This window comes from Georgenia sp. G2120, assembly GCF_055326485.1.
The window spans coordinates 1-93,147 of the sequence record NZ_JBUZNL010000014.1; the positions used below are offsets into that span (position 1 = coordinate 1).

Annotated in this window: 86 protein-coding genes; 35 read left to right on the forward strand and 51 right to left on the reverse strand. The window is 73.6% G+C overall.

The window, feature by feature from the left end; all coding sequences use genetic code 11:
* Positions 1–214 precede the first annotated feature (214 nt).
* The 11 genes from istA (at position 215) to ACZLMO_RS13795 (ending at position 9,882) form a co-directional block, all read left to right on the forward strand.
* Entirely contained in the window at positions 215–1,738 is a 1,524-nt protein-coding gene (istA, locus tag ACZLMO_RS13745; RefSeq protein WP_463654081.1) for an IS21 family transposase, read from the forward strand.
* Positions 1,735–2,520, forward strand: a complete 786-nt coding sequence (gene istB, locus ACZLMO_RS13750; protein ID WP_463654080.1) for an IS21-like element helper ATPase IstB — start codon at positions 1,735–1,737, stop codon at positions 2,518–2,520. The genes istA and istB overlap by 4 nt, the downstream gene beginning before the upstream one ends.
* Before the next feature lie 513 nt (positions 2,521–3,033).
* Entirely contained in the window at positions 3,034–4,056 is a 1,023-nt protein-coding gene (locus ACZLMO_RS13755) for a hypothetical protein (RefSeq protein WP_463654082.1), read from the forward strand.
* A 122-nt stretch (positions 4,057–4,178) separates the two neighbouring features.
* Positions 4,179–4,625: an SAV_915 family protein gene (locus ACZLMO_RS13760; protein ID WP_425713096.1), complete on the forward strand. Its 447-nt coding sequence runs from the start codon at positions 4,179–4,181 to the stop codon at positions 4,623–4,625.
* Entirely contained in the window at positions 4,622–4,903 is a 282-nt protein-coding gene (locus ACZLMO_RS13765) for a hypothetical protein (RefSeq protein WP_425713095.1), read from the forward strand. Before ACZLMO_RS13760 ends, ACZLMO_RS13765 begins: the two co-directional genes overlap by 4 nt.
* 128 nt (positions 4,904–5,031) lie before the next feature.
* Positions 5,032–5,943 (forward strand): hypothetical protein, encoded by a 912-nt coding sequence (locus ACZLMO_RS13770; RefSeq protein ID WP_463654083.1) that lies wholly within the window; start codon positions 5,032–5,034, stop codon positions 5,941–5,943.
* 147 nt (positions 5,944–6,090) lie between these two features.
* Positions 6,091–7,074, forward strand: a complete 984-nt coding sequence (locus ACZLMO_RS13775; protein ID WP_425713093.1) for a quinone oxidoreductase family protein — start codon at positions 6,091–6,093, stop codon at positions 7,072–7,074.
* A gap of 377 nt (positions 7,075–7,451) precedes the next feature.
* Positions 7,452–7,745 (forward strand): SseB family protein, encoded by a 294-nt coding sequence (locus ACZLMO_RS13780; protein ID WP_463654084.1) that lies wholly within the window; start codon positions 7,452–7,454, stop codon positions 7,743–7,745.
* The gene (locus tag ACZLMO_RS13785; protein WP_425713091.1) at positions 7,738–8,019 is read left to right on the forward strand and encodes a hypothetical protein; all 282 of its coding nucleotides are present in this window, start codon (positions 7,738–7,740) and stop codon (positions 8,017–8,019) included. The genes ACZLMO_RS13780 and ACZLMO_RS13785 overlap by 8 nt, the downstream gene beginning before the upstream one ends.
* Positions 8,019–9,038 (forward strand): hypothetical protein, encoded by a 1,020-nt coding sequence (locus ACZLMO_RS13790; RefSeq protein ID WP_425713090.1) that lies wholly within the window; start codon positions 8,019–8,021, stop codon positions 9,036–9,038. The genes ACZLMO_RS13785 and ACZLMO_RS13790 overlap by 1 nt, the downstream gene beginning before the upstream one ends.
* 4 nt (positions 9,039–9,042) lie before the next feature.
* Positions 9,043–9,882 (forward strand): hypothetical protein, encoded by an 840-nt coding sequence (locus ACZLMO_RS13795; protein WP_425713089.1) that lies wholly within the window; start codon positions 9,043–9,045, stop codon positions 9,880–9,882.
* Positions 9,883–9,915: 33 nt separating this feature from the next.
* Here ACZLMO_RS13795 and ACZLMO_RS13800 read toward each other — a convergent pair whose 3' ends face one another.
* Entirely contained in the window at positions 9,916–10,416 is a 501-nt protein-coding gene (locus ACZLMO_RS13800; protein WP_425713088.1) for a flavodoxin domain-containing protein, read from the reverse strand.
* Between the two features lie 229 nt (positions 10,417–10,645).
* Here ACZLMO_RS13800 and ACZLMO_RS13805 point away from each other — a divergent pair, with 229 nt between their 5' ends.
* From ACZLMO_RS13805 to ACZLMO_RS13815, 3 genes are read left to right on the forward strand one after another with little or no spacing between them, the layout of a single operon-like run.
* Positions 10,646–11,035, forward strand: coding sequence for a hypothetical protein (locus ACZLMO_RS13805; RefSeq protein WP_425713087.1), 390 nt, complete (start codon positions 10,646–10,648; stop codon positions 11,033–11,035).
* Complete coding sequence (locus ACZLMO_RS13810) at positions 11,032–11,307, forward strand: hypothetical protein (protein ID WP_425713086.1); 276 nt, start codon at positions 11,032–11,034, stop codon at positions 11,305–11,307. The genes ACZLMO_RS13805 and ACZLMO_RS13810 overlap by 4 nt, the downstream gene beginning before the upstream one ends.
* Position 11,308: 1 nt before the next feature.
* Positions 11,309–12,349, forward strand: a complete 1,041-nt coding sequence (locus ACZLMO_RS13815; RefSeq protein ID WP_425713085.1) for a hypothetical protein — start codon at positions 11,309–11,311, stop codon at positions 12,347–12,349.
* Between the two features lie 89 nt (positions 12,350–12,438).
* On the opposite strand, the gene ACZLMO_RS13820 is transcribed toward ACZLMO_RS13815, so the two are convergent.
* Both ACZLMO_RS13820 and pheS read right to left on the reverse strand, forming a co-directional pair.
* Entirely contained in the window at positions 12,439–15,243 is a 2,805-nt protein-coding gene (locus tag ACZLMO_RS13820; protein WP_425713084.1) for a phenylalanine--tRNA ligase subunit beta, read from the reverse strand.
* 1 nt (position 15,244) lies between these two features.
* On the reverse strand, positions 15,245–16,339 hold the full coding sequence (pheS, locus tag ACZLMO_RS13825) for a phenylalanine--tRNA ligase subunit alpha (protein WP_425713083.1): 1,095 nt from the start codon (positions 16,337–16,339) through the stop codon (positions 15,245–15,247).
* Between the two features lie 111 nt (positions 16,340–16,450).
* On the opposite strand from pheS, the gene ACZLMO_RS13830 reads away from it, so the two are divergent.
* Positions 16,451–17,836, forward strand: coding sequence for an NAD(P)/FAD-dependent oxidoreductase (locus ACZLMO_RS13830; RefSeq protein WP_425713082.1), 1,386 nt, complete (start codon positions 16,451–16,453; stop codon positions 17,834–17,836).
* Between the two features lie 240 nt (positions 17,837–18,076).
* Here ACZLMO_RS13830 and ACZLMO_RS13835 read toward each other — a convergent pair whose 3' ends face one another.
* Positions 18,077–18,592 (reverse strand): aminoacyl-tRNA deacylase, encoded by a 516-nt coding sequence (locus ACZLMO_RS13835; RefSeq protein ID WP_425713081.1) that lies wholly within the window; start codon positions 18,590–18,592, stop codon positions 18,077–18,079.
* A 239-nt stretch (positions 18,593–18,831) separates the two neighbouring features.
* Between ACZLMO_RS13835 and ACZLMO_RS13840 the strand changes: the two genes are divergently transcribed.
* From ACZLMO_RS13840 to ACZLMO_RS13870, 7 genes are all read left to right on the forward strand, one after another.
* A complete protein-coding gene (locus tag ACZLMO_RS13840) occupies positions 18,832–19,560 on the forward strand; it encodes a DUF6318 family protein (protein ID WP_425713080.1) in 729 nt (242 codons plus the stop codon).
* Positions 19,557–20,504, forward strand: coding sequence for a hypothetical protein (locus ACZLMO_RS13845; RefSeq protein WP_425713079.1), 948 nt, complete (start codon positions 19,557–19,559; stop codon positions 20,502–20,504). Before ACZLMO_RS13840 ends, ACZLMO_RS13845 begins: the two co-directional genes overlap by 4 nt.
* A gap of 179 nt (positions 20,505–20,683) precedes the next feature.
* Complete coding sequence (locus ACZLMO_RS13850; RefSeq protein WP_425713078.1) at positions 20,684–21,106, forward strand: CBS domain-containing protein; 423 nt, start codon at positions 20,684–20,686, stop codon at positions 21,104–21,106.
* Positions 21,099–21,671 (forward strand): SRPBCC domain-containing protein, encoded by a 573-nt coding sequence (locus tag ACZLMO_RS13855; protein WP_425713077.1) that lies wholly within the window; start codon positions 21,099–21,101, stop codon positions 21,669–21,671. The genes ACZLMO_RS13850 and ACZLMO_RS13855 overlap by 8 nt, the downstream gene beginning before the upstream one ends.
* 361 nt (positions 21,672–22,032) lie before the next feature.
* Positions 22,033–23,922, forward strand: coding sequence for an HNH endonuclease signature motif containing protein (locus ACZLMO_RS13860; protein WP_425713076.1), 1,890 nt, complete (start codon positions 22,033–22,035; stop codon positions 23,920–23,922).
* 7 nt (positions 23,923–23,929) lie between these two features.
* Positions 23,930–25,642 (forward strand): ABC-F family ATP-binding cassette domain-containing protein, encoded by a 1,713-nt coding sequence (locus tag ACZLMO_RS13865; RefSeq protein ID WP_425713075.1) that lies wholly within the window; start codon positions 23,930–23,932, stop codon positions 25,640–25,642.
* A 413-nt stretch (positions 25,643–26,055) separates the two neighbouring features.
* On the forward strand, positions 26,056–26,775 hold the full coding sequence (locus tag ACZLMO_RS13870) for a DUF488 domain-containing protein (protein ID WP_425713074.1): 720 nt from the start codon (positions 26,056–26,058) through the stop codon (positions 26,773–26,775).
* A gap of 120 nt (positions 26,776–26,895) precedes the next feature.
* Here the strand turns inward: ACZLMO_RS13870 and ACZLMO_RS13875 are convergent, their stop codons facing one another.
* The 10 genes from ACZLMO_RS13875 to ACZLMO_RS13920 all read right to left on the reverse strand — a co-directional run bounded on the left by ACZLMO_RS13875 (position 26,896) and on the right by ACZLMO_RS13920 (position 35,402).
* Positions 26,896–27,885 (reverse strand): TrmH family RNA methyltransferase, encoded by a 990-nt coding sequence (locus ACZLMO_RS13875; RefSeq protein ID WP_425713193.1) that lies wholly within the window; start codon positions 27,883–27,885, stop codon positions 26,896–26,898.
* Between the two features lie 46 nt (positions 27,886–27,931).
* Complete coding sequence (rplT, locus tag ACZLMO_RS13880) at positions 27,932–28,312, reverse strand: 50S ribosomal protein L20 (RefSeq protein WP_425713073.1); 381 nt, start codon at positions 28,310–28,312, stop codon at positions 27,932–27,934.
* A 30-nt stretch (positions 28,313–28,342) separates the two neighbouring features.
* On the reverse strand, positions 28,343–28,537 hold the full coding sequence (rpmI, locus tag ACZLMO_RS13885) for a 50S ribosomal protein L35 (protein WP_425708670.1): 195 nt from the start codon (positions 28,535–28,537) through the stop codon (positions 28,343–28,345).
* A 76-nt stretch (positions 28,538–28,613) separates the two neighbouring features.
* A complete protein-coding gene (gene infC, locus ACZLMO_RS13890; RefSeq protein WP_425713072.1) occupies positions 28,614–29,831 on the reverse strand; it encodes a translation initiation factor IF-3 in 1,218 nt (405 codons plus the stop codon).
* 367 nt (positions 29,832–30,198) lie between these two features.
* Entirely contained in the window at positions 30,199–31,014 is an 816-nt protein-coding gene (locus tag ACZLMO_RS13895; protein WP_425713071.1) for an SseB family protein, read from the reverse strand.
* Positions 31,011–31,877, reverse strand: a complete 867-nt coding sequence (priA, locus tag ACZLMO_RS13900; protein WP_425713070.1) for a bifunctional 1-(5-phosphoribosyl)-5-((5-phosphoribosylamino)methylideneamino)imidazole-4-carboxamide isomerase/phosphoribosylanthranilate isomerase PriA — start codon at positions 31,875–31,877, stop codon at positions 31,011–31,013. The genes ACZLMO_RS13895 and priA overlap by 4 nt, the downstream gene beginning before the upstream one ends.
* Positions 31,874–32,554, reverse strand: coding sequence for an imidazole glycerol phosphate synthase subunit HisH (gene hisH / locus ACZLMO_RS13905; RefSeq protein WP_425713192.1), 681 nt, complete (start codon positions 32,552–32,554; stop codon positions 31,874–31,876). The genes priA and hisH overlap by 4 nt, the downstream gene beginning before the upstream one ends.
* 186 nt (positions 32,555–32,740) lie before the next feature.
* The gene (locus tag ACZLMO_RS13910) at positions 32,741–33,583 is read right to left on the reverse strand and encodes a hypothetical protein (RefSeq protein ID WP_425713069.1); all 843 of its coding nucleotides are present in this window, start codon (positions 33,581–33,583) and stop codon (positions 32,741–32,743) included.
* Positions 33,580–34,179 carry an imidazoleglycerol-phosphate dehydratase HisB gene (gene hisB / locus ACZLMO_RS13915; RefSeq protein WP_425713068.1) on the reverse strand — a complete coding sequence of 200 codons (600 nt, stop codon included), beginning with the start codon at positions 34,177–34,179 and terminating at the stop codon, positions 33,580–33,582. Before hisB ends, ACZLMO_RS13910 begins: the two co-directional genes overlap by 4 nt.
* Entirely contained in the window at positions 34,176–35,402 is a 1,227-nt protein-coding gene (locus ACZLMO_RS13920; RefSeq protein ID WP_463654085.1) for a histidinol-phosphate transaminase, read from the reverse strand. Before ACZLMO_RS13920 ends, hisB begins: the two co-directional genes overlap by 4 nt.
* Positions 35,403–35,612: 210 nt before the next feature.
* Between ACZLMO_RS13920 and ACZLMO_RS13925 the strand changes: the two genes are divergently transcribed.
* From ACZLMO_RS13925 to ACZLMO_RS13935, 3 genes are all read left to right on the forward strand, one after another.
* Entirely contained in the window at positions 35,613–35,981 is a 369-nt protein-coding gene (locus ACZLMO_RS13925; protein WP_425713067.1) for a DUF952 domain-containing protein, read from the forward strand.
* A gap of 205 nt (positions 35,982–36,186) precedes the next feature.
* Positions 36,187–38,391, forward strand: coding sequence for a RecQ family ATP-dependent DNA helicase (locus ACZLMO_RS13930; RefSeq protein ID WP_425713066.1), 2,205 nt, complete (start codon positions 36,187–36,189; stop codon positions 38,389–38,391).
* A gap of 53 nt (positions 38,392–38,444) precedes the next feature.
* A complete protein-coding gene (locus ACZLMO_RS13935) occupies positions 38,445–38,876 on the forward strand; it encodes an SMI1/KNR4 family protein (RefSeq protein WP_425713065.1) in 432 nt (143 codons plus the stop codon).
* 113 nt (positions 38,877–38,989) lie between these two features.
* Here the strand turns inward: ACZLMO_RS13935 and hisD are convergent, their stop codons facing one another.
* The gene (gene hisD, locus ACZLMO_RS13940) at positions 38,990–40,339 is read right to left on the reverse strand and encodes a histidinol dehydrogenase (RefSeq protein ID WP_425713064.1); all 1,350 of its coding nucleotides are present in this window, start codon (positions 40,337–40,339) and stop codon (positions 38,990–38,992) included.
* 177 nt (positions 40,340–40,516) lie between these two features.
* On the opposite strand from hisD, the gene ACZLMO_RS13945 reads away from it, so the two are divergent.
* On the forward strand, positions 40,517–40,825 hold the full coding sequence (locus ACZLMO_RS13945; protein WP_463654086.1) for an RNA-binding S4 domain-containing protein: 309 nt from the start codon (positions 40,517–40,519) through the stop codon (positions 40,823–40,825).
* Between the two features lie 64 nt (positions 40,826–40,889).
* On the opposite strand, the gene ACZLMO_RS13950 is transcribed toward ACZLMO_RS13945, so the two are convergent.
* The 11 genes from ACZLMO_RS13950 to ACZLMO_RS14000 all read right to left on the reverse strand — a co-directional run bounded on the left by ACZLMO_RS13950 (position 40,890) and on the right by ACZLMO_RS14000 (position 53,314).
* Complete coding sequence (locus tag ACZLMO_RS13950) at positions 40,890–41,660, reverse strand: SRPBCC family protein (RefSeq protein WP_425713062.1); 771 nt, start codon at positions 41,658–41,660, stop codon at positions 40,890–40,892.
* Positions 41,657–45,217, reverse strand: coding sequence for a DNA polymerase III subunit alpha (gene dnaE, locus ACZLMO_RS13955; RefSeq protein ID WP_425713061.1), 3,561 nt, complete (start codon positions 45,215–45,217; stop codon positions 41,657–41,659). Before dnaE ends, ACZLMO_RS13950 begins: the two co-directional genes overlap by 4 nt.
* A 222-nt stretch (positions 45,218–45,439) precedes the next feature.
* Positions 45,440–45,895, reverse strand: a complete 456-nt coding sequence (locus tag ACZLMO_RS13960; protein WP_425713060.1) for a GNAT family N-acetyltransferase — start codon at positions 45,893–45,895, stop codon at positions 45,440–45,442.
* Between the two features lie 98 nt (positions 45,896–45,993).
* The gene (locus ACZLMO_RS13965) at positions 45,994–46,929 is read right to left on the reverse strand and encodes an RluA family pseudouridine synthase (RefSeq protein WP_425713059.1); all 936 of its coding nucleotides are present in this window, start codon (positions 46,927–46,929) and stop codon (positions 45,994–45,996) included.
* A complete protein-coding gene (gene lspA / locus ACZLMO_RS13970) occupies positions 46,922–48,220 on the reverse strand; it encodes a signal peptidase II (RefSeq protein WP_425713058.1) in 1,299 nt (432 codons plus the stop codon). Before lspA ends, ACZLMO_RS13965 begins: the two co-directional genes overlap by 8 nt.
* Positions 48,221–48,227: 7 nt before the next feature.
* Positions 48,228–48,986 (reverse strand): DivIVA domain-containing protein, encoded by a 759-nt coding sequence (locus ACZLMO_RS13975; protein WP_425713057.1) that lies wholly within the window; start codon positions 48,984–48,986, stop codon positions 48,228–48,230.
* 246 nt (positions 48,987–49,232) lie between these two features.
* The gene (locus ACZLMO_RS13980) at positions 49,233–49,535 is read right to left on the reverse strand and encodes a YggT family protein (protein WP_425713056.1); all 303 of its coding nucleotides are present in this window, start codon (positions 49,533–49,535) and stop codon (positions 49,233–49,235) included.
* A 4-nt stretch (positions 49,536–49,539) separates the two neighbouring features.
* On the reverse strand, positions 49,540–50,085 hold the full coding sequence (locus tag ACZLMO_RS13985; RefSeq protein WP_425713055.1) for a cell division protein SepF: 546 nt from the start codon (positions 50,083–50,085) through the stop codon (positions 49,540–49,542).
* Between the two features lie 60 nt (positions 50,086–50,145).
* Positions 50,146–51,012, reverse strand: a complete 867-nt coding sequence (locus ACZLMO_RS13990) for a purine nucleoside phosphorylase YfiH/LACC1 family protein (protein WP_425713054.1) — start codon at positions 51,010–51,012, stop codon at positions 50,146–50,148.
* 10 nt (positions 51,013–51,022) lie between these two features.
* On the reverse strand, positions 51,023–52,429 hold the full coding sequence (gene ftsZ, locus ACZLMO_RS13995; RefSeq protein WP_425713053.1) for a cell division protein FtsZ: 1,407 nt from the start codon (positions 52,427–52,429) through the stop codon (positions 51,023–51,025).
* Positions 52,430–52,660: 231 nt separating this feature from the next.
* Positions 52,661–53,314, reverse strand: coding sequence for a cell division protein FtsQ/DivIB (locus ACZLMO_RS14000; protein WP_425713052.1), 654 nt, complete (start codon positions 53,312–53,314; stop codon positions 52,661–52,663).
* Between the two features lie 22 nt (positions 53,315–53,336).
* On the opposite strand from ACZLMO_RS14000, the gene ACZLMO_RS14005 reads away from it, so the two are divergent.
* On the forward strand, positions 53,337–53,930 hold the full coding sequence (locus tag ACZLMO_RS14005) for a hypothetical protein (RefSeq protein ID WP_425713051.1): 594 nt from the start codon (positions 53,337–53,339) through the stop codon (positions 53,928–53,930).
* On the opposite strand, the gene murC is transcribed toward ACZLMO_RS14005, so the two are convergent.
* From murC to dinB, 13 genes are all read right to left on the reverse strand, one after another.
* Positions 53,881–55,263, reverse strand: a complete 1,383-nt coding sequence (gene murC, locus ACZLMO_RS14010; RefSeq protein ID WP_425713050.1) for a UDP-N-acetylmuramate--L-alanine ligase — start codon at positions 55,261–55,263, stop codon at positions 53,881–53,883. The two genes, ACZLMO_RS14005 and murC, sit on opposite strands and share 50 nt — an antisense overlap.
* The gene (locus ACZLMO_RS14015; protein ID WP_463654098.1) at positions 55,256–56,314 is read right to left on the reverse strand and encodes a UDP-N-acetylglucosamine--N-acetylmuramyl-(pentapeptide) pyrophosphoryl-undecaprenol N-acetylglucosamine transferase; all 1,059 of its coding nucleotides are present in this window, start codon (positions 56,312–56,314) and stop codon (positions 55,256–55,258) included. The genes murC and ACZLMO_RS14015 overlap by 8 nt, the downstream gene beginning before the upstream one ends.
* A gap of 52 nt (positions 56,315–56,366) precedes the next feature.
* Complete coding sequence (locus tag ACZLMO_RS14020; protein ID WP_425713048.1) at positions 56,367–57,611, reverse strand: peptidoglycan glycosyltransferase FtsW; 1,245 nt, start codon at positions 57,609–57,611, stop codon at positions 56,367–56,369.
* Positions 57,608–59,131 carry a UDP-N-acetylmuramoyl-L-alanine--D-glutamate ligase gene (gene murD / locus ACZLMO_RS14025; RefSeq protein ID WP_425713047.1) on the reverse strand — a complete coding sequence of 508 codons (1,524 nt, stop codon included), beginning with the start codon at positions 59,129–59,131 and terminating at the stop codon, positions 57,608–57,610. Before murD ends, ACZLMO_RS14020 begins: the two co-directional genes overlap by 4 nt.
* Complete coding sequence (gene mraY / locus ACZLMO_RS14030; protein WP_425713046.1) at positions 59,128–60,213, reverse strand: phospho-N-acetylmuramoyl-pentapeptide-transferase; 1,086 nt, start codon at positions 60,211–60,213, stop codon at positions 59,128–59,130. The genes murD and mraY overlap by 4 nt, the downstream gene beginning before the upstream one ends.
* Positions 60,210–61,682: a UDP-N-acetylmuramoyl-tripeptide--D-alanyl-D-alanine ligase gene (locus tag ACZLMO_RS14035; RefSeq protein WP_425713045.1), complete on the reverse strand. Its 1,473-nt coding sequence runs from the start codon at positions 61,680–61,682 to the stop codon at positions 60,210–60,212. The genes mraY and ACZLMO_RS14035 overlap by 4 nt, the downstream gene beginning before the upstream one ends.
* On the reverse strand, positions 61,679–63,220 hold the full coding sequence (locus ACZLMO_RS14040; protein ID WP_425713044.1) for a UDP-N-acetylmuramoyl-L-alanyl-D-glutamate--2,6-diaminopimelate ligase: 1,542 nt from the start codon (positions 63,218–63,220) through the stop codon (positions 61,679–61,681). Before ACZLMO_RS14040 ends, ACZLMO_RS14035 begins: the two co-directional genes overlap by 4 nt.
* Positions 63,217–65,016, reverse strand: a complete 1,800-nt coding sequence (locus tag ACZLMO_RS14045; RefSeq protein ID WP_425713043.1) for a peptidoglycan D,D-transpeptidase FtsI family protein — start codon at positions 65,014–65,016, stop codon at positions 63,217–63,219. Before ACZLMO_RS14045 ends, ACZLMO_RS14040 begins: the two co-directional genes overlap by 4 nt.
* Entirely contained in the window at positions 65,016–65,441 is a 426-nt protein-coding gene (gene ftsL, locus ACZLMO_RS14050) for a cell division protein FtsL (protein WP_425713042.1), read from the reverse strand. The genes ACZLMO_RS14045 and ftsL overlap by 1 nt, the downstream gene beginning before the upstream one ends.
* Positions 65,438–66,592: a 16S rRNA (cytosine(1402)-N(4))-methyltransferase RsmH gene (rsmH, locus tag ACZLMO_RS14055; RefSeq protein WP_425713041.1), complete on the reverse strand. Its 1,155-nt coding sequence runs from the start codon at positions 66,590–66,592 to the stop codon at positions 65,438–65,440. The genes ftsL and rsmH overlap by 4 nt, the downstream gene beginning before the upstream one ends.
* A 351-nt stretch (positions 66,593–66,943) precedes the next feature.
* The gene (gene mraZ, locus ACZLMO_RS14060) at positions 66,944–67,375 is read right to left on the reverse strand and encodes a division/cell wall cluster transcriptional repressor MraZ (RefSeq protein WP_425713040.1); all 432 of its coding nucleotides are present in this window, start codon (positions 67,373–67,375) and stop codon (positions 66,944–66,946) included.
* A 779-nt stretch (positions 67,376–68,154) separates the two neighbouring features.
* Positions 68,155–68,595 (reverse strand): DUF3040 domain-containing protein, encoded by a 441-nt coding sequence (locus ACZLMO_RS14065; RefSeq protein WP_425713039.1) that lies wholly within the window; start codon positions 68,593–68,595, stop codon positions 68,155–68,157.
* A gap of 63 nt (positions 68,596–68,658) precedes the next feature.
* Positions 68,659–69,975, reverse strand: a complete 1,317-nt coding sequence (dinB, locus tag ACZLMO_RS14070; protein WP_425713038.1) for a DNA polymerase IV — start codon at positions 69,973–69,975, stop codon at positions 68,659–68,661.
* 48 nt (positions 69,976–70,023) lie between these two features.
* Between dinB and ACZLMO_RS14075 the strand changes: the two genes are divergently transcribed.
* Positions 70,024–70,893: a spermidine synthase gene (locus tag ACZLMO_RS14075; RefSeq protein ID WP_463654087.1), complete on the forward strand. Its 870-nt coding sequence runs from the start codon at positions 70,024–70,026 to the stop codon at positions 70,891–70,893.
* Positions 70,894–71,083: 190 nt separating this feature from the next.
* Here the strand turns inward: ACZLMO_RS14075 and ACZLMO_RS14080 are convergent, their stop codons facing one another.
* The 3 genes from ACZLMO_RS14080 to ACZLMO_RS14090 form a co-directional block, all read right to left on the reverse strand.
* Positions 71,084–71,290 carry a cold-shock protein gene (locus tag ACZLMO_RS14080; RefSeq protein ID WP_425713036.1) on the reverse strand — a complete coding sequence of 69 codons (207 nt, stop codon included), beginning with the start codon at positions 71,288–71,290 and terminating at the stop codon, positions 71,084–71,086.
* Positions 71,291–71,519: 229 nt separating this feature from the next.
* Positions 71,520–72,896, reverse strand: coding sequence for an MFS transporter (locus ACZLMO_RS14085; protein ID WP_463654088.1), 1,377 nt, complete (start codon positions 72,894–72,896; stop codon positions 71,520–71,522).
* Between the two features lie 43 nt (positions 72,897–72,939).
* The gene (locus ACZLMO_RS14090; protein ID WP_463654089.1) at positions 72,940–74,094 is read right to left on the reverse strand and encodes a proteasome assembly chaperone family protein; all 1,155 of its coding nucleotides are present in this window, start codon (positions 74,092–74,094) and stop codon (positions 72,940–72,942) included.
* A gap of 198 nt (positions 74,095–74,292) precedes the next feature.
* Here ACZLMO_RS14090 and ACZLMO_RS14095 point away from each other — a divergent pair, with 198 nt between their 5' ends.
* Positions 74,293–76,569: a HelD family protein gene (locus tag ACZLMO_RS14095; protein WP_463654090.1), complete on the forward strand. Its 2,277-nt coding sequence runs from the start codon at positions 74,293–74,295 to the stop codon at positions 76,567–76,569.
* Between the two features lie 9 nt (positions 76,570–76,578).
* Here ACZLMO_RS14095 and ACZLMO_RS14100 read toward each other — a convergent pair whose 3' ends face one another.
* Positions 76,579–76,854, reverse strand: coding sequence for a ribosomal protein L7/L12 (locus tag ACZLMO_RS14100; protein WP_463654091.1), 276 nt, complete (start codon positions 76,852–76,854; stop codon positions 76,579–76,581).
* A 94-nt stretch (positions 76,855–76,948) separates the two neighbouring features.
* Here ACZLMO_RS14100 and serA point away from each other — a divergent pair, with 94 nt between their 5' ends.
* Positions 76,949–78,163 carry a phosphoglycerate dehydrogenase gene (gene serA / locus ACZLMO_RS14105; RefSeq protein WP_463654092.1) on the forward strand — a complete coding sequence of 405 codons (1,215 nt, stop codon included), beginning with the start codon at positions 76,949–76,951 and terminating at the stop codon, positions 78,161–78,163.
* Between the two features lie 351 nt (positions 78,164–78,514).
* Here the strand turns inward: serA and nrdR are convergent, their stop codons facing one another.
* Both nrdR and ACZLMO_RS14115 read right to left on the reverse strand, forming a co-directional pair.
* Complete coding sequence (nrdR, locus tag ACZLMO_RS14110; RefSeq protein WP_463654093.1) at positions 78,515–79,087, reverse strand: transcriptional regulator NrdR; 573 nt, start codon at positions 79,085–79,087, stop codon at positions 78,515–78,517.
* A gap of 125 nt (positions 79,088–79,212) precedes the next feature.
* On the reverse strand, positions 79,213–79,770 hold the full coding sequence (locus ACZLMO_RS14115) for a LysM peptidoglycan-binding domain-containing protein (protein ID WP_463654094.1): 558 nt from the start codon (positions 79,768–79,770) through the stop codon (positions 79,213–79,215).
* Positions 79,771–79,969: 199 nt separating this feature from the next.
* Between ACZLMO_RS14115 and lexA the strand changes: the two genes are divergently transcribed.
* Positions 79,970–80,692 (forward strand): transcriptional repressor LexA, encoded by a 723-nt coding sequence (gene lexA, locus ACZLMO_RS14120; protein WP_463654095.1) that lies wholly within the window; start codon positions 79,970–79,972, stop codon positions 80,690–80,692.
* A 133-nt stretch (positions 80,693–80,825) separates the two neighbouring features.
* Here the strand turns inward: lexA and ACZLMO_RS14125 are convergent, their stop codons facing one another.
* From ACZLMO_RS14125 to hflX, 3 genes are all read right to left on the reverse strand, one after another.
* The gene (locus ACZLMO_RS14125) at positions 80,826–81,917 is read right to left on the reverse strand and encodes an L-lactate dehydrogenase (RefSeq protein ID WP_425713027.1); all 1,092 of its coding nucleotides are present in this window, start codon (positions 81,915–81,917) and stop codon (positions 80,826–80,828) included.
* Between the two features lie 226 nt (positions 81,918–82,143).
* Positions 82,144–84,027: an ATP-dependent DNA helicase gene (locus ACZLMO_RS14130; RefSeq protein ID WP_463654099.1), complete on the reverse strand. Its 1,884-nt coding sequence runs from the start codon at positions 84,025–84,027 to the stop codon at positions 82,144–82,146.
* A gap of 224 nt (positions 84,028–84,251) precedes the next feature.
* Positions 84,252–85,748 carry a GTPase HflX gene (gene hflX / locus ACZLMO_RS14135; protein WP_425713025.1) on the reverse strand — a complete coding sequence of 499 codons (1,497 nt, stop codon included), beginning with the start codon at positions 85,746–85,748 and terminating at the stop codon, positions 84,252–84,254.
* A gap of 90 nt (positions 85,749–85,838) precedes the next feature.
* On the opposite strand from hflX, the gene ACZLMO_RS14140 reads away from it, so the two are divergent.
* Entirely contained in the window at positions 85,839–86,462 is a 624-nt protein-coding gene (locus ACZLMO_RS14140; protein ID WP_463654096.1) for a class I SAM-dependent methyltransferase, read from the forward strand.
* Between the two features lie 103 nt (positions 86,463–86,565).
* Here the strand turns inward: ACZLMO_RS14140 and dapF are convergent, their stop codons facing one another.
* From dapF to miaB, 3 genes are read right to left on the reverse strand one after another with little or no spacing between them, the layout of a single operon-like run.
* Complete coding sequence (gene dapF / locus ACZLMO_RS14145) at positions 86,566–87,510, reverse strand: diaminopimelate epimerase (protein WP_463654097.1); 945 nt, start codon at positions 87,508–87,510, stop codon at positions 86,566–86,568.
* Positions 87,511–87,566: 56 nt separating this feature from the next.
* A complete protein-coding gene (gene miaA / locus ACZLMO_RS14150) occupies positions 87,567–88,604 on the reverse strand; it encodes a tRNA (adenosine(37)-N6)-dimethylallyltransferase MiaA (protein ID WP_425713022.1) in 1,038 nt (345 codons plus the stop codon).
* A 2-nt stretch (positions 88,605–88,606) separates the two neighbouring features.
* A complete protein-coding gene (gene miaB, locus ACZLMO_RS14155; protein WP_425713021.1) occupies positions 88,607–90,148 on the reverse strand; it encodes a tRNA (N6-isopentenyl adenosine(37)-C2)-methylthiotransferase MiaB in 1,542 nt (513 codons plus the stop codon).
* Between the two features lie 53 nt (positions 90,149–90,201).
* Between miaB and ACZLMO_RS14160 the strand changes: the two genes are divergently transcribed.
* The 3 genes from ACZLMO_RS14160 (at position 90,202) to ACZLMO_RS14170 (ending at position 93,122) form a co-directional block, all read left to right on the forward strand.
* Complete coding sequence (locus ACZLMO_RS14160) at positions 90,202–91,128, forward strand: aminoglycoside phosphotransferase family protein (RefSeq protein ID WP_425713020.1); 927 nt, start codon at positions 90,202–90,204, stop codon at positions 91,126–91,128.
* 223 nt (positions 91,129–91,351) lie between these two features.
* The gene (locus ACZLMO_RS14165; RefSeq protein WP_425713019.1) at positions 91,352–92,137 is read left to right on the forward strand and encodes an amino acid ABC transporter ATP-binding protein; all 786 of its coding nucleotides are present in this window, start codon (positions 91,352–91,354) and stop codon (positions 92,135–92,137) included.
* 61 nt (positions 92,138–92,198) lie between these two features.
* Entirely contained in the window at positions 92,199–93,122 is a 924-nt protein-coding gene (locus ACZLMO_RS14170) for a glutamate ABC transporter substrate-binding protein (RefSeq protein WP_425713018.1), read from the forward strand.
* Positions 93,123–93,147 lie beyond the last annotated feature (25 nt).

Sequence of the window (93,147 nt, forward strand, 5' to 3'; positions counted from 1 at the left end):
CTGTCAGCGGCCATGAAAAGCTGCCCATAGGTGGCCAGGGAATGACCCGCTGACGGCCACAAGGACTGCCCAGTGATGGCCACCGGCTCTGCCCGGTGCTGGCCATCTGGTTTGCCCGCGCTACTCGTTGCCCGCCGCGTCGTGAGACGGCGGGGGCCCCTTCCCCGGGTTGGATATCGGTGTCGAATCGAATCCAGCGAGGAAGAGGCCCTGAATGAAGGATGCCGTAGAAACCATGAGAATACTCAGTGCCTATGACCTGACCAGGTCATTGCGGGGTGCCGCCGAGTTGACCGGTTGCTCCCACCACACCGTGGCCCGGCTGGTGCAGGCCCGCGATGCCGGCCAGGCCCCTGGAGCCGGAGCCAGTCGCCCGAGGGTCACCGACGCGTGGCTGCCCAAGATCGAGGAATGGGTCGAGGCCTCCACCGGGCGGATCCGCGCCGATGTCGTGCACGACAAGCTCACCGTGATGGGCTACACCGGCTCGGAGCGTTCCACCCGCCGGGCGGTGGCGGAGGTGAAGGCCGCCTGGCGGGCTGGGAGGCGGCGGGTGCACCGGCCCTGGATCACCGAGCCCGGGGGCTGGTTGCAGTACGACTTCGGCGATGGGCCGGTGATTGACGGGGCCAAGACGGTGCTGTTCGTGGCCTGGCTGGCCTGGTCTCGCTTTCGGATCGTCATCGCCCTGCGTGATAGGACGGCTCCGAGCGTGTTCGCTGCCCTGGACCGGTGTTTCCGGCTGATCGGGGGTGCCCCGACGTATGTGCTCACGGACAACGAGAAGACGGTGACGGTCTCCCATGTGGCCGGGGTGCCGGTGCGCAACCAGGCCACCGTGGCGTTCGCGGCGCACTACGGGGTGGAGGTGCTGACCTGCCGGCCGGCGGACCCGGCTGCCAAGGGCGGGGTGGAGAACGCGGTGAAACTGGCCAAGGCCGATCTGGTTCCGAAGGACACCAACCTGCGGACCGAGTACACCTCGTTCGCCGAGCTCGAAGAGGCATGTCAGTCGTTCATGGCCCTGGTCAACGCCCGGGAGCACCGGGTGACCCGCCGCCGCCCGGCCGACATGCTCGCCGAGGAGGCTGGCGCGCTGCACCGCATCCCCGCCACGGCGCACACCGTCTCCTACGGGGTCGGACGCAGGGTGCCGGAGAACACGCCGATGGTCTCCTTCGAGAACGCCCAGTACTCGGTGCCGGCGCACCTGCTCGGGGCCGAGGTCTTCGTCCGCCATCACGGCACCGGCCCGGACTCGCAGGTGGTCATCATGCACGCCGGTGCCGATGGTCCGGTGGAGGTCGCCCGGCATCAGCTGGCCCGGCCCGGGTCTCCGGCCATCGACGACGCGCACTTCCCCGGCCACCAGGCGGACAAGGTGCCCGGGGACTACACCCCGACGCCTCGTTCGGCGGCGGAAGCGGAGTTCCTGGGCATCGGGGCCGGGGCGAGGACCTGGCTGGTGGAGGCCGCCGCGGCCGGCACGGCGCGGATCGGCCAGAAGATGGCCGAGGCCGTCACCCTGGCCAAGCTGACCGGCACCGACCAGGTCGACAAGGCCCTCGGGGTCGCCGCCGTGCACCACCGCTTCGCCCACGGGGACCTGTCCTCCCTGCTCACCGCCGCCGGCCACCGCACCGGGACTCACGCCGCGACGGAGGAACGGTCCCTGACGCAGGGCACCGCCGGCTGGGCCGGCCTCGGCACCACCAGCACCGAGGGGGCAGCCCGATGAGCATCACGACCCCGAACACCACCGCACCGGCGCTGCCGGCCGAGCTCGAGGCGCTGATGCGGCAGCTGAAGATGCCCCACGCCCGAGGGATCGCCGCCGAGGTCCTGGCCACCGCCCGGGCCCAACGCTGGGAACCGGCCGAAGTCCTCAAGGCTCTCTTGACGGAGGAGACCGCCGGGCGGGCCCGGTCCATGCTCGCCGCCCGGCGCAAGGCCGCCGGATTCCCCACCGGCAAGACCTTCACCACCTGGGATGAACAGGCCTCCTCGATCCTGGCCCCCACCCAGCAGTCCCTGCGCACCCTGGAATGGCTCTCACGCAGGGAGAACCTCGTGGTCTGCGGGCCCTCCGGCACCGGCAAGACCTTCTTCCTCGAGGCCCTGGGCCAGCAAGCCGTCGAGGAGGGCCGACGGGTGGCCTGGTTCACCCTTGAGGACCTCGGGGCGATGATCCGAGCTCATCGGCCCGATGACACCATCACCAAGGCCGTGGCCCGGATCCTGCGCGCCGACCTGGTCATCATCGATGACATCGGGCTGCTGCCGGTCGCCGACGATGCCGCCGAGGGCCTCTACCGGATCGTGGACGCCGCCTACGAGAAACGCTCCGTGGCCATCAGCTCCAACCTGCACCCAGCCGGTTTCGACGAACTGATGCCCAAGACCCTGGCCACCGCCACCGTGGACCGGCTCCTGCACCACGCCCACGTCTGCCAGACCACCGGAGACTCCGTGCGGATGACCCAGGCGATGGCCGGGAAGGGAGTCATGCCACTGAACTGATCCCATCACGGTGGCCAGCATCACCACCCAAGCGGGCAAACCAGCTGGCCACCAGTGGGCAGTTCTGATGGCCACCAGCGGGACGAAACACTGACCGCCTATGGGCAGAACTCAACGGCCCTTGACATGCACCCTCACTCGATCCGGCGAGATCAGGTGAAGTGAGCCAGATCAGGGGATCCCCACTCCCCCATTCCGTGAGATCAGGTGATCGGCGCGAGACCAGGTGTCATGCCCCCTGCTCTCACCACCTTTTCCCTTCTCTCGTGAAGAGGCCGGGGCACCTCGGGCCGTCACCCAGCCGCAGCGCCGCCGAGGGCACACTTCCGACGGCCGCTCTCCAACTGCGCAGCTCCACAGCAACCTGCGGACGAGGCCCACGCAGCCGCCTGCCGACGAGGTCGACACTTCCGCCCGCGCACGCCGTCCCCACAACCGCCCATCTCACACGCTCGCCCACAGCCTGCCGCCCCTGACGAGCAGGCTGTTGCAGGATCCGGGCACCGTCGCCGCATGGATCCGTCGTCGGTCAAGGAGCCCGTCCACCTCACGGTCGCGCCGTCGAGCATGCTCAGGAACGCCAGGGCGTCACTCGCCGACGGGGAAGAGATCGTGCGACTCAGGCGCGGGAGCTTCGCCGTCGTGCCTGCGGGTCTTGACCGCTGGCAGCGCACGACCAGCCTGCACCTCGCACTGTGCACCGCGATCAGCCGCGACCTTCGGGCCGAGCACGCGCTGTGCCTGACGTCGGCGGCGCGCATGCACGGGCTGCGTGTGTGGAAGGTGCAGGAGAGTCCGCACCTTGTAGTCGCCGCCAAGGCGAGCACTCGGGACGACCTCGACCACCACAGGCACCTGCTGGCCCTGCCGGAGGAGGACGTCACCGTCGTCGCGGGGATACGGGTGGTGCGGCTCGAACGGGTGGCGCTGGACTGTGCGCGATTCCTGCATCCGCGGGACGGGCTCGTCGTCGTCGACCATGTGATTGCCGTGCTCGCCAAGGCCACCTTTACGGAGCGCGAGCGCACCGAGCGGGCGGCGGCTGACGTGAGAGCAGCGCTTGAGGAACGGATCGAACGTCTGCCGAGAGGTAGTCGAGGGCGGGCCCGCGCGCGGGCGGTCGTGGCGTGGTCGACGCCGTGGTCGGAGTCGGCGTGGGAGTCGCACATCAGGTGGGTGGTGCTGACGTGGGGGCGGCGCGACGTCGTGGTTCAGCAGCCGGTGCCCACGCGGCGCGGGACGTATCGCACGGACCTGTCGATCCCGCTCGAGATCCGCGCCGACGGAAGCATCCGTTGGCTGCACATCGAGTTCGACGGCCTCGTGAAGTACGGCGCCGGCGACCCTGAGGCGAATGCGCAGACGATCGTCGACGAGCGGGACAGGGAACGCGCGATCGAGGCGACGGGCGACGTCGTCGTGCGGTTCGTGTCGAAGGAGGCACGGCGCGAGGTCGACGTGATCCGGGTGCTCGAGCCGCACCTCGCCGGGACTGTGCTCCACCGTCTTCGGCCCATACGCGAGCTGATGGCGTAGGGCTCGGGCATCGCCCCGACCAGCACGGGAGAGAAGTCCCCTCCACTCCCCCTGCAGGGCTCTGGCCTGCCCCATACCTTCGTAGGTAACAGCACGGCAACGGTCATGACGGAGGGGGAACGATGACCAGCGACGACGAATGGGTGATCACGAAGGACAGCCCGACTGCGGGCGCGGTGTCGGGGGATTCCCCCCGGATGCAGTCGCCTACCGACTCCGAACCCGGCCACGGTCCGGTGCGCAGAGGTGATAGCGAAACCACTGAAGCCCTTGTGCTCGGAGTCATTCCGATACCCCCCTTCGTATACGTGCCCGTGACCGACGAGTCAGCGGAGGAGGGCTCTCGACTTCTCCTCGCCGACGACGAGAAGGGGCGGCGGGCACTCCCTGTCTTTACTTCACATGACAGGTTCGTGGCGGGGCTCGGCATCGACGCCCGATGGGCGCTGCAGTCGGCTGCTCAGGTTCAGGAGATCGTTCGAGCCGGGCACGCCACCTACGTGGCCGTAGATATCGGAATCGATGCACATTACGCGACAACGTCAACCGACGAAGGGGGTCCGAGATGAGTGGGCAGATTGAGGTCGATGAACACTCGATCAGGGTGATCACCAGTTCTCACGACACAAAGGCAGACCGGCACGGCGAGACGACGCTTCCACCGGAGGGCGATTGGGGGTGGGGTGCCACGCACGTCACGACCATCTCATCCAAAGCGACGAAGTGGACAGCTGACGTCATCTTGATGCACGCGGGCGCGTCCGCCGCTGTTCAACATGCGTGGGAGACGCTTCGCGCCAACGATGAGGCCGCCGCCGAGTACTTCGAGTCCCTTGGAGGGGTCTGATGCCAATCAATACCCACGTTCCTGGAAACGTTGCGCAAGTGACGGCGATCGGCGATTGGCTTCAAGGCGTGACGGACGACTTTCACGAGTCGGCAACGTACTCACGGTCTGGGTCGACAGTCGCTGAAATGCACTGGACCGGCGATGCCGGTCAGGCCTATGTCGCGATTGCGGCAAACATGGCCAACGCCCAGTGGGATAATTACAACCACCTGAAGGAGGCCACCGAAGCTGTCAAGGCCTACGGGGTCAAGCTCGATCTCCTCATACGGAAGTTCGCCGAGTACCGGAACGAGGCGGTGGGAGCCGGGCTCGAGGTCAACGGGTACACCATTGAGACTCCCGACCCCGTTCCGCCGTACAGGTCCGGCGCCGAAAGGGGAGGGGGTGGCTCCACAGAGGACACCCCGGACACAGAAGAAGAAGATATGGCACGCATCGGCACGTACAACGCCATCTTTCGCGCCGTCGACGGGGAGAAGCAGGAGTTCATGCGGTGGATTCAAGCCGATTTCGCCCAGGCAGCATCAGCAATCAGCGGTGCAACCGGCACAAGCGACATCGTCTTCAAGCAGCTCACCGGGGCTGCGCCGGGGTGGCAGGGCAAGGCGGCTCTGGAGAAGGCGAAGAATCTCAATTCAACGGCTGACGCGATCGAAGCATCTGCCGACCAGCCGGCCAACCGAATGCACCCGGACGACCGTGAAGCCTGGGATGACGCACGAAGGGCAGCGCAAGCCGATGTCAATCAGGCCCGAGGCACCGGACGAGTCGTCAAGGGAATCGGTCAGGCCTTGACGGGGCCGCTTCTCCCTGCGGCAGATCTGATGCTCGGTGACGCTGACTCGACAAGTTTGGTAGCGACCACGGTCGGGATGATCCCAGTGGTCGGTGGAGTTGCGAGCCTCGCCGCCGGTCCGCTCTACGACCACGCAGTGCCGGATCAAGTCCGGGCTCGGGCAGACGACGCGATCGATGATGCGGTCGATTACTTGCAGCCTGGGCGCTGGGGGGGAAAGGCTCGGCAACCCATCGACTGATCCAGCCTGTCGTTCAGGGCTGGCCTGTCACGCAGCGCATGTTGGGTCGCTCCCAAGCGAGAAGCGTCTTCCTCGGATCGATTGATCCGCTGACTCGGCACCGCACCATTCCTCGTCCATCAGCTCTGAGTGCGGCACCATGACTCCATGCGCGCCATCGTCCAGACCGAGCACGGCTCCCCCGACGTCCTCAAGCTGACCGAGGTCCCCGACCCGGTCCCGGGCGCGGGGGAGCTGCTCGTCGAGGTCGCCCACGTGGGCGTCAACTTCATCGACACCTACCGTCGGACGGGCCAGTACCCGATCGACCTCCCCCACACCCCGGGCACCGAGAGTGCGGGAACGGTCGCCGCTGTCGGTTCCGGTGTGACGGGCTGGTCGGTCGGCGACCGGGTCGCGTACGCCGCCGCACCGGGCGCCTACGCCGAGAAGGTACTCGTGCCGGCCGCTACCGCTCTCGGAGTCCCCGCCGGCCTCGACCTCGACGTCGCCGCCGCACTCCCCCTCCAGGGCATGACGGCGCACTACCTGCTCGACGGCGCATCGCACGTAGGCGACGGCTCAACCGTTCTCCTTACGGGCGCGGCAGGAGGCGTCGGCCTGCTCGTCACGCAGCTCGCGAGCGCCCGCGGAGCACGCGTCATCGCCCTCGTCGGGAACCCGGGGAAGGAGGAGCTTGCCCGCACCGCGGGAGCGCAGGACGTCATCCGCTACCGCGAGCTCGACGACCTCACGACCGACCTCCCGCGCGCCGTCCGAGAGTTGACCGGCGGCACGGGTGTCGACGTCGCGCTCGACGGCGTCGGGAAGGACACCTTCGACGCCTCCCTCGCCTCGCTGCGCACCCGCGGAACACTCGTCCTCTTCGGCGCCGCGTCCGGCCCGGTCCCGCCGTTCGACCTCCAGCGGCTCAACTCTGCCGGCTCCGTGTTCGTCACCCGCCCGACGCTCGTGCACTACACCGCCGAGCGCGAGGAGCTCGAGTGGCGCTGGCTCGCCGTCGCGTCGCCCGCGGCCGAGGGCACGCTCGACGTCCGGATCGGCCACCGCTTCCCCCTCGCGGACGCAGCCGACGCCCACCACGCGATCGAGTCCGGCACGACGACGGGGAAGATCCTGCTCGACGTGTGACGCGAGCCGGAACGATCGCCGACACCCCTATGTATCCGTTGCGCGAGGCGGATCAACGGTTGATTCACCCTGCTCATCCGCGCCATCCCGGATGCCCGGATGCCCGGACGCCCGGACGCGACATTCGCTTCGCTCCCACGCGCGTCGGTCGCTGGCGCGGAAGGATGCGCGGCAATGTCCGGAGACGGGCACCACTCCCCCGCCGGCCCCCTCCCGCCGCGAGCTGGCGGCCACTACCCTCCGTCGACATCGCAGCAACCGGACAGAGACGTCGACGAGGACGGGGACCGATCATGCGCCACGAGTACGACGGGCATCCCGTCGAGCCAGCATCCACGGACACGGCGTCGACACCCGGCCGTCGAGGCCTGCCCGTGATGGGCGCTGCCACTCTCCCACCCGTCGTCTACGTCCCGGTGGTCGAGCGCGAGGAAGGGCTTCGGGTGCTGCTGCTCGAGGACGACGAGGGACGCATCGGTGTCCCCGCCTACACCGCCCTCGACCGGTTCATCCTCGCTCTCGGCGAGGAGGAGGGGTGGGCCGTCCGGTGGCGTGAGGACATCGCGTGGCTCATCGACGAGGGACACGCGGACCACGTCGTCGTCGACCCGGGCGTGCCTCGGAGTGCCGCCACGCGCGGTGAGGGCCGAGAAGGAGGCCCACGTGAGTGACGATCTCGAGGTAGACGAGGCCGCGATCAAGAACTACGAGCGCTGGCACGCCACAACCGTGGATCGGCACAACGAGGTCCCCCTGCCGCCGGAGGGCGACTGGGGCTGGGTGATGGGAGAGCTGACGACGATCGCGGCTCGCGGAGCATCGTTGAACGCGGCTGCCATCACCGCCAACGGCGGCCTCGCCCACGCGCTCGACCAGGCCTGGGAACGATTTCGGCACGAGGACGACGAGGCCGCAGCGCTGTTCAACCAGCTCGGGGAGCCGTGATGGGTATCGACACCAGGGTGAAGGGCACCCCGGCAGACGTATACGCGCTCGCCGACTGGCTGAAGGCCCTCGATGACGTCTTCTTCGAGACTGCCCGCACGGGATGGGCGGTCATCGGTGGCGGCACCGAGAGCACTGCCCCCACAAGGTTCAGAGGAGACGCCGGGCAGGCGTACTTCGTCGTGGCGGAGCGCCTCGGCGAGTCGCAGCAGGTCGTACAATCGATGCTCTCCGCCTGCGAGTCCAAGGTCCGCACCTACGGCATCAAGCTGACCATGCTGGAGGAGAAGTTCGAGGCCTGCCGTCGTGATGCGCGCGAGGGCGGCCTCGTCGTCAACGGAGCCACCATCGAGGCTCCACCCGCCGCCCGCGAGGTGCCCGGGGTCTCCGTGTCCGGCGAACGCGGCCTCGCCGAGTACCGGAACGATATGGCGCACCGCCGGGCCGAGCTCGAGAAGATCGCGCTCTACAACCGTCTCCGGGAACACGTCCACCGCGAGACCGCCGAGCTGGTCCGATGGACGGTCGACGAGCTGGCGCCCACGGTCCAGTCGGCGCGCGAACGGCAGGCGATCGAGGACCTGGGCGCCACTGTCATCGGACTCGGTGTCGAAGAGGCCACCGGCGCGATGGCGAATCGATGGGAACGGGTGGCTCGGGAGTTCGAGGCGGCCGCGGAGCAGCCCGAACCGCGGCGGATGCACGACCCCGATCTCGAGCGCTGGCGTGCTCTCCAGGAGGAGTACCGGAGCGGCAATCGCATCGCCGTCCCCGGCGCGCGTGTCCTTCGCACCCTGTCACGGGTCATCGGCCCGGTCATGGTCGCGGCCGACGTCATTCACGGCGACGAGGACTCCACCGCGCTCGCCGACATCTTTCCGGGCGGCGGGTGGCTCTACGAGCAGGTCGTGCCCGAGCACGCACGCGCGGTGGCGGACGACCGCATCGACACCGTCTTCGATCATCTCGACCAGCTGACCAACAAGGGACGCTGGGCCACCGACGCGCCATTACCCTGAGGCGGTGGACGAGCAGCGGACGTACCGGCGCACCTCCGAGACCGCTCCCCGTCCGCCCGAGTGGGACCGCCCGGTCACCCGCTTCTGGCTGGAGGCACTGCTGGGGGTTCTCGCCGTCGGGCTCGCGTACGCCGCTGTGACGATGCCGGGCAGCGGCTCGCTGCTCGGCACGATCGGAGTCTTCCTCCTCCCCCTCTCCGCCCTCCTCGGCCTCGCGGCGCTCGTCGGACCACGCGCCCGACGCCGACCGGGCACCCTGGTCGCGGCACGCTCGCCCGGGGGGTTCCTCCGGCTGGAGGCGGACCCGTCCGTCGCTCGCCTCGCGTTCGCGGCCTTCCTCGCGGCGGGGCTCACGGGGCCGTTCCTCGCCGTCGACGTCCTTCTTCAGGGCGCGAACCCGGTGCTGCCCCCGCCGTGGCTGACGATGCCGATGTTCGTCGCCACGCTCGTCGGCCTGCCGATGGCGTGGGAGCTCGGCCGCGGCCGCCTGCGCGCCGCCGAGATGACGCTGATGCCGGAGACGTTCGCCGTCGACGCCGTGATGACGACGCGCACCGTCATGTGGTCGCGGATCCGCTCGATCGAGCCGGTCCCCGGCCGCGGCGCGCGCGTCACGGTCTCGAGCTCGGCCCCCATCGACCGGAAGCGCCGGGGCAGCACGGGACGCGGGCGGGCCACGACCGTCGTCGAGGACCCCCAGCTGACCGAGACGTTCTCGCTGGCCGCCTACCCCGGCGACCCCGCCGTCCTGCTGTCGATCCTGCACGCGCTCGCGGACTCCCCCGACGCCGCCACCCGCCTCCTCGCCGAGTCCGACCCGGCGGGGACCGCCGTCGACCTGTGACGAACGGCGAACCGGCTCCGCGCGTCTCCGCCCCTACGCCTCCGCGTGCTCCGCGAGCTGGGCGCTGATCTCGCCGGCGAACTCCTCGATCGCCGCCCAGTCCCGGAAGTCGCCCTCCATGCCGCCGGCCATGCGGATGACGCTGCGCTCGCGCAGGCCGAGCAGGCTCGGGTCGAGGCGGCCGCGGAACGTGCGGTAGTCGATGGGGTCGAGCGCGGTGATGAACCGGGCGGCCCGCATCGGGTCCTGCACCTCACCGTGCGGCACCCCGGCGAGCCCCACGGAGAACACCCACACCGGCAGGGCGCGCAGCACCTCGGCGCGCTCGGAGACGAACGTCCGCATCGCCTCCATCCACTGGGTCATGTAGACGGCCGACCCGACGACGACGGCGTCCACGCCGTCCAGGGATACCGCGGACGACGGCGACACCCGCCGCGACAGGTGGCCGGCCGCGCGGAGCACCTCGACGATGCGGTCGCCCACCTCGTCGGTGGCGCCGTGCTTCGAGCTGGTGACGACGAGGATCTTCATGACAGCACGATGCCTGACGCTCCCGCTCGACCACCAGGGACCATCGTCCTTCGGTGAGGTCGGGGGCGACGAAGGGCTGATGGCCGCACAGGACGTCGACCGACGTCGTCGGACGTGCCCCATCTCTCACGGGCACCCCTGACCAGGGCGAACTCCCCGCCGATCTCCCCGCCAGCCCACATGCGTACGCATACGCTGGTCGAGTCACCCACGAACGAGAAGGACCCCCGTGAGAATCCCCGTGATGGGCTCCGCCCCGCTCCCCCCGATCGTCTACGTGCCCGTGGTCGCGCAACCGGGCGAGAACGACCCCCGCTATGTCCTCCTCGAGCTCGAGGGCGGTCAGGTGGGGGTTCCCATCTATACGGCGCTGGACCGGCTCCAGTCGGTCTTCGGCCTCGAGCACGGCTGGCGCGTCACCCCGCTCCCGGTCATCGAGGACCTCATCGCCCGCGGCCACGCAACGGTCGCCGCGATCGACCACGGCGCACCGAACCCGGCGCCCGGCCCCGACCTGGAGGCGCTGCGACGCGCGCCCGAGGGTGACGGAGAGACACTCGGCGGGATGCGTCTGCGCCCCGTCGACCGCTACGACGTGCTCGGGAGGCAGACGCGATGACCGACGAGATCGAGATCGACGAGACCACGATGACGACGCTCAAGGATCGTCACGTGGGCATCGTCGACGACCACGCGGCGATCGAGGACCCGGTCGAGGGCGACTTCGGCTGGGGTGCGGAGCACGTGTCGGGCATCGTCGCCCGCACGTCCGACTGGCTGGGCAGGTCGACGTCGCACAACGGCAAGGTCGCGCTGCTGCTGCAGGACGTCTGGGACCGGTTCCAGAACGACGACGACGGCGCCGCGGCGCTGTTCGACCAGGCGATCTGACATGGCCGACGCGATCAACACCGAGGTCCCGGGCGACCCCGACCAGGTCCTCGACGTCGCCGACTGGCTCCGCAAGGCCTACCAGTCCTTGGAGCAGGCCTTCGTCGATCTCGACCTCAACGTCACCCGCGCCTACGAGAGCTTCCACGGCGATGCCGGCGCCGCCTACGCCTTGTACGCCGAGGCCCTGCGGGAGGTGATCACCGAGTCCTACAACCGCACCAACGAGGCCGAGACCGAGGTCCGCGTCTACAACACCAAGATGCGCCTCATCCAGGGGACGATGGAGACCTACCGGGGCTACGCGTCGACGATCGGGCTCGAGGTGGCGGGCTTCCTCATCCACCCGCCGCCCGCGCCACGAGCGGTCCCCGCCTGGAACCCGCTCGACCCGACGTACACGCTGGCCGAGTACGGCGTCCAGATGGGGGCCCGTGCGGCCGAGGAGTTCAAGGTCGGCGAGTACGACCGGCTGGCCGAGGCGGTCGACGGCGAGATGGTCGAGTACCTCGACTTCATCGACTACCAGCTCGCCCCGGTCCTCACCGAGATGAACGAGGCGACCGGTCTGGACGAGCTCGTCGAGGTCGAGCGGCTGGGCAACAGCAAGGCCTCAGACGCGCTCGCGGACTACGTCGACCAGCAGGTCGAGCGGCACGGACGGCACGCGGCGGACTGGGAGGACAAGGCCAAGACCGCTCGTCACCGGACGCACGACCTCGGCCTCGAGCGGTGGGACCGCGCGCGTTACGACGCCGACGAGGTCGAGGCCCAGGGGCACGACCGCGAGGCCGAGGACGCGCGGAACAAGCAGCGCGGGTGGGGCAAGGTGGGGAAGGCCGTGCCGGTCCTCGGCATCCCCCTCACGGCGATCGACCTGGCGTCCACCGAGGAGGACTCGACCGTGCTCGTCGAGTCGCTCCCGTGGGTGGGGCCGATCCTCGGGCCCGCCTACGAGGCGTGGGTACCGGAGCACTGGCAGGCCCGCGCGGACGACCTCGTCGACAACGTGACGGACCCGATCTTCCGGCTCTTCACCTGACGGGTCAGGGACTCACCAACCGCAATCTCGACGACGACGAACCGCAGTCTCGACGAAAGGGCGGAGGTGCGGGGCGTCGGCCGGGGTCGTCAGGCGCGGAGGGTCGCCCCGAAGCGCTCGCCCACCCCGGCGACGATCCGCTCGCGCACGCCCGCGATGTCCTCGGCCGTGAGTGTGCGGTCCGGCGCGCGCAGCCGCACGGCCACCGCGTAGCTCACGCGCCCCTCGCCCACCTGGTCGCCCGCGTACACGTCGAAGAGGCGGACCTCCTCGGCGAGCTCGCCGGCGGCCGCGCCCACGGCGGACACGACGTCGGCGGCCGGAACCTCCGAGTCGACGACGAACGCAAAGTCCTCCTTCGCCGACGGGAACGTCGACACCGCGCGCACCTGCACGGGCTCGGTCGGGGCGGCCGTGAGCAGGTCGAGGTCGAGCTCGAACGCGGCCGTGCGGGCGGGCAGGCCGAACGCCGCGACGACGTCCGGGTGCAGCTCGCCGGCGTGCCCGAGCACGGCGTCCTCACCGTCCGCGACGCCCACGCCCACGACGCGCGCGCTGCGGCCCGGGTGGAACGGGGCGATCGCCTCCGCCTCGACCCGCACCTCGACGCCGACGACCGCGGCGGCGGTGCGAGCGAGCTCGATCGCGTCGGCCCAGTCGGCGGAGCGCCCGGGGGTGAGCGGACCGGCGGGCACCTGGACGCCGCCGAGCACGCCGGCCACGTGGCGCGGCTGGGCAGGGACGGCGACGGCCAGGGCGGACAGCTCGGCGTCGGACGGGCGCTGCGCGGCGCTCGGGGTGATCGCCGCCACGACGCCCGCGGGCCGCGTGACGACCCCGGTCTCGAGCAGGGCGAGCGCCCCGGAGGCGCGCGAGACGTTCCGGCGGGCCGCCTCGAGCAGCGTGTCGAGGATCGACGTGCGCAGCGCACCGGAGTCGTCGGCGAGCGGGTTGCTCAGGCGGACGACGGCGCGCCGTTCGTCGTCGGGCGCGTACCCGAGGCGGTCGTGGACGTCGCCGATGAACGGGTAGGTGAGCACCTCGGTGAGGCCGGCCTCGGCGAGGGTGCGCGAGACGTCCCGACGCCGCACCTGCGCCCGGGTGAGTCCGCCGCCCTGCGGGGAGGACGGCAGGATCGACGGGATCGCGTCGTAGCCGTCGAGGCGGGCGATCTCCTCGACGAGGTGGGCGGGGCCGACGAGGTCGGGGCGCCACGACGGCGGCGTCACGTCAAGCGTGCCGGACCGCCCGGCGCCGGCCGCGCCGTCTGCACCAACCGCAGTCTCGACGGAATCGGTCATGCCGTCTGCACCAACCGCAGTCTCGGCGGATTCGGCCGGGCCGCCCGCGCCCTGAACCGCACTCTCGGCAGATGTGTCGCCGACCGTGCAGCCGATCGCGGTGAGCAGCTCGACGACGCGCTCACGTGAGTAGTCGACACCCACGAGCCGGCGGGCCTCGGCGGGGTCGAACGCGATCGCGCCGGGCAGGGCGGGCTCGCCGACGTCGCCGACCATCACCTCGTCCGCCGTGCCGCCGCCGAGCTCGACGAGCAGGTCGACGACGCGCTGCGCGGCCACCGGCGCGAGCAGCGGGTCGACGCCTCGCTCGAACCGCTTGGCGGCCTCGGACGGGAGTCGGTGGCGGCGCGCGGTGCGGGCCACGGAGATCTGGTCGAAGTGGGCGGCCTCGACGAGCACGTCGGTCGTCGACGCGGACACCTCGGTCGACTGCCCGCCCATGACGCCGGCGAGGCCGAGCACCCGGGAGCCACGGCCACCGGTCTCCCCGGCCGCGTCACCGTCACCGGCCGGCGCACTCGCACTCGGCCCACTCGCACCCGCCTCGCCCGCGCCCACCGGCGAGTCCGTGATGAGCAGGTCCTCGGGGTGGAGCGTTCGTTCGACGTCGTCGAGGGTGGTGAGACGCTCCCCCGACCGGGCGCGACGCACGACGATCGGGGCCGCCACCCGCGCGAGGTCGTAGGCGTGGATCGGCTGGCCGAGGTCGAGCATGACGTAGTTGGTGACGTCGACGGTCAGCGAGATCGGGCGCATCCCGGCCGCGCGGAGGCGGGCGGCGAGCCACGGCGGGGTGGGGCGCGCGGGGTCGATGCCGCGGACCACGCGGGTGACGAACCGGTCGGCGCCGGGCACGCCGTGGATGGGGTTCTCGTCGACGATCTCGACCCCGAAGGCACCGGGCGTGGCCGCGGGGATCGCGCCGCCGGGCAGGTTCTCGGGCAGGCCGGGGTCGGTGAAGGCCGCGCCCGTCGAGTGGTGGTACTCGCGGGCGACGCCGCGCATCGAGAAGCAGTACCCGCGGTCCGGGGTCACGTTGATCTCGAGGATCTCCTCGCCGAGGCCGAGGACGCCGGTGAGGTCGGAGCCGAGCTCGAGGGCGCCGGCCGCGTCGGCGCCGAGCAGGTCGGACAGGTCGATGATCCCGTCGTGCTCGTCGGACAGGCCGAGCTCGGCGGCGGAGCAGATCATGCCGTCGGAGGTGTGGCCGTAGGTCGTTCGCGGCGAGATCCGGAAGTCGCCCGGCAGGACGGCGCCCGGGAGCGCGACGACGACGAGCTGGCCGGCGTAGACGTTCGGCGCGCCGCAGACGATGCCGCGGGACGGGACGTCGGCGGGCTCGGCGCCGGTGCCGGGGGCGTCGTTGAGCTCGCCCACGTCCACGCGGCAGTAGCCGATCGTCTTGCCGTTGCCGTGCGTCTCCTCCTCGCGGGAGAGCACGCGCCCGACGACGAGGGGACCCGTCACCGGCGCCGGCGCGATCCCCTCCTCCTCCAGTCCGACGCGGACGAGGTCCTCGGCGAGGCGCTCGGCGGTGGTGCCGGCGGGGACGACCGTGTGCTCGGCGAGCCAGGTGATCGGGACGTACGGCATGTCAGTTGCCCCTTCCGGTGGTGCCGAACTGCTGGGTGAAGCGGACGTCGCCCTCGACGATGTCGTGCATGTCCGCGATGCCGTGGCGCAGCATGAGCGCGCGCTCGACGCCGACGCCGAACGCGAAGCCCGTGTAGCGGTCCGGGTCGATGCCGACCGCGCGGAGCACGGCGGGGTTGACCATCCCGCAGCCGCCCCACTCGATCCAGCCGGCGCCGCCCTTCTTCTGCGGGAACCACAGGTCCATCTCGGCGCTGGGCTCAGTGAACGGGAAGAAGCTCGGGCGCAGGCGCGTGCGGGCCTCGGGGCCGAACATCGCGCGGGCGAAGTGGTCGAGCGTGCCCTTGAGGTGCGCCATCGTCAGGCCCTCGTCGACGGCGAGGCCCTCGACCTGGTGGAACACCGGGGTGTGCGTGGCGTCGAGGGCGTCGGTGCGGAAGACCTTGCCGGGGCAGGCGATGTAGATCGGGGGCTCGCCGTCGAGGAGCTCGCGGGCCTGGACCGGCGAGGTGTGGGTGCGCATGACGAGGCCCTCGGCGGCGCCCTCGATCGCGGCGCCGGACGGGTCGGTGACCTCGCCGACGTAGAACGTGTCCTGCATCTGCCGCGCCGGGTGGTCGACCCCGAAGTTGAGGGCGTCGAAGTTGAACCACTCGTGCTCGAGCTCGGGGCCCTCGGCGATCCGCCAGCCGAGCGAGGAGAAGTGGTCGGAGACGTCGTCGATGAGCCCGGTCAGCGGGTGGCGGGCGCCGGTCGCGCGCGGGCGCCGGACGGTGACGTCGACGGTCTCCTCGCGCAGGACGCGCTCGGCCTCGGCGGCCTTGAGCTCGGCCTCGCGGGCGGCGAGCGCCTGCTGGATGCGGCCCTTGGCCTGGCCAAGAATCTTGCCGGCGGCCGGCTTGTCCGCCTTGTCGAGGTGGCGGATCTGCTGGTTGGCGCCCGAGATCGGCGAGGCGTCCCCGACGTGCGCGAGTCGCGCCGCCTTGAGGTCCTCGAGCGACGTGGCCGCCGCGAACGCCTCGGTCGCGGCGGTGACGGCGGCGGAGACGCCGGCCTCGTCGAGCGGGCTCAGGGGCTGCGGGTCGTCGGTGGGCACGGTGCCCGATCCTACCGAGGTCGGCGTCGCGCCCCGCCCCCGTCCGCCGAGACTGCGGTTGGTGGCCATTCCCACTCGCCGTGATCGCCACGGCAGTTCTACGGTTGAGACATGACCGATTCGACCGAGTCCGACGTCCCTGGCCTCAAGCGGCTCGAGCCCAGCCCCAACCGCCGTGGCGTGCGCGAGCACGTCGTCATCGTCGGCGGCGGCTTCGGCGGACTCGCCGCCGCCCGCGCGCTCAAGAACGCGGAGGTCGACGTCACGCTCGTCGACAAGAACCTCTACAACACGTTCCAGCCGCTGCTCTACCAGGTGGCCACGGCGACGCTGAACCCCGGCGACATCTCCTACTTCCTCCGCTCGGCGCGCGGGAAGCAGAAGAACCTGCGCGTCGTGCGCGGGGAGATCACGGGGGTCGACGCCGACGCGCACCGCGTGCAGCTCGCCGACGGTCGGCGGATGCGCTACGACCGGCTGGTCCTCGCCGTCGGCGTGACCGCGAACTTCTTCGGCACGCCCGGCGCCGACGAGCTCGCCTACCCCCTCTACACGCGCAGCCAGGCGATCCGCCTGCGTGACACCCTCTTCGCGCGCCTCGAGGCCGCCGCTCAGCACCCGGACCCGGGCGACGTGCGCGTCGTCGTCGTCGGAGGTGGCGCGACCGGCGTCGAGACGGCCGGCGCGCTCGCGGAGCTGCGCAACAAGGACTTCCCCATCGCCTACCCGGACATCGACAAGTCGCGGATGCACGTGACGCTGGTCGACATGGCGCCGAACCTGCTCATGCCGTTCTCCGAGCACAGCCAGCGGTACACCGCGGAGGCCCTGCGCGAGCGCGGCGTGGACCTGCGGCTCGGCAGCGGCGTCAAGGAGGTGCGGTCGGACGGCGTCGAGCTCGCCGACGGCACCTTCCTGCCGGCGATGGTCGTCATCTGGGCGGGCGGTGTGACGGCCTACAAGCAGGTCGGCGACTGGGGCCTGCCGCAGGGCAAGGGCGGCCGGTTCGAGACGGACGAGTACCTCAAGGTCGTCGGCGTCGAGGACATCTACGCCGTGGGCGACGCCGCCGTGAGCCCGGCCGGCCTCCCCCAGCTCGCGCAGCCCGCGATCCAGGGCGGCGAGTACGTGGGCGCCGTCATCGCCGAGGAGACCGGTGCCGCGCGCGACCACCGTCCCGCGCGCCGGGCGCTGCCCTTCCAGTACGACGACCAGGGGATCCTCGCGACGATCGGCCGCAGCTCCGCGGTCGCCGAGGTACGCGGCCTGCCCAACCTCACCGGGTTCCCCGCGTGGACGATCTGGACGGGCGTGCACCTCATCTCGCTGCTCGGCCAGCGCAACCGCGTGGCCACGATGGTCAACCTCGGCTCGCGCTACCTCACGTGGCGCGGCGGGCACAACATCATCGTCGGCGACGCGCCGCCCGAGGCCCGCTTCCCCCGCACGCACGTGTCCGGCGGGAAGCCCGAGGTCAAGGCGGCTCCCGGGAAGTAGGCCATTGCCGGAAGGTGCCGGCGGGACGTGGCGGGGCGGAAGAACCGCGCACGACGACGAACGACGCGGTGGCGTGGCCGCGCGGTGTCACGTGCGGTCGTGGCGGCGCGGGGTCACGTGCGGTCGCGCCGTCGCGCGGGTGACAGCAGGACGAGGGGCCGGCAGGGAGACTGCCGGCCCCTCGTCGCGTCCGCCGTTCGTCGTCGTGCGGGGTGATCGTGTGGCACCCCGGCGCCACCGCTACTCCGAGATGTCGGCGAGGGTGGCGCCCACGGCGGAGACGACGTCGTCGGCCTGCGCAGTGATCCCGACCCCGGGCGCTCCCCCGCCGATCGAGATCCGGCGGCCGGCGACGGACTCGTCGACGTAGACGGGCCAGGCGGTGGTCGAGCCGAAGGGCGTGATGGTGCCGCGCTCGTAGCCGGTGACCTCGCGGGCGCGGTCGGCGTCGGGCATGGAGAGGCGGGAGACGCCGAGGAGCGCGCGGAGCTTGGGCCACGAGATCTGGCGGTCGCCGGGGACGAGGGCGAAGACGTAGTGCTCGTCGTCGATGCGGACGACCATCGACTTCACGAGGTCGCGGGGCTCGACGCCGCGCGCGGCCGCCGCCTCCTCGAGCGACGAGACCCGGCCGTGACGCGTGACCTCGTGCGCGATGCCTGAGGCGCGGACGGCCTCGATCGCGGGGGTGGTGGGGTGGTCGGCGTCGCGGGTGTTGGGGGTGCCGGGCGTGGTCTCCGCGTGCTCGTCGGTCATGGGGCGAGCGTACGGGCCCGGCAGTCCATGCCCCCTCCGGGCCCCGCGGTCCGGGCCCCCTCCGGGCCCAGCAGTCCATGCCCACTCGCCGATCGGCCGCTCACGCGAGTCCACATTGCGCCGTGCTGTCCATCTATCCACAGATTTCGTGAAGTCAGGTGGGTGTGGGGCGTTGACCCGCTAGCGTCTCGGACATGACGCGATCAGGGGGGCGTCGCGCAGCGGCGTGGTCGACGGGGGTGCTCATCGCAGCACTCGGGCTCGCCGCGTGCGGCGACGGGGACGACGACGAGAGCAGCACCGGGCCCGGGACAGGTGGTGACGGGCCCACGAGCGAGCCGACGTCGGAGAGCGGGACGTCCGAGACGGGCTCCGAGGGCGGGTCGGAGACCGGGTCGGACGGCGGGTCGAACGGCGGCGAGTCCCCGACCGAGGCGCCGAGCGGTGGCGAGGAGTCGCCGTCGGAGGTCTCGACCGACGACATCGACTTCACCGAGTGGGAGCTCGAGCGGCGCGGCCGGCCCGCTCCCGAGCAGCCGCCCGAGATGAGTGAAGACGGCGAAGCAGGGGCAGTCGCGACGGCGGAGTACGTGGTTGAACTACTCGACTACGCGTCCGTCACCGGCAATGTCGCTGAGCTCGAGGAGATTGCATCTCCAGATTGCGGCACCTGCCGTGATGCCACTGACCAGATTCGCACGAATGTCCGGGAAGGCATCTACATCGATAGCGAGTCGTTTGTTCTGTACGACTCACTTGCGGGCCAATCTGAAACCGATCCATCAACCTGGAGTGTGGCAGTCCAAGGGCTCCATGAAGCGGGAACCGAGGCCGACCATCATGGCGAACTCATCGGCGAGTTCGCAGCACAATCCGTGACCTACTTCGTGGACACATCGTGGGACGGTAACCGGTGGACCGTTTCCGGCCTCAGCACCTGGTATGGCGATGAGGAAGCAAACCAATGAGATCTGGAATCACTAGGGCGATCATCGCCATCGCGATACTGAGCCTGGTGCCATTTGCTGTTCCTCACCACGCATTCGCCAACCCCTGCGCAGGAGTCGGCGCAGGCAGTTCCTCCAACGCCAGAGTGGACGTTGGCAACACCGAAGTCGGGTCAAACATCACGGGCACTGGCACGTGCACCGATATAGATCCGAACGCCAACCCACTCATCGACGATCACCGGCCCGCGCCTACCCCGACAGGCACACGGGCCGACAACCCCATTCTCGGTATCGACGCCGGGGCCAACACCGGCACCTGGCGCGCACTCATCCACGGCCCCCGCCTGGACTGCACCTCGGAATACCGCCGACAAGGCGCCGCCGAGATCATTCTCGACGACAACCTCTTCTGCAACCGCGGCAGACCCCAACCCACCACGCCCACCGCCACGCCAGCTACTCCCGGGGCTCCCCCACCGCCGGTCCAGGCCGCAGCACCCGTCGTCATCACCGTCAGCTACCAGGAAGCCGTCGACCTGCTGGTCGAACCCGGCGAAGCGATGATGGACGGCCGGTGGCAGCTCGCCCAGATGCCCGTCCTGCTCTGGACCACCGCCCGCGAACACATCGCCACCACCGAGATCCTCGGCACCCAGGTCTTCGTCCGCTTCACCCCCACAGAACACACCTGGGACCCCAACGACGGCACCGAACCCTTCACCACCACCGGCCCCGGCGCCCCCTACCCGAACCACACCATCTCCCACCCCTACACCCAGGGCTACGACGCCATCCACGTCACCCTCACCACCGAATGGACCGCCGAGTTCCTCGTCCAGGGCGAGACCGACTGGCAACCCATCCCCGGCACCATCCCCATCACCACCCGCACCGACCCCTTCGAGGTCCGCACCCGAGAAGTCCGCCTCGTCCCCGAATGCGCCATCCACAACCACTGCTGACTCACCCACCCAGCAGCACTCTCGACGACGACGAACCACAACCCCGACGGATGACGGCGCACTGAACCGCACTCTCGACCACGAACACGGCGCCCAACCACAACCCCGACGACGCCCCCTCAGCACGCCCCAACAAGCTCACCCGTGACCCACGCCATATCGAGGACTAGCATCGCGACATGCGTATCGACGAGGTGGTCCGCCGCAAGGGACACGAGGTCGTCACCATCCGCTCCGACGCCACCGTCGGGGAGCTCCTCGACCTGCTCGAGCAGCACCGCATCGGCGCGGTCGTCGTCTCGGACTCCGACGGCCACGTCGACGGGATCGTCGCCGAGCGCGACCTCCTGCCCCTGGTCCGGGAGGACGGCGCCACCTCGCGGCTCGTCAGCGACATCATGGTCCGCGAGGTCGTCACATGCGGACCCAAGGACGAGCTCGAATCCCTCGCCCGGACGATGACGGAGCACCGCGTGCGACACCTGCCCGTCGTCGACGAGGAGAAGATGGTGGCCATCGTGTCCATCGGGGACGTCGTCAAGAACCGCCTCGACGAGCTTCAGGCCGAACGCGACCACCTCGAGGGATACGTGCATGGCTGACGGCACGACCGACGGCGGAGCCCTCCAGCGCGCTGTCGTCGACCAGCTCAACCGCTACGAGTTCTACGCCTCACTCACGCAGGACCCGTCCGGGACCCGGTGGCTCGACACGGGCTGGGACGTCGACGGCGGCGCCGACGAGGCCTGGCGCTGGTTCGTCGAGCCCGCGCTGCTCGCACGCTGGTCGCCGATGGTGCCCGACCGCGTGCTCGACTTTCCGGGCCCCGCAACCGTGCGCGAGAACCCGGGCGACGATCCCGTCGACGCCGAGGTCCTCGTGGTCGATCCGAGCCGCAGGCTGATCGAGCTGCGCTGGGGCCCGTCGACGGTGCGTTGGTGGGTCCGGCACATCACGGACACGGAGTCGAACATCGAGCTCCGGCAGTCTGTCGCCGACCCGCAGGAGGCCGCGATGATGGCGGCCGGCTGGGCGATCTGCCTCAGCACGCTCTCCGCACTTCTTTCGGGGCACGACGTCGATCGCGTCGTCGGTGCGGACGCCCTCGGCTACGGCTGGGAGTCGATCCGGGATACGTACAGCAGGAACTTCAACGCCGACCGCTGAGGTCGCGGTGCCGCGGCCCACCCGCACGACCAGCGCGGAGGCACTCCGGGGCCCACCCGCGCGCCCCGAGCGGTTGCCTTCCACCTCCCCCGCACAGCCCGCGCGGACGCCTTCCCGAACCACCCACGCGCCCACGCGGGCCCTCCTCACGATCCACCCACGCGCCCACGCGGGCTCTCCTCCCGATCCACTCGCGCGACCCGCGTGGGCTCTCCGCACTCAACTGCCGTCGAACGGATTGCCGGCTCACACCCCTTGCACTCGAACACCTGTTCGAGTAGAGTGGTCTCATCAGGTCGAGGAGGTGACTGCGATGGTGCTCTCTGCACTCGGTGCACGGGAATTCGATGCCCGTACCCTCATGGCCAATCTCGACGACTGGTGGGAGCGCCAGCCGTCCCGGGACTGGGCGGCCGAGGACCCGATGTCCGCGGACAACCTCGAGGCGCAGCCTCTCAGCGATGTCGACCTCGACGAGTGGTTCACCTCTGAGCTTGGCCTGGACGGCGAGCACGAGTACGCGGAGCTGCACCCGCACTTCCCCTGCTACGACGAGATGGTCGACTCCGCTGAACCCCACTTCTGGTGGCCCGGGGCGGACAGTGCGAGCGAATCGGCTGGTCCGAAGGGTGCGAACGGCTCGGGCGACGACGCCGAGTACCGGGACCCGGTCGAGTCGCTGCGGGCGGTCGTCGCGGAGTTCGACCGAGCCGTCGAGACGAACTGGCATGCGCAGACCGGATCGACCGTGCACGAGGCTCACCGGCTGATCGAGATGGCGGAGCGCCAGATCGCCTCCGCCAAGGCCGGCGTCCTCACCGCGGCCGAGGCGAACGGACTGTGGGCGATCGAGGGATGGCGCACCTTCAAGGCCTTCGTACGGCACACCACGGGAACGACGTCGGGTGCCGCCGGGAGACAGGTCACTCGTTCGCGAGCGCTGCGTGAGCACCTGCCGCACACCCATACGGCGCTCGGCAAGGGCCTCATCGGCATCGAGCACGTCAACATCCTCGTCCGCGAGGCCCTGCGGACCTCGAACCTCAAGAAGCAGCTCCTGGACGAGGAGCTCGGCGAGGAGTTCCTCGTCGCGCAGGCGCAGTTGATGACCGCCGACGAGTTCAGCAAGGTCGTGCGGACGTGGGCCATGATGGCCGACCCCGAGGCAGCCGACGAGGCGTGGCGCGAGGCGGAGACCAAGGAGGAGCTGACGATCGCTCCCACCCTCGACGGCTACCACGTTGCCGGGTGGCTCGACGAGCTGTCGGGCCGCGTCGTCCACGAGGCACTGGACGCCCACATGGGGACGAAGAGTGCCGAGGACACCCGCACGCCGGCACAGCGCCGGGCCGCCGCCCTCGTCTCCCTCGCGCACCAGTCCCTCGACGTCGGGCTGCAGGGCGCCCACGCCCGGGTCCGGCCGCACGTGACCGTCACCGTCGAGATCGAGACGCTGCGTGCTCTCGCGGCAGCGACCGGCTCGGTGGTGCCACCGGTCGACGAGGCATCTGCGGACGACAGGCCGATCGACGGTCCGGACGTCGGATCGAGCGCGTTCTTCCCGCCCCACTCCGATCTCGCAGCGCTGCGTCGGCTCGGAGGCCCGCGCGAGGCAGGTACCGACGAGCCGCTGTTCGAGCTCTCCGATGACGCCCGGGAGTGGCTGCAGGCCTGGAGCCCGGGCGACGCCCACGTGATCTCGACCGCGATCGACCCCCGTGCGATGGCCGGGGTCGCTCCGGCCACGCTCGAGGACGGCACCCCGATCCCGCCGGCGCTGCTGTCCCGGCTCACCTGCGAGAGCTCGCTGTCCCGGGTGATCTTCGGGCCCGACTCGACGGTGCTCGACGTCGGCCGGGAACAACGGATCTTCCCCGCCCACATGGTGCGGGCCATCCATGCCCGCGACCGACATTGTCAGTTCCCGGGCTGCGACGAACCACCGGGCTTCGGGGAGATCCACCACTCGCTCCAATGGGCCCGGGACAACGGCCCCACGAGCGTCGAGCACGGAATCCTCCTGTGCTGGCACCACCATGACTGGGTGCATGCGAACACCGTCTCCATCGTGCGCGACGACGGCGAGTGGCGCTTCTACGACCGCAACGGTCGACTGCTCAAGGCGCAGAGGACCGTCTCGAGCCTCGCGAGCGGGTTCAGCGACGCCGGCGAGCGTGAGAACGACTACGGCAGCCGTGCCAGCGGCGGCACCGGCAATCCCCTCGCGCCGACCGAGCAGCCTGGCCGATGATCGACGCATGGCCCACCTGGACGTCTCCGGCATCACGTACGCGCTCCCGGACGGGCGGCCGCTGCTCGACGAGGTGAGCTTCGGCGTCGGGGACGGTGCGCGGGTCGCTCTCGTCGGGCCGAACGGCACCGGCAAGACCACCCTCGTCCGACTCATCACCGGCGACCTCGACATGCAGGACGGCGCGATCACGCGGCAGGGAGCCATCGCGCACATGAGCCAGCTCGTCGGCCGGACCGGCGGGGAGGCGACCGTCCGGGACCTGCTGCTCGGCGTGGCACCGGAACGGATCCGACAGGCCTCCGAGGCACTTGATGCCGCCGAGCTCGCCGTCATGGAGGTCGACGACGAACCCGCCCAGATGGCGTATGCCCAGGCACTGTCCGACTGGGGCGACGCCGGCGGCTACGAGTTCGAGACCACCGTCTGGGACGCCGTGTGCACCGACGCCCTCGGGCTCCCGTTCGAGCGCGCCCGCTGGCGTGACGCCTCGACCCTCTCCGGCGGCGAGCAGAAGCGACTGGTCCTCGAGGCGATGCTGGCCGGCCCGGCCGACATCCTCGTCCTCGACGAGCCGGACAACTTCCTCGACGTCCCCGCCAAGATCTGGCTCGAGGAGCGCCTGCGCGCGTCGTCGAAGTCGGTCCTCCTCGTCAGCCACGACCGTGAGCTGCTCTCGGCGACCACCACCGCCGTCGTCACGCTGGAGCCGGGCGCCGCCGGGGCGGTCGCGTGGACACACCCGGCGTCGTTCGCCACCTGGCACGACGCGCGTGAGGCACGGAACGCCGACCTCGCCGAGCAGCTCAAGCGGTGGGAGGAGGAACGGCTCAAGCTCAAGCGACTCGTCCAGATGTACAAGCAGAAGGCGGCATACAACTCGGACATGTCGTCCCGTTACTCGGCCGCCGTCACGCGCCTCGAGCGGTTCGAGAAGGCCGGCCCACCGGAGAAGGTCTCGATCGAGCAGGACGTGCGGATGCGACTCGTCGGCGGGCGCACGGCCAAGCGCGCGATCGTCGCCGAGGGCCTCACCTTGCTCGATCCCGGAGACGCCACCGGCGGTCGCCGACTGATGGACCCCTTCGACGCCGAGATCTGGTTCGGGGAGCGCGTGGCCGTCCTCGGTTCGAACGGGTCGGGGAAGTCGCACCTGCTCCGCCTCCTCGCCGGCGGCGGGACCACCCCGGAGAAGGAGCACCTACCCGTCGGGGACACCGTGGTGCCGTCGGTCCCCCACACGGGCGTCGCACGGCTGGGCTCGCGTGTCCGACCGGGCTGGTTCGCCCAGACGCACGAGCAGCCGGCACTGCACGGCCGCACACTCGTTGAGATCCTCCACCGTGGCGACGAGCACCGGGTCGGGCGCCCGCGAGACCTCGCCGCCCGCGCACTCGACCGATACGGCCTCGCCAGGTCGGCCGAGCAGACCTTCGACTCGTTGTCCGGCGGACAGCAGGCGCGCTTCCAGATCCTCCTGCTCGAGCTGTCCGGCGCAACGCTCCTCCTGCTCGACGAGCCGACCGACAACCTCGACCTCCACTCCGCCGAGGCGCTGCAGGAGGCGCTCGCCGCGTTCGAGGGCACCGTCGTGGCGGTCACCCACGACCGGTGGTTCGCCCGGAGCTTCGACCGGTTCCTCGTGCTCGGATCGGACGGCACGGTGCGGGAGACCTCCGAGCCCGTGTGGGACGAGGCACGCGTGGCGCGGCAGCGATGAGCCCGGGTCGACTGCTCGACGTCGGGCGCTTGACTGCCCCCGCGCTGCGACGCGTCAGAAGCTGCCTCGTCACCTTCAACGATCGCCACCCGCGGAGCCACAACGACCACTTCCACCCGTGGATCGTGCGCCGCATCCCCCGCACCCCCGCGCGGGCACTCGGCGTCGGGTGCGGCCGGGGGTGCCTCGTCGTGGAGCTCGCGGCGCGCGTCGGCACGTCGCGAGGCATCGTCGCCCGAGCACCTGGTGAAGGACCCGACGATGTCCTTCGACGAGCTGCACGCCGTCGTCGACCGGGCGATGCCGGGGGCGCGCGCATGCGGCGCCGGATCGGGTTCCGCCACACCGTCGAACGGGAGCGGGGCGCCTGACTCGACGGGCGCCCGCACCACCACCGTGCCTACGCTGACAGGATGACCACGGTGCTGACCGTCGGGCACGGCCGCCAGGAGGCCGAGGAGCTGCTCGAGCTGTTGAACGGCGCCGGCGTCGCACGCCTCATCGACATACGCTCGTTTCCCGGTAGCCGTCGCAACCCGCAGTTCGGTCAGGGCGAGATGGAGCGATGGGTGCCGAACGGCGGGATCGAGTACCGGTGGGCGAAGCCTCTTGGCGGGCGGCGACGCCCGGTGCCGGGCAGCCGGCACGTGGCGCTGCGGCACGAGTCGTTCCGCGCCTACGCGGACCACATGGAGACTCCGGAGTTCCTCGACGTCGTCGACGAGCTCCTCACGATCGCCGACGAGGCCACTGTCGCCGTCATGTGCAGCGAGTCCGTCTGGTGGCGCTGCCATCGCCGTCTGCTCGCCGACCACCTCGTGCTCGTGCGCGGGGTCGAGGTCACTCACCTCATGCCGGGCGGGCGGCGCGCCGAGCACCGACCGACCGAGGGGGTCCGGGTCGAGCTGGACGCGGTGGACGCGGGTGACCGCACCCTGGGCGGAGTCCCACGCCCTGACGCCACGGGCGAGTTCGACGACGTCGGCGCACCCGAGGGGGCGACGCACACCGACCAGCCCCGCACGGGCCGTGCATGCAAGGACCGGACGCACACACGTCGGACGCACACATGTCGGACGCGCCCGGGCCGGCATCTCGTCTACGACGTCGGAGTCACGCCCCCGCTCGTATGACCTGCCGGCTCAGACCACGTGCCCTCTTAGACCCCGTGTCCTCAGACCACGTGCCCTCTTAGACCCCGTGCCGTCAGACCCCGTGCCCGCATACCACGTGCCCTCTTAGACCCCGCGCCCTCAGACCTCGCGGCGCTGGGCCCGGGCGCTGGCGTAGAGGCACAGCGCGGCGGCGGTGGCGAGATTGAGCGACTCGGCGGCGCCGTGGACGGGCACGCGCACGACCGCGTCCGCGAGCGAACGCTGAGCCGCCGTCAGACCGTGCGCCTCGTTGCCGACGAGCCAGACGGTCGGTGCTGCCAGGTCAGGGGCGAGCAGGTCGGTCGCTGCGAGCTCGCCCTCGACCGAGAGCTGCAGCCCGTGCGCCTGGGCCAGCGCGCGGTCGGCGAGCTCGTCGAGATCCCAGTCGCCGGCGCCGTCGGCGGCGAGGACCTGCATCCCCGCGGCGCGCAGCTCGGACACGGCGGCCTCGACCTCCACCCCGCCGACGACGGGCAGGTGGAACAGCGAGCCGGCCGTCGCGCGGACGACCTTGGGATTGGTGACCTCGACGCTGCCCGTGCCCATGAGCACGGCGTCGGCCCCTGCGGCGTCGGCGGAGCGGATGACCGTCCCGGCGTTTCCGGGGTCGCCGGCGGCGACGAGAAGGGCGACCAATCTCGGACCGGACGCGACCACGGAGGCGAGGTCCGGCGTCGGGGAGGGGGTGTCGTCGTGACCGGCACTCCCGACCGAGGAGGCCTCGTGACCGGAGTCTCCACCGCCCCGGCGGGCAGCCCCGGCGGCCGCCCCGGCACCGGCACGACGCCCGGTGCGCTCGATGTTCGCCACCGCGAGCACGCCCTGCGCGTCCGGGCTCATCGCGCGCACGACCTCGGCGGTCGCCTCGTGCAGGTAGACCCCGGCCTCGAGCGCGGCCTCGACGACGTCGTGATGCTGAAGCGCGGCGTCCTCGGCGACGTAGACGTCCCGGACCCGCTCGGGCGCGAAGCGCATGAGCTCGCGCACGGCCTGCGGTCCCTCGACGAGGAACTGGCCGTGCCTGGAACGCGCCGAGCGCCCGGACAGCGCCGCCACCCTCCGCACCCGCTCGGAGCGGGGGTTGGTCAGCGGTGCGTCCGGGCGCTCGGAGCGACCCGCACGGTCCGGGGCCAGGTCAGGCCGCCGGCGCGTTGACGTCGGTCGGCAGGGCCTTCTTCGCCACCTCGACGAGGGCCGAGAAGGCGGCCGGGTCGGAGACCGCGAGCTCGGCGAGCATGCGGCGGTCGACCTCGACCTCGGCGGCCTTGAGGCCCTGGATGAACCGGTTGTAGGTCAGGCCGTCGGCGCGGACCGCGGCGTTGATGCGCTGGATCCACAGACGACGGAAGTCGCCCTTGCGAGCCTTGCGGTCGCGGAAGGCGTAGGTCTCCGAGTGGAGGACCTGCTCCTTCGCCTTGCGGTAGAGACGCGAGCGCTGCCCGCGGTAGCCCGACGCCTTCTCGAGCGTCGAACGGCGCTTCTTGTGGGCGTTGACCGCCCTCTTCACACGTGCCATGTCAGGTGCTCCTCAACCTCTGCTCAGGCCTTACAGGCCGAGCATCTTCTTGACGTTCTTGGCGTCGCCGCCGGTGATCTCGCCGTCGTTGGACAGACGACGGACCTGCCGGCGCGACCGCTCGGCGAACTTGTGCACCTTGCGCGTGCGCTCGTGCATGATCTTCCCGGAGCCGGTGACCCGGAACCGCTTCTTGGCACCGGAGTGCGTCTTGTTCTTCGGCATGCTTCCCTCTCGGTCGCGCCCTCGCGCGACGTCTGCGTTCGTGACCTGTCGGCCGTCGGACGTTCCTTGCTGGCCGCTAGGCCGAGGCCTTGGGGGCTCCCGGCTTGGGGGCGGCGGGCCGGGGCGTCGCCGACGGCTTCGGCGCTCCCGGCTTCGGTGCAGCAGCCGGCTTGGCGGCGGTGGCCGGCGTGGCTGCAGGCTTGGGTGCCGACGGCGTGGCGCCGCCGGAGGATGTGGTCGACCGCGCCGGCGACGGCGTGCCCGAGGCGGCCGGACGCGCCGACCCCGCGGACGAGCCGGAGCCGGAGCCCGAGCCCGACGGCCGGGGCGAACCGGAGCCCGACGACGCCGGACGCGGCGCACCCGAGCCCGACGGACGCGGCGAACCGCTCCCCGACGACGCGGGCCGCGGGGCCCCCGAGCCGGACGACGCCGGACGGGCGGACCCGGACGACGCCGGACGCGGCGCACCCGAGCTCGACGGACGCGACGCACCCGAGGACGCGGGACGCGACGGGCCGGACGACGCCGGACGACCAGAGCTCGCGGGCCGCGACGACCCCGAGGACGGACGCGAGGGGCCCGACGACGAGCCCGACGTGCGCGGGGCGCCGGAGGACGCGGGGCGCGCCGGGGCGGACGTGCGCTCCGACGGCGGCGCCTTGGCGAAGACGGGCGCCTCGATGACGGGCGCGTCGGGCGCGGCGACGGGCGCCTGGGCCGCGGGCTTCGCGGCGTCGGCCTGCTTCTTCTCGTCCTTGTGCTCCTCGGAGGACGCCTTGCGGGCCTCCTTCTCGGCGGCACGCTTCTTCAGCTGCTCGGTGTGCGCCTCGGACTTCTTCTTGTACGGCCCGATGACCATGGTCATGTTGCGGCCGTCCTGGCGCGGCGCGGACTCGACGGACCCCAGGTCCGCGACGTCGTCCGCGAGGCGCTGCAGCAGACGGATACCCATCTCCGGGCGCGACTGCTCGCGGCCGCGGAACATGATCATGACCTTGACCTTGTCGCCGCCCTCGAGGAACCGCACGACGTGACCCTTCTTGGTCTCGTAGTCGTGCGCGTCGATCTTCAGGCGGAAGCGGATCTCCTTGAGCATCGTGTTCGCCTGCTTGCGGCGGGCGTCACGGGCCTTCACGTCCGACTCGTACTTGAACTTGCCGTAGTCCATGAGCTTCGCGACCGGCGGTCGCGCGTCGGGGGCCACCTCGACGAGGTCGAGGTCCGCCTCCTGGGCAAGCCGAAGGGCGTCCTCCACGCGGACGACGCCGACCTGCTCTCCGCCAGGGCCCACGAGTCGAACCTCGGGGACGCGGATACGGTCGTTGATACGGGTCTCGCTGATGCTGAGCTCCTTGCTCCGTCGGGAATATCGCCGACCGACCGCCGGGAGCCATGACAAAGGCCTCCGACGCAAGAGCGCGGAGGCCTGGGCGTACGCCGGAGCGCACATGGACGAGACGGTCCGCCTCGCCCGACCAGATACCCGGTGCCCCAGGGGCGCCAAGGTGGGATCTCTCCGCTTGCTCGCCGGTCACGCGGACGCGACCGGCCGGTCAGCCATCCATGTTACCAGGCGGCGGCGTCGGCTCCCAGAGGTCACGCACGTGCCGTGCGTCTCGGCGGGGACACATGCCCGACGACGACGAACCGCGCCCTTGTCAGCCGGTCTGATCGTCCGCGACGAGCGCCGGGTACAGCTCGAGGGAGTCGACCCGGTGGCGCAGCTCCTCGAGCTCGCCGAGGCGCTCCGAGACGCGCGCGAGCTCGGCCTCGAGGCCCGCCCGGTCGAACCCCGGCCGCACCGCGAGGACCACCCGCAGCTCGGCGCGCACGCCGGCCTCGAGCCGGACCCCGAGGATGTTCGACGACCCGCGCAGGGCGGAGGTCACCGCCGTCGGGAGGTCCTCGTCCTCCCACGGCGGCACCCACTCCTCCCCCGCCGCGACGGCTCCGACCGCCGGCCGGCCCACGAGCACCGGCCGCTCCGAGCCGGGGTCGACGACGAGGATCTGGTCCTCGGTCTGCGTGGCCGACGCGGCGGCGCGCGTGCCCTCGACCGGCACCGGCCGGGCGCTCGGGTCCCAGGCCCGCATGGCGTCGTAGCTCGAGAAGGCCGGCAGGGCGGCTCGCCCGTCCGGCGTGGCCACGGTGACGGAGGCGGCGGAGGCCACGGCGTCGGCCTGGGCGTCGCCGGAGATCTGCTTCTCGTGCCGCGCGACCTCTCCGTCCTCGGTGCCGGGGTGCGAGTGTGCGACGACGGGCACGAGGACGCGGCCGGTGCGCAGCTCGGCGACGACGTCGAGCAGGCGCCGCGCCGGGTCCGTCTGCGCGAGGGCGGCGGCCATCGACTCGGTGACCGAGCCGTCGTCGCCGGCGAACGGGTTGGCCTTGAGCATCCGCCCGGCCCACGGCTGGCCGGCGGAGTCGGAGAGCTCGGAGGGCCGGCGGCCGGAGCCGGGGACGAGCTCGCTCATGCGCGTCCCGCCACGTCGAGCGCCTCGGGCAGCGTGAACGCGCCGGCGTACAGGGCCTTGCCGACGATCGCCCCCTCGATCCCGGCCGGGACGAGCTCGCGCAGGGCGGCGAGGTCGGCGAGGCTCGAGATCCCGCCGGAGGCGACGACGGGCGCGGACGTCCGCGCGGCGACCTCGGCGAGCAGCTCGAGGTTGGGGCCCTGCAGGGTGCCGTCCTTCGTCACGTCGGTGAGCACGTAGCGCGCGCAGCCGTCGGCCTCGAGGCGGGCCAAAACGTCCCACAGGTCGCCGCCGTCCTCGGTCCAGCCGCGCGCGGCGAGCGTGGTGCCACGGACGTCGAGCCCGACGGCGATCCGGTCCCCGTGCTCCGCAATCACCCTGCTCGTCCACTCCGGCTGCTCGAGCGCGGCGGTGCCGAGGTTGACGCGGGTCGCGCCCGCGTCGAGGGCGCGGGCGAGCGAGGCGTCGTCGCGGATGCCGCCCGAGAGCTCGACCGAGATGCCGAGCTCGCCGGCGATGCGGGCGAGCAGCTCGTGGTTGGAGCCGCGGCCGAAGGCGGCGTCGAGGTCGACGAGGTGGATCCACGTGGCGCCGTCGGCGGCGAAGCGGGCGGCGACCTCGGCGGGCTCGCCGTACTCGGTCTCCGAGCCGGCCTCGCCCTGGACGAGGCGGACGGCGCGGCCGTCGACGACGTCGACGGCGGGCAGCAGGACGAGCGGGGGTGCGTCGCCACCGCTGGCGGCGGCGGTGGGGGCTGCGGCGGCGGTGGGGGCTGCGGCGGCTGGGACCGAGGCATCCCCGGGGGCAGCAGCGGTCGGAGCGTCGTGGGCTGCGGCGGCGGCAGTCGGGTCGGGCGCGGTCATGCGGATCCTCCGAGATCGGCCACCCAGGTGCGCAGGAGGTGCGCGCCGGCGTCGCCGGACTTCTCGGGGTGGAACTGGGTGGCGGTGAGCGGCCCGTTCTCGACGGCGGCCACGAAGGGGGCGCCGTGCTCGGACCAGGTGACCTGGGGCGGGGTGGTGCGGCCGTCGGTGAACTCGGCGGCCGGATCGGTCAGCACCCCGTAGGAGTGGACGAAGTAGAAGCGCTCGTGCTCGACGCCGGCGAACAGGCGGCTGCCGGCGGGCGGCGTGACGGTCGCCCAGCCCATGTGCGGCACGACCTCGGCGGGCAGGCGGGTGACCTCGCCGGGCCACTGGCCCAGGCCGTCGGCGCGGACGCCGTGCTCGGTGCCCGAGTCGAACAGGACCTGGAGCCCGACGCAGATGCCGAGGACCGGGCGCCCGCCCGCGAGGCGGCGGTCGATGAGCCGCGGCGCGTCGACGGCGCGGAGCTGCTCCATGACCGCGGCGAACGCACCGACGCCGGGGACGACGACGCCGTCCGCCGCCTCGACCAGGGCGGGCTCGGCGGTGAGGGTGACGTCCGCGCCGGCGCGCTCGAGCGCGCGCACGGCGGAGCGCACGTTCCCGGAGCCGTAGTCGAGGACGACGACGCTCGGGCGGCGTGTCGCGTCGGCGGGCAGCGAGCCGGCGCGCACCGAGTCGGTGCTCGCAGGGTCGGTGCGCGGCACGTCGGTGTGCGGCGCGTCCGTGCGCGCCGAGTCGGTGCCCGCCTCGTCGGTGCGCGCCGAGTCTGTCCTCGCCCCGTCCGTGCTCGCAGGGTCGGTGCGCAACTCGTCGCTACCCGTCCTGTCGCCGGGCGTCGGGTTGCCGGTGGTCCCCACTCAGTCGCCCCGTCCGAACAGGCGGCGCTTGGGGCCGCGGCCGGTGACGTCGATCGCGCGGACCGCACCCTTGATCTCGTCGGGCGCGCGGCGGCCGAGCACGATGTCCTCGACCACGTCGTCGGCGTTGGCGAGCAGCAGGCCCGGCGGGACCTCCTTGCCCGGCTCGCCGGCGGTCCACTCGCGCGCGACGAGGTGCCCGGCGAGACCGCTCTCGAGTCCGGTGTCGACGCCGAGGTCGGCCAGGACGAGGACGACGCCGCGGCGCGTGATCGTCGACATCGCCGTCGCGAGCTCCTCGCCGGCGTTCTCGCTCGGCTCGGGGAGCGCGACCTCGGCGGCGTCGGCGGCGGTGAGCTCGGCGGTGCCACCGCTCTGGTCGTCGCCCGGGTCGACACTTCCCCGGTCGGCGCCCGTGTCGTTGCTCGGGTCCGCAGCGCCGGCGTCCGCGGCGCCGGCGTCCGCGGCGCTGACGTCCGCGGCGCCGCCCGCACTCCTCGCGTCGCGCGCCGTTCCGGCCAGCGGGTTCCGCCCGGCGGGAGCGTCACGACGAGCGTCCGCGCCGCCGAGCGGGTCCGCACCGGGCGCGGCGGCGTCGTCGTCGGGCATGGACGTTCCCGGCCCGGCGGGAGCGGAGGGGGCCTCGCCGAACAGCTCGGCGATGTCCCAGTCCGTGTGCTCGGCCTTGGCCGGCAGCGGGCGCGTGACGACGACCCCGGAGCGCGAGGGCACGGCCACGGCGTCCGTCATGCCGAGCTGCTTGCAGGCGGCGGCGACGACGTCGGGGCGCGCGAACGGCGTGAGCACGATCGCGAGCCGGTCGGGCGTGGCGGGCACGCTCACAGCGCGCCCTTGGTCGACGGGACGCCCGTGACGCGCGGGTCGATCGTCACCGCCTCGCGGAGCGCCCGGGCGAAGGCCTTGAACTGGGCCTCCACGACGTGGTGCGGGTCGCGGCCGGCGAGGACGCGCACGTGCAGGCAGATCGCCGCGTGGTGGGCGATCGACTCGAACACGTGCCGCGTGAGAGAACCGGTGAAGTGGCCGCCGATGAGGTGGAGGGCCTGCGCCTCGGACTCACCGGTGTGCACGCAGTAGGGCCGGCCCGAGACGTCGACGACGACGTGGGCGAGCGCCTCGTCGAGCGGGACGGTGGCGTCGGCGAACCGCGTGAGACCCACCTTGTCGCCGAGGGCCTGGCGCAGCGCCTGGCCGAGGCTGATCGCCACATCCTCGACGGTGTGGTGGACGTCGATCTCGATGTCGCCCGTGGCGCGCACCGTGAGGTTCATGCCCGAGTGCTTGCCCAGGGCGGTGAGCATGTGGTCGTAGAACGGCACCGAGGTGGAGATCTCGGTCCGCCCCTCGCCGTCGAGATCGAGCTCGACGAGCACCTGCGACTCGGACGTCGTGCGCTCGACGCGTCCCGTCCTGCTCATGACAGCACCTCTTCCAACGCCGCCCGGAAGCGGTCGTTCTCCTCGGGCGTGCCGACCGACACGCGCAGCATCCCCTGCGGGCCGACCTCGCGGATGAGGACGCCCCTCGACACCAGAGAGTCCCACACCGCGTGCCGGTCCTCGAAGCGGCCGAACATGACGAAGTTCGCGTCCGAGTCGGCGACCTCGAGCCCGCGGCCGCGCAGGTGGTCGACGAGGGCGTCGCGCTCGTCGCGCAGCAGCTTCACCTGGCCCATGAGGGAGTCGCGGTGGGACAGGGCCGCGAGCGCCGCGGCCTGCGTGATCGCGGACAGGTGGTACGGCAGGCGCACGACGCGCAGGTGGTCGACGAGCTCGCGCGCCGCCGCGAGGTAGCCCAGGCGCAGGCCCGCCATGCCGAAGGCCTTCGACATCGTGCGCGCGACGGCGAGGTGCGGGTGGTCCGCGAGCAGCTCGAGCGCCGACGGCGTGCCCTCGCGGCGGAACTCGCCGTAGGCCTCGTCGATGACGACGACGGTCGCGGTGGGGGTGTCGGCGTCGTCGGGGCCCGTGGGCGTGTCCGCGGGGCCCGTGGTCCGCGCGTGCTCGAGGAGCGCGAGGAGGTCCTCGGTGGCGAGCGCCGTCCCGGTGGGGTTGTTGGGGCTGGCGAGGACGAGGACCGCCGGGCGGTGCTCGGTCATCGCGGCGCGGGTGGCGTCGAGGTCGACCGTGAAGTCGTCCGCGCGGTCGACGGTGACGAAGGCCGTCTGGGTGTCGCGCGCGTACTCGGGGTACATCGAGTAACTCGGCGTGGCCGTCAGCATGGTGCGGCCGGCGCCGCCGTAGGCCTGGAGCACGTGGAGGAGGACCTCGTTCGACCCGTTGCCCGCCCAGATCTGCTCCGGACCGAGCTCGACGCCGGACTCGACGGCGAGATAGGCCGCCAGCTGCTCGCGCAGCTCGGGGAAGTCGCGGTCCGGGTAGCGGTTGAGGCCGGTCGCGGCGGCCTGGACGGCGCGGGCGATGTCCTCGGCGACCTCGGGGGCAGGCGCGAACGGGTTCTCGTTGACGTTGAGGATCACCGGCACGTCGATCCGGGGGGCGCCGTACGGGCTCAGGCCCGCGAGGTCGGGGCGCAGCGGGAGCCGGGCGGCGGGCGTGGTCGGCTCCGCGGCTGGCTCGGGGGTCGGCTCCGCGGTCGGCTGCCCGTCGTCGCCGGAGGTCGTGCTCTGGTTCGTTCTCACCACCCGATGGTAGGAACTCCGGGGCCCCGGTGGCACGCGGTCTCAGCGGCGGGCGGCCCTGGCGAGGTGGCCCCGACCACATGGGGTGGCGCCGACCACGCTCGGATCGAGACGTGGCACATCCTTTGCCCGCTAGCGGTGTCCGGTCTCACGAATCAGAGCCGCCGTGACCCCTCAAAAGGCGCTCGTCCCGCGGCTAGCCTGGCACTCGTGGAGCACATCTGGCACCTGGCGTACGCGGCGGACCTCGCTGACGCGCGTGAGACAGGGATGTATCGGATCTCTACGCGCGGCGCGACGCTGGAGTCGGTCGGATTCATCCACGGGTCCTACCCCGAGCAGCTCCCCGGCGTGGCGGCATCGGTGTACGCCGACGACCCCGAGCCGCTCGTCGTGCTCGTGCTCGACCCCCACGTGCTGCGCTCGTGCGGCCTGGACGTCCGCGACGAGCCGGACCCCGCCGATCCCACCGGCCCCGTCTACCCGCACATCTACGGTCCGATCCCGATGGACGCGGTCGTCGCCGTGCGGCCCGCGAGCCTCGACGCCGGCCAGCTCGTCGTCGGCGCGCCCGCCTGACGCGGGTCCCTTCCGGAGAATCCGCTCGAGCCACGCGTCCGACGTCGGACATCCCGCCGCGCCCCCGTCCGGCCATCGGTCCGGCGCCCGGTGCGCAGCCGCGGACCCACCTCGCCCGCGCCCGGCCTGCATCCCGGCGCACCGTCGTCCACAGCCCTCCCGAGCGACGCGCGCCCGTGTCCCACCGCGCACGTAGCGTGGCCGCATGACCTCGATCGACCCGGCCGGATCCGCGAGCCAGCTCGAGCATCCCGGCCCTCTCGACCACCCCGGTCCCCCGGACGCACCTGAGAATCCCGAGCTCCGCGACCAGGCGGAAGGTGTCCTCCGCGCGCTCGTCGGGCGCGAGGACGCACGCCTACGTGACGACCAGTGGCGGGCGATCGAGGCGCTCGTCGGGGGGTCGCGTCGGGTGCTCGTCGTCCAGCGCACCGGATGGGGCAAGTCGGCGGTCTACTTCGTGGCGACCGCGCTGCGCCGCCGCTCCGGCGCCGGGCCCACGGTCATCGTCTCCCCGCTGCTGGCCCTCATGCGCGACCAGATCGCCGCGGCCTCCCGCGCCGGCATCACGGCCGTCACCCTCAACTCCACCAACGTCCAGGAGTGGGACGAGGTCCACGCCGACATCGCGCGCGGCGCCGTCGACGTCCTGCTCGTCAGTCCCGAGCGGCTCAACAACCCGGCGTTCCGCGACCAGGTCCTCCCCCGGCTCGCCGCCGACGCGGGCCTCGTGGTGGTCGACGAGGCCCACTGCATCTCCGACTGGGGCCACGACTTCCGGCCCGACTACCGGCGCATCCGCACCCTCCTCGCCGACCTCCCGGGCGGGGTGCCCGTCCTCGCCACGACCGCGACGGCGAACGAGCGCGTGACCCGCGACGTCGCCGAGCAGCTCGGCGGCGCCGGCGAGGTGCTCGTGCTCCGGGGCAGCCTCGACCGGCCGGCGCTGCACCTGGGCGTCGTCGAGCTGGCGGACGACGCGGCGCGGATCGCGTGGCTCGCCGGCCAACTCCCTCGCTGGGACGGCTCGGGCATCATCTACGCACTCACCGTGTCCGCCGCGCACACCGTGGCCGAGCAGCTGCGCGCCGCCGGGCTCGAGGTCCGCGCCTACACCGGCCGGACCGAGCCCGCCGAGCGGGAGGAGCTCGAGGCCGACCTCAAGGCCAACCGGGTCAAGGCCCTCGTCGCGACGTCCGCGCTCGGCATGGGGTTCGACAAGCCGGACCTCGCGTTCGTCGTCCACCTCGGCTCCCCGTCCTCGCCGGTGGCGTACTACCAGCAGGTCGGGCGCGCGGGCCGCGGGGTCGACCGGGCCGACGTCGTCCTGCTGCCGGGTCGCGAGGACCGGGCGATCTGGCAGTACTTCGCCTCCCTCGCGTTCCCGCCCGAGGAGTCCGTCCGCACGGTGCTCGACGTCCTCGGCGACGGCCAGGTCCGGTCGACCCCGGTCCTCGAGACGGCCGTCGACCTGCGCCGGACCCGCCTGGAGACGATGCTCAAGGTTCTCGACGTCGACGGGGCGGTCCGGCGCGTGCGCGGCGGTTGGGAGAGCACGGGGCAGCCGTGGACCTACGACGCCGCGCGCTACGAGCGGGTCGAGGACGCCCGCCGCCGCGAGGCCGACGCGATGCTCGCCTATGCCCGGCTCGAGCCGCCCGAGTGCCGGATGGCGGTCCTGCGCACCCACCTCGACGACCCCGACCTCGAGCAGGGGTGGCGGTGCGGGCGCTGCGACCTGTGCGGCGGCATGGAGCTCGCCGCGACCGTGGACGCCGAGGCGGCGCAGCAGGCCCGCTCCGGTCTCGACCGCCCCGGCCTCGAGATCGAGGCGCGCCGGCAGTGGCCCTCGGGCATGGACCGCCTCGGCATCGACCTGTCCGGCAAGATCCCGCCGGCCGAGCGGGCCGAGACCGGGCTCGCCGTGGGCCGGCTCGACGGCGTCGGCCTCGCGGGGGCGCTGCGCGGCACGCTCGGGACGGGGGCGGCGGACGGCCCGGTCCCGCCCGAGCTCGTCGGGCCGCTGCGGCAGACCCTCACCGCGTGGGCGGCGGGGGCCGAGCCGGTCGCCGGGATCGTCGCGGTCGACTCGACGACCAGGCCCCAGCTCGTCCGCGACCTCGCCGTGCACGTCTCCCAGGTCCTCGGCGTCCCGGTGGTCGGCGCGCTCGTCCCGGAGCCCGGCAGCGAACCGGGCCGGCACGACGTCAACTCCGCCAGCCGCCTCGCCTCCGTCTCACGACGGCTGCGGATGGGGCTGTCCGAGGCCGCGCTCGCCGGGCTGCCCGGCCGCCGGGTCCTGCTCGTGGACGACTCGACGGACTCCGGCTGGACGCTGACCGTGGCCGCCCGGATGCTGCGGCTCGCGGGGGCGGACGCGGTGGTCCCGTTCGTGCTCGGGGTCGTCTAGCGCGCCACGGTCCCGGGCCGGCACAGCCCGCCCGGACCGTTAACCTGGCCGGCATGGCCCCCTCCCCATTGACGAGCTACGTCGAGCCCGACGCCGAGGTCACGGGGGCGAGCGAGGCGGACCTCGACCGGGTGGCCCGTGAGTACGGCCGCGCCCTGCCCGCCGACTACGTCGCGCTCATCACCACGCTCGGCGGCTACAACGGCGACCTCCTCGCGGCCGACGGCGCCCCGCTCCTGCAGTTCCCCGTCAACGACGCGGACGGCGTGCTCTCGGACTCCGGCTACGCGAGCATCGACGACCTCGACGGCATCTCGGTGGCCGGCACCGACGACTGGCGGATCGTCCTCGTCCAGCACGGCGACCAGGACCGCTACGCCCGGGTGGGGCTCGGCAGCGGCGACGTCGAGATCGTGTGGTCCGGGCGGTTCACCGACGTGCTCGACACGTACCGCGAGCGGGCTGCGGGCAAAAGGGAGGCATAGCCGCGGGGCGCGCCTCCCCTACTCCCCCGCCGGCCGCGCGGGGCAGACCAGCAAGCGTCGTGACCGGGTGAGCCCGACGGGCGTAGGCCGGGCCGCACCTCCCCTGCTCCGTGCTACTCCCCCGCCGGCCGTGAGGAGAAGCGCCGCACGTTGACGGCGTCCGCGTGCGCGGGCAGGTCCTCCGCCTCGGCGAGCGCGCGCAGGTGCGGCGCCTCGGCCGCGAGCGCGTCCTTCGTGTACTCGATGAGCTGGACCGGCCGGAGGTAGGCCATGACGGACAGGCCGGACGTGAACCGCGCGGTCCCGCCGGTGGGCAGGACGTGGTTCGAGCCCGCGAGGTAGTCCCCCAGCGGGACCGGCGAGTAGCCGCCGACGAAGATCGCGCCCGCGTTGCGGATGCGCGCGGCGACGGCCGGGGCGTCCGTCGTCTGGATCTCGAGGTGCTCGGCCGCGTAGGCGTCCGCCACCTCGATCGCCCGGTCGAGATCCTCGACGACGACGGTCGCCGACTGCGGCCCGCCCAGCGCCGTGGCCACCCGCTCGGCGTGCCTCGTGCCGGCCGCCAGCTGCGTCAGGTGCTCGTCGACGGCGTCGGCCAGGGCCTCGTCGTCGGTGATGAGGACGCTCGCGGCGGCCGGGTCGTGCTCGGCCTGGCTCAGCAGGTCGGCGGCGACGTGCAGGGGGTCGGCGCTCGAGTCGGCCACGACGGCGATCTCCGTGGTCCCGGCCTCGGCGTCGATGCCGACGAGCCCGCGGACGAGGCGCTTCGCAGCGGCGACGTAGACGTTCCCGGGGCCGGTGACGACGTCGACGGGCTCGGCGAGCACGTCCGCATCAGGAGTCCCGTCCTCCCCTGCCGCGCCGTGGGCGAGCAGAGCGATCGCCTGGGCGCCGCCGGCCGCGTACACCTCGGTGACGCCGAGGAGGGCGCACGCGGCGAGGATCGTCGGGTGCGGGAGCCCGCCGCGGTCGGCCTGCGGCGGGGAGGCGACGACGAGCTCCTCGACGCCCGCGGCCTGCGCGGCGACGACGTTCATGACGACGCTCGACGGGTAGACCGCGAGCCCGCCCGGCACGTAGAGGCCGACGCGGCGCACCGGCAGCCACCGCTGGTGGACGAGGCCGCCGGGGGTGATCTCGGTGGTGACGTCGGGCGGGACCTGCGCGGCGTGACCCGCGCGCAGGTGCTCGGCCGCGCGGGACAGAGCGGTGCGGACCGCGGGGTCGAGGGCGTCGAGCGCGTCGGTCAGTGCCTCGGCGGGGACACGCAGGTGCTCGGGGCGAACGCCGTCGAACCGTTCGGCGGCGTCCCGCACGGCGGCGGCGCCACGGGCGCGCACGTCGTCGAGCACGGGGGCGACGGCGGCGGCCGCGGCCTCGACGTCGAGCGCGGCGCGCGGCAGCGTGTCCGCCAGCTCGGCGCGCGAGAGGGTGCGGCCCCTGAGGTCGATTCGACGCAACATGGCGTCACTGTAGATCCGCGGGCAGCGCGGGGGCCGGGGCGATCGGGAGGCGGACCGTCGTGGTCGCGGGCCATCGTGAGTGTGGGCCGGCCTCGGGGGCGGATGCGGATGCGGATGCGGATGCGGATGCGGATGCGGGACGGTGCCGCCCCCACCCGTCCTGCGACAATGTCCGGCATGTCGCCCGTACCCATCGACGTCGTGGTCCGCGTGCCCGTCCGTCTCGGCCAGCTCCTCCAGCTCTCCGGCATCGCCGACACGGGCTCCGACGCCCGCACCCTCGTGGCCGACGGCGACGTCCTCGTCGACGGCACCGCCGAGATGCGTCGCGGCCGGCAGCTGACCGGCGGTGAGGTCGTCGAGGTGCGCCGGTCCAGAGGCGTCGAGGCGGTCCGTGTCGTGGCGGAGGACGGTGGCGATGCTGCCGTCGCCGGCGCCGGCGATGTCGAGAGTGTGGCTCAGGGCGACGTCGACTCGGAGTCCTGACGTCGATCGCTGACGGCCCGAGCCAGGTCGCGGGCGCCCGCGACTCGACCGCCTTGCGCCGCCCTCAGGCCACCGGCAGCATCCGCCCGAGCTCGACCGCCGCCGCGAGGCGCTGGATCGCCCGCAGCGCGGGAGAGCGCACCTCGGAGGCCGGCAGCTCGTCGAACATCTCCGCGAGCTGGTCGAGGAACCCGAACCAACCGCCGAGGGCCGAGCGCACCTGGTCCTCGTCGGCGGCCGCATAGGTGAGGGTGAGCGCGACGCGGGGTTCGTCGTCGGAGGGGGTGGGCTCGTCGTCGGACGGGGTGGACCCGTCGTCGGAGGGGTGCGAGCTGTCGTCGGAGACGTCCGTCTCGTCGTCGGAGGTGATCGCCGGGTCCACGGAAGCAGCCCGCTCGACCTCCGTGATCTCGAGGCGGATCTCCGCCGGTCCCTCGCCCGCCGCGCGCCACTCGAGGTCGCACGACCGGCCGGGCTCGACCGCCACGACCGTCACCTCGGACGGGTCGCCCCTGCCGTGGTCGACGCGCACGGTGCCGGGCTCGCTCAGCGGGCCGTCGAGCTCGCCGAGCCACGTGGCCGTGTAGCGCGGATCGGTGAGCGCGGCCCACAGGGTGACCGGGTCGACCGACCACTCGCGTCGCTGGGTGAGAACGATCCGGGAGTCGGCGCCTTCGGCTCCGTCGACGCCACCAGCACCCCCGCCCTCCCGGCGCAGCGTCCCGAGCTCGCGCAGGTCCAGCCCGCCGAGCGGCTCACTCGCCGCCCCGCCCAGCGCGCCGCCCATGTCCCCGCCGGTCGACCCATCGGCCGCCCCGCTCGTCGCCGCGCTCACTGCGCCGCCACGCTTCCCAGGCAGCCCGGCCCGAGCAGGGCCTTGAGGTCGCCGTACAGCGCGGGCGAGGAGGAGACCCGGAAGCGGTCGGACAGCGACAGCACGGTGTGCACGGCGGCCCCCTCGACCACGACCCGGACCTCGGTGGACCCCGGGTGCTCGCCGAGCACCCGTCCGAGCCGGTCGATCATCGCCCCGTGGACGCGGTGCTCCGGCAGGTAGATCGTCAGCGGCCCGGTCCCGTCCTGCAGGGTGGGGATAGTCATCGAGTCGGCGACGACCTGGACGTTCTCATCGCGCACCGAGGCGCGCCCCTTGATCGAGACGATCGTGTCCTCCGACAGCGCGTGTGAGACGCCGATGTAGGACTGCGGGAAGAACATGACGTCGATCTCGCCCGAGAGATCCTCGAGCGTGGCGATCGCCCACGGGTTGCCCTGCTTGGTCAGCTTGCGCTGGACGCTCGTCACCAGCCCGGCGATCGTCACGCGCCTCCCGTCCACCGGGTTGTCCTCCGACGCGCTCACGAGGTCCGAGACGTCGGTGTCGGCGTGCTGACCGAGCGACCCCTCGAGACCGGCGAGCGGGTGGTCGGAGACGTACATGCCGAGCATGTGCCGCTCGAACGCGAGCTTCTCCCGCTTGTCCCACTCGGGCAGGTCGGGGATCTCGATGTCGAAGCCGACCTCGGCCCCCTCGACGGCCGCGAACAGGTCGAACTGGCCCACGGCCTCGTTCCGCTTGACGTCGACGACCGCGTCGACCGCCTCCTCGTGCCGCGCCACCAGCGCGCGCCGCGTGTTCCCGAGGGTGTCGAAGGCGCCGGCCTTGATGAGCGACTCGATGGTCCGCTTGTTGCACACCACGGCGGGCACCTTGTCGAGGAAGTCCTGGAAGCTCGTGAACGCGCCCTTCTCCTCGCGCGCCTCGATGATCCCCTTGACGACGTTCGCGCCGACGTTGCGGATCGCCCCGAGCCCGACCTTGATCTCGTCGCCGACCGGCGTGAAGTCGGCGGCGGAGGAGTTGACGTCGGGCGCCTGGACGGTGATGTTCATGTGCCGGCACTCGGACAGGTAGAGACCGAGGCGGTCCTTGTTCTCCTGCGAGTTCGTCAGCAGCGCGGCCATGTACTCGACCGGGTAGTGCGCCTTGAGGTAGGCGGTCCAGTACGACACGAGCCCGTACGCCGCGGAGTGCGCCTTGTTGAACGCGTAGTCCGAGAACGGCAGGAGCACGTCCCACAGGGCCTTGACGGCCGCCGCCGAGAAGCCGCGCTCGAGCATGCCCGCCTCGAAGGTGACGAACTGCTTGTCCAGCTCGGCCTTCTTCTTCTTGCCCATCGCGCGGCGCAGGAGGTCCGCCTGTCCGAGGCTGTACCCGGCGACCTTCTGCGCGATCGCCATCACCTGCTCCTGGTAGACGATGAGGCCGTACGTGGTGCCGAGGATCTCGGCGAGCGGCTCCTCGAGCTCGGGGTGGATCGGCGTGATCGGCTGCTGGCCGTTCTTGCGCAGCGCGTAGTTCGTGTGCGAGTTCGCGCCCATCGGGCCCGGCCGGTACAGGGCGCCGACGGCGGAGATGTCCTCGAAGTTGTCCGGCTTCATCTGGCGGAGCAGGGTGCGCATGCCGCCGCCGTCGAGCTGGAAGACGCCGAGGCTGTCGCCGCGCGCGAGCAGCTGGTACGTGCCTTCGTCGTCGAGCCCGAGGTGCTCGAGGTCGACCGGCTCCTTGCCGTTGCGCCCGATGTTCGTCATCGCGTCGTCGAGCACCGTGAGGTTGCGCAGGCCGAGGAAGTCCATCTTCAGCAGTCCGAGCCCCTCGCACGTGGGGTAGTCGAACTGCGTGAGGATGAAGCCGTCGCGCGGGTGGCGCATGACCGGGATGACGTCGGTGAGCGTGTGGCTCGACATGATGACGGCGCAGGCGTGGACGCCCCACTGCCGGGTCATGCCCTCGAGGCCGGTCGCCATGTCGTAGACCCGCTTGGACTCGGGGTCCGCGCTCAGCACGTTCCGGAACTCGCCGGCCTCGGCGTACCGCTTCGAGCTCGGGTCCTCGATGTCCTTGAGCGGGATGTCCTTGGCCATGATCGCCGGCGGCATCGCCTTGGTCAGCTTCTCCCCCATGGCGAACGGGTAGCCGAGCACCCGGGCGGAGTCCTTGAGGGCCTGCTTGGACTTGATGACGCCGTAGGTGACGACCTGGGCGACCCGGTCGTCGCCGTACTTCTCGACGACGTAGTCGATGACCTCGCCGCGCCGGCGCTCGTCGAAGTCGACGTCGAAGTCCGGCATCGAGACGCGGTCCGGGTTGAGGAAACGCTCGAAGATGAGGCCGTGGACGAGCGGGTCGAGATCGGTGATCCGCATGGCGTAGGCGACCATCGAGCCGGCGCCGGAGCCACGCCCCGGCCCCACGCGGATGCCGTTCTCCTTGGCCCAGTTGATGAAGTCGGCGACGACGAGGAAGTACCCCGGGAAACCCATCTGGGTGATGACGCCGACCTCGTACTCCGCCTGCTTGCGCACGTGGTCCGGGATGCCGTCCGGGTAGCGGTAGCGCAGCCCGCGCTCGACCTCCTTGACGAACCACGAGTGCTCGTCCTCGCCCGCCGGGACGTCGAACCGCGGCATGAAGTTCGCGCCGTCGGCGGCGGTCGTGAAGGAGACGTCGCACTGCTCGGCGACGAGCAGGGTGTTCCGCACGGCGTCCGGGTGGTCGGCGAACAGGTTCCACATGTCCTTGCTCGAGCGCAGGTGGTAGCCGGTGCCGTCGAACTTGAAGCGGTTGGGGTCGTCGAGCGTCGAGCCGGAGTTGAGGCAGAGCATCGCGTCCTGCACGGACTTCTGCTCGGCGGTGACGTAGTGCGAGTCGTTGGTCGCGAGCAGCGGCGCGTCGATCCGCTTGGCGAGCTCGAACAGCTGCGGCATCGTCCTCTTCTCGAAGTCGTTGCCGTGGTCCATGATCTCGACGTAGAAGTTCTCGCGGCCGAAGATCTCCTGGAGCTCTCCGGCGGCGCGGACGGCCTCCTCGGTCTGGCCAAGCCGCAGCCGGGTCTGGACCTCGCCCGAGGGGCAGCCGGTCGACGCGATCATCCCGTTGGCGTACTGCTGGAGCAGGTCGCGGTCCATGCGCGGCCACTTGCCCATCTGGCCGTCGAGGGAGGCGTGCGAGGCCATCCGGAAGAGGTTGTGCATGCCCTCGGTCGTGCGCGCGAGCATCGTCAGGTGCGTGTACGCGCCCGACGCCGACACGTCGTCACCCTTCTGCCAGTCCTCGCCCCAGCGCACGCGCGTCTTCTTGTCGAACCGGGAGGTCCCGGGGGTCACGTAGGCCTCGACGCCGATGATCGGCTTGATGCCCTTCGCCGTCGCCGCCCGGTAGAGCTCGAACGCGCCGAACACGTAGCCGTGGTCGGTGATCGCGACGGCCTTCTGCCCCTGCCGCTCGACCTCGTCGACGAGGGCCGAGATCTTCGCCGCGCCGTCGAGCATCGAGTAGTCGGTGTGGACGTGGAGGTGGGCGAAGTCCTGCTGCGCGGGGGTCGAGGGCATACCCACGATCGTAGGTTCGACCTCCGACGACGAGGGCACCGGTCCGCCGCCCCCGCGAGGTCCGCGGCGTGTCCCGGCGTGTCCCGGCGTGTCGCTGCTCGGTCGACGCTGGTTGCGCCCGCTCGCCGCCGCGTGCCCCGCTCCGTCGCCGGGATGCCGCTCAGCCGCTCAGCCGCTCCGTCGCCGGGATGCCGCTCAGCCGCTCCGTCGCCGGGATGCCGCTCAGCCGCCGAGCGTGAGCGCCATGTCCTTGTGCCAGATGCCGGCGTCGAGGTAGCGGCGCTCGGACACCAGCGCGTACCCGAGGCCGGAGTAGAAGCCGATCGCGTGCTCCTGGGCCTCGATGTCGACGCGGACGCTGCCGTCGGGCCCCAGGTGCTCCGCCTCGGCGACCGCGTGGAGCGCCTGCATGACGGCGCGGCCCGCGCCCGTCCCCCGCGCCGCGCGGAGCACGGCGACCCGGCCGATCCGCACCACGCCCGGGCCCTCGGGCAGGAGCCGGGCGGTCGCGACAGGGAGCTCCACGCCGTCCGCGCCGGTCGTCACGCCGAGGACGTGGACCGTGCCCGGGTCGGTGTCGAGGTCGTCGATCTCCTCCTCGCCGGGGACCTTCTGCTCCTCGACGAAGACCTCCCACCGCACCCGCCAGCAGGCCTCGAGGTCGGCGCGGTCGGTCACGCGTCGGACGGTGGTGGGCGCGTGGCCGGCCGGCTCGTGCGCCGCCGGTCCGGTCGCGGCCGGCTCGCTCCCGGCCTGCTCGCTTGCCGCCGCTCCGCTCACCGTCCCGCCTCGCGGAGGACCTCCAGGGCGGCCGCGAGGTCGTCCGGGTAGGGCGAGGCGACCTCGACGCGCGCGTCGGTCACCGGGTGCGCGAACGCCAGCCCGACGGCGTGCAGCCACTGCCTCGTCAGCCCGACCCGGGCGCCGAGCGTGGGGTCGGCGCCGTAGGTCGTGTCGCCCACGCACGGGTGCCCCACCGCGGAGGTGTGGACGCGGATCTGATGCGTGCGGCCGGTCTCGAGCCGGATCTCGAGCAGGGACGCGCCGGGCATCGACTCGAGCGTCTCGTAGTGCGTGATCGCGTCCTTGCCGCCCGTGACGACGGCCATCTTGTAGCTGTGCCGCGGGTCCCGGCCGACGGGCGCGTCGACGGTTCCCGCGCTCGGGTCCATCTGGCCCTGGACGAGGGCGTGGTACGTCTTGTCGACGGTGCGCTCCTTGAACGCCCGCTTGAGCACCGTGTACGCGCGCTCCGACTTCGCGACGACCATGAGGCCGGACGTGCCGACGTCCAGCCGGTGGACGACCCCCTGCCGTTCCGGCGCTCCCGAGGTGGACACGCGCCGGCCGGAGGCCGCCAGGGCGCCGACGACCGTGGGTCCGTCCCAGCCCGGTGAGGGGTGGGCGGCGACGCCCACGGGCTTGTCGACGACGACGATGTCGTCGTCCTCCAGCGCGATCGCCATGCCCTCGACGGCGGTGGGCGTCGGCGGACCGGGCGGTCGCTCGGGCTCGGGCAGCGTGACCTCGAGCCACGCCCCCGCGGTGAGCCGGTCGGACTTGCCGACGGGGGCGCCGTCGAGGAGCACGTCGCCGCCTGCCGCGAGCTCGGCTGCGCGCGTGCGGGAGAGGCCGAGCAGGCGCGCGATGGCGGCGTCGACCCGTTCGCCGGCGAGCCCGTCGGGCACCGGCAGCGACCTGACCTCAGGCACCGGGGCGCTCCGTGCCGTCCGCGGCACTGGCGTCATCGACCTGAGCGTCCGGCGCGCCCTCGGCCCGCTGGGCGGCCTCCGCCGCCTCCCGACGACGACGCAGCTCCCGTCGCGTGATCCGCTCGCCCGGGGCGGCGGTCACCGTCGGCGGGGCCGTGGGCGTGGGGGTGGGCGCCGTCGCGGCGGCGGCCGGGGTCGTCGCGCCGGGTGTCGAGCCCGACGACGACGTGGCACCGGCAGGGCCCGACGACCGTGCCGCCGTCGCAGCCGCTCGGTCGGACGCCGGGGCGCCGGTCGCCGCCGCGTCGTTCGTCGTCGTGCTGGTCGTCGTCGTGCTGGTCGCCGTCGTGCCCGAGGTGGCCGCGCCCACGTCGGTCGCGCCCGAACCGTTCGTGCCCGATCCGGTCGCGCTCGCCGCGCTGGCTCCGGCTCCTGTGCTGCCGGCGTTGCTCCCGGTACTGCCGGAGCTGCTCCCCGCGCTGCCGGTGGTTCCGGCCCCGAGGCGGCGCTCCCACCAGGCCTCGGGATCCTCGTCGTCGGAGGCCTGGGCGGTCTGTCCCGCCGTCGCGGCGACCAGCCAGTCGGGGTCGGAGTCGCCGTCGGCCGAGGAGTCGGTGGAGCCCGCCCCTGCCGACCCCGCGGCGCCCGCGCCGGTACCGGCGCTCGTCCCGGTCCCCGAGCCTCGGGCCGCGCGCGAGCCCCCGGCTGCACCGGCGGCCACGGTCGCGGTGTCGTCGTCGTGGCCGTCGCCCGAGTCGGCGTCGGAGGTCTCCCCCTCCTTCGCGTCCGACAGTCGCGTCCCGTCGATCTCCCGGCCCGTGAGGGCGAGCACGCAGATCATCAGCGCCGCCACGACGATCCCGATGTCCGCGACGTTGCCGACGAACCAGTCGTAGTAGGCGAGGAAGTCGATGACGTGGCCCTCGAACGGCCCCGGGTCGCGGAAGAGACGGTCGATGAAGTTGCCGACCGCGCCGCCGAGCAGGAGCCCCAGCGCGATCGCCCACGGCATCGAACGGAGCCGCCGCGCGTAGAAGAGGATGACCACGACCACCACGGCGATGATGAGTGTGAACAGCCAGGTCGTACCGCTGCCCAGCCCGAAGGCCGCACCGGGGTTGAAGACGAGGCGCAGGCCGAAGTATTCGCCGAGGAGCTCGATGCGGCGTCCGTCGGCGAGTTGGTCGAGCGCGATGGCCTTCGTCACCTGGTCGATGACGGCGACGGCGGCCGCCAGCCCCAGAAGGAGGGACAGCAGCCGCCGTGACGCGCCGGGTGCGGCGGTGCTCATGGGGCGGTCAGATTCCGCTCTCGCGGCTGCCGGTGCCACCCTCGACGGTGCTGAGGAGCTGGTTGAGGTAGCTCTTCAGACGCGTGCGGTAGTCGCGCTCGAACGTGCGCAGCTCGTCGATCTTCCGCTCGAGGAGCGAGCGCTCCTGCTCGAGCTGGGACAGCGTGCGGTTCGAGTGGGCCTCGGCCTCGCTGACGATCCGCTCGGACTCCGCCTGGGCCTCGGAGACGAGCCGCGCGGACTCGGCCTGGCCGTCGGCGACGTACTCGTCGTGCACCCGCTGGGCCATGGCGAGCATCCCGGCGGCCGAGTCGGGCGTGGTCGAGGCGGTGGCCGGCGCGGCAGCGGCTGCGGCCGGGGCGGCGGTGTCCGTGGCCTCGGGCTGCTCGGCGGGCGCCTGCGGCTCGGCGGTGGCGGCCGCGGCGTAGGGCTGCGGCGTGGCCGGCGGGGTGTCGTGCACGGAACGGCGGGTGGGCGCCGCGGCGACGACCGGCGTCTCCGCGGTGTCGTGGGTGGCGGGCTGCTCCTCGGCGTCTGCCTGGTCCGCGGCCGACGTGTCGGCCGGAGCCCCGGACGAGAGCTCCGCGACGCGAGCCTCGGAGGCCTCCAGGCGCGCCTTGAGCTCCTCGTTCTCCGCGTAGACGGAGCGGAGGGTGTCCACCACCTCGTCGAGGAAGTCGTCAACCTCGTCCTGGTTGTATCCCTCGCGGAACTTGGTCGCCTCAAACTTCTTGTTGAGGACGTCGTCGGCGCTGAGCAGTGCCATCTCGTCTCACCTCGATCTTGGTCGGTCGTGGCTGGACGCCACGCGCGTCCGCGCCCCAGATTACTCAGAGGTCGGCGGAAGCATCGGACGCCGGGCCGGAGCAGCCCGTGCGGGCGCGCCGGATCGGCGTGGTCGTTGCGCCGGTCGCGGACCGGCTCGGGGCCGGTCGCGGTCCGTTCGCCTCCCACTCTCGGGCCGCTCCACCGGCGCCGGCGTGGTCGACCTGCCCTCCGGGTCGACCTGCCCTCAGAGCAGGGCGACGGCGAGCAGCGGCAGCACGAAGCCTCGGAGCAGCTGGACGCCGAGGAACAGGATGATGAAGCCGAGGTCGAGGGAGACCTGGCCGATGCGCAACGGCGGGATGAACCGCCGGATGAACCGCAGCGGCGGGTCGGTCAGCCCGTAGACCAGGTTGGCGACGACGAGCACGAACCCCGTCGGCCGCCACGTCCGCGAGAAGATCTGCACGAGGTCGAGGACGACCCGGGCGAGCAGGACCAGCAGATAGAGGAAGAGGACGAGGCTCAGCGCGTCGAGGACGATCCGCACGTCGTCAGGCGCGGGCGAAGTCGAACCCCGAGCGGGGCGACTCCTCCTCGGCGTGCGTCACGGCCACGCTGCGGGGCGCGAGGATGAACGCGCCGGGCGAGACCTTCTCGAGCACGCCGCCGAGAGCCATGGCGAGGCCGGCGGAGAAGTCGATGAGCCGGCGCGCGTCGGCCTCCGAGATGCCCTCCATGTTGAGGATCACGGGGGTGCCGGAACGGTAGGCGTCACCGACCGCCGGCGCGTCGTTGTAGCTCGTGGGACGCATGGTGACGATGCGGGAGAGCTCGACGTCCACGGGGGCCTCCTGGCGGGCGGGTGCGAGGCGGGTGATGTGGGTGACCTCGGCGTGCCGCTCGTACGGCTCGGCCGGATGCTCGCGGGTCTCGTCGGCCTCGCGGCGGTAGTCGTCGGAGCGGCGCTCCTCGGCGGGGCGACGGTCCTCACGACGGCGGTCGGCCGGCTCGTCGTAGCCGCCCTCGCCCTCGTACAGGTCGTCCTGCGGCTCGGCGAAGGAGAGGTACTCCATGAACTTGCGCATGGTGCCGGGCATGGGGACTACTCCTCGATCGAGACGGCCGGCGGAGAGGTCGCTCCCGCCACGTCACAGACGCTAACTGCTGGAGGTCGGCGTGGCAGGTTCGACGCGCCGGGCGAGTCCCGCTCCGACCGTGACGATCCCCGCGAACCGCCCCGTGCGCCGCTCCCCCGCGTGGGTCGCGCGGCGGTAGGAGTACAGCGCCTCGTCCTCATAGGTGCAGGCGTGCTCGCGGGTCACGCGCGTGACACCGAGGGCGTCGAGCTGGGCGTGCACCGCGGCGGCGACGTCGAGCCCCGGCGTCCCGTCGCGGGTGGTCGACCCGGCCGCGGGGTGGACGGCCGCGACCTCGTCGCGCAGCGGCGCGGGCACCTCGTAGCAGCGCCCGCAGATCGAGGGACCGAGGTGGGCGGACAGGTCCGAGGGTGCGACGCCGGCGTCGGCGAGCGCCTCGAGGGCGGCCGGGACGGCCCCGGCGACGAGGCCCGCGCGGCCCACGTGGACCGCGGCGGCGGCGCGGCCGGCACCGTCGGCGAGCAGCAGCGGGACGCAGTCGGCGACCATGACGCCGACCGACACGGTCTCGCCCGCGCGCGGGAGCGCGACGAGCACGTCGGCCTCCCCGACCGTCTCGCCGAACGCCTCACCGGCGGTGGGGGCGGGCGTGTCACCGGCGGCCGTGGCACCGGCGCCCGCTCCGGCGACGATCCGCACGGCCGTGCCGTGCACCTGGGTCATCCACGCGACGGGCCCGCCGACGAGCTCCGTGACGCGCTCGCGGTTGGCCCGCACGTGACCGGGGTCGTCCCCGACGTGCGGGCCGAGGTTGAGGCCGCCGGACGCGGCCGCGGCCCACGGCGGCGTCGAGACGCCGCCGTGGGCCGTGGTGAACACGCCGTGCGCCGCCGGGCCGAGGTCGGCGGCGCGGACAGGGACAGACATGCGACTCGGTCTACTTGAGGAAGTCGGGGATGTCGAGGTCGTCGTCCCGGGTGTCGGTGTCCGGGAACACGCGCGGGACCCGGTTGCCGTTCGGGGCGGGACGCTGCGGACCTGCCGGGGCCGGGCGGCCCTGGTAGCCCTGCTGCCCCGGCTGTCCCTGGCCGCCCTGGTAGGCGTCCTCGGCCTGCCGCTGCTCGCCGCGGGCCTCCGCGAACCGGGGGTCGCCGTAGCCCTGCTGGGCCGGGGCGTCGCCGCGCTGCGCCTCGACCGGCTGGTCGGGCGCCTGGCCGGCGGCCTGGGCGGGCACCGGTGCGGGACGCTGCTCGGCCGGCGCCTGCTGCTCGAAGACCGGGCGGGACCCGGCCTGGGCGCTCTCGCGACCACGCTGGGCGCCCGCGTCGGCGTCGGCGGCGGGACGCACGGCGGCGAGCGGCCGGCGGTTGACGGTGGACTGGGCACCCGTGGGGCCCACGCCCTCGTCGAAGCCGGCGGCGATGACCGTGACCCGCACCTCGTCGCCGAGGGCGTCGTCGATGACCGTTCCGAAGATGACGTTCGCCTCGGGGTGCGCGGCCTCCTGGACGAGGCGCGCGGCCTCGTGGATCTCGAACAGGCCGAGGTCGGAGCCACCCTGGATGGAGAAGAGCACGCCGTGCGCGCCGTCGATGGACGCCTCGAGCAGCGGCGAGGAGATCGCCCCCTCCGCGGCGTCGACCGCGCGGTCGTCGCCCCGGGCCGAGCCGATGCCCATGAGCGCCGAGCCCGCCCCCTGCATGACGGACTTGACGTCCGCGAAGTCGAGGTTGATGAGGCCCGGGGTCGTGATGAGGTCCGTGATGCCCTGGACACCGGACAGCAGCACCTCGTCCGCCGCGTTGAACGCGTCGAGGATCGAGACGTTCTTGTCCGAGATCGAGAGCAGCCGGTCGTTCGGGATGACGATGAGCGTGTCGACCTCGTCGCGCAGCGCCTCGATCCCGGTCTCGGCCTGGAGCCCGCGGCGCCGGCCCTCGAAGCCGAACGGGCGGGTGACGACACCGATGGTCAGGGCGCCGAGCGAGCGGGCGATGCGCGCGACGACCGGCGCGCCGCCGGTGCCGGTTCCGCCGCCCTCGCCGGCGGTGACGAAGACCATGTCGGCCCCGCGCAGGACCTCCTCGATCTCCTCCTCGTGGTCCTCGGCCGCCTTCTTGCCGACCTCAGGGTCGGCGCCGGCGCCGAGCCCGCGCGTGAGGTCGCGACCGACGTCGAGCTTGACGTCCGCGTCCGACATGAGCAGGGCCTGCGCGTCGGTGTTGATGGCGATGAACTCGACGCCCTTGAGGCCCGCGTCGATCATGCGGTTGACGGCGTTGACGCCACCGCCGCCGATGCCGACGACCTTGATGACCGCCAGGTAGTTCTGCGGTGCTGCCACGTTGTTCCCCTCGTCCGTGCCTGACCTTCAACCTCGACTTGAAGGTGAGACTTCTGTCCTTGTCTGGCGCAGGGAAGGTAGTCGCGACGCGAGGGTTCATGGGGAGCGACGCGCCACGAGAATGACAACGGTGTCGTTCGACGTGCGGTGCGCGGGGCGTGGGGGTCGGAACCGCGCCCGGCACGACGTCGCGCCGGGAGGCGCGGTCGGCCCCGGCCGGTTCGCGCCGGCTCAGCCGCCCGTCGTCGGGCGCGTGGGGATCGACACGTCGTAGCGCGAGGACGGCGACTGCTCGATGAGCACGAGGAGCACCTCGGACTTCAGGGTCGACTCCTCCGAGCTCCCCCACAGCACCTCGGCGCCGTCGGTGAGGGTGAGCGTGATGACGCCCTGCGCGGAGACCGCGGCCGACGCCACCTGGGAGCGCAGCTCGGTCGGCATCTCGCCGAGCGCCTCGAGCAGGGAGGTGAGCGCGCGCGTGCCGTCCTCGGGGTCGTCGGGGACGTCGACCTGGGGCAGCGTGCCGTCGGGCTCGTCGACCTGGGCGACCTCGGTGCCCGTGTCGTCGAGCAGCGCCCACCCGCCGTCGACCTGCGTGACCGCGACCGGCACGCGCGGGGTCACCTCGATCTCGAGCCCGGTCGGCCAGGCGCGTACGACCTCGGCGTCGGCCACGCCCGGGAGCGCCCGCACGGCCTCGTCGACGGCCTCGGTGTCGACGCGCGCGAGCGGCGTGCCGACCTGCGGGTCCGCGGCCGCGGAGACCTCCGCGAGGTCGACGTACGGGGACTCGGCCGTCGTCGTCGCCTCGACGTCCTCGAGCGCGGTGAGCGGGGAGAACAGGAGGGCCCAGGCGGCGCCGAGCAGCACGACGAGCGCCACCACGCCGATGATGATCCGGCGGCGCGTGAGCCGGCGCGCGGCGGTCTCCTTCTCTGCGCGGCGCTCCGTCAGCGACGCGGTGGGTCGCGCGGGACCGCGGCGGCCCCCGCGCGCATGGACGGGCGGGGCGGCCGGCGTCGAGGAGCCGCTCGAGGTCCTGGTCGCCGAGGAGCCGCTCGGGCTCGTGGTCGTCGCAGTGGCGCGGGACTTCCCCCTCGCGCCCGACGACGACGCCGCGCCCCCCGATCCGCCGGCCGCCGTGGCGGAGGAACCGCCCGACCTCCCGGAGGCACGCCGGGCCACCGACGTGCCGGACGAGCCCGTCGCCCTGGCCTTCCCGTTCTTCCCCGACGCCCCCTTCGTCCCAGGCTCCCCGGTCGTCCCGGACGCCGACGCCGGTCCGGCCTTCCCGGACGCCGCGGCCCTCCCGGCCTTCCCGGACGCACCGGCCTTCCCAGCCGTCCCGGAACCGTCGCCGGACGTCGCAGCGCCGTCGTCGCCCGCCTGCGGGCGCGACCCTGTGCGCCGGGGCGGAGTCGGCTCACCCCGCCGCGGCGGTCGGGGCGCCCTCACGTCCGTGCGCCCAGGTGGTCGAGGACGACCGGGCCGAGCTCGGTGACGTCACCGGCCCCCATGGTGAGCACGAGGTCCCCCGGGCGTGCGGCGGCCGCGATCTCGCGGGCGGCCTCGTGCCGGTCGGCGACGAACCGACCGTCGGACATCCGCGCGGTGACGAGCGAGCCGTCGACCCCGGGCTCGGGGTCCTCCCGCGAGGCGAACACGTCGGTGACGACCGCGAGGTCGGCGGCGGACAGCGCGGCCGCGAACTCGGCGGCGAACGCGCGCGTGCGGGAGAACAGGTGCGGCTGGAAGAGGACGAGGACCCGCCCGCCGTCGGCGGCCACCCGGGCGGCGGCGAGCGTCGCGGCGACCTCGGTGGGGTGGTGCGCGTAGTCGTCGACCACACGCACTCCCCCGGCCTCGCCGCGGGGCTCGAACCGGCGGCCGGTCCCGCGGAACTCCCCCAGGGCCGCGGCGGCGTCCGCCAGGTCCACCCCGAGCTCGACCGCGACGGCGACGCAGGCGGCCGCGTTGCGCAGGTTGTGCACCCCGCCCACGGCGAGCTCGAGGGCGGCCGAGCGACCGGCCACCTCCACGCCGCCGCGGGCGCCGTCGACGCTCGGCTCCCCCACCCTCAGCGCGACGTGGGCCTCGGCACCCTCGACCGCACCCGTCGTGCCGTACGTGACCACCCGGGCCCCGCGCGCCGCGGCGGTGGTGGCGAGGCGGCGGGCGCCGTCGTCGTCGGCGCAGGCCACGAGAAGCCCACCGGGGCGGATCCGGTCCGCGAACTCCTCGAAGGCGGCGTGGAACGCCTCGGCGCTGCCCCAGTGGTCGATGTGGTCGACCTCGATGTTGGTGACCACCGAGATCCGCGGGGCGTAGTTGAGGAAGGAGCCGTCGGACTCGTCGGCCTCCGCCACGAACGTGGTGCCGCCACCGAGGTGCGCGCCGGGGCCGACGCCGACGACCGAGCCGCCGATGGCGTAGGACGGGTCGAGGCCGGCGCCGCGCAGGGCGACCGCGAGCATCGCGGAGGTCGTCGTCTTGCCGTGCGCGCCGGCGACGGCGACGAGGTCGAGATCCTCGGCGACCAGCTGCAGCGCCTCGCTGCGGTGGAGGACCGGCAGTCCGGTCGCGCGCGCGTGGGCGAGCTCGGGGTTGGTCTCGCGCACGGCCGTGGAGACGACGACGGTCGCGCCGTCGGGCACGTGCGCGGCGTCGTGGCCGACGTGGACGTCCGCCCCCGCGTCCGCGAGGGCGGCGAGCACGGCGGAGTCCTTGGCGTCGGAGCCGCTCACGCGGGCTCCGCGGGCGAGGAGCAGGTGGGCGACGACGGACATGCCCGCGCCACCGATGCCGACGAGGTGGAAGGCGCGGGTCTCAGCCACGTGCCACCGCCGAGACGAGCGCGGCCAGGGGCCCGGCGCCGTCCCCGGGGCCGGCGGACGCGGCGGCGTCGCCCATCTCCCGCAGGCGGTCCGGGTCCGCCAGGAGCGGGGTCACGGTCTCGCGCACGGCTGCGGGCGAGAGGTCGGCGTCCTCGACGACGATCCCCCCGCCGGCGGCGACGACGTCCGCGGCGTTGAGACGCTGCTCCCCGTTGCCGTGGGGCAGCGGGACGTAGATCGCGGGCAGGCCGAGGGCGGAGAGCTCGGCGACGGTCCCGGCGCCGGAGCGGCAGACGACGAGGTCGGCGCAGGCGAGCGCGTGCTCCATCTCGCCGAGGTAGTCGAGCACGTGGTAGTCGTCGTGGCCCTCGACGGCCGCGCGGACCGGGGCGTCCTTGTCGCGTCCCGTGAGGTGGAGGACCTGGGCGTCGGCGAGGTCTCCCGCGCTCGCCGCGAGGGTCTCGTTGATCCGCTGGGCGCCCAGCGAGCCGCCGGTGACGAGCAGGACGGGTCGGTCGGGGTCGAGTCCGAGTGCGCGGGCGCCGGTCTCCCGTGCAGCGAGGCGTCCGGCCTCGTCCGCCCGGGCGGCGACGAGGTCGGCGACGGCGCGGCGCAGCGGGAGGCCGGTGACCTCGGTGCGCCCGCGGCGTGCGGCCAGCGGGGTCGAGGCGAAGGTGAGGGCGACGGCGGCCGCGGTGCGCGCGCCGACCTTGTTGGCCAGGCCCGGCCGCGCGTTCTGCTCGTGGACGACGACCGGGATCCCGGCGCGGCGGGCGGCGAGGTAGGCGGGCGTCGCGACGTAGCCACCGAACCCGACGACGACGTCGGCCGAGGTGGCCTCGATCGCGGCGCGGGCGGCGCGCACGGCCGCGCGCAGGTTCGTCGGCAGCCTTAGGAGGTCGGCCGTGGGTCGCCGGGGCAGCGGGACGCGCGGGACCGGGTGGAGGTCGAGTCCGGCGGCGGGGACGAGACGGGACTCCAGCCCGTCGGCGGTGCCGAGCGCCGCGCAGCTCGCGCCGTCCTCGGCCAGCGCCGCGGCGGTGGCGAGCATGGGGTTGACGTGGCCCGCGGTACCGCCGCCCGCGAGCAGGACGCGCAGGGGCTCAGCCACGGCGGGCCTTCCGAGGGGTGGCCGTCACCGCGCCCGTGCGCCGGGCGTGCCGGGAGCGCACGCGCAGTGCCTCGCGCGCGCCGGGCTCGGTGCGGGCGAAGCCCAGGAGGATCCCGATGCCGAGCAGGGTGGCGATGAGCGCCGAGCCGCCGGCGGAGACGAGCGGCAGGGGCACGCCGAGCACGGGCAGCAGGCCGATGACGACGAGCATGTTGACGATCGCCTGCCCGAAGATCCACGCGCCGAGCCCGGCAGCGGCGATCTGGACGAACGGGTCGTCGTGCCGGCGCACGATGCGGTAGATCCCGGCGGCGAGCACGGCGAACAGGACGAGCACGACGAGGGTGCCGATGAGGCCGAGCTCCTCGCCGATGATCGCGAAGATGAAGTCGTTGTGGGCCTCGGGCAGGTACTCCCACTTCTCGCGTGACGCGCCGAGGCCGACCCCGGAGATGCCGCCCGAGCCGAGCGCCCACAGCCCGTGCAGGGGCTGGAGGCCGGCGCCGAGGGGGTCGGACTCCGTGAGGCCGAAGAACTGGCCGACCCGCGCGCGACGCGAGGCCGAGGACATGACGAGGAAGGCAGCGAGGCCCGCGCCGACGACGCCGACGAGCGCGAACCACCGCAGGCGCAGGCCGGCCACGTAGTAGGCGCCCGCCACGAGGATCACCATGATCGCCGCGGTGCCCATGTCGTGCCCCGCGAGGACGAGGGTGATCGCCGCGCCGGCCCCGATCACCCCGGGGATCGCGGCGTGCAGGAGATTGTCCATCACCTTGACCTTGCGGGCGAGGACGGCGCCGAGCCAGATCGCGAGGGCCAGCTTGAGGAACTCCGCGGGCTGGATGACCTGGCCGGTGCCGGGCAGGACGATCCAGTTGAGGTTGCCGCCCTGGCCGCGCGCGAAGCCGGTGAAGATGAGGGACTGCAGGGCCAGGCCGAGGACGAGCAGGACCCATGCGGACCTCCGGTAGAAGCCCGGCGGCACGAGGGCGGCGACGAACGCGCCCGCCACGCCGACCGCGAGGAAGAGCAGCTGGCCCACCCACTCCTGGTACGGCGAGCCGGTGTCCGAGATGGCGGTGACCGTCGACGCCGACAGGCGCATGACGGCCCCGACGGCGACGAGCAGCGCCGAGGAGGCCGCGATGAGGTAGAAGCTGAGCGCCGGGTTCTCCTCCCGGCGGGGCTGCGCGGGTGCCTGGGTGACGACGCGGCGGGAAGCGGTGGCGGTCATCTCTCCTCCTGCGTCGCGAGGGCGGCGACCGCGTCGGCGAACACGCGCCCGCGGTGGTCGTAGCTGCGGAACTGGTCCATGGAGGCGCTGGCGGGGGCCAGCAGCACGGTCTGCCCGGGCAGCGCCCGGGACGCGGCCAGCCCGACGGCGCGTTCCATCACCGTCTCATCGTCGTCCGGAACGACCTCGACGAGCGGGACGTCGGGTGCGTGTCGCCCCAGAGCGCTGAGCATCGGCTCGCGGTCGCGCCCGATGAGGACGACGTGCGCGAGCCGGTGGGCGTGCGCGGCGACGAGCTCGTCGAAGCGGGCGCCCTTGGCGAGCCCGCCGGCGATCCACACGACCGAGCGGTCGCCGTGGGCGGCGAGGGCGGCGTCGGCCGCGTGGGCGTTCGTGGCCTTGGAGTCGTCGACGAACCGGACCCCGCCGTGGGTCGCGACGTGGGTGGCCCGGTGGTCCTCGGCACGGTAGGCGCGCAGGGCGTCGCGGACGTGGTGGGGCTCGGCGCCCGCGGCGCGGGCGAGCGTCGCGGCGGCGAGGGCGTCGAGCACGAGGTGGTCGGGCACGTCCTCCGCGCCCGCCCCGGCACCGAGCAGGTGCGCGAGGTCGGCGACCTCGCCGAGCTCGGTCGCCGCCGTCCACCGGTCCGCGCCCACGCGCTCGGCGAGGACCCCCTCGACGACGCCGACCTGCGACACGGCGGGCGGCCCGAGCGTGAGGCCGACCGCGCGGGCACCCTCGGCGACGTCGGCCTCCTCGACCATCTCGCGCGTGACGGGGTCCGCCTCGGAGTAGACGCACAGCCCGGTGACGCCGCGGTACACGCGCGCCTTGTCGGCCCGGTAGGCCGCGAACGAGCCGTGCCAGTCGAGGTGGTCGGGCGCCACGTTGAGGCAGGTCGCGGCCAGCGGGGCGAGCGAGTGGGTCGAGTGCAGCTGGAAGCTCGACAGCTCGGCGGGCAGGACGTCCGGCCCCTCGCCGCCCGCGGTGACGATCTCGACCGGCGGGGTGCCGACGTTGCCGACCGCCGGCGCGTCGAGCCCGGCGGCGGCGAGGATCGCGGCGGTCATCGTCACGGTCGTCGTCTTGCCGTTCGTTCCGGTGACGGCGAGCCAGGGCGCGTACCGGCCGTCGCGGCGCGGGCGCTGGAGACGCCAGGCGAGCTCGATCTCGCTCCACACCGGGATCCCGGCGGCCGCCGCCCGGGTGAGCAGCGGCGAGGTGGCGGGGACGCCGGGCGAGACGACGAGGACGTCGGGCGCGAGGTCGAGCGTGGCCTCGGCGAGCTGCTCCGGGGTGGCGCCGGCGGCGAGCCGCGCGCCGGGGGCGTCGGACCGGGCCGCCTCGAGCGCCTCGTCTCGCGAGTCGGTGGCCACGAGCTCGCCCACGCGGCCGGCCAGCGCGCGCAGCGCGGCCCGGCCGGACGTGCCGAGGCCGACGACGCCGACCCTCGCCGAGGCGAGCTCGGCCGCCGACCGCTCGGCCCACGCCGCGCGGGCCTCGTCCGGGGGGACGGTCATGAGACCGCGACCCACTCACCGTAGAAGATCGCGAGGCCCGCGGCGGCGCACAGCAGCGCGACGAGCCAGAACCGCACGACGATCGTCACCTCGCCCCAGCCGGAGAGCTCGAAGTGGTGGTGCAGCGGGGCCATCTTGAACACCCGCTTGCCGGTGGCCTTGTAGACCCCGATCTGGATGACGTCGGAGATGACGACGGCGACGAACAGTCCGCCGATGACGACCCCGAGGAACTCGGTGCGGGTGAGGATCGTCATCCCGGCCAGGGCGCCGCCGAGGGCGAGGGAGCCCGTGTCCCCCATGAAGATCTTCGCGGGGTTGGTGTTCCACCACAGGAACCCGAGGCACGCGCCGACGATGCAGGCAGCGATGATCGTCAGGTCCCGCGGGTCGCGGATCTCGTAGCAGCCGGCGCCGGGCTCGGCGAGCACCTGGCAGGACTGGTTCGACTGCCAGAACGCGATGCCCGTGTACGCGGCGAAGACGATCGCGGACGTGCCCGTGGCCAGCCCGTCGAGGCCGTCGGTGAGGTTGACGGCGTTCGTCCAGGCCGTGATGAGGAAGTTCGCCCAGATGATGAAGAGCACGAGCCCGATGGCGGCACCCGCGAAGGCGAGGTCGAGGGGCAGGTCGCGGACCCACGAGATCGCCGTCGAGGCGGGCGTGCGGTTGTTCTCCGACGGGAACTGGAGGGCGAGCACGGCGAAGGAGATGCCGATGAACGCCTGCCCGATGATCTTCGCCCGCGCGTCGAGCCCGAGGGACCGGGCCCGGGAGATCTTGATGTAGTCGTCGAGGAACCCGATGACCCCCATGCCGACCATGAGGTAGAGCAGGAGCAGGCCCGACACGTGCGGAAGCCGCCCGGCCGAGAGGTTGGCGACCGCGTAGCCGATGACGGTGGCGGCGATGATGATGACGCCGCCCATCGTCGGCGTGCCGCGCTTGGTCTGGTGACTCGTCGGCCCGTCCTGGCGGATGAACTGGCCGTACTCGCGGCGCACGAGGAGCCGGATGAACGCGGGTGTGCCGAGCAGCGTGACGACGAGCGCCACGCCGGCACCTACGAGGACGGCTGTCATGGGCGCATCTTCTCGTCCCCGGGCGCGTCAGGCGCCGAGGCGAGGCCGTCGGTCGATGTGAGAAGGTCCGCGACCTCCCACACGCCGGACCCGCGCGAGCCCTTGAGCAGGACCGCGTCGCCGGGGTGGGCGACCTCCCGCACGCGCGCCGCGATGACCTCCGGGGTCGACCCGGTCAGGTCGTCCACCTGGATTCCCGCGTCGCGTGCGGCGGCCGCCAACGGCGCCGCCTCCTCGCCGACGACGACGACCGCCTCGATCCCCCGCGCGAGCAGGACCTCGGCGAGACCCGCGTGCTCGGCGGCGGACTCCTCGCCGAGCTCGAGCATGTGGCCGAGCACGGCGACCCGGCGCCGACCGGGCGCGATCGCCTCGAGCGTCGCGAGCCCGGCGCGCATCGAGTCGGGGTTGGCGTTGTACGAGTCGTCGAGGAGGAGGACGTCGCCGGCGAGCGTCGACACCGCGGTGCGGTGGGCGGAGCGCGGACCGGCCACGGCGAGGCGGGCGGCGAGGGCGTCGAGGTCCTCCCCCAGCGCGAGGCCGGCGGCGGTCGCGGCGAGCGCGTTGGCCACGTGGTGGGGACCGACGAGCGCGAGGCGCACCTGCGCGCTGCCCGACGGGGTGCGCACGGTGAAGCTCGCCCGTCCGGCGTCGTCGGCGCGCACGTCGGTCGCGGCGAGGTCGGCGGCCGGGTCGCCCGCGGCGGAGAACGTGAGGACGTCGCCGGGCGCGAGGGAGGCCATCGCGGCGACCCGGTGGTCGTCGGCGTTGAGGACGGCGGTGCCGGTGGGGACGAGGCCGGCCACGAGCTCGGACTTCGTGCGGGCGACGTTGTCGATCCCGCCGAAGTGGCCGAGGTGGGCGCGGCCGACGGCAAGCACGATCGCCACGTCGGGCGGCGCCACCGAGGTGAGGTACTCGAGGTTGCCGACGCGGTCGGCGCCCATCTCGAGGACGAGGGTCGTCGTCGCCTCGTCCGCGCGCAGCACGGTCAGCGGCAGGCCGACCTCGTTGTTGAGCGAGCCGGGCGGCGCGACGAGCGGGCCGCGGGGGGTGAGGAGGTCGACGAGGAGGTCCTTCGTCGTCGTCTTGCCGACCGAGCCGGTGACGGCGACGACGCCGGGGCGCTCACCTGCGGGCCGCACGGCCCCGCGCAGCTCGGCGAGCGAGTGGCGGGCGAGGTCGCCGAGGGCGGCGACGGTGTCCGGGACGACGACGAGGCGGGACGCGTCGACGCCGTCGGCGAGCGGGCGGGCCGGGTCCGTGACGAGGGCCCCGACACCGCCGGCGGCGAGCGCGGAGGCGACGTGCGCGTGCCCGTCGGTGCGCTCGCCGACGATGGCGACGAACAGGTCCCCGGGGCCGACCTCGCGGGAGTCCTGGAGGACGCCGCCGGTGACGAGGAGGTCTCCGACCTGCGAGGACGAGCCGGTGGCGCGGGCGACCGCGTCGAGTCCGATGGTGATCACGCCTCATCCTCCCCCGACGCGCGACGCGCGAGGGCCGCCCGGGCCTCCTCGCGGTCGTCGAGGTGGTGGGCGACGTCCCCGACCTCCTGGACCGTCTCGTGCCCGCGACCGGCGAGCAGGACCGTGTCCTCGGGCGCCGCGGCGAGGATCGCGTGGGCGATCGCGGTGCGCCGGTCGCCGACCTCGGTCACGGACGCGCCCTCGACCGCGTGGGCGCCGGCGAGGATCTCGGCGCGGATGGCGGCGGGGTCCTCGGAGTGCGGGTCGTCGTCGGTGACGACGACCTCGTCGGCGAGGCGGGCCGCGACGGCCCCCATGAGCGGGCGCTTGACGGCGTCGCGGTCCCCGGCGGATCCGGTCACGCACCACAGGCGTCCGCGGGTGGTCGGCCGCAGCTCGGTGAGCACGGTCTCGAGGGCCTCGGTGTTGTGGGCGAAGTCGACGACGACCCGGGGCGCCTCGGCGAGGACCTCCATCCGTCCGGGCACGGCGGGGCTCACGCCGCCGGCACCGGCGAGGGCCCGCTCGATCTCGGCCGGGTCGTGCCCCGCGCGCCAGACCATGCCGACGGCGAGCGCCGCGTTGGCCACGTTGAACGCGCCCGGCATGTCCGTGGAGGTCGCCACCCGGCCGTCCTCCCCCACCAGGGTGAGCTCGCCGGGAGCGCCGGACCGGACGCCCAGCTGCGCGTCGGCGTCGTGCCCGAGGCTCCACACGTCCCCGGGGCGGGCCTCCTCGGCAGACGCGGCCAGGCGCCGGCCCCACTCGTCGTCGACCGTGACGACCCCGGCGCGCGAGCGCTCGGGCGCGAACAGGCGGGCCTTCGCCGCGAAGTACTCCTCGACGGAGCCGTGCAGGTCGAGGTGGTCGGGCGTGAGGTGGGTGAAGCCGGCGACGTCGAACGTCACGCCGTCGACCCGGCCGAGCATGAGCGCGTGCGAGGAGACCTCCATGACGAGGTCGGTGACGCCCGCCTCGACCATGGCGGCGAGCACGGCGTGCAGCTCGTCGGCCTGCGGCGTGGTGAGCGCGGCGGGCACGGAGGTCCCGGCGATCCGGATCTCGACCGTGCCGATGAGGCCGGTCGTGCGCCCGAGCGCGGTGAGCACGTGGTCGACCATGAACGCCGTCGTCGTCTTGCCGTTCGTGCCGGTCAGTGCGTACGTGCGCAGCCGGTCCGCGGGGTTGCCCCAGGCCAGCGCGGCGAGCGGACCGACCACGGCGGCGACGTCGTCGACGACGAGGACCGGGACGCCCGGCTCCCCGTCGGCGCGCGCGAGGTCGGCGCCCGCGGCGTCCGTGAGGACCGCGGCCGCACTCCGTGCGACGGCGTCGGACGTGAACCGCGCGGCGTGGTGGCGGGCGCCGGGCCGGGCGACGAAGAGCTCTCCTCCGGTGACCCGCCGGTTGTCCGCGACGACCCCGGACACCGCCGTCCCGGGTTCCGGAGGCGCACCGACGAGGTGCGCGCCGGCAGCCCGCGCGAGGTCGGCGAGGTCGACGGGCGCGACGGCGGTCGGCCGCAGCGCGGGGGTCACTGCGGCCCCCACTCCACCCCGGGCTCGAGCGGCAGGTACGGAGCGGGCTCGGTCGACGGCGGGACGCCCAGGTGCGCCATCGTGAACTCGGCGACCTCGGCGAAGACGGGAGCGGCCACGCGCGAACCGTAGGACGCCCCGGCGGCGTTGTACATGACGACGCCGATCGCGACCTCGGGGGCCTCGGCCGGGATCGCGCCGATGAAGGTGCCGACGCGGCCCGTGAGCCCCCCGTTCTCGTCGGGGACCTGGGCGGTGCCGGTCTTCCCGGCCACGCGGTAGCCGTCGACGGCGGCGAGCTGGGCGGTGCCCTCCTCGGTCACGGCGCCCTCCATCATGGCGAGGGTGTCCGCGGCGCTCTCCTCGCTGACGACCCGCTGCCCGTCGAGCAGCGGGGTCGGCGTCATCGTGCCGTCGGTCTCCTCGACGGCCTCGACGATGTGCGGCTCCATGCGCACGCCGCCGTTGGCGATCGTGGCGGCGGTCGAGGTCGACTGCAGGACGGTGAGCGCGAGGCCCTGGCCGAACATCGAGGTGTAGTACTGCCGGTCGTCCCACTGCTCGTAGGGCGCGAGGATGCCGGAGGACTCGCCGGGCAGCTCGATGCCGGTGCGCTGGCCGAGGCCGAAGCGCTGGAGGTAGTCGTACCGGACGTCCGCGGGGACGGTGTCGCCGATCTGGACGAGGCCGGTGTTGTACGAGCGGGCGAGCACGCCGGCGGTCGTCAGGGTGATCGGGGCGTGGGAGTCGTTGTCGCGGAACTCCTGCCCGTTGGGCATCGTGATCGTGTCCGGGGTCAGCCACTCGTCGTCGACCTCGACACCGCCCGCGTCGAGCGCCGTGGCGAAGGTCGGGATCTTCCCGGTCGAGCCGGGCATGTACGGGGTGGTCACGGCGCGTGAGCCGCGGTCCTCGGCGGCCCACTCCTGGTAGTTGCCGGGGTCGACGGTGTTGTTGTCGCACAGCGCGAGGATCCGGCCCGTGCCGACCTCCTCGACGACGACGGCGCCCCAGGCGGCCGAGTGGCGCTCGACGGCCTCGTCGATGATCCGCTGGCACTCGTACTGGAGGTCGCGGTCGATCGTGGTCTGGACGTCGCGCCCCTGGACCGCGGGGACGTCCTCGCGGGTGGCGCCGGGGATGACCTGGCCGTCGCGGCCGATCTCGACCGTGGTCGAGCCGTCGGTGCCGGCGAGGACCTCCTCGTAGGACTGCTCGAGCCCGGCGAGGCCGGTGCCGTCGCGGCCGACGAACCCGGTGATGTTGCCGCCCGTGGTGCCGTTCGGGTAGAGCCGGTCGACCGTGGCCTCGGGCTCGATGCCGATGATCCCGAGCTCGCGGATCTGGCGCCACTGCGCGGGAGTGACGTCGCGGGCGATGTAGGCGAAGGTCGAGTCGCCGACCATGAGGGCGCCGAGCTCGGCGGGGTCGACGTCGAGGATCGGGGCCAGGCGCTCGGCGGCGGCCGAGATGCCCGTGCCGACGACCTCGCCGTCCTCGTCGCGCGCCTCGTAGCTCGTGATGAGCTGCTGGTTGACGCCGAGGTTGTAGGTCTGCACCGAGGTGGCCAGCACCTCACCGTTCGCGTCGAGGATCTCGCCGCGCTGCGCCTGGACGGCGTAGGTGCGGATGCGGTTGTCCCGCGCGTCGCTCGCGAGCTGCGGGCCCTCGAGGGCCTGGACCCAGATGAGCCGGCCGGCGACCACGAGGAGGATCGCGAGGAGGAGGACGAGGAGGATCCGCGTGCGTCGGATCCAGTCGCGCGGGGCGGTCGTCACCAGCGGCGAGCGTGGCATCAGTTCGTTCCCTCCTCGGTGGGTCCGCCGGTGATCTCACCGGACTCGAGCTCGATGAAGTAGGTGGTCTGCGGGCGGGTCATGCCGAGCTCCTGCGCGCGCTCGTCGAGGACCGAGGAGGCGCCGGCGGCGTCGATCTCGACCTCGAGCGCCGCGACCGACTCCTCGACGAGCGCGAGGTCCATCTGCCGGTCGTGGAGGGCGTAGGCGGCCTCAGCCATGCGGATGTTGAGCACGAGCACGGTGGCGAGGGCCGCGAGCAGGATGGCCGCGAGTAGCGCGACGAACGGCGCCCGCGAGCGCGCCGGGACCGGGCTGGGGACGACCGTGAGCCGGGATCGCTGCCGTCGGGTGGTGACCGGGGCCGGCGCGGCCGTCGTGCGGCGTGGCGCGCGGGCCGGCGCGGGAACGGGCTGGGCGCTCATCGGGTGCTCCTCGGGCGCGCTGCGGGGGCGCTGGTGGGTCGTGCGGCGGTCGGGCGGTCGGTGCTGGCCGTGCGGTTCGTGCGTACGTCGCGGTCCGTGCGGGCGGCGCGGGCCGTGCGAGCCGCGCGGTCCGTGCGTGCGTCGCGGTCGGTGCGGGCCAGGTGGTCGGGCGTCGGGCGCAGGCGCTCGGCGGCCCTCAGGCGGACGGCGCGGGAGCGGCTGTTGCCGGCGAGCTCGACCTCGTCCGCCTCCTCCGCCCCGCGGGTGAGCAGGCGGAGGTAGGGCTGGTGGGTCTCGGGGACCACCGGCAAGTCGGGCGGAGCGGAGGTGACGGCACCCCGGGCGAGCTCGGCCTTGACGAGGCGGTCCTCGAGCGACTGGTAGGACTCGACGACGATCCGGCCCCCGACGGCGAGCGCCTCGACGGCGCGCGGCAGGGCGTCGGCGAGGATGTCGAGCTCGCCGTTGACGGCGATGCGCAGCGCCTGGAAGGTCCGCTTGGCGGGGTTGCCGCCGGTGCGGCGACCGGCGGCGGGCATCGCGGTGTCGACGACGTCGACGAGGTCTGCGGTCGTGCGCAGCGGCGCGGTCTCCCGGCGGCGGACGATCTCGGCGGCGAGGCGGGGGGCGAACTTCTCCTCGCCGTAGGTGCGGAGGATCCGGCGCAGCTCGCGCTCGTCGAGCGTGGCGAGGAGGTCGGCCGCGGTCGGGCCGGTCGTGGCGTCCATCCGCATGTCGAGCGGGGCGTCGTGCGCGTAGGAGAAGCCGCGGTCCGTCTCGTCGAGCTGGAGCGAGGAGACGCCGAGGTCCATGAGGACGCCCGCGACCTCGCCGCCCGCGTGCTCGGCCACGACCTCGTCGATCTCGTCGTAGGTCGCGTGCACGCCCGTGAAGCGGTCCGCGTACGGGGCGAGCCGGGCGGTCGCCAGCGCGAGCGCCTCGGTGTCGCGGTCGATCCCGATCACCCGCAGGCCCGGGAAGCGCGCGAGCGCCCCCTCGCTGTGGCCACCGAGGCCGAGGGTGGCGTCGACGAGCACAGCGCCGGGGGCCTCGAGGGCCGGTGCGAGCAGGTCGAGGCAGCGCTCGAGCAGGACCGGGAGGTGGCGGTCCTGCGTGGGGCGGTCCTGGCTGTGCTCGGGAGTGGTGCTCATCGGTCCTCCTCTCGGGCGGTCGTGGGGTGTGCGGGGCGGGGATGACGGGCGGGTCGGCGGTGGTGCGTCGTGGTCGTTCGTCGTCGTGGATCCGGTCGGTCGTGCTCGTCGCGGGCGACGATCGGGCTCTGAGGCTGGCGGCACGACCTCGGGGTGCGATCCGGCTCGTACCGCCAGGACTCCCACCTCCGCTCCGGCGCCGGGGAAGTGCGCCGGGGGCGGGGGCACCGGCGCCGGGGAAGTGCGTCGGTGCGGTGGGAGACCTCGCGTGGCGAGCTCCGGTGTGCCGTGCAGCTGTGGAGTTGTCAGGGACGTGCGGTGATCGGGCGGGGACGTGCGGAGGTCGGCGGGTCAGAAGAGGCCCGGGACCACCTCCTCCGCCGTGTCCGCGAACGACTCCTCCTGGGCGGCGAGGTACTCGGCCCACGCGGTGGCGTCCCAGATCTCGATCCGGCTGCCCGCGCCGATGACGGCGGTCTCGCGCTCGAGGCCCGCGTAGCGGCGCAGGTTCGCCGGGATCGTCAGGCGGCCCTGCTTGTCCGGCACCTCGTCCGAGGCGCCGGAGAGGAACACGCGCAGGTAGTCGCGGGCCTGCTTGGAGGTCACCGGCGCCTGCCGGAGCCGCTCGTGCATGGACTCGAACTCCGCGGCGGGGAAGGCGAAGAGGCAGCGGTCCTGACCCCGGGTGAGGACGAGGCCGTCGGCGAGGTCGGCGCGGAACTTGGCCGGCAGGATCAGCCGGCCCTTGTCGTCCAGGCGCGGCTCGTAGGTACCGAGGAACATCGCGGCACCTCCCTCGCTCGTCGCCCTGCCGCTCCCGTGACCCCCACGTTACTCCACTTCACTCCACCGCGATAGCAGATCGGGCCGACATCGAGCGTGTGTCGCGCGATATCCCAGGTAATCACTGGTGGTGCGCGGTGGAGGGGATCGGGGCGGCCGGCGGGCACGGCGGGCCGACGCTGATCGGCTCGTCGAGGTCGGTGCGGTGAGCTCGTGGGCGCGGGGCTGTCTCGGGCGCGGCGTCGGTGCGGCGTCGGTGCGGCGCGAGTGTGGAACCGATGCCGCTCCGGCGCAGCTCCAACGACAGCAGATCGGCATGATTCCGCGGGTCCCGCCGGCTCACGCACGATCAGGTCGTGCACACGGCTCCGCGGCGTCGTCGGCGGGGAGCGGTGTGGGGGAACTCCCGGGGCGGGACGTGGAGGAGCTCCGGGGCGGGACGTGGAGGAGCTCCGGGGAGGGAAGTGGGGGAACCTCGGGGAGGGAAGTGGGGGAACCTCGGGGAGGGAAGAGGGGGCCTCGTCGGACGAGGCGGAGAGATCCCGGAGATCGAGGTGGAGCACCTTGGTGGAGCGACGTGGAGGGACCGGCGGACGGAGGCGGAGCACGCCTCGTGGAGCGACGTGGAGAGCCCCTCGTGGAGCAACCTGGAAAACCCGCCAGACACCCGGCCGGGCAAGACGACGGCCCCCGGTCCGCATCGCTGCGGGCCGGGGGCCGTTCTCTCAAGCGCTCAGATTGGGAGACGCCCGGTCGTCAGGACCGGGCGCCGGGGTGGGTCAGACGCCGCGTCCCTCGCCGCGCTGCTCCCACTTCTCCTGCTGACGCTCCATGAAGCTCTTGCTGGTCGCGGTCCGGCCGCCGGACGGGCCGGAACCGCCGGAGGACGGGCCTCCGCGTCCGCCCCTGCCGCCTCGCCCGCCGGGGCCGGCGCCGGGCGAACCCTGGCCGGTGCGGGCGGGGCGCGTCGACGGGGTCATCGCGAGGAGCACGCCGCCGACCATCGCGAGGAAACCGAGGACGCCGAGCCAGATCCAGCCGGTCGCGACGCCGCCGACGAGGCCGCCGATGCCCACGACCGCGACGAGCGCGCCGAGGGCGACCTTGCGCAGGTCGGGACCGGAGGTGTCGCCGAGCGTCTCCGCCAGGCGCGGATCGTCGGCGTGCAGCTGCGCTTCCATCTGGGCGAGCATGCGCTGCTCGTAGTCGGAGAGTGGCATCCTGCCCCCTTCCTCAGCACCGGTCGGACCTCGGCTCGCGTCCGGACGGAGCGCGACTCCCCCTCAGGATAGGTCCTGGCGGGCTCCCTCGTCACGCCGGGGGACGCCGTCATGACCGGGGTCATCTCCCCCACCCTCCCGGGCACGCCCCGACCGGCGACCGAGCAGCGCCGCCGGGGCGAGCGCGGACCGGCCGAACCGCTCCCGCACGGCGTCGAGCGCCTCCTCGGCGAGCGCCGCGCCGGGATCGTCGTCGAGGGCGAGCTGAAGGCCGTGACCTGCGGGTTCGAGGGCCTCCAGGCGCACGCCGAGCAGTCGCAGCCCGTCCCGGGGGAGGTCGACCGCGCCGAGCAGGGCGCGCGCGGCCGCCACGACGTCCCGGGCGAGCGAGGTCGCGGCGGGCAGGCTGCGCGACCGGGTGATGGTCGTGAAGTCGGGGAACCGGACCTTGATGCTCACCGTGCGCGCGAGCAGCCCGGCAGCCCTCAGCCTCGCCGCGGCCGCGTGGGACTGCTCGAGCAGCACCCGGTCGAGCGCCCCCCGGTCCGCCACCGGGTCGAAGAACGTGTGCTCGGACCCGATCGACTTCTCCGCCGCCCGCTCCGAGCGGACCTCCCGTGCGTCCACGCCCATCGCGAGGGCGTGCAGGCGCGTCCCGGCCGCGCGCCCGAGCGCCCGCTCGAGGTCGACGGTCCGCGCGGCGGCGACGTCACCGACCGTCTCCCAGCCGTGCCGGCGCAGCACCTCGGCCGACTTCTCCCCCACGCCCCACAGCGCCCCCACGGGAAGCGGATGGAGGAAGTCGAGCGTGGCGGCGGCGGGGACGAGCAGCAGCCCGTCCGGCTTGGCCGCGCCCGAGGCGATCTTGGCCACGTGCTTGGTGCTCGCGATGCCCACGGACGCCGCGAGCCCCGTCTCCTCCCGCACCCGCGCGCGGACGTGCGCGCCGATCGTCAGCGGCGGACCGAGCCGGCGCACGGCCCCGCGCACGTCGAGGAAGGCCTCGTCCACGCTCAGCTGCTCGACCCGGTCGGTGACCGTGCCGAGCACCTCCATGACGACGCGGGAGATCTCCCGGTAGCGCCCGTGCCTGCCCGGCACGACCACGGCCTGCGGGCACAGCGCCCGCGCCTGCGCGACCGGCATGGCCGAGCGCACGCCGTACGCGCGGGCCTCGTAGGTCGCCGCCGACACCACGCCGCGCTCCGGCCCGCCCACGATGACCGGGCGCCCGGCGAGCTCGGGGTTGTCGAGGACCTCGACGGCGGCGAAGAACGCGTCCATGTCGACGTGCAGGAGGAACGTCCCCGAGTCGTCGGTCCCGAACGGCGTGGGTCCGCGCCTCGGGGTCCCGCTCGCGCGGACGGGCTTGCGGCTCACAGCCCGACGCTAGCGCGCAGGTCCGACACCGCGGGCTAGCGTGACCCTGTGACTCCGCGACGCCGGTCCGACCTGGACCGCTGGCCCGAGCACCCGGTGCCCACCTCGTTCTCCGTGGCCGAGGTCGTGCCCGAGCCGGGCGCGCCGCACCGGGTCATGCTCCTCCTGGGCGGCTCGGAGTCCTCGTTCCTCGACCTCGGGGCCCCCGCCTACCTCGAGTTCGAGTACATGCAGCACGTGCGGGCCGTCGTCGACGCCGCCCTCGGCCCGCCGGGTACCACCCCGCCCGACGACGCCACCCGCGATCCCCGCACGGCCCGGTTCGTCCACCTCGGCGGGGCGGCCTGCGCACTGCCGCGGGCGCTGCTCGCCGACCGTCCGCACTCGCGGCACCTCGTCGTCGAGCTCGACACGGAGCTCGCGCGCCTCGTGCGGGCCTGGTTCGACCTGCCGCGCGCGCCCGCCCTGCGGATCCGCAACGCGGAGGCGCGCGAGTCGGTCGAGCACCTCCACCCGGGCTCGGTCGACGTCCTCGTCCGGGACGTCTTCGTCGACGCCGAGGTGCCCGAGCACGTGCGGACCGTGCAGTTCGTCCGGGCCGCGGGGGAGGCGCTGGCGCCCGGCGGCATCTACGTCCTCAACCTCACCGACTCCCCCGGCCTGCGCCGCGTGCGCGAGGAGGCGGCCGCCCTGACGTCGGTCTTCGGCGAGGTGCTCGGCGTCGTCGACCCCGCGGTGTGGAAGGGGCGGCGGTACGGCAACGTCGTGCTCGTCGCGTCGCACCACCGTCTCGACGCCGCGGCGGTCGACCGGGGCCTGCGCCGCCTGCCGTTCCCGGCGATCGTCGTCGGCGGGGCCGAGCTCGCCCACATGGGGGCGGGCACCGCGGCGCCGCTCGACCCGCCGGCCATCGCCTGAACGGACACGTGGCTGCGGCTGCGGCTGCGGGAGGGCGGTACGCCGCCGGGCGGGTCCGTCGTCGTCGGGCGGGTCCGTCGTCGTCGGGCGTGGGTCGTGCCGCCGGCCGGGCACCCGTGCCCGGACATGGCGACGGGGCCCGCACCATGAAGGTGCGGGCCCCGCGAAGACTTAGGGTCGAACGCTCAGATCAGAGCGGGACGACGTTCTCCGCCTGCGGGCCCTTCGGGCCCTGGGTGATCTCGAACTCGACGCGCTGGGCGTCCTCGAGCGACTTGTAGCCGTCCGACTGGATGGCCGAGAAGTGAACGAAGACGTCAGGCGCGTTGCCACCGTCCTGCTCGATGAAGCCGTAGCCCTTCTCGGAGTTGAACCACTTGACGGTTCCCTGTGCCATGTAACTGATGTCCTTCCGGGACGTCGGGGCCCGACCCTGTGCCGGTCCCCACTTGCCGCACTGAATTCGTCCCACGTCCTTGCCGGAACCATGCCTCCCGCCGAACGGGCCGGCGGGCGACACAACAGGGAAACGCAGATGCAACACGGTAAGCATGCCACGTCCGGGCGCCCCGTGCGCGCTTCTCGTGGGGAGAACCACCCGGGCCGTCCCCTGGACGTGCCGGATCTCAGCTCCGGGGAGGACGCGCCTCGGATCCCGGGCCGAGCCGGCGCACCGCGAGAGCAAGCCCCACGAGCCCGACGACGACCACCACCACCTGCGACGCCATCGCGATCCGGAAGGCGCCCGGCCCCGGTGACGACCCGCCGACGGCGTCGAGCACGAGCCCGATGACGAGCACCGCGAGCAGCGAGGCGATGAAGCCGCCCGTATTCGCCAGGCCGGTGGCGGTGCCCAGCCGGGACCGCGGGACGTGCGACCGCACGACGTCGAAGGACACGTTGCTCACCGCGCCGCCGCAGCTAAGGATCATCATCAGCACGACGAGCAGCCACGCGGGCACCGGCGGCGGGAGCAGGAGCACGACGGTCCAGCTCGTCACCGCGAGCGCGCAGCCCGTGAGGATGATCCGGAAGCGGCGGTGCGGGAAGCGACCGGACAGGGCGCCGACGGCAGGGGCGGCGAACACCATCATCACGACCCCGAGCACGAGCACGGTCGACGCCGTGGCGGCGCTGTGCCCGTTGCCCGCGCGCATGTAGGGCACGCCCCACATGAGCGCGAACGTCGTGACGAAGAACATCGTCGACCAGTGCGCGAACAGACCCGCCCACACGCCGGGCTCGCGCACGAGCGCCGCGAGGGTGGCACCCGTGCTCTCCCGCTGCGCGCCCCGTGGCGCGGTGGCAGGGGGTGATGCGGCGTCGGGGGGTGGCGCGGTCTCGGGTGCGGCCGCGGCGCCCGGGGCCGGCTCGGCGTCCGGCGCGGATCCGGTGCCCGGTGCGGATCCAGGGTCCGGCGCCGGACGGTCGCGCACGACGACGAGCACGGCGATCGCCACGAGCACGCCCGTCGCCGCGAGCGAGAGATAGGCGGCCGTCCATCCCCGCACCGACAGCACGGCGTAGAAGGGGACGGCCGAGAGGACCTGGCCGAGCTGCCCGAGCGCGCCGGTCGACTGGTTGACGATCGGGACGTGCCGCAGCGGGAACCACTCCGGCACGAGGCGCAGCACCGAGATGAAGGCGGTCGCGTCGCCGAGCCCGACCGCCACGCGGGCGGCCAGCGTGAGCGGCAGCGAGGTCGACAGCGCCATCACCGTCTGGGCGGCGGCCAGCAGCAGCGCGCCGGCGACGAGCACCCGGCGCGAGCCCCAGCGGTCGATCGCGAGGCCCACGGGGATCTGCGCGGCGGCGTACGTGCCGAGCTGGATGACGACGAAGGTCGAGAGGATCGCCGGACCGACCTCGAACCGCTCGAGCGCGGCGAGCGAGGCGACGCCGAACGAGCTGCGGCCCGCGATGGCCAGGACGTAGCACAGCACGGCGACGCCCCACACCGCGAAGGCGGTGCGGGGCGATGCGGGAGGGGTCAGGCGGGCCATGGCCCGCCTCTCCTCCGCGGCGCTGCGGGTCCTCCGGGGCGGCTCACGCCTCCTCGGACGGATCGGCGTCGGGCGCGTCGTCGTCGGGGCGCTCGTCGTCGGGTCGGTCGTCGGCGGGTCGGTCGTCGGCGAGGTGCTCGCCGTCGTGCCCGTCGTCGGACCGGCCGTCGTCGGACCGGTCGTCGGCGAGGTCCCCACCGTCGTGCCCGTCGCCGCTCCGCTCGCCGTCGGACGTGCCATCCGGACCGCGCTCGGGGCCGCCGATCTCCGGGAGGCCCTCGTCGCGCCAGCCCTCGATCGGGGGCGCGCTCGCGAGGAACGCCTCGAGCTCGGCGCCGATCTCGTCGGCCGTGGGCAGCTCCGCGGCGGGCGCGTCGTCGCTCGTGCGCGCGACCGGGCTGCGGTCGTACCGCTCCTCGAGCGCGCGCACGACCTGCGCGATCTCGGGGTTCGCCTCGACCTGGGAGTCGATCTGGGCGAGCACCTGGGCGGTGAGCGACTCGAGGTCGCCGACCGGCAGGGAGACTCCGCTGGCCGTGGACAGCGTCCGGATGAGGGACGCCGACGCCACGGGGTACTCCGAGCCCGAGAGGTAGTGCGGGACGTGCACGGCCAGGCCGAGGACGTTCATCCCCTGCTCGGACAGGCGCAGGTCGAGGAGGGCCTCGGCGCTGCCGGGCGCCTGGAACTCGCCGACGAAGAGGTTCGGTCCCGGCTCGAGGCGCCCCCCGGCGTCGCGGTCCGTGCCGTGCGTCGTGATGGCCGCCGGGCGCGTGTGCGGGACGCCGGCCGGGACGCCCTGGAGCCCGACGACGAGCTCGACCCCGTGCTCGCGGACGATGGTCGACACCGCGCGGGCGAAGCCCTCCCAGGCGTGGTCCGGCTCGTGACCATGGAGGACCAGAAGTGCCCGCCCCTCGTGGTCGCGCACGGCGTCGACGGCGAGGACCGGCTCGTCGTAGTCCACCCACCGGCCGTCGGCGAAGGTCATCGCCGGGCGGCGCGAGCGCAGGTCGAGGAGCTGCTCCGTGTCGAAGGTCGCCACCCGCTGGACGGGCATGCTCGACAGGAGCTGGCGCACGGCGAGCTCGCCCGCGCTGCCCGCGTCCATCGCGCCCTGCAGGGCGTGCACGAGCACGGGCACGTCGCCGATCTGGTCGGCGGCCGGGCCGCTGGTGTAGAGGGTCTCGTCGTTCATGGCGCCACCATCCTTCCGCTGGTCTCTGACCGGCTCAACGCGGTCCCATCCTGCGGCATTCCCGCCGTGTGGCGCGGGACGCGCCACACCGCACGCCGGTCCGCCGTGGACGAACAGAGGGTGCGCGCACCCGCGTGGATGCACCAGAATGGACGGCCGCGCGCGCCGACCCCGGGGCCGCGACCTGGAGGTGGTCCGATGGCGTTGCACGACGCGCGCGAGCGCGAGCCCGCGACCGGCGGCGACGAGCTCCCCCGCGAGCAGGCCCGGGTGGACACCGTGTACGCGCGACTCGACGAGCTGCGCGCCCAGTACCGCGCCCGGCTCGCCGACGTGCGCCGCGGCGGGTCGGTGGGCACGCACCAGATGCGCTCGGAGCGCGACGCGTTCGCCGCCCACTACTCCGAGGCCGTCGCCCGGCTCGACCAGGTCGAGGAACGGCTCGTCTTCGGTCGGCTCGACCTGCGGGAGGGGCCGCCGCGCTACGTGGGCCGGATCGGCATCCAGGACGCGTCGCGCACCCAGCTGCTCCTCGACTGGCGCGCCCCGTCGGCCCGGCCCTTCTACCAGGCCACCGCCGTGCGGCCCGACGGCGCCGTGCGACGCCGCCACCTGCTCACCCGGCGCCGGCGCGTCATCGGGGTCGAGGACGAGCTGCTCGACGCGGACAACCTGCCCGAGGACCTGCGCCTCGAGCTGCGCGGCGAGGGCGCCCTGTTCGCGGCGATGAACGCGGCCCGCACGGGACGGATGAGCGACATCGTCGCCACGATCCAGGCCGAGCAGGACGCCGTCATCCGCTCCGAGCTCGACGGCGTGCACGTGGTCCAGGGCGGCCCCGGCACGGGCAAGACCGCCGTCGCGCTCCACCGGATCGCCTACCTGCTCTACGCCCACCGGGAGCGGCTCGCGCGGTCCGGCGTGCTCCTCGTCGGCCCCTCCGACGTCTTCCTCACCTACGTCGAGAAGGTCCTGCCCTCGCTCGGAGAGACCGACGTCGTCGCGACGACGATCGCCGACCTGCTGCCCGGCGTCCGTGCGCGCGGGACGGAGAGCCCGATCGCCGCGCGGATCAAGGGCCGCACCCTGATGGCGGAGGCGATGGGCCGCCTCGTCCGACACTTCCAACGGGTGCCGGACGGGCCGAAGGTGCTCGACGTCGAGGGATCGACGATCCGCCTCGAGCCCGCCGACGTCCGCGCCGCGATCGGCCGGGCCCGGCGCGCCCACCGCACGCACAACGCCGGCCGCGAGACGTTCGTCCGCTCGCTGCTCCCCGTGCTCACCGACCGCTACGCCGCCGCGCGCGGCATCGACGACCCGGAGGAGCGCTCCGCCCTCATGGAGGACGTGCGCTCGGCGCGCGACGTCCGGGTCGCCCTCAACCTCGCGTGGATGCCGCGCACCCCCACCGATCTGCTCGACAAGCTGCTCTCCTCCCCCGCCCTGATCGAGGCGTGCCTTCCCGACCTCGACGACGACGAGCGCGCCGCCCTGCTGCGCCCCCGCGGCTCCGCGCCGACCGAGGCGGACGTGCCGCTGCTCGACGAGCTCGCCGAGCTGCTCGGCCCCCACGAGGAGGCGGAGGACCGGGCCGCCCGGGCCCGCGCGACGGCCGAGCGCGCGCAGGCGGTCGAGCTCGCGCGGGAGGCGATCGAGTCGCAGGACCTCGGCGACGGGATCGTCAGCGCCGAGATGCTCGCCGACCGGTTCACCGCCGGCGGCCCGTCGCTGACGACCGCCGAGCGGGCGGCCGCGGACCGGACGTGGACCTACGGGCACGTCGTGGTCGACGAGGCCCAGGAGCTGAGCCCAATGGCGTGGCGGATGCTCGCCCGGCGCGTGCCGGTGCGGTCGATGACCGTGGTCGGCGACCTCGACCAGCGCCGCGGCGTCGAGCGCCCGCGCAGCTGGGCGGACCTCCTCGGCCCGGCGGCCGGTCACGCCCTGCGCGAGTCCGTCCTCACCGTCTCCTACCGCACGCCGGCCACCGTGCTCGAGGCCGCCACGGAGATGCTCGCGCGCGCCGGGACCCCGCCCGTGCACCCGGTGACCGCGGCGCGGGACCTCCCGGACGCGCTGGTCGTCCGCCCCGTGGCGGCCGACGGCCTCGTCGCCGGGGCGCTCGACGCCGCGGAGCGCGAGCTCGGCGCGCTGGCGGGCGAGGAGGACGGCGCCGGCCGGGTGGCCGTCGTCGCGCCGTCGGGTCTGCTGGGCGAGCTCCGCTCCGCCGCGCTCGACCGGCCGGCGACGGCCGAGGCGCTCGAGGGACCGGACCTCCTCGGGGCGCGGCTCGTGCTCACCGACGCGGCGGGGTCCAAGGGGCTGGAGTTCGACGTCGTCGTGCTCGTGGAGCCGGCCGCCCTGACGGGCGACGGCACGGGAGACCTCTATGTCGCGATGACCCGGCCGACCCGGCGGCTCGTCGTCGTCCACCACGAGGCGCTGCCGGCGGGCGTCGCCTCCGCCGGCTGACCTCGGTTCCTACCAGCCGCGGAGCTCGCTCCGGTCGACGAGGTCCTTGGCCGCCTTGAGACCGAGCCCGGTGCGGGTCCGCACGTCCTTGATCGCCTGGATCTTCTTCCCCTGCTGCACGAGCATCTGCTCGGACGCCGTCAGCTCGAGCGCCGTCGAGGGGCTGATGTCGGCGGGCCGGATACCGGCCCTCTCGCAGAGCCGGCGGATGATCTCGTCCTGGGCGGCGACGCGCGCCTCGAGCTGGTCGATGCGGGCGGTCAGTGCGGCGCTCGATCCGAACATGCCCGCATGCTCCCACGGCGGCACCTCACCCTCGGCCCCGACCGAGCGGTGGAACGGGTTTGCCGAGCGCGGACGCCGGGGCGACCATGTCCCGGTGACTCGAGCCCTCCTCCTGGAAAACCCGCACTCCAACGCCGACCCCGTGCTCAGCGGTGCCGGCCTCGACATCGTCCGGCACCCGCACGCGATGTCGGAGGACGAGCTGGACGAGGCGCTCGACGGTATCGAGATCCTCGGCATCCGGTCGCAGACGCAGGTCACCGGCCGCGTGCTCGCCAACCACCCGCAGCTCCTCGCCGTCGGCGCGTTCAGCATCGGGACCAACCAGATCGACACGCGCGCCGCGACCCGGCACGGCATCGCCGTGTTCAACGCGCCGTTCTCCAACACGCGCTCCGTGGTCGAGCTCGCCGTCGCCGAGATCATCGCCCTCACGCGGCGCCTGACCGAGCGCGACAAGTCGCTGCACGACGGCGTCTGGGCGAAGTCCGCCGCCGGCTCCCACGAGGTGCGGGGCCGCACGCTCGGCATCGTCGGCTACGGGAACATCGGGTCGCAGCTCTCCGTCATCGCCGAGGCGCTCGGCATGCACGTGATCTTCTACGACACGTCCGAGAAGCTCGCGCTCGGCAACGCCCGCGGCACGGGTTCGCTCGAGGAGCTCCTCGCCGAGGCCGACGTCGTCACGCTGCACGTGGACGGCCGCGAGGGAAACGCCGGGATGTTCGGCGCCGCGCAGTTCGCGGCGATGAAGCAGGGCGCGGCGTTCCTCAACCTCTCGCGCGGCTTCCTCGTGGACTACGCCGCCCTGCGCGAGCACATCCTCGACGGCTCCATCACCGGTGCGGCGGTCGACGTCTTCCCGGACGAGCCGAAGAGCAACGGCGCAGACTTCAGCTCCGAGCTGCGCGGGCTGCCCAACGTCATCCTCACCCCGCACGTCGGCGGGTCGACCGAGGAGGCGCAGGAGAACATCGGCCACTTCGTCTCGAACAAGCTCGCCTCGTACTACCGGCTCGGGACCACGGACCTCTCGGTCAACCTGCCCCGCCTCACGCTCGAGACGACCGGCGCCACCCGGCACCGGCTCGCCTACGTGCACCGGAACACGCCCGGCGTCCTCGCGCTCGTCAACCAGACCTTCGCGGAGGCCGGGGCGAACATCGAGGGGCAGATCCTCGGGACCTCCGGCGAGACCGGCTACGTCATCACCGACATCTCCTCCGAGATCCCGGTGGCGGCGCTGTCCGCGATGCAGTCGATGGAGGATACGATCCGCCTCCGGGTGCTCTCGCGGCCCGGCGTCTGACCGCGCCGCTCCCGGGGTGGCCAAGCGTCGTGAGTGCGCCGCTCCCGGGGTGGCCAAGCGTCGTGAGTGCGCCGCTCCCGGGGTGGCTCGATCGCTGACGGCCCGGTAGCTCACGGGCCGAGGAGGCACCGCTGTCTGCGCCGAGCCGCCGGTGACGTCGGCTTCCCCTCCGACGTCACCGACGGCGGTCGGCGCCGACGTCGGCGGGCCGCGCTCGACCACCGTGGTGCGGGTCATCGGGGGCCCGGCTCGTCGCCGGTGCACCAGAGCCTAGCGGCTCCGCGGGGCTCGCGTGAACGTCGTTGTGGATGGCACCCGTTCATGCGCTGTCAGCTGCTGCGAGCGGCCCGTTCAGTCCTCGCGACCGGATACGGCCGCCTCGCCCGAGCTGTCAGCCGCGCCGTCGCTTGAGTCCGACGCCGCGGGGTCACCCTCGTCCTCGCCCCCGGCGCCGGCCGCCGCGGCACCGACCCCCGCCGCACGGTCCGCGCGCAGGGCCGCGATCGCGGCCTCGAAGTCCTCGAGCGAGTCGTAGGCGGAGTAGACCGAGGCGAAGCGCAGGTAGGCCACCTCGTCGAGGGAGCGCAGCGGCGCGAGGATCGCCGTGCCGACGTCGTGGGCGTCGACCTGGGCGGCGCCGGACGCACGGACCGTCTCCTCGACCTGCTGGGCGAGACGCGCGAGGTCGTCGTCGGAGACCGGCCGGCCCTGGCTCGCCTTCCGCAGCCCGCCGACCACCTTGTCGCGGCTGAACGGCTCGACGACGCCGGACCGCTTGACCACCTGCAACGACGACGTCTCCAGGGTGCTGAACCGCCGGTTGCAGTCCGGGCACAGTCGACGGCGCCGGATCGACGTGCCGTCGTCGGAGGTGCGCGAGTCGATCACCCGGGAGTCCGGGAAGCGGCAGAAGGGGCAGTGCATCGGGCCATCATTCCAGTCCGCCACGCCCCGGCGCGCGGAGGGCACCACGCGGCAGACCTGCGGTCGCTCCGCACCGGCGGACGCGGGCCGGCGCACGTGCCGCTGCCGGCGCCGCAACGCCGCGCTCAGCGCGGCAGCTGCAGCGTCTGCCCGGCGGCGACCGACTCGCCCTGGAGCCCGTTGAGCTCGGCGATCTGCGCGACGACGTCCCGGACGTCCTCGCCCGGGGCGGCGGCCGCGGAGGCGACCGCCCACAACGACTCGCCGGGGGCCACGACGACCGTGGCGCCGGACGCCTCGACGCCCGGCGCGGCGATCGCGCCGATGCCGGCGCCCAGGCCGACGACGACGAGCAGCGCCGCGCCGAGAACGAGCGCCCGCAGGGCGAGCACGCCGCGAGCGGTGAGCCGCAGCGGCGCCGCGGCTGTGGTCCGGAGGGAGTCCCCCCGCACGGCCGGGGCGGCGACCGACGGACGTGCGGAGGGACGGCTGGGGGCGGCGACGGGCGCCGCGGGGCGGGCGTGCGGCACGGCGGCCGGGCCCGGGACGAGCGCGGTCGGCGCGGACCGGTGCTCCGGCGCGCCGAGCGGCGGCTGCGGCACGAACTCCGGGCCGACGAGCTGGAGCCGCGGCCGGGTGCGGCGCGGGACGACGGGGACCGCCTCCAGGGGAAGTGCGCTCATCTCAACTCTCCTCGAACGTGCGTTCGTCGAACAACTGTTCGCCAGAGTAGAGCATCCGTGACGGGAAGTCGACACTCCGATCGAACACCTGTTTGAGATGTGCCCGACACCGGCCTACCCTTGGCGTCGTCCGCAGTTCATCGCAGACCACCGACATCGACGCTCCGGCACCGACCGGACGAGGACCTGGAGGCCCGTCATGGGCGAGAACGCCGCACCCGCACCACCCGCGCTGACCGTGCGCCAGCGGGAGGTCCTCGACTGCCTGCGCACGGCGGTCGCCGAGCGCGGCTACCCGCCGTCGCTGCGGGAGATCGGCATCGCCGTGGGGCTCGGCTCGCCGTCGTCGGTCAAGCACCAGCTCGACACGCTCGAGCGCAAGGGCTACATCCGCCGCGACCCCAAGCGCCCGCGCGCGATCGAGATCGTCGAGCTCGAGCCGGCCGTCACGGACCCGGGTGCACCGGACCGCGACGCGGAGCCCGGCCCGGCGGAGGACGACCACCCCGTGCTCACGCTGCACGACGGCGAGGGGCTCGGCGGCGAGGCACCCGCCTACGTGCCGCTCGTCGGCCGGATCGCGGCCGGCGGACCGATCCTCGCCGAGCAGGAGATCACGGCCTCGCTCCCGCTCCCCCGCGAGCTCGTGGGCTCGGGCGAGCTGTTCATGCTCGACGTCGTCGGCGACTCGATGATCGAGGCGGCGATCTGCGACGGCGACCGGGTGGTGGTGCGGCGGCAGAACGTGGCGGAGAACGGGGAGATCGTGGCGGCGATGCTCGACGGCGAGGCGACGGTCAAGGCGCTCTCCCGCCGGGACGGCCACGTGTGGCTGCTGCCGCGGAACTCGAGCTACGCCCCGATCCCGGCGGACGAGTCGACGATCCTCGGCAAGGTCGTCGCGGTCCTGCGCGCCCTCTGAGGCGGCGCCCCCGGCGGCGGTCGACGCCCGGACGGCGTGGTCCGGGCGTCGTCCGCCTCAACGCGCGTGAATGGCGTCTGCGCCCGTGATCCGCCTCAGCGTCCGTGATCCGCGCCGGCGCCCGTGATCCGCGTCAGAACCCGAACTGCGCGGCCACCGAGCGGATCGACGCCGCCGAGGCCAGCAGCGCCTCCTGCTCCGCCTCCGAGGCGGGCAGCATGAGGGTCCGGGCGGCGCCGTCGCGACCGATGACCGTCGGCATCGACATCGTCACCGGCCCGCTCCCGTAGACGTCGGGCAGCATGCGCGAGACCGACAGCACGCGGTCCTCGTCGCGCAGGAGAGCCTCGACGATGCGCGCGGTCGACAGGCCGATCGCGTAGTTCGTCGCCCCCTTGCCCCGGATGATCGTGTCGGCGGCGTGGACGACCTCGTGGCGGATCCGCTCGCGGTCGGCCGCGTCGAGGTTGCTGGTCCCGGTGGCGGCGGGCCAGTCCTCGACCGGGATCCCGCCGATGGTCGCCGAGCTCCACATCGGCACCTCGGAGTCGCCGTGCTCGCCCGCGATGTAGCCGTGCACCGACTGGACGGCGACGCCGGCGCGTCGGGCCACGAGGTAGCGCATCCGCGAGGTGTCGAGCACGGTGCCGGAGCCGAAGAACTGGGTGGGCGGGAGGCCCGAGATCGCGAGGCCGGCCTGGGTGACGACGTCGACCGGGTTGGCCACCATGAGGTGGATCGCGTGCGGTGCCACCTCGACGAGCTGCGGCACGAGGGTGCGCATGATGTCGATCGTCGCGCCGGCGAGGTCGAGGCGGGACTGGCCGGGCTTCTGCTTGGCGCCGGCGGTGATGACGACGACGTCGGCGTCCGCGCACACGGAGATGTCGTTCCCGCCGCCGACGCTGTTCATCGGGGTGAACGAGATGCCGTGGGCGAGGTCGAGGACCTCGGCGTTGACCTTGTCCGCGTTGATGTCGTAGAGCACGACCTCGCGGGCGGAGCCCCGCAGGAGCATGGCGTAGGCGATCGCGGAACCCACGGCACCCGCACCGACGACGGCGACGCGCGTGGCCCGTCGCGGCTGGTCCGCGGCGCGGCGCGGCGGCGGCGCCGTGACCTGGGGATCCGCGGCGTGTGCGCCGTCGGTGTGCCCGTGCCCCGCGTGGGGGTCGACGGTGTCGGCGGGCCGTGCGGCCTCGGGGACGTCGCGGTGCTCGGTCACGGATCCTCCTGGGCGGGGCTGCTTGCGCGGGTGCGGTCACCAGGCTACGTGGCGCGCCCGCCGAGGACCACGGACGTCCGGCCCGGGCTGCTCCCCCGCGGCCGGCCGGCACCGCGGCGGCGACCGTTCCCGGCTACTCCCCCCGCGATCGGCCGTCGCCGCACCGGCGACCATGGCCGGCGACTCCCCCACCGCCGGCGGGAGCTGCGCCGACGACCGTTCCCGGCTACTCCGCCGCGGCGAGCCGGCGCAGCGCCGCGCGCGCGACCTCGCCGTCCCGGGTCGGCCACATCGGCGGCAGGGACGCCCGCAGGTACCCGCCGTAGCGGGCGGTGACGAGGCGCGGGTCGAGGACGGCGACGACGCCCCGGTCGGTCGTCGACCGGATGAGCCGCCCGACCCCCTGGGCCAGCAGCAGGGCGGCGTGGGTGGCGGAGACCGCCATGAAGCCGCTCGTGCCCCGGGACTGGGCCACCTCGGACCTCGCCTGCGCGACCGGGTCGTCGGGCCGCGGGAACGGGATGCGGTCGATGACGACGAGCCGGTTGGCGCGGCCCGGCACGTCGACGCCCTGCCACAACGAGATGGTCCCGAACAGGCAGGCATCGTCGTCGTCGGCGAAGGCCCCCACGAGCGCGGGCAGGGAGTCGTCGCCCTGGCAGAGCACGCGCAGCCCCGTGCGGTCGCGGACGACCTCGGCCGCCTCCTCGGCGGCCCGCCGGGAGGAGAACAGGCCGAGCGCGCCCCCGCCGGAGGCCTCGACCAGGTCGACGAGCTCGGTCCGCGCGGCCTCGGCCGTGCCGTCGCGGCCGGGGGCGGGCAGGTGGGCCGGCGTGTAGAGGATCGCCTGGGTCCCGTAGGAGAACGGGGACCCGACGTCGGCGCCCTGCCACTGGGCCCCCCGCGAGAGACCGAGCTGGACGGCGAGGGGCGCCAGCTCGCCGCCGAGGGTGAGGGTGGCCGAGGTCGCGACGACGGCCCGGTCGGCCCACAGGTGGGTGGCCGCGCGGTCCGCGACCTCGACCGGGGCGAGCTGGAGGCGCGGCGGGTCGAGGTCCTCACGCCCCCGGTCGCACCACATGACGTCGGCGCGCGCCGCCACTCCCCCGGACACGAGCCGCTCACAGACCTCCGCGAGGACGACGGCGGCCGAGCGGGCAGCGACGCGCCCGCCCGCCTTGTCGGGCGAGCCGGCCTCTCCCGCGAGCGAGCGGGCGGCCTCGGTGGCGGCGGAGCCGACGAGCGAGATCACCCCGCCGAGCAGCTCGCCCGGACCGTCGGCCATCCGGCCGGCGGGAAGCACCTCGAGGGCGCCCCTGAGGTCCCCGGCCGCGCGCGTCAGCTCCTCGGCGGCGCCGTTCTCGGCGCGCACCACCCGGGCGACCCGCTCGACGACGCCGACGCTCAGCTCGACCGTGCCCTGGCTGCGCAGGCGGCCGGCCAGCTCGTGGGCCTCGTCGACCACGAGCACGTCGTGCTCGGGCAGCACGCCGGGCGAGCCGGTGGCGGCGATCCCGAGCATCGCGTGGTTGGTGACGACGACGTCCGCCTGTGCCGCGCGCTCGCGGGCCTGGACGGCGAAGCAGTCGGTCCACTGCGGGCACGACCGGCCGATGCACTCGAGCCGCGTGACGGAGACCTGGCGCCAGGCCCGGTCGGACACGCCGGGGACGAGCTCGTCACGGTCCCCGGTCTCGCTGCTCGCCGCGAACTCGCGGGCGCGCACGACCTGCTCGCCGAGCGGTCCGCGCGCGCCCTGGCCGGTCGACGCGGTCGTGGCCGGGGCGGCCAGCAGCGTGGGCTCCTCCTCGGCCGGGTAGCCGCCGTCGACCTTGTGGCGGCACACGTAGTTGTGCCAGCCCTTGAGGAGGGCGACGTCGGGCCGGGTCCCGGTGCTCCCCTGGATCGCGTCGGCCACCGCGGGGGCATCCTTGACGAGGACCTGCCGCTGGAGGGCGAGGGTGGCGGTCGAGACGACCGCGCGCTCGCCGGACGCCACGGCGTGACTCATCACCGGGGCGAGGTAGCCGAACGACTTGCCCGTGCCCGTGCCCGCCTGGACGAGGAGCCGCTCCCCGCCGGCGACCGCCCCGGCCACCCGCCGGGTCATCTCCCGCTGCCCGTCCCGCGGCGTCCCGCCGGCACGCTCGACGACGGCGTCGAGCACGGACAGGGCGCGCTCCTCGTCGTCGGACCCGCTCGCGTCGCCGGTACGCCCGGGCCTGGCCTCGTCGGCCCCGCCGTCGTCGGACCCGCCGTCGTCGGTCGTGGTCGTCGCGGACCGGGCGCGCCCGGTCCCCTCGCGGTCCGTCCCGGCCTCCTCCTCGGTGACGCTCACGCGCCGGTGGCCGCGCGCAGGTCGGCCGCGAGCGCCGGGTCGACGAGCGCCCGCAGCTCGGTGCCCTCGGCGGTCCACCGCTCGTCGAGCACCTCGCCGTCGGCGTGGGCGCGGGCCACGAGGTCGCCCCGCGCGAACGGCACGGTCAGCTCGATCTCCTCGCCGATCGGCGCCGCCTCGGCGAGCTCGCGGGCGATCGTCGCGGTGAGCTCCTCGATGCCCTCGCCCGTGTAGGCGGAGACCGTCACGGAACCCGGGAACCGGGTGCGCAGGGCCATGAGCTCGGCCTCGCCCGCGCGGTCGGCCTTGTTGAGCACGATGATCTCCCGCACGTCGCCCGCTCCCTCGATGTCGGCGAGCACGGCGTGGACCGCCTCGACCTGACCGACGGGATCCGGGTGGGAGGCGTCGACCACGTGCAGCAGGAGGTCCGCCTCCGCGATCTCCTCCAGGGTGGAGCGGAACGCCTCGACGAGCTGGGTGGGGAGACGACGGACGAACCCGACCGTGTCGGTGAGCGTGTACTCGCGCCCCTCGGGGGTGGCCGCGCGGCGCACGGTCGTGTCGAGCGTGGCGAAGAGCTGGTTCTGGACGAGCGCGCCCGCGCCCGTGAGCCGGTTGAGCAGGGACGACTTGCCGGCGTTCGTGTAGCCGGCGATGGCCACCCCCGGGGTGCGGTTGCGGCGGCGGCTCGAGCGCCGCGTGCCGCGGGAGGGCGCCATGTCGCGCAGCTGGCGGCGCAGGCGGGACATGCGGGTGCGGATGCGCCGCCGGTCGAGCTCGATCTTCGTCTCACCGGGGCCGCGGGACCCGATGCCCTCACCGCCGGCGACCCGGCCACCGGCCTGCCGGGACATCGACTCACCCCAGCCGCGCAGACGCGGGAGCAGGTACTCGAGCTGGGCGAGCTCGACCTGGGCCTTGCCCTCCCGGGACTTCGCGTGCTGGGCGAAGATGTCGAGGATGAGGGCGGTCCGGTCGACGACCTTGACCTTGACGACGTCCTCGAGCGCACGCCGCTGCGAGGGGGCGAGCTCGGAGTCGACGACGACCGTGTCCGCGCCGGTCGAGGCCACGATCTCCCGCAGCTCCGCCGCCTTGCCCGAGCCGAGGAACGTGGCCGGGTCCGGGTGGGCGCGGCGCTGGAGGATCCCGTCGAGGACCACGGAGCCGGCGGTCTCGGCGAGCGCCGCGAGCTCGCGCAGCGAGACCTCGGCCTCGGCCGGGGAGCCGGAGGTGACGAGCCCGACGAGCACGACCCGCTCGAGGCGCAGCTGCCGGTACTCGACCTCGGTGACGTCCTCGAGCTCGGTGGACAGCCCGGCGACGCGGGACAGCGCCTGCCGCTCGGTGCGGTCGAGCTGGTCGCCGTCGTGGTCGGTGCCCTCGTCCGCGCCGTCCTGCAGCGCGGTCCCGGCCCGGGCGAGGATGCGGGCGACGACGTCGTCGGCCTGCGCGTCGGGCGTGGCACCGGGGGTTCTCAGATCGGTCATGGGGTCCTTCGTCTCGGGGGTCCCCATGGTCCCACGGCCCGCCTCGCGGCCCAAGGACTTTCGCCCTCGGCTGTGGACGCGGTGGGTACCGTGACGCCTGTGGACACCGCGCACTACTTCGCCCCGGACCCCGCGGCGCCCGCCGACCTGCGCGAGCGCGAGGTCGTCCTGCGGGGGCGCGCGCGCACGGTGACGACGGGCGGCTCGGTGTTCTCCGCCGGCGGCCTCGACAAGGCCACGGCGATCCTCCTCGACGAGGTGCCCGACCCGCCGACGACGGGCACGCTCCTCGACCTCGGGTGCGGCTGGGGCCCGATCACCCTCGCCCTCGCGGACGCGTCCCCGGGAGCCGACGTGCTCGCCGTCGACGTCAGCGAGCGCGCCCTCGACCTCACGGCCCGTAACGCCGCCGCGGCCGGCGCCCCCCGGGTCGCCGCGCTCACCCCGGAGGCTGCGCTCGAGCGGCTCGGCGCGGACGGCCGGGTGGACGCGATCTGGTCCAACCCGCCGGTCAGGGTGGGCAAGCAGGCCCTGCACGACCTGCTCGACCTGTGGCTGCCCCGCCTCGCGCCGGGTGCCCTCGCCCACCTCGTGGTCGGGAAGAACCTCGGGGCGGACTCGCTGCACCGGTGGCTTCAGGACGAGCGCGGGTGGGCGGTCGAGCGGGTCGGCAGCTCGAAGGGCTTCCGGGTCCTCGCGGTCACCGGCTCCTGAGAAGCCCGCTCGGCGCAGCGTGTCGTCGGCGGCCGGCGCGGCGACGCGCATCCACGCGTCGAGGCAGCGCGACGCCGTCGCTCGGCGCGGCCCGCCGCCGCGCTCAGCGCAGCCTGACGTCCGCGACCAGGGCGGCCGGCCCGGTGAGGGTGACCTCGCCGTCCGCGTCGACGTCGACGAGCACGGTGCCGCCCGGCACCTGCACGCGCCACCGGTCGGAGGCTCCCGCGCCGGCCCACGCGCGCACCGCGACGGCGGCGGCGCAGCAGCCCGTCCCGCACGAACGGGTCTCCCCCACGCCGCGCTCGAGGACGCGCATCGTCAGCGTGCCGACGCGGCCGTCCGGCCCGACCTCCTCCACGCCCGGGACGACGAGCTCGAGGTTGGTCCCCTCGGGCGGCTCGGGGGCGTAGTCGACCGTCCCGAGCTCGAGGCGCGCGGCGGCGAGGTCCTCCAGGCTCGGCACCGCGACCACGGTGTGCGGGTTGGGCATCGTCACCCGCAGGCCGCCGCGGGTCCCGGACAGGCCGGGCACGACGACGGCGACGTCGGTCCCGTCGGCCAGCGCCGCCGGGCCGCCGGGGAGGCCGAAGCGGCCCATCGACACGGCGTACTCGTCCCCGACGATCCGCACCTGCCGCACCCCGCCGCGCGTCCCGACGCGGACCGTCTCCCCGTCCCCGAGCGAGACATGGCCGCGGTCGCGCAGGTGGGCGACGAACACGCGCACCCCGTTGCCGCACATCTCGGCGAGGGAGCCGTCGGCGTTGCGGTAGTCCATGAACCACACGGCCCCGGCGTCCTCGGCGGCCACGCGGGCGGCGTCCGGGTCGGTGCGCGCGAGCGCCTCGGTGCGCACGGCGCGGATGATGCCGTCCCCGCCGAGCCCGCCGCGGCGGTCGGCGAGCGCCGCCACGTCCTGCGGGGTGAGGTCGAGCGCGGCGTCCGGGTCGTCGACGAGCACGAAGTCGTTCTCGGTGCCGTGGCCGAGGGCGAGCGTCGTCCCGGCGAGTCGGGCCAGGGCGGTGCGACGGTCCTCGGGGGTCATGCACCCAGCGTAGGTCGGGGCCGACGACGCACGCAGCGACGCCTGCCACCCACCCCTCAGGGCTGCCCGAGCTCCCGCCAGCCCTGCCCGACCGCGGTGGCGGCCGCGAGCACGAGATTCTCGTCGGCCGGCACCCACGTGATGCGCTCGTCGCGGCGGAACCAGGTCTCCTGGCGTCGGGCGAGCCGACGCGTGGCGCGGGCGATCGCCTCGGGGAGCTCGCCCAGGGGGATCTCCCCGCGCAGGTGCGCGAGCGCCTCGACGTAGCCGACGGCCCGCTCGGCCGTCCGGCCCAGCCCGGCCTCGGCCAGGGCGGTGACCTCGTCGACGAGCCCGCCGGCGACCATCGCGTCCGCCCGCGCCTCGATCCGCGCGTCGAGCAGCGGGCGCGGGACGTCGATCGCCACCTGCACGGCGGGCCGGCGGTACCGGGGCGGGCGCGCCCGGGCGGAGAAGGCCTCCCCCGTCAGCTCGATGACCTCGAGGGCCCGCACGGTGCGGCGCACGTTGGCCGGGTCCATCGCGGCGGCGGCCTCGGGGTCGGCGGCGGCGAGCTCGTCGAACAGGGCGGTGGCGCCGATCCGCTCGGCGCGCTCCTCGATCGCCGCGCGCACCTCCGGGTCGGTGGGCGGCAGGTCGACGTCGTCGAGCAGGGCGCGCACGTACAGGCCGGACCCGCCGACGACGATCGGCCGGTGCCCGCGCGCGAGGATCGCCTGCACGTCCGCCTCGGCGGACCGCTGGTAGGCGGCGACGGAGGCGACGTCGGCGGGGTCGAGGACGTCGATCTGGTGGTGGGCGATGCCCCGCCGCTCGGCGACGGAGAGCTTCGCGGTACCGATGTCCATCCCACGGTAGAGCTGGGCGGCGTCGGCGGAGACGACCTCGTAGAGCTCGGGCGCCGTGAGCGCGAGCTCGGTGGCGAACTGCTCGGCGAGGTCGAGGGCGAGCTCGGACTTGCCCGTCGCCGTCGGGCCCACGACGGCGACGACGAACCCCTCGTCGGCCGGACGCTCCCCCGACGCGCCCCTGCCTTCCCCCGCGCCACCCCGGGGTCGGGCCGCGTCCTGCTCGCCGGTCGAGGCACCGGTCATGGTCAGGCCCGCCGCAGGGTCGGCATGCCGAGCGAGACGGGCTCGCCGAGCGCGGTCGCGCCGCCGTGGTCGTGACCGCCGGACTCCCGCGCCGCCCACGCGTCGCCGGCCCGGGTCCGCCGCACGGCGAACGTGCCGCCGCTCAGCGCGGAGTCGGCCACGAGGTGGTGGGGCGCCCCGTGCGTGACGGTGGCGGTGACCATGTCCCCCGGCCGCGGCCGGTCGGCCTCGGCGAGGCCCTCCGGAAGCGCGACGTGCACGAGGCGGTTGTCGGCGGCGCGCCCGGTCACGCGCCCGGTGGCGGCGTCCTTCGCGCCCTCGCCCTCGGCCACGAGCACCTCGACGGTCCGGCCCTCCTGCTCCTCGTTGAGCTCGGTGGAGATCCGGCGCTGGAGCTCGACGAGCCGGTTGTACCGCTCGGTGACGACCTCGGCGGGCACCTGGTCCTCGTAGTCCGCGGCGGGGGTGCCGGGGCGGCGCGAGTACTGGAAGGTGAAGGCGGAGGAGAAGCGGGAGGCCTCGACCACGTCGAGCGTCGCCTGGAAGTCCTCCTCCGTCTCGCCGGGGAAGCCGACGATAAGATCGGTGGTGATGGCCGCGTCGGGCATCGCGGCCCGCACGCGGTCGATGATGCCGAGGAACTTCGCCGACCGGTACGAGCGGCGCATCCGCCGCAGCACGGCGTCCGAGCCGGACTGGAGGGGCATGTGCAGGCTCGGCATGACGTTCGGGGTCTGCGCCATCGCCTCGATGACGTCGTCGGTGAAGGACGCCGGGTGCGGCGAGGTGAACCGCACGCGCTCGAGACCGTCGACCCGCCCCGTCGCGCGCAGGAGGTCGGCGAACGCACGGCGCTCGCCGAAGGAGACGCCGTAGGAGTTGACGTTCTGGCCGAGGAGGGTGACCTCGACGGCCCCGCTCGCCACGACGGCCTCGACCTCGGCGAGGATCTCGCCCGGGCGGCGGTCCCGCTCCTTGCCGCGTAGCGAGGGGACGATGCAGAACGTGCACGTGTTGTTGCAGCCCACCGAGATCGACACCCAGGCGGCGTAGGCCGACTCGCGCCGCGTCGGCAGCGTGGAGGGGAAGACCTTGAGGGACTCCTCGATCTCGACGGCGGCGCGGCCGTTGTGCGCGGCGCGCTCGAGCAGGGCGGGGAGCACGTCGAGGTTGTGGGTGCCGAGGACGACGTCGACCCACGGCGCCTTCTCGACGATCTCCTCGCGCATCTGCTGGGCGAGGCACCCGCCGACGGCGATCTGCATGCCGGGCCGGTCGCGCTTGACCTCGGCGAGCTGGCCGAGGTTGCCGAACAGCTTGGTCGCCGCGTTCTCGCGCACCGAGCAGGTGTTGAGCACGACGACGTCGGCGCCCTCGTCGCCGGCCCGCGTCGCACGCGCGGCGGCCTCGGGCACGCCGTGCACCGGGAGGTAGCCGGCGTCGTCGAGCATGCCGGAGAGCCGCTCGGAGTCGTGGACGTTCATCTGGCAGCCGAGCGTGCGCACGTGGTACGTGCGCTGCGGGGCCGGGGCGGTGGTGCTCATCGCCCTCATCCTAAGAGCGCGCTCCCCCGGCGGGCCCTGGGTAGCGTGCCGATGTGGTCGACATCCCGCCCGGTCTGACGGAGCGCGTGGCCGGCCGGGCTCCCGACCCGGCGCTCGGCGCCGAGGGCATCGACGGCGACGCCTGGCTCGCCGCGCTGGGCCGGGCGGTCGACGGCGCCCTCGAGCGGTGGGGGCTGACGGCCGACGGCGCGGCGATGCACGGCGAGAACGCCCTGGTGGTCCCCGTCGTCGGGCCGTCCGGACCGGCCGCCCTCAAGGTGACCTGGCCGCACGAGGAGGCCCGGCACGAGCACCTCGCGCTGCGACTGTGGGCCGGCGAGGGGGCGGTCCGCCTCCTCGCAGCCGACCCGGCCGCCCACGTCCTCCTGCTCGAGCGGCTCGACGCGGCCCGCCCGCTGACTGCCGAGCCGGTGCTCGACGCCTGCGAGGTGGTCGGGGACCTGCTGCGAAGGCTCGACCGCCCCGCGCACCCCCGGCTCGCCACGGTCGCGGACCGCGCCGAGAGGTGGCGCGCGGACCTCGAGGCGGGCTCCCCGCTCGTCCCCCACCGGCTCGCCGTGCAGGGCCGCGCCGAGCTGGACGGCCTGCTCGCCGGCGCCCCCGAGCCCCGCACCGTCCACGAGGACCTGCACGACGCGAACGTCCTCGCCCCGCTCGACCCGGCCCGCGGGGACTGGCTCGCCATCGACCCCAAGCCCGTCGCCGCCGAACTCGCGTACGGGGTCGCGCCGATCGTGTGGAACCGCCCCGAGGTCACGGCGCGCGCCACGTCGGCGCGCCTGCACGTCCGGCTGCGGGCCGACGTGGTGGCGGACGCGGCGGGACTCGACCCCGAGCGGGTCCGGGCCTGGACGCACGTGCGCCTCGTGCTCAACGCGCTCGAGGCCGCCCGGCACGCCCCGGCCTCCGACGGCTTCCGCGACCGGATGATCACCCTCGCCAAGGCGTTCGCGGACTGACGCGGGGCGCGTCGTCGTCGGCGGGTCGCGGGGTCCTCGGCGCTCGCGGCGACGCGGTACGCGCGTGGCGACGGCACGCCCGGCTCGCCCCGCACCCGGCCGCGCCCGACTACCCCGAACGCGCACCGCGCCGCGCCGTGCCGATGGGGGTGACCTGCATCGTTGCCGTCTCGTGACCTTCGTGTCACATGCCGGACCCACCGGTGCACGTAGTGTGCACCGCATGACCGAGACCACACCTCGGGGCCGCAGCGAGGCGGTACCCGGCTCCGGCGTCCCCCTCGTCTCGATGAGCGGCGTCAACAAGTACTTCGGCGACCTCCACGTGCTCAAGGACATCGACCTCGGGGTCGCGCGCGGAGAGGTCGTCGTCGTCATCGGCCCCTCGGGCTCGGGCAAGTCCACGCTGTGCCGCACGATCAACCGGCTCGAGCCCATCGACTCCGGCGAGATCCGCGTGGACGGCGACCTCCTCCCCGAGGAGGGCAAGGCGCTGGCCCGGCACCGCGCCCAGGTGGGCATGGTGTTCCAGTCCTTCAACCTCTTCGCCCACAAGTCGATCCTCGACAACGTCACGCTCGGCCCGATCAAGGTCAAGGGCATGAAGGCGAAGGACGCCAAGGCGCGGGCGATGGAGCTCCTCGAGCGCGTGGGCGTGGCCAACCAGGCGCAGAAGCGGCCCGTCCAGCTCTCGGGCGGGCAGCAGCAGCGCGTGGCGATCGCACGGGCGCTCGCCATGGAGCCGAAGGTCATGCTCTTCGACGAGCCGACCTCGGCGCTGGACCCCGAGATGATCAACGAGGTCCTCGACGTCATGACCGGTCTCGCGAAGTCCGGCATGACGATGATCGTCGTCACCCACGAGATGGGCTTCGCCCGCAAGGCTGCGGACCGGGTCGTCTTCATGGACGACGGGCGGATCGTCGAGCAGGCCGAGCCGAACGAGTTCTTCACGAACCCGAGCTCGAACCGGGCGAAGGACTTCCTGTCCAAGCTCATCACCCACTGATCCACCGGCCGTGGCCGGTCGACCGACCGGCCACGCGGACCTACACCCCCTGGAGAAGTTCATGCGACGCACCAGATACGCCACGGCTGCCGTCCTCCTGGCCGCCGCGACCGTGCTCGCCGCCTGCGGCGGCGACGAGGAGGACACCGGCTCCGACGACGGAGACACCGGCAGCAGCGAGGACGGCGGCGACTCCGGAGACTCCGGCAGCGAGGCCGGGTCCGAGGGCGGCGGAGGTGCCGAGGGCGGCGCCGAGGGCACCCTCACCGTCGGCATCAAGTTCGACCAGCCCGGCATCGGCCTGCAGGAGGGCTCGGAGTACACGGGGCTCGACGTCGACGTCGCGCACTACGTGGCCGAGGCCCTGGGCTATTCCGAGGACCAGGTCGAGTTCGTCCAGTCCGTGTCCGCGCAGCGCGAGGACATGATCGAGAACGGCCAGGTCGACATGATCGTGGCCAGCTACTCCATCACCGAGGAGCGCATGGAGCGCGTGGCCTTCGCGGGCCCGTACTTCGTGGCCGGCCAGGACCTGCTCGTCCGGTCCGGCGAGTCGGACATCGGTGGGCCCGAGGACCTCGACGGCTCCGTCCTGTGCTCGGTCGAGGGTTCGACCTCGGCCCAGCGCATCCAGGACGAGTACTCCGAGGGTGTCGAGCTGTTCCCGGCGCAGACGTACTCCGAGTGCGTCGAGTTCCTCTCCGCCGGCACGGTCGACGCCGTCACCACCGACGACGTCATCCTCGCCGGGTTCGCCAACCAGGAGCAGTACCAGGGCCAGTTCGAGGTCGTCGGCGCCCCGTTCTCCGAGGAGAACTACGGCATCGGCGTGGCCCAGGGCTCGGAGATGTGCGAGGAGATCAACGCCGCCATCGAGACGATGCTCGAGGACGGCTCGTGGGAGACCTTCCTCAGCGACAACGCCGGTGAGTTCACCTACAACGAGGAGCTCAACCCCCCGACGCCGGGCGGTTCCTGCGTCTGACCATCTGCCGGGCCGACCCGGCAGG

Coding starts and splice junctions, on each gene's coding strand:
- ACZLMO_RS13975 (WP_425713057.1), bottom strand. CDS start 48,986: ATGGCACTGCTCAGCGCCGACGACGTCCTCAACAAGAAGTTTGAGGCG.
- ACZLMO_RS13895 (WP_425713071.1), bottom strand. CDS start 31,014: ATGAGCGAGCTCGTCCCCGGCTCCGGCCGCCGGCCCTCCGAGCTCTCC.
- ACZLMO_RS13865 (WP_425713075.1), top strand. CDS start 23,930: ATGGCCCACCTGGACGTCTCCGGCATCACGTACGCGCTCCCGGACGGG.
- ACZLMO_RS13870 (WP_425713074.1), top strand. CDS start 26,056: ATGACCACGGTGCTGACCGTCGGGCACGGCCGCCAGGAGGCCGAGGAG.
- miaB (WP_425713021.1), bottom strand. CDS start 90,148: ATGAGCACCACCGCCCCGGCCCCGCAGCGCACGTACCACGTGCGCACG.
- ACZLMO_RS14065 (WP_425713039.1), bottom strand. CDS start 68,595: ATGCCACTCTCCGACTACGAGCAGCGCATGCTCGCCCAGATGGAAGCG.
- ACZLMO_RS13855 (WP_425713077.1), top strand. CDS start 21,099: ATGGCTGACGGCACGACCGACGGCGGAGCCCTCCAGCGCGCTGTCGTC.
- ftsL (WP_425713042.1), bottom strand. CDS start 65,441: ATGAGCGCCCAGCCCGTTCCCGCGCCGGCCCGCGCGCCACGCCGCACG.
- ACZLMO_RS14100 (WP_463654091.1), bottom strand. CDS start 76,854: ATGTTCGGATCGAGCGCCGCACTGACCGCCCGCATCGACCAGCTCGAG.
- ACZLMO_RS13775 (WP_425713093.1), top strand. CDS start 6,091: ATGCGCGCCATCGTCCAGACCGAGCACGGCTCCCCCGACGTCCTCAAG.
- ACZLMO_RS13930 (WP_425713066.1), top strand. CDS start 36,187: ATGACCTCGATCGACCCGGCCGGATCCGCGAGCCAGCTCGAGCATCCC.
- ACZLMO_RS13820 (WP_425713084.1), bottom strand. CDS start 15,243: ATGCCGTACGTCCCGATCACCTGGCTCGCCGAGCACACGGTCGTCCCC.
- ACZLMO_RS13860 (WP_425713076.1), top strand. CDS start 22,033: ATGGCCAATCTCGACGACTGGTGGGAGCGCCAGCCGTCCCGGGACTGG.
- nrdR (WP_463654093.1), bottom strand. CDS start 79,087: ATGCACTGCCCCTTCTGCCGCTTCCCGGACTCCCGGGTGATCGACTCG.
- ACZLMO_RS13815 (WP_425713085.1), top strand. CDS start 11,309: ATGGCCGACGCGATCAACACCGAGGTCCCGGGCGACCCCGACCAGGTC.
- hisD (WP_425713064.1), bottom strand. CDS start 40,339: ATGTTGCGTCGAATCGACCTCAGGGGCCGCACCCTCTCGCGCGCCGAG.
- ACZLMO_RS13845 (WP_425713079.1), top strand. CDS start 19,557: ATGAGATCTGGAATCACTAGGGCGATCATCGCCATCGCGATACTGAGC.
- ACZLMO_RS13765 (WP_425713095.1), top strand. CDS start 4,622: ATGAGTGGGCAGATTGAGGTCGATGAACACTCGATCAGGGTGATCACC.
- ACZLMO_RS13830 (WP_425713082.1), top strand. CDS start 16,451: ATGACCGATTCGACCGAGTCCGACGTCCCTGGCCTCAAGCGGCTCGAG.
- ACZLMO_RS14130 (WP_463654099.1), bottom strand. CDS start 84,027: ATGACCCGGCGGGTGGCCGGGGCGGTCGCCGGCGGGGAGCGGCTCCTC.
- ACZLMO_RS14015 (WP_463654098.1), bottom strand. CDS start 56,314: ATGCTCGCCACCGCCGCGGCGCTGGCCGAGGACGGCGCGAGCTGCGCG.
- istA (WP_463654081.1), top strand. CDS start 215: ATGAAGGATGCCGTAGAAACCATGAGAATACTCAGTGCCTATGACCTG.
- priA (WP_425713070.1), bottom strand. CDS start 31,877: ATGACCGCGCCCGACCCGACTGCCGCCGCCGCAGCCCACGACGCTCCG.
- ACZLMO_RS13990 (WP_425713054.1), bottom strand. CDS start 51,012: ATGTCTGTCCCTGTCCGCGCCGCCGACCTCGGCCCGGCGGCGCACGGC.
- ACZLMO_RS13770 (WP_463654083.1), top strand. CDS start 5,032: ATGCACTGGACCGGCGATGCCGGTCAGGCCTATGTCGCGATTGCGGCA.
- rsmH (WP_425713041.1), bottom strand. CDS start 66,592: ATGAGCACCACTCCCGAGCACAGCCAGGACCGCCCCACGCAGGACCGC.
- lexA (WP_463654095.1), top strand. CDS start 79,970: ATGGGCGAGAACGCCGCACCCGCACCACCCGCGCTGACCGTGCGCCAG.
- mraY (WP_425713046.1), bottom strand. CDS start 60,213: ATGACAGCCGTCCTCGTAGGTGCCGGCGTGGCGCTCGTCGTCACGCTG.
- ACZLMO_RS14115 (WP_463654094.1), bottom strand. CDS start 79,770: ATGAGCGCACTTCCCCTGGAGGCGGTCCCCGTCGTCCCGCGCCGCACC.
- ACZLMO_RS13835 (WP_425713081.1), bottom strand. CDS start 18,592: ATGACCGACGAGCACGCGGAGACCACGCCCGGCACCCCCAACACCCGC.
- murD (WP_425713047.1), bottom strand. CDS start 59,131: ATGACCGTCCCCCCGGACGAGGCCCGCGCGGCGTGGGCCGAGCGGTCG.
- ACZLMO_RS14165 (WP_425713019.1), top strand. CDS start 91,352: ATGACCGAGACCACACCTCGGGGCCGCAGCGAGGCGGTACCCGGCTCC.
- ACZLMO_RS13760 (WP_425713096.1), top strand. CDS start 4,179: ATGACCAGCGACGACGAATGGGTGATCACGAAGGACAGCCCGACTGCG.
- dapF (WP_463654097.1), bottom strand. CDS start 87,510: ATGACCCCCGAGGACCGTCGCACCGCCCTGGCCCGACTCGCCGGGACG.
- istB (WP_463654080.1), top strand. CDS start 1,735: ATGAGCATCACGACCCCGAACACCACCGCACCGGCGCTGCCGGCCGAG.
- miaA (WP_425713022.1), bottom strand. CDS start 88,604: ATGACCGGTGCCTCGACCGGCGAGCAGGACGCGGCCCGACCCCGGGGT.
- ACZLMO_RS13790 (WP_425713090.1), top strand. CDS start 8,019: ATGGGTATCGACACCAGGGTGAAGGGCACCCCGGCAGACGTATACGCG.
- ACZLMO_RS13850 (WP_425713078.1), top strand. CDS start 20,684: ATGCGTATCGACGAGGTGGTCCGCCGCAAGGGACACGAGGTCGTCACC.
- ACZLMO_RS13755 (WP_463654082.1), top strand. CDS start 3,034: ATGGATCCGTCGTCGGTCAAGGAGCCCGTCCACCTCACGGTCGCGCCG.
- ACZLMO_RS14080 (WP_425713036.1), bottom strand. CDS start 71,290: ATGGCACAGGGAACCGTCAAGTGGTTCAACTCCGAGAAGGGCTACGGC.
- ACZLMO_RS13945 (WP_463654086.1), top strand. CDS start 40,517: ATGTCGCCCGTACCCATCGACGTCGTGGTCCGCGTGCCCGTCCGTCTC.
- ACZLMO_RS14170 (WP_425713018.1), top strand. CDS start 92,199: ATGCGACGCACCAGATACGCCACGGCTGCCGTCCTCCTGGCCGCCGCG.
- rpmI (WP_425708670.1), bottom strand. CDS start 28,537: ATGCCGAAGAACAAGACGCACTCCGGTGCCAAGAAGCGGTTCCGGGTC.
- ACZLMO_RS14045 (WP_425713043.1), bottom strand. CDS start 65,016: ATGCCACGCTCGCCGCTGGTGACGACCGCCCCGCGCGACTGGATCCGA.
- ACZLMO_RS14095 (WP_463654090.1), top strand. CDS start 74,293: ATGGCGTTGCACGACGCGCGCGAGCGCGAGCCCGCGACCGGCGGCGAC.
- ACZLMO_RS13810 (WP_425713086.1), top strand. CDS start 11,032: ATGACCGACGAGATCGAGATCGACGAGACCACGATGACGACGCTCAAG.
- mraZ (WP_425713040.1), bottom strand. CDS start 67,375: ATGTTCCTCGGTACCTACGAGCCGCGCCTGGACGACAAGGGCCGGCTG.
- ACZLMO_RS13780 (WP_463654084.1), top strand. CDS start 7,452: ATGGGCGCTGCCACTCTCCCACCCGTCGTCTACGTCCCGGTGGTCGAG.
- ACZLMO_RS14085 (WP_463654088.1), bottom strand. CDS start 72,896: ATGGCCCGCCTGACCCCTCCCGCATCGCCCCGCACCGCCTTCGCGGTG.
- ACZLMO_RS13985 (WP_425713055.1), bottom strand. CDS start 50,085: ATGCCCGGCACCATGCGCAAGTTCATGGAGTACCTCTCCTTCGCCGAG.
- dnaE (WP_425713061.1), bottom strand. CDS start 45,217: ATGCCCTCGACCCCCGCGCAGCAGGACTTCGCCCACCTCCACGTCCAC.
- ACZLMO_RS14090 (WP_463654089.1), bottom strand. CDS start 74,094: ATGAACGACGAGACCCTCTACACCAGCGGCCCGGCCGCCGACCAGATC.
- rplT (WP_425713073.1), bottom strand. CDS start 28,312: ATGGCACGTGTGAAGAGGGCGGTCAACGCCCACAAGAAGCGCCGTTCG.
- ACZLMO_RS13800 (WP_425713088.1), bottom strand. CDS start 10,416: ATGAAGATCCTCGTCGTCACCAGCTCGAAGCACGGCGCCACCGACGAG.
- hflX (WP_425713025.1), bottom strand. CDS start 85,748: ATGACCGATCTGAGAACCCCCGGTGCCACGCCCGACGCGCAGGCCGAC.
- lspA (WP_425713058.1), bottom strand. CDS start 48,220: ATGAGCACCGCCGCACCCGGCGCGTCACGGCGGCTGCTGTCCCTCCTT.
- ACZLMO_RS13935 (WP_425713065.1), top strand. CDS start 38,445: ATGGCCCCCTCCCCATTGACGAGCTACGTCGAGCCCGACGCCGAGGTC.
- hisB (WP_425713068.1), bottom strand. CDS start 34,179: ATGAGCAGGACGGGACGCGTCGAGCGCACGACGTCCGAGTCGCAGGTG.
- ACZLMO_RS14020 (WP_425713048.1), bottom strand. CDS start 57,611: ATGACCGCCACCGCTTCCCGCCGCGTCGTCACCCAGGCACCCGCGCAG.